Origin of the sequence: Streptomyces rubradiris, from assembly GCF_016860525.1 — a bacterium.
In the GTDB taxonomy this organism is placed as follows: Bacteria; Actinomycetota; Actinomycetes; order Streptomycetales; family Streptomycetaceae; genus Streptomyces; species Streptomyces rubradiris.
This window is the reverse complement of sequence record NZ_BNEA01000001.1, coordinates 57,672-169,894: the sequence shown is the minus strand read 5'-3', so window position 1 is coordinate 169,894 and position 112,223 is coordinate 57,672. Positions and strand designations below refer to the sequence as shown.

General features: G+C 74.0%; 105 protein-coding genes, 1 tRNA gene and 4 pseudogenes (2 of these 110 cut by a window edge). 51 read left to right on the top strand and 59 right to left on the bottom strand.

Features of this window, described 5'->3' with window-relative positions:
- Nucleotides 1-196: the 3' portion of a tyrosine-protein phosphatase gene (locus Srubr_RS40130; RefSeq protein WP_229926537.1), read on the top strand. It extends 110 nt beyond the left edge of the window; 196 of the gene's 306 nt are visible here — the last part of the coding sequence; the start codon falls outside the window, past its left edge; its stop codon occupies nt 194-196.
- Nucleotides 193-963 carry a glucose 1-dehydrogenase gene (locus Srubr_RS40125; RefSeq protein ID WP_229926536.1) on the top strand — a complete coding sequence of 257 codons (771 nt, stop codon included), beginning with the start codon at nt 193-195 and terminating at the stop codon, nt 961-963. The genes Srubr_RS40130 and Srubr_RS40125 overlap by 4 nt, the downstream gene beginning before the upstream one ends.
- A gap of 84 nt (nt 964-1,047) precedes the next feature.
- On the opposite strand, the gene Srubr_RS00655 is transcribed toward Srubr_RS40125, so the two are convergent.
- The 5 genes from Srubr_RS00655 to Srubr_RS00635 form a co-directional block, all read right to left on the bottom strand.
- Nucleotides 1,048-2,247 carry a glycoside hydrolase family 64 protein gene (locus Srubr_RS00655; RefSeq protein WP_189991755.1) on the bottom strand — a complete coding sequence of 400 codons (1,200 nt, stop codon included), beginning with the start codon at nt 2,245-2,247 and terminating at the stop codon, nt 1,048-1,050.
- Between the two features lie 151 nt (nt 2,248-2,398).
- On the bottom strand, nt 2,399-3,154 hold the full coding sequence (locus tag Srubr_RS00650) for a dienelactone hydrolase family protein (protein WP_189991753.1): 756 nt from the start codon (nt 3,152-3,154) through the stop codon (nt 2,399-2,401).
- Nucleotides 3,155-3,293: 139 nt separating this feature from the next.
- Nucleotides 3,294-3,914: an L-threonylcarbamoyladenylate synthase gene (locus Srubr_RS00645; RefSeq protein WP_189991751.1), complete on the bottom strand. Its 621-nt coding sequence runs from the start codon at nt 3,912-3,914 to the stop codon at nt 3,294-3,296.
- Nucleotides 3,915-4,453: 539 nt separating this feature from the next.
- Entirely contained in the window at nt 4,454-5,686 is a 1,233-nt protein-coding gene (locus Srubr_RS00640; RefSeq protein WP_189991749.1) for a cytochrome P450 family protein, read from the bottom strand.
- Nucleotides 5,687-5,786: 100 nt separating this feature from the next.
- Entirely contained in the window at nt 5,787-6,920 is a 1,134-nt protein-coding gene (locus Srubr_RS00635) for a PP2C family protein-serine/threonine phosphatase (protein WP_189991747.1), read from the bottom strand.
- A gap of 245 nt (nt 6,921-7,165) precedes the next feature.
- Between Srubr_RS00635 and Srubr_RS00630 the strand changes: the two genes are divergently transcribed.
- A complete protein-coding gene (locus Srubr_RS00630; RefSeq protein ID WP_189991745.1) occupies nt 7,166-8,068 on the top strand; it encodes a GNAT family N-acetyltransferase in 903 nt (300 codons plus the stop codon).
- A gap of 205 nt (nt 8,069-8,273) precedes the next feature.
- Here the strand turns inward: Srubr_RS00630 and Srubr_RS00625 are convergent, their stop codons facing one another.
- The 5 genes from Srubr_RS00625 to Srubr_RS41275 form a co-directional block, all read right to left on the bottom strand.
- Nucleotides 8,274-9,161 (bottom strand): Gfo/Idh/MocA family protein, encoded by an 888-nt coding sequence (locus Srubr_RS00625; RefSeq protein WP_189991743.1) that lies wholly within the window; start codon nt 9,159-9,161, stop codon nt 8,274-8,276.
- 34 nt (nt 9,162-9,195) lie between these two features.
- Nucleotides 9,196-10,179 carry an ATP-grasp ribosomal peptide maturase gene (tgmB, locus tag Srubr_RS00620; protein ID WP_189991741.1) on the bottom strand — a complete coding sequence of 328 codons (984 nt, stop codon included), beginning with the start codon at nt 10,177-10,179 and terminating at the stop codon, nt 9,196-9,198.
- Between the two features lie 17 nt (nt 10,180-10,196).
- A complete protein-coding gene (gene tgmA / locus Srubr_RS00615; protein WP_020938095.1) occupies nt 10,197-10,388 on the bottom strand; it encodes a putative ATP-grasp-modified RiPP in 192 nt (63 codons plus the stop codon).
- Between the two features lie 97 nt (nt 10,389-10,485).
- Nucleotides 10,486-11,352 (bottom strand): fructosamine kinase family protein, encoded by an 867-nt coding sequence (locus tag Srubr_RS00610; RefSeq protein ID WP_229926535.1) that lies wholly within the window; start codon nt 11,350-11,352, stop codon nt 10,486-10,488.
- A 127-nt stretch (nt 11,353-11,479) separates the two neighbouring features.
- Nucleotides 11,480-12,358, bottom strand: a complete 879-nt coding sequence (locus Srubr_RS41275; protein WP_189991739.1) for an SCO6745 family protein — start codon at nt 12,356-12,358, stop codon at nt 11,480-11,482.
- Between the two features lie 307 nt (nt 12,359-12,665).
- On the opposite strand from Srubr_RS41275, the gene Srubr_RS00600 reads away from it, so the two are divergent.
- Nucleotides 12,666-13,256 (top strand): hypothetical protein, encoded by a 591-nt coding sequence (locus Srubr_RS00600; RefSeq protein ID WP_189991737.1) that lies wholly within the window; start codon nt 12,666-12,668, stop codon nt 13,254-13,256.
- A 537-nt stretch (nt 13,257-13,793) separates the two neighbouring features.
- Nucleotides 13,794-14,456 carry a class F sortase gene (locus Srubr_RS00595; RefSeq protein WP_189991734.1) on the top strand — a complete coding sequence of 221 codons (663 nt, stop codon included), beginning with the start codon at nt 13,794-13,796 and terminating at the stop codon, nt 14,454-14,456.
- Between the two features lie 25 nt (nt 14,457-14,481).
- Here Srubr_RS00595 and Srubr_RS00590 read toward each other — a convergent pair whose 3' ends face one another.
- The 4 genes from Srubr_RS00590 to Srubr_RS00575 all read right to left on the bottom strand — a co-directional run bounded on the left by Srubr_RS00590 (nt 14,482) and on the right by Srubr_RS00575 (nt 17,236).
- A complete protein-coding gene (locus tag Srubr_RS00590; protein ID WP_189991878.1) occupies nt 14,482-15,657 on the bottom strand; it encodes a GDSL-type esterase/lipase family protein in 1,176 nt (391 codons plus the stop codon).
- Nucleotides 15,658-15,675: 18 nt separating this feature from the next.
- A complete protein-coding gene (locus Srubr_RS00585) occupies nt 15,676-16,248 on the bottom strand; it encodes a TetR/AcrR family transcriptional regulator (protein WP_189991876.1) in 573 nt (190 codons plus the stop codon).
- A gap of 92 nt (nt 16,249-16,340) precedes the next feature.
- Nucleotides 16,341-16,478 carry a hypothetical protein gene (locus Srubr_RS00580; RefSeq protein WP_189991732.1) on the bottom strand — a complete coding sequence of 46 codons (138 nt, stop codon included), beginning with the start codon at nt 16,476-16,478 and terminating at the stop codon, nt 16,341-16,343.
- 407 nt (nt 16,479-16,885) lie between these two features.
- The gene (locus Srubr_RS00575) at nt 16,886-17,236 is read right to left on the bottom strand and encodes a winged helix-turn-helix transcriptional regulator (protein ID WP_189991730.1); all 351 of its coding nucleotides are present in this window, start codon (nt 17,234-17,236) and stop codon (nt 16,886-16,888) included.
- Nucleotides 17,237-17,318: 82 nt separating this feature from the next.
- On the opposite strand from Srubr_RS00575, the gene Srubr_RS00570 reads away from it, so the two are divergent.
- The gene (locus Srubr_RS00570; RefSeq protein ID WP_189991728.1) at nt 17,319-18,206 is read left to right on the top strand and encodes an NAD(P)-dependent oxidoreductase; all 888 of its coding nucleotides are present in this window, start codon (nt 17,319-17,321) and stop codon (nt 18,204-18,206) included.
- A 157-nt stretch (nt 18,207-18,363) separates the two neighbouring features.
- Here Srubr_RS00570 and Srubr_RS00565 read toward each other — a convergent pair whose 3' ends face one another.
- Nucleotides 18,364-18,927, bottom strand: a complete 564-nt coding sequence (locus tag Srubr_RS00565; RefSeq protein ID WP_189991726.1) for a TetR/AcrR family transcriptional regulator — start codon at nt 18,925-18,927, stop codon at nt 18,364-18,366.
- 87 nt (nt 18,928-19,014) lie between these two features.
- On the opposite strand from Srubr_RS00565, the gene Srubr_RS00560 reads away from it, so the two are divergent.
- The 4 genes from Srubr_RS00560 to Srubr_RS00545 all read left to right on the top strand — a co-directional run bounded on the left by Srubr_RS00560 (nt 19,015) and on the right by Srubr_RS00545 (nt 25,102).
- The gene (locus tag Srubr_RS00560; RefSeq protein ID WP_189991724.1) at nt 19,015-19,923 is read left to right on the top strand and encodes a TIGR03620 family F420-dependent LLM class oxidoreductase; all 909 of its coding nucleotides are present in this window, start codon (nt 19,015-19,017) and stop codon (nt 19,921-19,923) included.
- Between the two features lie 369 nt (nt 19,924-20,292).
- Complete coding sequence (locus Srubr_RS00555) at nt 20,293-21,246, top strand: LysR family transcriptional regulator (RefSeq protein ID WP_189991722.1); 954 nt, start codon at nt 20,293-20,295, stop codon at nt 21,244-21,246.
- 322 nt (nt 21,247-21,568) lie between these two features.
- Nucleotides 21,569-22,930: an alkaline phosphatase PhoX gene (locus Srubr_RS00550; protein WP_189991720.1), complete on the top strand. Its 1,362-nt coding sequence runs from the start codon at nt 21,569-21,571 to the stop codon at nt 22,928-22,930.
- 225 nt (nt 22,931-23,155) lie between these two features.
- Complete coding sequence (locus Srubr_RS00545; protein ID WP_189991718.1) at nt 23,156-25,102, top strand: collagenase; 1,947 nt, start codon at nt 23,156-23,158, stop codon at nt 25,100-25,102.
- A gap of 223 nt (nt 25,103-25,325) precedes the next feature.
- Here the strand turns inward: Srubr_RS00545 and Srubr_RS00540 are convergent.
- From Srubr_RS00540 to Srubr_RS00500, 10 genes and pseudogenes are all read right to left on the bottom strand, one after another.
- A pseudogene (locus Srubr_RS00540) lies at nt 25,326-25,412 on the bottom strand (IS5/IS1182 family transposase); the annotation flags it as partial.
- A gap of 164 nt (nt 25,413-25,576) precedes the next feature.
- Entirely contained in the window at nt 25,577-26,356 is a 780-nt protein-coding gene (locus Srubr_RS00535) for a class I SAM-dependent methyltransferase (protein WP_189991716.1), read from the bottom strand.
- A gap of 188 nt (nt 26,357-26,544) precedes the next feature.
- On the bottom strand, nt 26,545-27,138 hold the full coding sequence (locus Srubr_RS00530) for a LysR family transcriptional regulator (RefSeq protein ID WP_189991714.1): 594 nt from the start codon (nt 27,136-27,138) through the stop codon (nt 26,545-26,547).
- Nucleotides 27,139-27,293: 155 nt separating this feature from the next.
- Complete coding sequence (locus Srubr_RS00525; protein WP_189991712.1) at nt 27,294-28,346, bottom strand: hypothetical protein; 1,053 nt, start codon at nt 28,344-28,346, stop codon at nt 27,294-27,296.
- Nucleotides 28,264-28,881, bottom strand: coding sequence for a TniQ family protein (locus Srubr_RS41775; protein WP_189991874.1), 618 nt, complete (start codon nt 28,879-28,881; stop codon nt 28,264-28,266). The genes Srubr_RS00525 and Srubr_RS41775 overlap by 83 nt, the downstream gene beginning before the upstream one ends.
- Nucleotides 28,882-29,120: 239 nt before the next feature.
- Nucleotides 29,121-29,465: a YunG family protein gene (locus Srubr_RS00515; protein WP_434100179.1), complete on the bottom strand. Its 345-nt coding sequence runs from the start codon at nt 29,463-29,465 to the stop codon at nt 29,121-29,123.
- A gap of 24 nt (nt 29,466-29,489) precedes the next feature.
- The gene (locus tag Srubr_RS41270) at nt 29,490-29,615 is read right to left on the bottom strand and encodes a hypothetical protein (protein ID WP_268257566.1); all 126 of its coding nucleotides are present in this window, start codon (nt 29,613-29,615) and stop codon (nt 29,490-29,492) included.
- 412 nt (nt 29,616-30,027) lie between these two features.
- Nucleotides 30,028-31,473, bottom strand: coding sequence for a glyceraldehyde-3-phosphate dehydrogenase (locus tag Srubr_RS00510; RefSeq protein WP_189991708.1), 1,446 nt, complete (start codon nt 31,471-31,473; stop codon nt 30,028-30,030).
- Nucleotides 31,474-31,575: 102 nt separating this feature from the next.
- The gene (locus tag Srubr_RS00505; protein WP_189991706.1) at nt 31,576-32,730 is read right to left on the bottom strand and encodes a Cmx/CmrA family chloramphenicol efflux MFS transporter; all 1,155 of its coding nucleotides are present in this window, start codon (nt 32,728-32,730) and stop codon (nt 31,576-31,578) included.
- 443 nt (nt 32,731-33,173) lie between these two features.
- The gene (locus Srubr_RS00500) at nt 33,174-33,491 is read right to left on the bottom strand and encodes a hypothetical protein (RefSeq protein WP_189991704.1); all 318 of its coding nucleotides are present in this window, start codon (nt 33,489-33,491) and stop codon (nt 33,174-33,176) included.
- 287 nt (nt 33,492-33,778) lie between these two features.
- On the opposite strand from Srubr_RS00500, the gene Srubr_RS00495 reads away from it, so the two are divergent.
- From Srubr_RS00495 to Srubr_RS00485, 3 genes are all read left to right on the top strand, one after another.
- On the top strand, nt 33,779-34,099 hold the full coding sequence (locus tag Srubr_RS00495) for a hypothetical protein (RefSeq protein ID WP_189991702.1): 321 nt from the start codon (nt 33,779-33,781) through the stop codon (nt 34,097-34,099).
- Nucleotides 34,100-34,185: 86 nt separating this feature from the next.
- A complete protein-coding gene (locus Srubr_RS00490; protein WP_189991699.1) occupies nt 34,186-35,016 on the top strand; it encodes a PP2C family protein-serine/threonine phosphatase in 831 nt (276 codons plus the stop codon).
- Between the two features lie 233 nt (nt 35,017-35,249).
- Nucleotides 35,250-36,272, top strand: coding sequence for an MASE1 domain-containing protein (locus tag Srubr_RS00485; RefSeq protein WP_373313391.1), 1,023 nt, complete (start codon nt 35,250-35,252; stop codon nt 36,270-36,272).
- A 57-nt stretch (nt 36,273-36,329) separates the two neighbouring features.
- Here Srubr_RS00485 and Srubr_RS00480 read toward each other — a convergent pair whose 3' ends face one another.
- Nucleotides 36,330-36,704: a hypothetical protein gene (locus Srubr_RS00480; protein ID WP_189991697.1), complete on the bottom strand. Its 375-nt coding sequence runs from the start codon at nt 36,702-36,704 to the stop codon at nt 36,330-36,332.
- Nucleotides 36,705-36,855: 151 nt separating this feature from the next.
- Here Srubr_RS00480 and selA point away from each other — a divergent pair, with 151 nt between their 5' ends.
- Entirely contained in the window at nt 36,856-38,295 is a 1,440-nt protein-coding gene (gene selA / locus Srubr_RS00475; protein ID WP_189991695.1) for an L-seryl-tRNA(Sec) selenium transferase, read from the top strand.
- Nucleotides 38,295-40,031 (top strand): annotated as a pseudogene (locus Srubr_RS00470) (SelB domain-containing protein); the annotation flags it as partial. The gene selA and the pseudogene Srubr_RS00470, both read left to right, overlap by 1 nt.
- A 53-nt stretch (nt 40,032-40,084) precedes the next feature.
- Here the strand turns inward: Srubr_RS00470 and Srubr_RS00465 are convergent.
- Nucleotides 40,085-40,177: transfer RNA gene (locus tag Srubr_RS00465), tRNA-Sec, on the bottom strand.
- Between the two features lie 36 nt (nt 40,178-40,213).
- Here Srubr_RS00465 and selD point away from each other — a divergent pair.
- Nucleotides 40,214-41,227, top strand: a complete 1,014-nt coding sequence (gene selD, locus Srubr_RS00460) for a selenide, water dikinase SelD (RefSeq protein ID WP_189991693.1) — start codon at nt 40,214-40,216, stop codon at nt 41,225-41,227.
- A gap of 115 nt (nt 41,228-41,342) precedes the next feature.
- Here selD and fdh read toward each other — a convergent pair whose 3' ends face one another.
- The gene (fdh, locus tag Srubr_RS00455; protein ID WP_229926533.1) at nt 41,343-44,603 is read right to left on the bottom strand and encodes a formate dehydrogenase; all 3,261 of its coding nucleotides are present in this window, start codon (nt 44,601-44,603) and stop codon (nt 41,343-41,345) included.
- Nucleotides 44,604-44,806: 203 nt separating this feature from the next.
- Between fdh and Srubr_RS00445 the strand changes: the two genes are divergently transcribed.
- Genes Srubr_RS00445 through Srubr_RS40115 form a run of 4 tightly spaced genes read left to right on the top strand, consistent with a single transcriptional unit; the run spans nt 44,807 to nt 48,033 of the window.
- Nucleotides 44,807-45,448, top strand: coding sequence for a cytochrome c oxidase subunit II (locus Srubr_RS00445; protein ID WP_189991689.1), 642 nt, complete (start codon nt 44,807-44,809; stop codon nt 45,446-45,448).
- Complete coding sequence (locus Srubr_RS00440; protein WP_189991687.1) at nt 45,445-47,103, top strand: cytochrome c oxidase subunit I; 1,659 nt, start codon at nt 45,445-45,447, stop codon at nt 47,101-47,103. Before Srubr_RS00445 ends, Srubr_RS00440 begins: the two co-directional genes overlap by 4 nt.
- Entirely contained in the window at nt 47,100-47,459 is a 360-nt protein-coding gene (locus Srubr_RS00435) for a hypothetical protein (protein WP_189991684.1), read from the top strand. Before Srubr_RS00440 ends, Srubr_RS00435 begins: the two co-directional genes overlap by 4 nt.
- Before the next feature lie 7 nt (nt 47,460-47,466).
- Nucleotides 47,467-48,033: a hypothetical protein gene (locus Srubr_RS40115; RefSeq protein ID WP_229926532.1), complete on the top strand. Its 567-nt coding sequence runs from the start codon at nt 47,467-47,469 to the stop codon at nt 48,031-48,033.
- On the opposite strand, the gene Srubr_RS00425 is transcribed toward Srubr_RS40115, so the two are convergent.
- From Srubr_RS00425 to qcrB, 4 genes are all read right to left on the bottom strand, one after another.
- Nucleotides 47,967-48,752: an HD domain-containing protein gene (locus Srubr_RS00425; RefSeq protein ID WP_189991682.1), complete on the bottom strand. Its 786-nt coding sequence runs from the start codon at nt 48,750-48,752 to the stop codon at nt 47,967-47,969. The genes Srubr_RS40115 and Srubr_RS00425 overlap by 67 nt on opposite strands.
- A gap of 117 nt (nt 48,753-48,869) precedes the next feature.
- Nucleotides 48,870-49,889, bottom strand: coding sequence for an NrfD/PsrC family molybdoenzyme membrane anchor subunit (gene nrfD, locus Srubr_RS00420; protein WP_189991680.1), 1,020 nt, complete (start codon nt 49,887-49,889; stop codon nt 48,870-48,872).
- Nucleotides 49,886-50,839: a 4Fe-4S dicluster domain-containing protein gene (locus Srubr_RS00415; RefSeq protein WP_189991678.1), complete on the bottom strand. Its 954-nt coding sequence runs from the start codon at nt 50,837-50,839 to the stop codon at nt 49,886-49,888. The genes nrfD and Srubr_RS00415 overlap by 4 nt, the downstream gene beginning before the upstream one ends.
- A complete protein-coding gene (gene qcrB, locus Srubr_RS00410) occupies nt 50,836-52,446 on the bottom strand; it encodes a cytochrome bc1 complex cytochrome b subunit (RefSeq protein WP_229926531.1) in 1,611 nt (536 codons plus the stop codon). Before qcrB ends, Srubr_RS00415 begins: the two co-directional genes overlap by 4 nt.
- A gap of 284 nt (nt 52,447-52,730) precedes the next feature.
- Between qcrB and Srubr_RS40110 the strand changes: the two genes are divergently transcribed.
- Nucleotides 52,731-54,674 (top strand): thiamine pyrophosphate-binding protein, encoded by a 1,944-nt coding sequence (locus Srubr_RS40110; protein ID WP_229926530.1) that lies wholly within the window; start codon nt 52,731-52,733, stop codon nt 54,672-54,674.
- A 105-nt stretch (nt 54,675-54,779) separates the two neighbouring features.
- Here the strand turns inward: Srubr_RS40110 and Srubr_RS00395 are convergent, their stop codons facing one another.
- Nucleotides 54,780-54,989 (bottom strand): hypothetical protein, encoded by a 210-nt coding sequence (locus Srubr_RS00395; protein ID WP_189991676.1) that lies wholly within the window; start codon nt 54,987-54,989, stop codon nt 54,780-54,782.
- A 66-nt stretch (nt 54,990-55,055) separates the two neighbouring features.
- Here Srubr_RS00395 and Srubr_RS41265 point away from each other — a divergent pair, with 66 nt between their 5' ends.
- Nucleotides 55,056-55,178, top strand: a complete 123-nt coding sequence (locus Srubr_RS41265) for a hypothetical protein (RefSeq protein WP_268987378.1) — start codon at nt 55,056-55,058, stop codon at nt 55,176-55,178.
- A gap of 204 nt (nt 55,179-55,382) precedes the next feature.
- On the opposite strand, the gene Srubr_RS00390 is transcribed toward Srubr_RS41265, so the two are convergent.
- From Srubr_RS00390 to Srubr_RS00370, 5 genes are all read right to left on the bottom strand, one after another.
- Nucleotides 55,383-55,835, bottom strand: a complete 453-nt coding sequence (locus Srubr_RS00390) for an ATP-binding protein (protein ID WP_189991674.1) — start codon at nt 55,833-55,835, stop codon at nt 55,383-55,385.
- Nucleotides 55,836-56,077: 242 nt separating this feature from the next.
- Nucleotides 56,078-56,254 carry a CsbD family protein gene (locus Srubr_RS00385; RefSeq protein WP_189991672.1) on the bottom strand — a complete coding sequence of 59 codons (177 nt, stop codon included), beginning with the start codon at nt 56,252-56,254 and terminating at the stop codon, nt 56,078-56,080.
- A 246-nt stretch (nt 56,255-56,500) separates the two neighbouring features.
- Nucleotides 56,501-57,802 (bottom strand): cation:proton antiporter, encoded by a 1,302-nt coding sequence (locus tag Srubr_RS00380; RefSeq protein WP_229926529.1) that lies wholly within the window; start codon nt 57,800-57,802, stop codon nt 56,501-56,503.
- 6 nt (nt 57,803-57,808) lie between these two features.
- Nucleotides 57,809-58,294, bottom strand: a complete 486-nt coding sequence (locus tag Srubr_RS00375; protein ID WP_189991670.1) for a cation:proton antiporter regulatory subunit — start codon at nt 58,292-58,294, stop codon at nt 57,809-57,811.
- A gap of 105 nt (nt 58,295-58,399) precedes the next feature.
- Nucleotides 58,400-58,579 (bottom strand): hypothetical protein, encoded by a 180-nt coding sequence (locus Srubr_RS00370; protein WP_189991668.1) that lies wholly within the window; start codon nt 58,577-58,579, stop codon nt 58,400-58,402.
- Nucleotides 58,580-58,782: 203 nt separating this feature from the next.
- Here Srubr_RS00370 and proP point away from each other — a divergent pair, with 203 nt between their 5' ends.
- From proP to pgm, 3 genes are all read left to right on the top strand, one after another.
- A complete protein-coding gene (proP, locus tag Srubr_RS00365; RefSeq protein WP_189991666.1) occupies nt 58,783-60,345 on the top strand; it encodes a glycine betaine/L-proline transporter ProP in 1,563 nt (520 codons plus the stop codon).
- A gap of 137 nt (nt 60,346-60,482) precedes the next feature.
- Nucleotides 60,483-61,910, top strand: a complete 1,428-nt coding sequence (locus Srubr_RS00360) for an amidohydrolase family protein (protein ID WP_189991664.1) — start codon at nt 60,483-60,485, stop codon at nt 61,908-61,910.
- Nucleotides 61,911-62,051: 141 nt separating this feature from the next.
- Nucleotides 62,052-63,692 (top strand): phosphoglucomutase (alpha-D-glucose-1,6-bisphosphate-dependent), encoded by a 1,641-nt coding sequence (gene pgm, locus Srubr_RS00355; RefSeq protein ID WP_189991662.1) that lies wholly within the window; start codon nt 62,052-62,054, stop codon nt 63,690-63,692.
- Nucleotides 63,693-63,733: 41 nt separating this feature from the next.
- Here pgm and Srubr_RS00350 read toward each other — a convergent pair whose 3' ends face one another.
- Nucleotides 63,734-64,666 carry an SGNH/GDSL hydrolase family protein gene (locus Srubr_RS00350; RefSeq protein WP_189991660.1) on the bottom strand — a complete coding sequence of 311 codons (933 nt, stop codon included), beginning with the start codon at nt 64,664-64,666 and terminating at the stop codon, nt 63,734-63,736.
- 104 nt (nt 64,667-64,770) lie between these two features.
- Nucleotides 64,771-65,007, bottom strand: a complete 237-nt coding sequence (locus tag Srubr_RS00345) for a DUF5133 domain-containing protein (protein WP_189991658.1) — start codon at nt 65,005-65,007, stop codon at nt 64,771-64,773.
- 387 nt (nt 65,008-65,394) lie between these two features.
- Between Srubr_RS00345 and Srubr_RS00340 the strand changes: the two genes are divergently transcribed.
- From Srubr_RS00340 to Srubr_RS00290, 11 genes are all read left to right on the top strand, one after another.
- Nucleotides 65,395-65,922 (top strand): hypothetical protein, encoded by a 528-nt coding sequence (locus tag Srubr_RS00340; RefSeq protein WP_189991656.1) that lies wholly within the window; start codon nt 65,395-65,397, stop codon nt 65,920-65,922.
- A 397-nt stretch (nt 65,923-66,319) separates the two neighbouring features.
- A complete protein-coding gene (locus Srubr_RS00335; RefSeq protein WP_189991654.1) occupies nt 66,320-68,449 on the top strand; it encodes a hypothetical protein in 2,130 nt (709 codons plus the stop codon).
- Between the two features lie 121 nt (nt 68,450-68,570).
- Nucleotides 68,571-70,082: a GT4 family glycosyltransferase PelF gene (gene pelF, locus Srubr_RS00330; protein ID WP_189991653.1), complete on the top strand. Its 1,512-nt coding sequence runs from the start codon at nt 68,571-68,573 to the stop codon at nt 70,080-70,082.
- Complete coding sequence (locus Srubr_RS00325; protein ID WP_189991652.1) at nt 70,079-71,476, top strand: hypothetical protein; 1,398 nt, start codon at nt 70,079-70,081, stop codon at nt 71,474-71,476. The genes pelF and Srubr_RS00325 overlap by 4 nt, the downstream gene beginning before the upstream one ends.
- Nucleotides 71,477-71,518: 42 nt before the next feature.
- Nucleotides 71,519-72,520: a GDP-mannose 4,6-dehydratase gene (locus Srubr_RS00320; RefSeq protein WP_189991650.1), complete on the top strand. Its 1,002-nt coding sequence runs from the start codon at nt 71,519-71,521 to the stop codon at nt 72,518-72,520.
- Nucleotides 72,521-72,559: 39 nt separating this feature from the next.
- Nucleotides 72,560-73,273, top strand: a complete 714-nt coding sequence (locus Srubr_RS00315) for a nucleotidyltransferase family protein (RefSeq protein WP_189991648.1) — start codon at nt 72,560-72,562, stop codon at nt 73,271-73,273.
- A 7-nt stretch (nt 73,274-73,280) separates the two neighbouring features.
- Complete coding sequence (locus tag Srubr_RS00310; protein WP_189991646.1) at nt 73,281-74,180, top strand: NAD-dependent epimerase/dehydratase family protein; 900 nt, start codon at nt 73,281-73,283, stop codon at nt 74,178-74,180.
- Nucleotides 74,177-74,848: a spherulation-specific family 4 protein gene (locus Srubr_RS00305; protein WP_189991645.1), complete on the top strand. Its 672-nt coding sequence runs from the start codon at nt 74,177-74,179 to the stop codon at nt 74,846-74,848. Before Srubr_RS00310 ends, Srubr_RS00305 begins: the two co-directional genes overlap by 4 nt.
- A gap of 37 nt (nt 74,849-74,885) precedes the next feature.
- On the top strand, nt 74,886-75,539 hold the full coding sequence (locus Srubr_RS00300; RefSeq protein ID WP_189991643.1) for a maltokinase N-terminal cap-like domain-containing protein: 654 nt from the start codon (nt 74,886-74,888) through the stop codon (nt 75,537-75,539).
- Between the two features lie 258 nt (nt 75,540-75,797).
- Nucleotides 75,798-76,637, top strand: coding sequence for a lysozyme (locus Srubr_RS00295; protein WP_229926528.1), 840 nt, complete (start codon nt 75,798-75,800; stop codon nt 76,635-76,637).
- A gap of 171 nt (nt 76,638-76,808) precedes the next feature.
- Entirely contained in the window at nt 76,809-78,011 is a 1,203-nt protein-coding gene (locus Srubr_RS00290) for a PP2C family protein-serine/threonine phosphatase (protein ID WP_229926527.1), read from the top strand.
- Between the two features lie 75 nt (nt 78,012-78,086).
- Here Srubr_RS00290 and Srubr_RS00285 read toward each other — a convergent pair whose 3' ends face one another.
- From Srubr_RS00285 to Srubr_RS00265, 6 genes are all read right to left on the bottom strand, one after another.
- Nucleotides 78,087-79,610, bottom strand: coding sequence for a carboxylesterase/lipase family protein (locus Srubr_RS00285; RefSeq protein WP_189991641.1), 1,524 nt, complete (start codon nt 79,608-79,610; stop codon nt 78,087-78,089).
- 122 nt (nt 79,611-79,732) lie between these two features.
- Entirely contained in the window at nt 79,733-80,878 is a 1,146-nt protein-coding gene (locus Srubr_RS00280) for an FUSC family protein (RefSeq protein WP_373313405.1), read from the bottom strand.
- 134 nt (nt 80,879-81,012) lie between these two features.
- Nucleotides 81,013-81,144 carry a hypothetical protein gene (locus tag Srubr_RS41260; protein WP_268257564.1) on the bottom strand — a complete coding sequence of 44 codons (132 nt, stop codon included), beginning with the start codon at nt 81,142-81,144 and terminating at the stop codon, nt 81,013-81,015.
- A gap of 176 nt (nt 81,145-81,320) precedes the next feature.
- Complete coding sequence (locus tag Srubr_RS00275; RefSeq protein WP_189991639.1) at nt 81,321-82,499, bottom strand: AI-2E family transporter; 1,179 nt, start codon at nt 82,497-82,499, stop codon at nt 81,321-81,323.
- A 184-nt stretch (nt 82,500-82,683) separates the two neighbouring features.
- Nucleotides 82,684-83,196 carry an ANTAR domain-containing protein gene (locus Srubr_RS00270; RefSeq protein ID WP_189991637.1) on the bottom strand — a complete coding sequence of 171 codons (513 nt, stop codon included), beginning with the start codon at nt 83,194-83,196 and terminating at the stop codon, nt 82,684-82,686.
- A gap of 327 nt (nt 83,197-83,523) precedes the next feature.
- Complete coding sequence (locus tag Srubr_RS00265; protein ID WP_189991635.1) at nt 83,524-83,958, bottom strand: DUF2267 domain-containing protein; 435 nt, start codon at nt 83,956-83,958, stop codon at nt 83,524-83,526.
- Between the two features lie 188 nt (nt 83,959-84,146).
- Here Srubr_RS00265 and Srubr_RS00260 point away from each other — a divergent pair, with 188 nt between their 5' ends.
- Entirely contained in the window at nt 84,147-84,884 is a 738-nt protein-coding gene (locus tag Srubr_RS00260; RefSeq protein WP_189991633.1) for an MgtC/SapB family protein, read from the top strand.
- A gap of 88 nt (nt 84,885-84,972) precedes the next feature.
- On the opposite strand, the gene Srubr_RS00255 is transcribed toward Srubr_RS00260, so the two are convergent.
- A complete protein-coding gene (locus Srubr_RS00255; protein WP_189991632.1) occupies nt 84,973-85,464 on the bottom strand; it encodes a DUF1360 domain-containing protein in 492 nt (163 codons plus the stop codon).
- Nucleotides 85,465-85,622: 158 nt separating this feature from the next.
- Here Srubr_RS00255 and Srubr_RS00250 point away from each other — a divergent pair, with 158 nt between their 5' ends.
- Nucleotides 85,623-86,894, top strand: coding sequence for an FAD-dependent oxidoreductase (locus tag Srubr_RS00250; RefSeq protein ID WP_189991630.1), 1,272 nt, complete (start codon nt 85,623-85,625; stop codon nt 86,892-86,894).
- A gap of 197 nt (nt 86,895-87,091) precedes the next feature.
- Nucleotides 87,092-87,198: pseudogene (locus tag Srubr_RS41770) on the top strand (IS5 family transposase); the annotation flags it as partial.
- 349 nt (nt 87,199-87,547) lie between these two features.
- Here Srubr_RS41770 and Srubr_RS00245 read toward each other — a convergent pair.
- On the bottom strand, nt 87,548-88,204 hold the full coding sequence (locus Srubr_RS00245) for an SDR family NAD(P)-dependent oxidoreductase (RefSeq protein ID WP_189991628.1): 657 nt from the start codon (nt 88,202-88,204) through the stop codon (nt 87,548-87,550).
- Between the two features lie 83 nt (nt 88,205-88,287).
- Here Srubr_RS00245 and Srubr_RS00240 point away from each other — a divergent pair.
- The 4 genes and pseudogenes from Srubr_RS00240 to Srubr_RS00225 form a co-directional block, all read left to right on the top strand.
- Nucleotides 88,288-88,677 (top strand): annotated as a pseudogene (locus tag Srubr_RS00240) (MerR family transcriptional regulator); the annotation flags it as partial.
- 265 nt (nt 88,678-88,942) lie between these two features.
- On the top strand, nt 88,943-91,111 hold the full coding sequence (locus Srubr_RS00235; RefSeq protein WP_189991624.1) for a hypothetical protein: 2,169 nt from the start codon (nt 88,943-88,945) through the stop codon (nt 91,109-91,111).
- 5 nt (nt 91,112-91,116) lie between these two features.
- The gene (locus Srubr_RS00230; protein ID WP_229926526.1) at nt 91,117-92,736 is read left to right on the top strand and encodes an ABC transporter substrate-binding protein; all 1,620 of its coding nucleotides are present in this window, start codon (nt 91,117-91,119) and stop codon (nt 92,734-92,736) included.
- Nucleotides 92,737-92,863: 127 nt separating this feature from the next.
- Entirely contained in the window at nt 92,864-93,391 is a 528-nt protein-coding gene (locus tag Srubr_RS00225; protein ID WP_189991620.1) for a hypothetical protein, read from the top strand.
- A gap of 189 nt (nt 93,392-93,580) precedes the next feature.
- On the opposite strand, the gene Srubr_RS00220 is transcribed toward Srubr_RS00225, so the two are convergent.
- Together Srubr_RS00220 and Srubr_RS00215 are read right to left on the bottom strand one after the other, a co-directional pair.
- On the bottom strand, nt 93,581-93,778 hold the full coding sequence (locus tag Srubr_RS00220; RefSeq protein WP_189991618.1) for a hypothetical protein: 198 nt from the start codon (nt 93,776-93,778) through the stop codon (nt 93,581-93,583).
- Between the two features lie 73 nt (nt 93,779-93,851).
- Nucleotides 93,852-94,265, bottom strand: coding sequence for an SRPBCC family protein (locus Srubr_RS00215; RefSeq protein WP_189991616.1), 414 nt, complete (start codon nt 94,263-94,265; stop codon nt 93,852-93,854).
- Nucleotides 94,266-94,712: 447 nt separating this feature from the next.
- Between Srubr_RS00215 and Srubr_RS00210 the strand changes: the two genes are divergently transcribed.
- On the top strand, nt 94,713-95,315 hold the full coding sequence (locus Srubr_RS00210; RefSeq protein WP_189991614.1) for an Rv1733c family protein: 603 nt from the start codon (nt 94,713-94,715) through the stop codon (nt 95,313-95,315).
- Between the two features lie 121 nt (nt 95,316-95,436).
- The gene (locus Srubr_RS00205; RefSeq protein WP_229926525.1) at nt 95,437-96,663 is read left to right on the top strand and encodes a YihY/virulence factor BrkB family protein; all 1,227 of its coding nucleotides are present in this window, start codon (nt 95,437-95,439) and stop codon (nt 96,661-96,663) included.
- A gap of 28 nt (nt 96,664-96,691) precedes the next feature.
- Here the strand turns inward: Srubr_RS00205 and Srubr_RS00200 are convergent, their stop codons facing one another.
- From Srubr_RS00200 to Srubr_RS41255, 3 genes are all read right to left on the bottom strand, one after another.
- Nucleotides 96,692-97,441 (bottom strand): SDR family oxidoreductase, encoded by a 750-nt coding sequence (locus tag Srubr_RS00200; protein WP_189991612.1) that lies wholly within the window; start codon nt 97,439-97,441, stop codon nt 96,692-96,694.
- Between the two features lie 99 nt (nt 97,442-97,540).
- Nucleotides 97,541-98,200 carry a response regulator gene (locus Srubr_RS00195; RefSeq protein ID WP_189991610.1) on the bottom strand — a complete coding sequence of 220 codons (660 nt, stop codon included), beginning with the start codon at nt 98,198-98,200 and terminating at the stop codon, nt 97,541-97,543.
- Nucleotides 98,197-100,548, bottom strand: coding sequence for a histidine kinase (locus Srubr_RS41255; protein WP_189991607.1), 2,352 nt, complete (start codon nt 100,546-100,548; stop codon nt 98,197-98,199). The genes Srubr_RS00195 and Srubr_RS41255 overlap by 4 nt, the downstream gene beginning before the upstream one ends.
- A gap of 137 nt (nt 100,549-100,685) precedes the next feature.
- On the opposite strand from Srubr_RS41255, the gene Srubr_RS00185 reads away from it, so the two are divergent.
- The gene (locus Srubr_RS00185) at nt 100,686-101,984 is read left to right on the top strand and encodes a CPBP family intramembrane glutamic endopeptidase (RefSeq protein WP_189991605.1); all 1,299 of its coding nucleotides are present in this window, start codon (nt 100,686-100,688) and stop codon (nt 101,982-101,984) included.
- A gap of 246 nt (nt 101,985-102,230) precedes the next feature.
- Nucleotides 102,231-103,127, top strand: coding sequence for an NAD(P)-dependent oxidoreductase (locus tag Srubr_RS00180; protein ID WP_189991603.1), 897 nt, complete (start codon nt 102,231-102,233; stop codon nt 103,125-103,127).
- Between the two features lie 44 nt (nt 103,128-103,171).
- On the opposite strand, the gene Srubr_RS00175 is transcribed toward Srubr_RS00180, so the two are convergent.
- A complete protein-coding gene (locus tag Srubr_RS00175) occupies nt 103,172-103,822 on the bottom strand; it encodes a hypothetical protein (RefSeq protein ID WP_189991601.1) in 651 nt (216 codons plus the stop codon).
- 84 nt (nt 103,823-103,906) lie between these two features.
- A complete protein-coding gene (locus Srubr_RS40095) occupies nt 103,907-104,167 on the bottom strand; it encodes a hypothetical protein (RefSeq protein WP_373313387.1) in 261 nt (86 codons plus the stop codon).
- A gap of 166 nt (nt 104,168-104,333) precedes the next feature.
- On the opposite strand from Srubr_RS40095, the gene Srubr_RS00165 reads away from it, so the two are divergent.
- The gene (locus tag Srubr_RS00165) at nt 104,334-105,074 is read left to right on the top strand and encodes an FG-GAP repeat domain-containing protein (RefSeq protein ID WP_189991597.1); all 741 of its coding nucleotides are present in this window, start codon (nt 104,334-104,336) and stop codon (nt 105,072-105,074) included.
- Nucleotides 105,075-105,177: 103 nt separating this feature from the next.
- Here Srubr_RS00165 and Srubr_RS00160 read toward each other — a convergent pair whose 3' ends face one another.
- Nucleotides 105,178-105,837, bottom strand: coding sequence for a maleylpyruvate isomerase N-terminal domain-containing protein (locus Srubr_RS00160; protein WP_189991595.1), 660 nt, complete (start codon nt 105,835-105,837; stop codon nt 105,178-105,180).
- 325 nt (nt 105,838-106,162) lie between these two features.
- Here Srubr_RS00160 and Srubr_RS00155 point away from each other — a divergent pair, with 325 nt between their 5' ends.
- Nucleotides 106,163-107,476 carry a glycoside hydrolase family 88 protein gene (locus Srubr_RS00155; protein ID WP_189991593.1) on the top strand — a complete coding sequence of 438 codons (1,314 nt, stop codon included), beginning with the start codon at nt 106,163-106,165 and terminating at the stop codon, nt 107,474-107,476.
- Here the strand turns inward: Srubr_RS00155 and Srubr_RS00150 are convergent.
- A complete protein-coding gene (locus tag Srubr_RS00150) occupies nt 107,433-108,209 on the bottom strand; it encodes a hypothetical protein (RefSeq protein ID WP_189991591.1) in 777 nt (258 codons plus the stop codon). The two genes, Srubr_RS00155 and Srubr_RS00150, sit on opposite strands and share 44 nt — an antisense overlap.
- A gap of 121 nt (nt 108,210-108,330) precedes the next feature.
- Nucleotides 108,331-109,284, bottom strand: coding sequence for a DMT family transporter (locus Srubr_RS00145; protein WP_189991589.1), 954 nt, complete (start codon nt 109,282-109,284; stop codon nt 108,331-108,333).
- A 71-nt stretch (nt 109,285-109,355) separates the two neighbouring features.
- On the opposite strand from Srubr_RS00145, the gene Srubr_RS00140 reads away from it, so the two are divergent.
- A complete protein-coding gene (locus Srubr_RS00140; RefSeq protein WP_189991587.1) occupies nt 109,356-110,291 on the top strand; it encodes a LysR family transcriptional regulator in 936 nt (311 codons plus the stop codon).
- Nucleotides 110,292-110,376: 85 nt separating this feature from the next.
- Here Srubr_RS00140 and murJ read toward each other — a convergent pair whose 3' ends face one another.
- On the bottom strand, nt 110,377-112,101 hold the full coding sequence (gene murJ / locus Srubr_RS00135; protein WP_189991585.1) for a murein biosynthesis integral membrane protein MurJ: 1,725 nt from the start codon (nt 112,099-112,101) through the stop codon (nt 110,377-110,379).
- Nucleotides 112,102-112,221: 120 nt separating this feature from the next.
- Here murJ and Srubr_RS00130 point away from each other — a divergent pair, with 120 nt between their 5' ends.
- On the top strand, nt 112,222-112,223 hold a 2-nt sliver of the coding sequence (locus tag Srubr_RS00130; RefSeq protein WP_189991583.1) for a 5-carboxymethyl-2-hydroxymuconate Delta-isomerase. 367 nt of this gene lie beyond the right edge of the window; only 2 of the gene's 369 nt are visible here; the start codon is cut by the window's right edge — 2 of its three bases fall inside, at nt 112,222-112,223; the stop codon falls past the right edge of the window.

Below are 112,223 nucleotides of genomic sequence, written 5' to 3'. Positions count from 1 at the left end.
CAGCATCACCGACTCCGGGCCGTACGCCCGCACGAAGGACGCCGTCTCGTGCGCGGACGCGAGCGGCGACGGCCTCCCGCTCCTCCACCACTGCACGTCCGGCAAGGACCGTACGGGCTGGGCGGCCTGCCTCGACCCTGTAGATCGACACCGCCCCGCGTTCCCCGCGGCGGCGCACGGCACGGAGGAACCATGACGAACGACCTGTCCGGCAAGACCGTCATCATCACCGGCGCGGCCCGCGGCCTGGGCGCGGAGGCGGCCCGCCAGGCCGTCGCGGCCGGCGCGCGGGTCGTCCTCACCGACGTACGGGAGGAGGAGGGCAGGGCGACGGCCTCCGCGCTCGGGGAGCGGGCGGCGAGGTTCATCGCGCACGACGTGACCTCCGAGGAGGACTGGGAGCGGGTGGTGGCCTGCGCGGTCGCGGAATTCGGCGCCGTGCACGGGCTGGTGAACAACGCCGGCACAGCCACCGGGGCGTTGCTGGAGGCGGAGTCGGTCGAGCACTTCCGCAAGGTCGTCGACATCAATCTCACCGGCGTCTTCATCGGCATGAAGGCCGTCGTCCCGGTGATGAAGGAGAACGGCGGCGGCTCCATCGTCAACATCTCGTCGGCCGCCGGCCTGATGGGCCTGGCGCTGACCGCCGGCTACGGCGCGTCCAAGTGGGCGGTGCGGGGGCTGACCAAGATCGGCGCGGTGGAGCTGGGAGCGGCCGGGATCCGCGTCAATTCCGTCCACCCCGGCATGACCTACACCCCGATGACCGCCTCGGTCGGCATCGAGCGGGGCCCGGGCAAGTACCCCAACACCCCCATGGAGCGGGTCGGCGAGGCGGCGGAGGTCGGGGGCGCGGTGGTCTTCCTGCTGTCGGACGCGGCGGCCTACGTCACGGGCGCCGAGCTGGCGGTGGACGGCGGCTGGACGGCCGGTCCGACGGTCCGGTACGCGATGGGCGGCTGACGGCGGAGGCATGTTCGACCGGCTGATCACACGACACCGCTCGCGGTCCCGCACCCGGCGCACCGGGTGCGGGACCGCGCCGTGTCAGGTGAGCGGGTCCAGCGTGAGATACGCCTGCTGCGGGCTGCCGTCGTGCACCAGCGACTCCTGGTGGCCGACGTCGTCGAAGGCGAACGCGTAGGCCTTGCCGTCGGCCATCTGCGCGTGCACCGCGCGCGCGTACTGGTTGGTCACCGCGTCCCGGTAGAAGCCGTCCGGCGTGGCATCCGGCTGACTGGGGTTGACCAGCAGGGTGGACCGGTTGAAACCGGCGCACAGCGTACGGGATATGGGCCCGCGCACGGTGTCGTTGGGCGCGTCCAGCAGCTTGTGGCAGCCGAAGACGCTGGACGCGTCGGGCTTCTGGAAACTGGTGACGACCGTGCCGGCGGAGTTGGTGAAGTTCATGACGTTGCCCGAGACCCGGCCGTAGTACTTGGTGTTCGGCTGGTCCGCGAACGGTGTGACGGTCAGCGTCGACGTCGAGTACTTCTGCCAGACCCGGTTCACGTAGTCGTCCATCACGTTCGCCGGCAGCGCCCCGGTCTCCACGCCGTACAGCGGGGACAGTGCGCGCAGCACCGTGCCGTCGGAACGGGTCTGGACGAGGTTCCCCCAGCCGCCCGGCTGGGCGCGCAGCGCGGCGAAGAAGCCACTGTAGCCACCGGACTTGAGGTGCCCGGTGGTGGTCACCCCGCCGTCGGCGCGCTGCACCCCGACGGCGTACGGCGCCGAGAACATGTCCACCTGGGTGCTGTTGAGCCACAGCCCGGCGTCGTTGAGGGTGTACTCCGACCAGTTGAAGAGGATGTCGCGGTTGGGATCGGACGGGTTCTGCACGGCCGGCTGGACCAGTCCGCCGGTGGTCAGCCGGAAGTCCAGTTTGCGGCCGTAGGAGAAGTAGATCCGGCCGGAGAACTTCGGGATGCGGATGGTTTTGGACTGGCCGGCGGCCGGGCCGGGTATCGCCGCGTCCGGCGCGGGGGTGGGCGGGTTGCCGCCGGCCGGCCAGGCGTGGAAGACGCCGTCCGCGTCGGCCCAGCCCTGCCGTCCCGAGGACAGTTGGGTGCCGAGGTCGTAGACGTAGACCGGTTCGGAACGGCCCGAGTTGTTGGTGATCTTCAGGGGGATGGTGTCGGGGACGGCGGCGTCGGCGCGGCCGGGGGAGCCGAGCGCGAGCAGTCCGCCGAGCAGCGTCGCCGCGGCGGCCAGGGGCAGCGCGCCCCGGGTGAGCGTGTGAGGCACTCTCCACCTCCGTGTGGGGGTCGGGGTCGTACGGATATGGTCCGTACCAGTTCTGAGAGCGCTCTCAGATTCCAGCCACGACGAGTTCATGTCAATGACCGGGACCGGATCGGCCCGGCGCCCACCGGTCGGAGGGCGCCGGGCCGCACCGTCAGAACGTGCGCTTGAGCAGGTCGAGCAGGGCCGCCCAGTGCCGCTCGTCGGCCTCCCGGTGGTAGGCGGGGGTGTCCGCCTGGGTGTAGCCGTGGTGGGCGCCGGTGTAGACCTCGCAGGTGTGGCGCACGCCGGCGGCGGTCAGCGCCTCCTCGAAGCGCGCGATCTGCGCCGGGGGCAGCGACGCGTCCTCGTCGGCGTGCCCGAAGTACAGCTCGGCGGTGATCCGCGGGGCCTCCAGGTGCGGGCTGTCCGGGGCGTCGGTGGCCAGGCCCCCGCCGTGGAAACCGGCCGCCGCCGCGACCCGGTCCGGGTGGGCGCCCGCCGTCCACAGCGCGAGCCGGGACCCCATGCAGTAGCCGGTCAGCGCGACCGGGCCGTCCGCCACCAGCGGGCTGTCGGCCAGCCAGCGCAGATAGGCGCCCGCGTCCCGCTTGACCAGGTCCGACGTCAGGCCGGCCAGCATCGGGCCGAGCCGCTCCCAGATGGTCGGGTCGGCGGCCGGGTCGATGAACTCCGGCAGGTCCACGACCGGCGCCCGGCCGAGCCGGTAGAACACGTTCGGCAGCAGCACGGTGTAGCCGGCCGCGGCCAGCCGGTCGGCCATCGACTTCAGGTGCGGTCGCGGGCCGTAGGCGTCCTGGTAGAACAGCACGCCCGGACGGGGGCGGCCGTCGGCGGGGCGGACGAGGCAGGCGTCGGCGACGCCGTCCTCGGTCGGGATGTCGACATCGTCACGCTGGACGTCGGTCATGGTGGACAGGCCCTCCCTCGGGACAACGGGCGGCGGTGGCTCCCGGCGCCATGGCTACGACCATGCTGTCACGCAAGATCGGCGCCGCGCCGGCCGGTGCCGGGCGTGGTGAGCGGTGAGCGGGCTCCGTGCCCGGCGCTCACTCGAAGCGGCTGGTGTCGCCCGCGCCCCGCCGCACGATCTCCGCCTCGCCGCCGGAGAAGTCGATCACCGTCGTCGGCTCGGTGCCGCAGTCGCCCGAGTCGACCACCGCGTCCACCACGTGGTCGAGCCGGTCCTTGATCTCCCAGCCCTGGGTCAGCGGCTCCTCCTCGTCCGGCAGCAGCAGCGTGCTGGACAGCAGCGGCTCGCCCAGCTCCGCCAGCAGCGCCTGGGTGACCACGTGGTCCGGGATGCGCACGCCCACGGTCCTCTTCCGCGGGTGCAGCAGCTTGCGCGGCACCTCGCGGGTGGCCGGGAGGATGAAGGTGTAGCTGCCGGGGGTGGACGCCTTCACCGCCCGGAAGACGTCGTTGTCGACCCGGACGAACTGGCCGAGCTGTGTGAAGTCCCGGCACATCAGCGTGAAGTGGTGCCGGTCGTCCAGCCGGCGGATGGCACGGATCCGGTCCATGCCGTCCTTGCTGCCCAGTCGGCAGCCGAGCGCGTAACAGGAGTCGGTCGGATACGCGATGAGCGCTTCCGAGCGCACCGCGTCGGCGATCTGGGTGATGCTGCGCGGCTGCGGGTTGTCGGGGTGCACGTCGAAGTACTTCGCCACCCGTCGAGCTTATGTCGTCCCGCGGGCCACACGCGCCTCACAGGCAACCGGCCGGCCCCGAGTCCTGGAAGGTACCTATGAAAACATACCTGCTTACCATGGGTATGGCGCCATACCCATTCCCGTGAAGGGATGTCTGGAACCGGCGCTCCCCGGCGGGACGTCACCGGACTCCGTCATCAGCGCCCGCGGGGGCCACCGGCGTCCTCCGCCTGCTGGGCGCGGCCCTCGCGGCGGCCGGGGCGCGGAGCGGGGGCGCGGACGGAGGAGGGGGGAGACCGGCTCCGGAAGTTTTCCGGATCGGCCGGAATTCGGCTGCGTACATCCCGTGATCCGGGGCATCCGAGCCCTGAGACGCCCGGGGATCCCCCCCACCCCGGGCGCGGCGTCTCCGCCGCCGGCCCCGTCCCCCCGGGCCGGCGGCGGAGCCGTGTCCGGCGCCGATCGCCCTCGGGTCAGACGGACTTGACCGAGCGAGCCGAAGTATCCGCCGGACATGCGGGCCCCTCGATCTCAAGGGACCCGACGGGCCCCGCTCCTCAACTCCCCAGCCGCACCGGGATCTCCTGCCAGCCGTGGGAGATGAACGACGGCACGTGGCGCAGTTCGCCGGCCGGGCGGGCCAGGCGCAGGGCGGGGAAGCGGGAGAACAGGGCGGGCAGCGCGGTGAGCGCCTCCAGCCGGGCCAGCGGTGCCCCGATGCAGCGGTGCACGCCGACGCCGAACGCCAGATGGTCCTCGGCCGCCCGCGCCGCGTCGAAGACCGCCGCGTCCGGGCCGTAGTGCGCCGGGTCCAGGCCCGAGGCGGCGTACGTCGTGATGATCGCGTCCCCGGCCGGAATCGTCACGCCCGCGACCGTCAGCTCCTCCACCGCGAACCGCAACGGCAGCGCGGCGATGGACGGATGCACCCGCAGCGTCTCGTCGACCACCGCGCCCCAGCCGGTCTCCCCGGCGCGCACCGCGGCGAGTTGCCTCGGATCGGTCAGCAGGGCGACCACCGCGTTGCCGATGAGATTGACGGTGGTCTCGAACCCGGCGCCGACCACCAGCAGCAGCGTGTGCAGCAGTTCCTCGTCCGAGAGCCGGTCGCCGTCCTCGTCCCGCATCCGGATCAGCTCCGTGGTGATGTCGTCGCCCGGGCGGGCCCGCCGGTACGCGATGAGCGCGCCGAGCACCGAGCCGACGCGTTCGCGCACGGAGGCCGCGAACTCGGGGCTCGGGTCGGAGGTGTCCATGAAGTCGGCGATGAGACGCGCCGCCTCCGACCGCAACTCCTCGGGCACGCCCAGGAGATCGGAGATCATCAGCATCGGCAGGGGATGCGCGAGCCCGTCGCGCAGGTCGACCACGCCGCCGTCGGCCCCCGCGGCCTCGAGCGCGTCCAGCAGCTCGGCCGTCAGCGCGGCCACCCGGGGCCGCATCGCCTCGGTGCGCCGGTGGGTGAAGCTCGGCGCCACCAGCCTGCGCAGCCGGGTGTGGTCGGTGCCGTAGGTGGTCAGCATGTTGACCACGCCCACCCAGTTGGCCATCCAGCCCCAGGACGGATGCTTGTCCAGCTCCGGCCACAGCCGCCAGTGCCGGCGGGCGTCCTTGCTGACCCGGGAGTCCAGGATGAGGGTCTTGAGGGTGTCGTAACCGGTGGGGGCCCAGGCGGGGATGCCGCCGGGCAGCTCCACGGGCACGACGGGGCCGAGGGTGCGCAGCCGGGCGCTCTCCGCGGCGATGTCGGAGCCGAAGGGGTCGAGGGCGATGCGGTCGGTGACGGTCACGACGGTCTCCACACTGGTCGGCCTTGCCTGAGGCGGTCCCGGTCCAGTACATCGCGTCACCGGCCGCGTGCACACCGCTTCGAAGGCATCAGGTCACCGATCAGGCCGAGTTCGGCCCCTCACCGGCCCCCCGCGCCGCTCCGGCCCCCGGCGTCAGCACCAGCATGGTGGCGTCGTCGCGGACGCGGTAGCGGCGTCGTACCAGGTCCGCCCACACCGCGCCGGGCAGCTCGGCGGAGGGGGTGCCGGCCAGGGCGGTCAGCCGCTCGGGCAGCGGGTAGAAGGCACCGGCGGCGTCCCGGGCCTCCCACACGCCGTCGGAGGCCAGGAACAGCAGGTCACCCGGACGGAGCGGCACGGTGACCTCCTTCGGCGGGCCGACGCCGGCCAGCCCGATGCCCAGCGGCGGCGCGGGCACGACACCCACCTCCCGGGCCGCTCCGGGGCGCACCAGCACGGGCGCCGGATGCCCGCAGGCGATCACGCGTACGGCCGTGCCGTCGGTGAACTCCAGCAGCAGGGCCGTCGCGAACAGCTCCGGGCGCCCCGCGTCCGCCGAGTCCACCGCCAGCCGCCGGTCCAGCCGCGCCGCCACCGACCCCAGGTCCGGCTGGTCCAGCGCGGCCTCCCGGAACGCCCCCAGCAGCGACACCACCGTGGCCACCGCCGACAGCCCGTGCCCCTGTACGTCGCCCAGCACCGCCCGTACCCCGTGCGGCCCCGCGCGCACGTCGAAGAAGTCCCCGCCCACCAGCGTCCCGTCCTGCGCCGCCCGGTAGTGCGCCGCGCACCCGACCCGCCCGACCCGGTCCGGCAGCGGCGGCAGCACGGCCCGCTGCACCGCCTCGCCGATCGCCCGCTCGGTGTCCAGCTGGGCGTCCCGGCGGCTGCGCACATAGGAGACGAACACGCTCAGCGCGGCCACGAACACGACCGTCAGCAGGTCGGTGTCGCCGGGGCGGTCCAGATGCGTGACCGGCACGGTGAGCACCGCGACCACGCCCACGCCGAGCACCCCGGTGGTCAGCGGGCCGTACGACAGGACCGCCAGCGGCGGGATCGCCCCCAGCAGGAAGCCGAGGTCGCGTGCGTGGGGTGTGATCAGCGTGGCCGAGCCGACGGCGGCGAGCAGCAGGACGGGCAGCACGCGGACCCACCACGGCGGTGGCGCGCCCCGCAGCCAGCCGCGCTCCTCCCGGTTCCCGCGCGACCACCGGCCGCGCACCGATCCCACATTCCCAAGCTACGCCGCCGCCGGCTTCGGGCGCCCGCGCGGAAAACCGGTGGACGACCGCCCGGCCGCCCGTCTAGCCTGGGCCCGCCACGCCCGAGCCGGACGGAAGAAGGAGGCGAGTGTCATGCAGGACAGCAGCAGTCGGCGCTCCCCCCTCCCCGTGCCCCGGGCGTGTCACGTCTGATTTCCAGGATCTGATGATCCGACCGGGAGCGTCGCCCATCCCACGCATCCCGGAGGAATCCATGACCGGTCTGGTCATCCGCGCGCTCGACGACAGCAGCGCGCACCTGTTCCACACCATGCCCGACCCGCTCGCCCTGGGCGACCGGCACCGCCGTACCCGCTACCGCCCCGACTGGCAGCGCGTCGCCCTGCGCGACGGCCGCACCGTGGCACGCGCCGCCTGGTGGGCCCGGCCGGAGGACCCCGAGCCCCTGGTGATCAACTGGTTCGACGTCGCCGAGGGCGAGCAGGAGGCGGGCGCCGCACTGCTGCGGACGGCGCCCTGGCGGACCCCCGAGCTCGAACTCGACCTGCCTCCCGGCTGGCGGGACGACCCGTGCCTGCGGGCGGCGGCCGACACCCGCGCCGCCGCCGCGCGCCGGGCCGGCTACACCCCCTTGGTGGAACGCTTCGTCTACCGCTGGACCCCCGACCGGGGTCTGCCCGAGCGGCCCGGACGGCTCGTGTTCACCGCCGAACCGGACGACACCGTCTTCTACGACCTGCTGCGCCGCATCCACCGCGGCACCCTCGACGCCCACGCCCGCCGGGCCGCCGAACAGCACGGCGTGGACCGGGCGGCCCAGGAGGATCTGGACATCTTCCACTGGTTCCCCTCCCCCCGCGACTGGTGGCGGATCGCCCGCACCCCGGCGGGCGAGCCGGTCGGCATCCACATCCCGGCCCGCAACCCCTCGGGACCCTGCGTCGGCTTCGTCGGAGTGGTGCCGGAACAACGCGGCCACGGCTACGCCTACGACCTGCTCGCCGACTGCACCCACTTCCTGGTCGGACAGGGCGCGCGGTTCATCGCCGCGGCCACCGACCAGGGCAACCTCCCGATGGCCGCGCACTTCACCACGGCCGGCTACCCCGTCGTACACGAACGCGTCAACTACTGGACCACGCCCGGTACCCGGTGACGGCCCGAGGCACCGAGCGCTGCGACCGCGCCCCGGTTCGCCGCTGACCGTGCGGTTCCGACGGCGCTGAGCCTTGGTGCCGGGCACGTGGGCCGACGACCGGTGCGGTCCTGACGGTGCCGGGCGCCGGGGCCGCCCCGCGTCGCCGGTGACCGGTGCGGAGCGCACCCGGGCGCTCGGGAGCGAGGGCCCGGGGAGCGGCCGCCTACGTCCTGGCGGCCGTAAGCCGGGCCTGAGCCGTGGCCAGGATCTCGGTGACCCGGAGACCGAACGCGGCATCGCAGGAGTGCGGGCGGCCCGTGCCGGCGGCCCGCACCAGCGCGTCGACGGCCCGGGAGAGCGCGGCGACCGCTCCCTCCGAACTCCCGGGCATCACCGACACCCCCGCCTCGCCCCGCAGTTCCACCTCGGCACCGGCCGCCGCCGGCGGGGCCGTCAGGCTCAGCGTCAGGGAGCTGGACGCGCCGGTGGCGTGGTCGAGCACCAGATGGACGGTGTCCGCGGGACCGTGCGCCGCCGCCACCACCTGCCGTACGTCGCCGAGGACCGGCAGCAGCACCGACAGGGCGTGCGGGCCGACGTCCCACAGCGCGCCCTTCTCCCGCCGCCACGGCGAGGCCGCGAACGGGCTGTCACTCGTGAACACCGCGCCCAGCCAGTGCGCCCGCGCCGTGAACCAGCCCGCCACGGCGGCCTGTTCCTCGATCCAGGCATCCGGTTCCTTCTGGAAGCGCGCGGTGAAGAACACCACCGACGCCACCCCGGCGCGTTCCACCGCCTCCACCACGGCCCGTCCCTCGGCGGCCGACACCGCCAGCGGCTTGTCCAGCAGCAGATGACGGCCCGCCCCGGCCGCCCGCACCGCCAACTCCGCCTGCACCGAGGGCGGCAGGGCCACCGCCACCGCGTCCACGTCGGCCAGCAGCGCGTCCACCTCGGCGTACGGGGTGACCCCGTACCGGTCCGCCAGCTCCGCGGCGGCCTCCGGCCGGCGGCCCCAGACCCCGGTGAACTCCAGGCCGGTGTGTTCCGCGAGGGCGGGGGCGTACGTCGCCCGCGCCCATGGGCCCGTCCCCAGCAGTCCGATGCGCATGTCCGTTCCCTTCCGGCAGCCGTTCCCCGCCTCTTCAGGATGGTGCGCCGCGCTCGCCCCGCCCACACCCGCCGCCCGTGGGTACGTGCCCCGCGAGCCACTTGGCGATGGTGGCGGCGATCGGCTGCCCGGTGTCCATCTCCACGAACCCGAACTGGCCGGACTGGTTGCACTCCAGGAACCACCAGACGCCGTCCGCGTCCTCCGCGAAGTCGAAGGCGCCGTACGCCAGTTCCGCGCCCGCCATGTACCGCAGCACGCCCTCGGTGACGCGCGCGGGCACGTCCGCGGGCAGCCAGGGAGCGACCGACGGGGCGAAACGGACGTCCACGTCGTCCGGGTGGGCGTCCGGGTCGGCGGGTTTACGGGCGGCCAGCAGCGTGTCGCCGACGACGGTGAGCCGGATGTCGGCCCGTTTGGCGATCCGCCGTTGCAGCAGGGTCGGTCCGTAGGCCACCGCGGTGAAGTCGGTGTCCGGCGCGACCCGGCTGGTCGGCACGGACCGGGGCGGCTCCTGCGGATGCGCCCCGGAGACCGGTTTGACCACCAGGTCCGGGAAGCGTTCCGCGAACTCCCGCGCCGCCTGCGGGAACGTCGTGATGAGGGTGGCCGGCACCGCGAGGCCGCTGCGCTGGGCCAGGCCCAGCTGCCAGGGCTTGTGCCGGGCGCGGCGGGCGGCGTCCGGATGGTTCATCCAGCGGGCGTCACCGCACCGCAGCATGCCGTACAGCGCTTGCGACGACTCCTCCGTCAGCCAGGCGGAGGGCTGTGCGGCACGGGCGGCCGGGGTGCCCGGTCTGCGCACCCAGACGGAGCGCAGACCGTCCATGCTCACCAGGCGCCCGCCGACGGACAGATGCCCCCGGCAAGCGCCCCGTACGTACTCGCCCGACAGCGCCACCCCGTTGGTCAGATCGGCGGGGTCGAGCCGGACGACGGGCACGCCGGCCTCGCCCAGCCGGAGGACCACCATGTCCGCCGTCACGTCTTCCTCACTGGTCAGGATGAGTACGGTCATCTGTGGAGATCCGTGGCTCAGTCGTCGAAGTGTGTCTTGGAACCGGCGGTCGAGGTCGTGGTCCCCAGTGCTCGCAGGGTAGCGTGGTCGGTCGCGGCGATCCGCCCGTCCGGGAGGACGTTCAGTTGCAGTCCGGAGTCGTACGCATACGGCGTGGTGACGTCCAACTGCACAGCGGGGCGCGCGTAGTTGAGCGTGAACGGTTGCATGGTCTCTCCCTGATTAGGCTTTCACGTCCTTATACGAAGCGAATGAGTGATTGGTTGCCTCACTCTCCGTGTCCACGGCGCGGGGCGCCGTGGACTCCTACTGCGCGAGTGTCTCCCGCGCCGCCGTCAGGGCCTGTTCGGCGTACCCGCGCCCGAACAGCACCGCGTGCACCAGCAACGGGAACAACTGGTGCACACGTACCCGGTCCCGCCAGCCGGGGGCCGGCGGGGCCGCCTCCTGGTAGCCGGCCAGCACCCGGTCCAGGTGCGGGCAGCCGAACAAGTGGAGCATCGCCAGGTCCGTCTCCCGGTGTCCGCCGTGCGCGGCCGGGTCGATGAGCCGGACCTCGCCGTCGGCGCCCCACAGCACATTGCCGTTCCACAGGTCGCCGTGCAGCCGGGCGGGCGGCTCGGCCGGACCCGCCACCTCCGGCAGCCGCGCGCAGACCCGCTCGAACACGCCTGCCTCGGCCGGGCGGAGCGTGCCGCGGTCGACCGCGCCGCGCACATAGGGCAGCACGCGGTGCTCGGCGTACCAGGACGGCCAGTCGGTGCCCGGCGCGTTGCGCATGGGGGCCAGGCCGATGCGGGCGTCCTCGGGCCCGTCGGGCGGCGCCGCCCCGAAGTGCGGCGCGCCCGCCTTGTGCAGGGCGGCGAGGGCCCGGCCGAAACGCAGCGCCGCGTCGGGGCCGGGGGAGCCGGTCGGCACCCGCTCGGTCACCATCCAGTGCTCGTCGTACCCCAGCACCGCCGGCACCCGGACCGCGCCCGCGGCACCCAGCCAGCGCAGCCCCGCCACCTCGGCGCGGACCGCCCCGGGGCTGTCGCCCCGCTTGACCATCACCGGTGTCCCGTCGTCCAGCAGCACCTCGGCGGGCGAGCCGGACGACGGCCGGGTCCCGGTGGCGGTGCGCCCGGTGAGCCGGGACGCCACCTGTCCTGGATCCTCTTCACGGTTGACCACGGCCCCAGGGTAAGGCCCCCAACAAGGATGCCCAGTCAGGCAGTTCAACGATTGATACGACTGATGTCGGACAAACGGATGAGGTCACCGGCGAGGGAATCCAGCCGCCGTCGGCGACCGCCGGACCTCAGCGCCCGAGGGGGTGCGTCCCCCGGGTCACCCCCATCGGATTCCCGGCCGGCAACAGCCCCGACTCCGCCACCGCGCCGGCCATCGGCTCCAGCAGCGCGGCCAGCCGCTCGGTCCGCTCGGCACCCAGCACGGTCCACGGCCGCTCGGCCGCCGCGTCGGTCAGCGCCTCGGTCTCCGCGCGCAGGGCCGCGCCCGACGGGGTGAGCGAGCCGTCCGCCGCGAGCCGGCCGTCCGCGCGCAGCCGTGCCTCGGCCGCCGCCCACTCCTCCCGCGGCCAGTTCCGCATCTCGCGCAGGAGGTCCCCGTCGGACTCCCCGGCCGCCGCCTTGAGCACCATGGCCTCCACCGGCCCCAGCCCCAGGCCGACCAGCACCGCCACGTGGGAGTCGCCCCGGTGCTCGCGCAGGGTCGTCAGGGCCTGCCACAGCCGGGCGGCGGGCCGCTCAGGCCGGTCGAGCGCCTGGTTGGCGGCGCCCAGCACCCTGCCCGTGGTGTCCGCCGCGGCGGCGGCCTCCCACGCGAGGTCCGCGGCCTCCGTGAAGGCGGCGGCGCCGACGACGTCCTTCCCGAACAGATGGGACATCGCCGCGTCCATCGCCTCCAGGCGGGCCGCCAGCACCTCCTCGGGAGCCGCGTACGCCCAGGCGTCGGGCAGCGCCCGGCCCACCCGCGAGGGGTGGTAGACGTAGAAGCAGCTCGTCACCACCGACGGGGACACCGCGCCGAGCGGGGCGGCGCGCAGTGCGAAGTACCCCATCCAGGGCCCGCGCAGCCCGAGGGCGTCCGCCGCCCGGTGCGCCTCCGGCGCGAAGTACACGAGGTCGTGCACCGGCTCGTACCGCTCCCACAGGGCGCGCGCCCTTCCGTCCGCCACCGCTGCCTCCCGTCGCGTTGTCCTGCCGTGCTGTCGGCACCAGCGTGCGTTATGACGCCGGTCATAACAAGGGGGCCGGCGTCATCGGGAGCCGGCCCGCCGGTCCGGACGCGGCGGACGCGCCGGTGATTGACCCGTACGAGGGGTCGCCAAGCGGGCGCGCTGAGGCAGACGGGTGGCATGGTGACCCGGCTGGGCGGCTCGGATGGTGTGCGCCGGGGGCCTCACTGACGGTGGTTCATGTCGGGACCGGGTCCATCCAGCTGATGAGGTGTCCGCTGCCCGGTCACGGCGGAAGGACATCACTATGCGCTCTGCCCGCATGCTCCTGGCGACGGCGGCCACCACGGCCGCCCTCGCCTGCGCGACGCCCGGAGCCGCGTTCGCCGTACCGGGCGAACACGACAGCGGTCGTGACGACTCCTCGTACAGCAGGGAGCACGACAGCGACTCCGGCCGTGACAAGGGATCCGACAGCGACGACGACAACGAATACGGCAACAAGCGCGACGGGGGAGGGGAACACGACGGACCGCGCGGTGGAATGCACACGGGTGGCGGAGCCCTCGCCGCGGTGCGCAGCGGCGGCTGGGGCTCGGAGGGCGAGGACAGCAAGTTCGACCCCGAGAGCTACCGCGACAAGGGCGAGGAGGAGGACGACGGCGAGGAGAAGGGCGGCAAGGAGGAACAGGGCGGCGGCAAGGGCAAGGGTGGCCGGAGCGGCAAGAGCGAGTGGGGCGAGGACGAGGAGCACGACAAGCCGCGCGGCGGCATGCACACCGGTGGCGGCGGGCTCGCCACGCCCGGTGTCACCGCGGGCGGTCTCGCCGCGCTGGCCGTGGCCGCCACCGGCGCGTACACGCTGCGCCGCAAGAAGGCCACCGGCCCGGCGTCCTGACGGGCCGCCGCCGTGCGCCAGGGGCCGCGGACACCGCCGCCGCGCCGGCGGCCCGCGCCTCCGCACCGCACCGGGACCACCGCTGCCCCGTCGCCGCACGCGGCGGTGTCCCGTCGGCGGCCCGCGCGCCGCATCGCCACCGCCCGCCTGCGTGCGCCGGTGCGCCGGTGCGCCGGCGTCCCGGCCGGCCCGTGCCGTGCGGGGGTCGCCACCGCCTGCCTGCGTGTGCCGGAGCCGTGCCGGCGGCCCGTCCTGCCCGACCCGTGCGCCGGACGGCCATCGCCCGTCTCCGCGTGCGGTGGTGTCCCGTTGGTGGCTTGCGCTGCCCGTACGGGGCCGGGATGGCCACCGTCGCCTCTGCGCGGGCCGGCTCCGTCGGTGGCGGCCCGCGCCCCGTGCCGCGCCGGGCCACCATCGCCCGTCTCCGTCCGCGGCGGCGCTCCGCCGATGTACCGACCGCACCGCCACCGCGCCGTCTCCGCCGGTGTGCTCACTGTCCCGATCCCGTGCTGCCGTGTCCGAGTGAGGTGGTGTCCGATGGCAGCAGATCCTTCCGCGGCCCCCCCGGCGCCGGCGGACGACCGGCGCTCCGGTCACGGCGGACGGCTGACGCTGTGGGGGGTGGCGGCGGTCCTCCTCGCCGTCAGCCTGTTCGGCGGTCACCAGCCGGCCGGTGAGCCCGGACCGCCCCGGACCTCGGGTGCCGGCGCCGCCGCCTCGGCCGGCCCCCGGCAGCCGGGCGAGCCGCTGTCCCGGTCCGCGCCGACCCGGCTGCGCATCCCGGCGATCTCCGTGGACGCCCCGTTCACCACCCTGGCCCTCGGCCCCTCGGGCCAGCTGGAGCCGCCGCCCGCGGGCGACACCAACCTCGTCGGCTGGTACGCCGACGGTGTCGCGCCCGGTGAGCGGGGCACCGCGATCATCGCCGGGCACGTCGACACGGTCACGTCGGCGGCCGTGTTCGCCAACCTGGACCGGCTGGAGGCCGGCGACCGGTTCTCCGTGGAGCGGGCCGACGGGCGTACGGCGGAGTTCGTCGTCGACAGCACCGAGACCTTCGCCAAGGACGACTTCCCCAGCGAGCGGGTGTACGCCGACGCCGACCGCCCCGAGGCCCGGCTCATCACCTGCGCCGGGGACTACGACCGTACGGTGCGCGACTACACCGACAACCTGGTCGTCTTCGCCCACCTGGTCTGAACCGCCGCGGCCACCGGTGTCCGGGCTACGGCCGGGCGGCCGGGCCGGCCGTGAAGGGTCCGTCCGGGGCGAACGCCAGCGCCGCGAACCGTTCGCCGATCCGGCGGTGGCCGGCGGTGTCCGGGTGGAGGCCGTCGGGCAGCGGCAGCTCGGCGAAGTCGGCCTCGCCGTACAGCTCCCGGCCGTCCAGGTAGTGCAGCCGGGGGTCCTCGGCGGCCCGTTCGCGCACGATCCGGGCCAGCTCCTCCCGGACGACCCCCAGGGTGAGCTTCCCGGCCGCCCGCTCGGCGGGGTCCCCGGTGGCCCGGTACCGCAGCCGTCCCTCGCCCAGGGCCGCCAGGTCCATGGCGGTGGGGCCGGGCGTGTCCTCGTGCATCGGGCACAGGACCGGCGAGACCACGAGCAGCGGCGTGTCGGGGTGGCCCTCGCGGACGGTGTCGAGGAAGCCGTGCACGGCGGGGCCGAAGGCGCGCAGCCGCATCAGGTCGGAGTTGACCACGTTGATGCCGAGCTTGACGCTGATCAGGTCGGCGGGCGTGTCGCGCAGGGCGCGGGCGGTGAACGGGTCGAGCAGCGCGCTGCCGCCCAGCCCCACGTTGATCAGCTCGACTCCGCCCAGGGCCGCGGCGAGCGCCGGCCAGGTGGTGGTGGGGCTCGCCGCGTCGGAACCGTGGCTGATCGAGCTGCCGTGGTGCAGCCACACCCGGCGGCCCCGGTCCGGTACGGGCTCCACGGGGGCGTCGGCGCGCAGCGCGACGAGTTCGGTGGTCTCGTTGTGCGGCAGCCAGATCTCCAGGTCCTTGACGGTGTCCGGCAGCCCGGCGAAACGCACGGTGCCCACGGGGCCGGGCCGGTGCTCGGCGGAGCCGGTGGCCAGGTCGACGGTGAGGGTGTCGCCCTCGGTGAGGCAGGCGCGGCCGGCCGGGCGGCCGTCCACCAGCAGCTCGTAGACGCCGTCCGGGCGGGGCGGTGCGCCGGTGTAGACGCGCTTGACCGGCACGGTGTCCAGCTCGACGGCGGTGGCGCGGGTGCGGAGGACCAGCCGTACGCCGGAGGGCTGGGACTCGGCCAGGGCCAGCTGCGGGTCGGCGCACTGGGCGCGGGCCCGGGCGGGCAGCCGGTGCGGCAGCAGCCCGCGCGCGGTGCGCTCCAGTTCGAGGGCGCCGCGGATCAGGCCGGCGGTGAGGTCAATGGTGTGCATCGTGTCTGCCATGGGGTCTCAGGGGTGGGCGGGCCAGTTGCGCAGCAGGGAGTCGAGGGCGTCCAGGATGCGGGCCCAGGACTCCTCGGAGCCGGGGGTGCTGTGGGCGAAGCCGCCGGCCGTCTCCAGGCTGACGTAGCCGTGGAAGACGCTGCCGAGGAGGCGTACGGCGTGCGTCTGGTCCGGTTCGGCGAGGTCGTAGCCGCGCAGGACGGCCCGGGTCAGCTGGGCGATGCGGACGCCCGCGCTGCCGGCCGCCGTGGCGTCGTCCAGCGGGTGGCGGGCCGCCGTGTAGCGGCCGGGGTGGGCGCGGGCGTAGTCCCGGCAGACGTTCGCGAAGGCGGTGAGGGCGTCCTTGCCGGACCGGCCGGCCAGTGCCTCGGCGGTGCGGTCGGCCATCTCCTCCAGGGCGAGCAACGCGATCCGCGTCTTCAGGTCCTGGGAGTTGCGCAGGTGCGAGTACAGGCTCGCGACCTTCACGTCGAACCGCCGGGCCAGCGCCGAGACCGTCACCTGGTCGAAGCCGACCTCGTCGGCGAGTTCCGCCCCGGCCCGGACCAGTCGCTGGGTGGTCAGGCCCGCACGCGCCATCATCTTCTCTCCTGTCCGTCGGAGAGGAGTATGGAACTTCCTAAAGGCTTTAGGCAAACGCGATCAATGATTAGGCGCGGTGGTCGCCGCGCTCACTCCCGCCCGCCGTCCTCCCTGAGGCGGAAGAGGGCGGCGCCGTGGGCGGGCAGGTCCACGGTGAGGTGCCGGCCGTCGTGCGGGCCGCCGGCGTGGGTCCACAGCTCGCGGATTCGGTCGGCGGGGGCGGGCACCGACCGAGCCGAGCGGCACCCCGTACCGGCGGGGTTCGCCGGCCAGGGAGAAGACGGCGGCGTACCGGGCACGGCCGTCGGTGTCCCGGGCGGTCCACGTCCAGGCGGGCCAGGGAGACGTCGGTACGGCGAGCACCTCCTGCTCGGTGACGGTGGGTCCGTAGCAGTCCCGGCTGTTCCAGCCCATCGGCGGCCGCAGCCGACGCGGAGGGAGGGGCCGGCCCACGGTGGTGTCCTCTCGGTCCGGCCGCCGGAGGCGGCCCGGACGGTGACGAAGGAGCGCGGTGGAGCTGCCTGACACCCACTTTTTTGTGGGTACTTGGCAGCCCCGGCCGTCCGGGAGAAGCTGTTTCCCGAGGTCAGGGGCTGTCGGCGAACGGACGGAGGAGGTGACAGCCGAAGGCCCGTCAGGACGCCGCCTCGCTCGCGCGAAGCAGGTCCAGACGGCGGTGCCCCCACTCGGCCAGCGGGTCCAGTGCCTTGGCGAGGTCGCGGCCGAACGCGGTCAGCGAGTACACGGTCTTCGGCGGCAGCACATCGTGCACCTCCCGGTGCACCAGGCCGTCCTGCTCCATCTCGCGCAGCGCCTGGGTCAGCACCTTCTCGCTCAACCCGGCCAGCCGGCGGCGCAGTTCGCCGGGCCGCTGCGGGCCGGACTCCAGCAGCCACAACAGCGACGTCTTCCACTTGCCGTCGATCACCGCGATCGCGGCGGTCACTCCACAGACGGTCGGGTCCTGGGCACGGCTGCGCGTCATCGTCGTCCTTTTCGTTGTCCCCACGGCCGCTCCGGCCGCTCTTTTTCCACTGCTTACGATCACCACATACGGGAGTCGCAACATGTCAACAGCCGTGAATCTTCCTGCCGTCACCGTGCTCGGCCTCGGCCCGATGGGCCGCTCGCTGGCGGGCGCGTTCCTCAGGGCCGGCCTGCGGACCACGGTCTGGAACCGCACGCCCGGCAAGGACCGGGAACTGACCGAGCAGGGCGCGGTCGCCGCGGCGACGGCCGAAGAGGCCGTGGCCGCCTCGGAGTTGACCGTCATCTGCGTGGTGAACTACGACGCCTCCGACGCGATCCTGCGCAGCGACGACGTCACCCGCGCGCTGAAGGGCCGTACCGTCGTCAGCCTGACCGCCGACACCCCGGCCCGGGCCCGGGACACCGCCGAGTGGGCGGCGGCCCACGGCATCGGCTACCTGGACGGCGCGATCATGACGCCGGCCCCCAGCATCGGCACCCCGGAGGCCGTCTTCCTGCACAGCGGACCGCGCGACCTGTACGAGCAGTACCTGCCGGTGCTGGAGGCGCTCGGCGGGACGCACACCCACCTGGGGGAGGAGATCGGGCGCGCGGCCACCTTCGACATCGCGCTGCTCGACATCTTCTGGACCGCGATGGCGGGTTACGCGCACGCCGTGGCGATCGCCCGGGCGGAGGGCGTCACCGCGGGGGAACTGGCCCCGTTCGCCCAGGGCATCGCCACGATCCTGCCGCCCCTGTTCGAGGAGTTCGCGCGGGACACCGACGACGGCACCTACTCCGGTGAGATCAACCCCATCACCTCGGCCGCCTCCACCATGGCCCACGTCATCGACGTCTCCGAGTCCCACGGCATCGACGCGGGCGTGATGCGCTCCGTGGAGGGACTGGCCCGCCGCGTCATCGGGCTGGGGCACGGCACGGACGGGTTCATGCGGGTGGCGGAGATGCTGGGGCGGCACTGATCCCGGGCCGTACTGATCTAGGCGGGGCGGGCGGGCTCGGCTGGTCGGGGTGTGTGTGGGCCGGCCGCCCGGGACACGGGGTCGGCCGCCAGGCTCAGCGGGGCGGGCCGCCAGGCTCAGCGGGGCCGGCCCTTCACGGCCGTGGCCCGTGACCCGCTCAGCGGGGACGCACGCCCTCGAAGAGAAGGTCGAGGAGGCGGGTGGTGGTGTCCGGCGCGGCGGTCGTCTCGCAGGCCCAGGCGACGGCGGTGGCGAGCCGGATCAGCTCGGGCGCGGTCAGGTCGGCTCGCACCTGTCCGCGTTCCCGCGCCCGTTCCACCAGTCGGGCGGCGGCTTCCTCGACGGCTCGGCAACGCGCGCCCAGGGGGCCGTCGCCGCTGCGTGCGGCCTGGGCGTAGCTGACGGCGAGCCCGCGGTACCGGGTGATGTGACGCACGAGCGTGGACACCCACTCCCGCAGGAAGTCCGGGCTGCCGGGGCCGTCGAGCAGTTCGGCGGCCAGGGCCGCGAGCCCGTCCAGACTCCGGCCGACGACCTCGGCCGTCAGTGCCTCCTTGTCGGGGAAGTGACGCCACAAGGTCCCCGGGCCGACCCCCGCTCGCCGGGCGATGTCGTTCATCGACGCGGCGTCCGTTCCGACCTCGTCGAAGAGCGCCCTCGCTGCCTCGATCAGGCGGGCCCGGTTGTGAAGGGCATCGCTGCGTCTGGGGTGGCCGGTCATGGCGTGGTCTCTCCTCGGACTCGTACCGGAGCGCCACTCCGGTACTATCCGGAGTGCTACTCCGGATTCTAGAGGGGGAGGTCGGCCATGGAGTCGGCTATGCCGTCGATCGGCACGGTAGGTCTGTGGGTTCCCGGAATGGATCTGCGGCCACCGGCCGAGTCCGCCGAGGCGGCCGCCGAGATCGAGGCACTCGGATACGGCGCGCTGTGGCTCAGCGAGGGGCTGGTCCGCGACCCGTTCATGGAGGCGGCCACGCTGCTGGGCGCCACCCGTTCACTGGTCGTGGGCACGGGCATCGCGGTGATCTGGGGGCGTCATCCCCGTGTGATCAGGGCGCAGGCCCGGGCTCTGCTGGACGCCCATCCCGGCCGGTTCGTGCTCGGCCTCGGCACCTCCCACGCGCGGATGGTCGAGGGCGTGCTGGGCCTCCGCTATGAACGGCCCCTCACCGCGCTGCGCGAACACCTCGACCGCCTCGACGAACCCGACGCCGTCCTCCGGCTGGCGGGGATCGCGGACGGCCCGGAGCCCCGGGCGCCCAGGGTGCTCGCCGCGCTGGGCCCACGCGCCCTCGACCTGGCCCGGGACCGGTCGGCCGGCGCGTTCTCCTACCTCGTCACGCCCGAGCACACGGCCGAGGCCCGTGCGGCGCTCGGACCCGACCGGTTGCTGATCGTCGAACAAGCCGTGGTCACCGGGCTCGGCACCGACGAGGCACGGAACAGGGCACGCGGCCACATCGCCGGGTACCTGCCCGCGGCACCGTACCGGGCGAGCTGGCGGCGCCTCGGCTTCGGCGACGCGGACTTCGCCGACGGCGGAAGCGACCGCCTGGTCCACGCGCTCGTCGCGATCGGCGAGCAGGAGATCGCACAGCGGGTGAACGCCCACCTGGCGGCGGGGGCCGACCATGTGTGCCTCCAGGCACTGCCTGCCGATCCGGCCACTCTCCCGCTGGACCAATGGCGCAGCCTCGCCCACCTTTCGCGGTGAGCCGCCCGCTGGACAGACGCCCGCCCGCACCCTGGCGGTCCCGCGACTGACCGCCCGCACCCCGGCGGACCGGCGCCCGCCCGCCCACACCCCGGCGGACCTGCGACTTGTGCCGCGCCGGACGCCATGGAACGCTTCGGTCCGCCGGTCGCCACCGGGCCCGGTCCCCACGGCGTGCGGATGACGGGCCGTGCGCGGACCTCGAAGGGGCACGGGGCCCGGGGCGGGGCGGAGGCCCCGGTCCCGGGCGCGCCAGGCCCCGTGGCGGGGCGGAGGCCGTGCCACCGGGCGGTGCGCAGGCCCCGGTCCCGGCGCGCGCAGGCCCCGCCGCCGGGACGGCCGTAGGAACGAACGGGGGGAAGCGGACCGATGGAGCTGGAACTGCGGCACCTGCGGGTGTTGTGCGCGATCGCCGACGCGGGCAGCGTGGGCCGGGCCGCAGCCCAGCTGGGCTACTCGCAGCCCGCCGTGAGCACCCAGCTCCGGCGCATCGAACGGCACCTGGGCGAGCCGCTGTTCGAGCGCGGACCGGGCGGGGTCCGGCCGACCCGGTACGGCGCCGAGGTCGTCGAGCAGGCCCGGGACGTGCTCGCGCGGGCCGCCGCGATCGGGCACCGGCCGCCCGCCGCCCGCCCCCGTCGCACCCTGCGGCTGGCCGCGACCAACTCGCCCATGCTATCCGGTACGGTCTCCCGGGTCCGCGCCCGGCTGCCCGAACTGACCCCGGCCGTCACCAGCGTCTACGCGTCCTCGCGGATCGTGGAGCTGTTGGAGGACGGCGCGGTGGACGCGGCCATCGCCGCCGACTACCCGGGCATGGAGCTGCGGCACTCGGCCGCCGTACGGCACCGCGGGATCGTCACCGAGCCCACCTTCGTCGCCCTGCCCGCCCGGCACCGGCTGCGGCAGAGCCCCCAGGTGCAGCTCGCCGACCTCGCCGAGGACGCCTGGTTCGTGACCCCGGACGACGGCGCCGGCTGGCCGGGAGTGTTCTACGACGCCTGCGCGGCGGCCGGGTTCAGCCCGCGTACCGTGCACGAGTGGCTCGGCGACCAGACCCAGTTGCAGAGCATGATCGCCGACGGTCTCGGGGTGTCCCTCGTGCAGCCGACGCTGCGGCCGATCCCGCACGTCGTGGTCAAGCCGCTGGCGGGGTCCCCGCTGTGGTGCCGCTATGTGCTGGCCTGGCGGCCGGACACCGTCACCGACGACGTCGTGGAGACCGTGGTCCGGTCCGCCACGGACGCCTACCGCGACCTCGTGGCCCAGGCCCCCCACCTGCGTACCTGGGCCTCCCGCACCTGGAGCGCCACCGGGGGGTAGGAGCGCACGCCGAGCACGCGGCCGTACCCGGCGCCCGGAATCCGCACCGGCCACCCGGCCGTACCCCGCCACCGGCCGCCCTCGCCGATCACCCGGCCCCACGCCGAGCACCCCGGCCCACCCCGGCCACCGGCATCCCGCACACGCTTCCTTCCCCCATCCGGCTTCCTTCCCGCACCCGGCTTCCCTCCCGGACGCGCGAGAACCGGCGGTCCCCCGAACGGCGGGGTCCATGCGCCGCGCGTGGTTCACGTCGCCCGCACCAGGTGGTAGACACGGCGGGGTCACGGTTCCTGTCCGCCAGCAGGAAGGTCACCGCCGTATGTCTGCAACACGCCGTCAGTTCCTGTCCGCTGCCAGCGCCCTGGGAGCGGGCATCGCCTTCACCGGGACCCTGTCCGAGGTCTTCGCGGGTACGGCCGCGGCGCAGAGCCTGGGCCACACCGGCTATGGCCCGCTCGTGCCCGATCCGAACGGTCTGCTCGATCTGCCGAAAGGTTTCCGCTATACCGTGCTGTCCCGCGAGGGCGACCGGCTCCGCTCCGGAGAGGGCCCGGTGCCCTCCCATCACGACGGCATGGCCGCCTTCGCCGGCAGAGCGGGCCGTACCCACCTCGTCCGCAACCACGAGAACGGGGCGACCGCGCGTATCCCGGTCCCGGCCGTCAGCGGCCTCACTTACGACCCGGCGGGCAAGGGCGGCTGTACGGCCCTGACGCTCGACCGGCACCAGCGGGTGCTCTCCGAGCGGGTCGCCATCGCCGGTACCGCCGTCAACTGCGCGGGCGGTCCGACCCCCTGGGGCACCTGGCTGACCTGCGAGGAGACCGAGGACAGAGCCGGCACCAACGGCTACACCAAGGACCACGGCTTCGTCTTCGAGGTGCACCCCACCGACCCGCACCGCACCGGCGCCGTACCGCTGACCGCTTTGGGCCGCTTCCAGCACGAGGCGGTCGCGATCGACCCGCGCGACGGCGTCCTCTACGAGACGGAGGACGCCTTCCAGAAGCCGTTCGGCCTCTTCTACCGCTTCCTGCCGCACCGGCCGCTGGGCGGCGTCGGCTCGCTGCGTGCGGGCGGCCGGCTCCAGGCGATGCGGGTGCCCGGAGTGGCGGACCTGTCGGCGGTCCGGGAGACCGGGGCGCGCTTCGACGGCATCGAGTGGGTGGACGTACCCGATCCGCTGGCCGCCGTCACGCCGACCAGGTTCCAGGACTACGGCCCCGGGGGCATCACCCACGCGCAGAAGCTGGAGGGCTGCTACTGGGGCGGTGGCGGCGTGTACTTCGTGTCGTCCTTCGCGCGCGGCGCCGACGGCTCCGCGGCCGACCACTACGGCCAGGTCTGGCGCTACGACCCGGCGCACCGCAGGCTGACCCTGGCCGTCGTGTTCGGCCCGGACACCGACGTACGGCTGCCTGGCGAGTCCCCGGACAACATCTGCCTCGCGCCCGGCGGCGGCCTGATGGTCTGCGAGGACGGCAACGGCGCCCAGCACGTCTTCGGGCTGACCCGCCGGGGCGAGGTGTACGCGCTGGCCCGGGGCCGGCAGAACATAGGGACGGACCAGAGGCCGGAGTGGGGCGAGTTCGCCGGGGTGACCTTCGCCCCCGACGGAGCGACGATGTACGTCAATTGCTACACCCCCGGCACCACGTTCGCCGTGACCGGCCCGTGGTGAGGACAGGCGGCTGACCGCCCTGCCGTGCCGGGCCGGGCGGAAGGCGCACGGCCCGGCACCAGGGACACCGGCCCCCCTCAACTATCCGTACCCATAGCGGTGTTATGGGACGGCGGTGGCATAGTGCTATGTCACACACCATGGTTGGTTCCGGCACGCGCTGAGACAGTGCCCCACATGCCTCGACACCCCGCAGAGGCACGTTACTTCGTGGAGGAAACCCCGATGCGCCATCGCTTCGCGCTGCCCGCCCGTGTGCCGAGAGGCGCCGCGGGCCGCATCTCCGGTGCCGTCGCCGTCGCCACCGCCGTCTGCGTCGCCCTCGCCGGTCCGCCGGCCGCGCCCGCGCAGGCGGCGCCCCGGCCGGCCGCCCCACCCCGCACGCACCTTCCGACGCCGTCGCCGGCCGCCGCGTCCACCGCCGCCACCGAGCGACCCGCGATCCGGGCCGGCCGGCTCCACCCGGCCCAACTGCCGCCGCGGCAGCCGGCGTCCACTCGGCCGGCCCCGCGCGCGGCGAAGGCCGGCCCCTGCGCCCCGGCCGACTTCGGGACCCGTACCGGTCCCGCCCTCGTCGCCCACGTCAAGGCCGCGACCCCGGACTGCGTCAACAGCCTCTTCGCCCTGACCGGCGGCGACGCGCGCGCCGTCTTCCGGGAGGACCGGATGCTGACCGTGGCGAACGCGTTCACCGGCACCGCCGGGGAGTACCAGGGCGACAACTCCGGCGGCCTGCTGCAACTGGTCCTGTTCCTGCGTGCCGGCTACTACGCGCAGTTCAACCACCCGCAGGACGTGGGCACGTACTCCTCCCGCCTCACCACCGCCGTCACCGGCGGCCTGGACGCCTTCTTCGCCCGCCCCCGCTCCCGGGACGTCACGGAGGCCAACGGCGACATCCTCGGCGAGACGGTGATACTCACCGACAGCGCCGACCAGCAGGGCCGCTATCTGCATGTCTACCGGCGGCTGCTGACCGACTACGACAGCTCCTACGACGCCGTCGACAGCATGGTCCGGGCCGTGAACGACGTCCACACCCCGCTGTGGCGCGGCAACTGGAACCCGGCCTACGTGCGGGCGGTGCGGGACGACCCGCGGATCGTCGACACCCTCCACGACTTCGCGCTGGCCCACACCGGCCTGCTCGGCACCGAGCTGGCCTTCCTGGACTCCAACGCCGGGATGAGCCTGGCCCGTTACGTCGAACACCCTGAACTACGCGACGCAGTACAGCCGTTGGCCGGCGACCTGCTGGACCGGACCGCGATGACCGGGCCGACGGCCGCGCTGTGGGTGGCCGTCGCCACCCAGGCCGCCTACCACGACGGCGCGCACTGCGCGTACTACGACGTCTGCGACCTGCCGGGCAAGCTCGACAAGGCCGTCCTGCCGGTCACCCACCGCTGCGACGCGGACATCACCGTCCGCGCCCAGGCGCTGACGGCCGCCGACCTCGGCGCCGCCTGCGCGAGCGTGCTCGGCCAGGACGCCTACTTCCGCTCGGTCGTGGGGTCCGACGGGCCGATCCCCGGCCAGTACGCCGCCACCCTCCGCCTGGTGGTGTTCGCGAGCAGGTCCGACTACCAGACCTACGCCGGCGCGATGTACGGCATCAGCACCGACAACGGCGGCATGACCCTGGGCGGCGATCCGTCGGACCCCGCCAACCAGCCCATGTCGATCATGTACCAGAAAGCGTCCGACGACGGTTTCCCGGCCCGCATCTGGAACCTGAACCACGAGTTCACGCACTTCCTGGACGCCCGTGACGACATGAGGGGCGACTTCGACCGGCAGGTCTCGGTGCCGGACGTGTGGTGGATCGAGGGCATCGCCGAGTACGTCTCCTACCGCTACCGCGGCCGCACCGACGACCAGGCGGTGCAGGAGGCCGGCCGGCACACGTACCGGCTGAGCACGCTGTTCGAGAGCACCTACGACAACAGCGATGTGACCCGCACCTACCCGTGGGGCCACCTCGCCGCGCGCTACATGGTCGAGCGGCACCCCGACGACGTCCGGCGGATGCTCGCCCGCTTCCGCGCCGGTGACTACGCCGGCGGGTACGCCGTCTACCACGACGGCATCGGCACCCGCTACGACGCCGACTTCGACCAGTGGCTGACGGCGTGCGCCGCGGGCGCGTGCGCCGAGCCGGCCCCGGCCTGACCGACCCGCCCACAAGGAACGACCGCCGACCGCAGAGCCCGGTCGGCGGCCGCACACCTGTGCAAGGCCGGGCGTGTAGGTTCCGCAACTGCGTGAGCACGGGTTCCTGCGGAAACGCCGCAATCCAGGTGCATTGAGCAGTGAAGACGTCGGTCGATGCTGAGCAATCGGCAGCCTCCTTTCAGTCTGATCGATAACATAGAGTGAGCTGTTTCCAACTTCATCAGTTTGAGCAGGTCAGATGCAGGGTGAGGACGGCCTGAACCAGGCTGGTGATGCGAGTCGTGGAACATCGCAGCTTGCGCACGAGGCCTCGGTCCGCAGGTCGGAAGCCAGCACGGCGAGGACGCACCCCGCAGCAACCGCTTCAAGCGCTGAGACACTTCGCGAAGAACCCGCTGCAGGCGGTCGCGAGCCGGCAGGTCGGCAATGACAACGACGAAAGGCGGATCAGCGCGCCGGCTCAGACGTGCCTCACGCCTGGTCGCGGCTGGCGACCACCAGGTATCCATCGCTCTCGGGGTCGAAAGTGGTGGACTGCACCGTGAGCCCGACACTCCGCAACTGCGCCACGAGGTCCTCGTACCGGTAGGGCCAGATGGACAACCGCTCCGAGCAGGCTCGCACTGCCCCATCCGGCTCGATCTGGGCGACCACGATCTCGAGGAAGTGTTCCTGCTCCCAGCGCTGCTCGATCTGCCAGTAGTAGCTGACGACCGCATCGCGTTCGTCGCGGCGGATGAGTCGATCACGGACGTCTACCCGTGAGCCGGCGGAGCGCACGAGCTCCCAGTTGCGTGAGTGGAGCACAAGGCGTCCGCCCGGATTCAGCAGCCGCGACATCGCTTCCAGTGCGGTCAGGCGCCCGGCTGCGCCCTCAGCGTGTCCGAGCGAGTTGCCGACGCAGAACACCAGATCGAACGTGGAGTCCTCCAGGTGGTCGGGCAGCTCGTCCCAGCTCGCGCGGAGGGCTCGAAGCGAGACACCCTGCTCGTCGGCGGCCTTCTCGGTCCGGCGAACCATCCCGCTGCTGGCGTCTGCGGCGACAACGTCAAGGCCAAGACTAGCGAGACCGACGGCGAGCTGGCCGGTTCCACACGCGCAGTCGAGGACGCGCGCGTTGGGCGGCAGAGATCCCACGACATCGCTGTAGTAAACCGCGGCTGCCTTGGCGGGGGTCAACCTGTCGTCCCCGATCAACCACTCGTATACGTCGGAAAGCGCCCCATAACCAGCCACCGCGATAACCTCCATCACTCGACGACACGCGGGCTAAACCGCGCCTACGATTCGGACCTTGCGCCTCGCATCGCATGCTGGGCCGTGTCAGCGAAGCATTGAGCAGAACCCAACCACTTCCGGCTGCTGAGACTCCACCGGATTTCGTGGGAAACCGCGACACGCCGCACCGACGCAGGTCCCCACTCCACCGGCGCCCCCCGCTAACCGAGCCGGACCGGCGTCGGTTTGGCTCTGTTGTCGAGAAGGACAATGAGCTGACGCGCCTCATCGAAGAAGGCAGCTCCCGACGGAACGATCGACAGCGGGTTGGTGTGTGCGATCACGGTGGCGCCCAGGACAGCTTCGATGCCTCGAAGCTGTCTGCGGAGGGTGGTTGGAGGGATGTCGAGCGATTTCGCAGCAGCCGTGATGCTCGGGTGCCCGGGTATGTGCAGGAGGTTGCGTAGCCGTGTCAGACAATTTCGAGTTCTGCTCAGACGGTGCATTGCTGGCGAGAGAGTGAAGTTCAGCGAGGCGAAGGGATTCGAATAGGGGCCTTCAGGGCGTCGCGGGATGCCCCACCGTTGGAGCTGATCGGACACGCTGTCTTTGTGGACTCCAACCTCCTGTGCAATGTCGGGGACGCTGCGACCCTTGAGCGAATATTCCGTTTCCAGCCACTCACGGGAAATCTTGGTCGACAGGATGGGAGGAATTCCACGAGTCGATCGAGTCGAGATTTTGGCCTCGGCGAGAGCCCGGCGGACGGTAGTGTCGCTGCACCCCAACTGAATGTGATCTTCGCTGATTCCCATAGTGTCCGCGGTCTGTGCCAGTGGATGGCCTGGGACTAGCAACGCGGTGAGCTTCGCAGTGTCAATTGCGTCGGGATCCACTCCAGGGGAGGCAACATTGTCGAGCCACGTAAGCGGTGGCTGCCAGAGCACGGGTTCGTCGATGTCATGGGTCTTCAGATTCGCGGTCGCCTGCTGAAACAGAAAATCACGGAACTCGCCGGAGAATTTTTGTGAAAGGTCTGCGTTCCGGCTGGTGTGCGGGATGAGGTGCCGGGATCGGCGCCGAGCAAGATTCTAAGCAGGTGCCATCGCAGTCTCTTGGTGTGTACTGGGCCACTGCGCAGCCCGCGGCTTCGGCAGTATTCCTGAAGGGCGTCCAGGTCAAGTCTTACGCTATCTTCGGAGAAGACAGCCCGCCGCCGATGGTAATCGATGGGGGCCGGATGGGTGTCCAGGGCGCGGGCCAACAAAACGAGGAAGGCAGCAAGTTCATTGGGCCGCTGCTTCTCGAGTGAGGTGTCGAGTGCTTCCCTGTTTGCGTATGCACGAGGGTTGCCCAATAGTTCGGCGGCTTGGTGGTATTCCCAGAATGTCCCGGGCACCAAGAGCAGGGTCGCGCATGCCCGGCGAAGCACTGCGAGCCGGATGACGGGTTTGGGCAGCCGGGGCAGCATCCGCATGGTCCAGGCCGGCCACAGCATCGCCGGGAGCCTGGACGCGCGACGCTGTACGTCTTCGTCGGTGAGGGTTGGCCAGGCCGGTGCGGCCGTGGCAGCGCCGTAGCGTAGCCGTGCAATCCAGGTCGGCTCATCGGCCACCACAGCCAAGGCGCGAGAGGTCACCCCGGGTCCGGCTGGTGCCCAGTTGGCGAGCCAGGGCGTCGGATGCGCACCGTGGCGCCGCAATCGGTCAGTCCTCATCAGCCAGGAAAGGACAGCGTCGCTGTCGTCCCGTTCTCGGTGCAGCGCGATGCCGGCGATGGCCGTGCCGACGGCGGCGTTGTGGGAATCGCTTCCGCCGTGGTGATACTGCGCTTCAGGCAAGCCGCCTCCGCACTCTGCGAGTACTGCGTGGACTACGGCTGGAGCCGAGTCCAACGAGCTGCGCAGACTGAGCAGGGCTGAGTGGGCAAGCATCGCCAGCTCACGGCCGCGCTGCGCGGCCACTTCGCGGTGGACCCCGGCCCGCAGGATCTCCGAGTTGATCTCCTCCTGGGTCTTCATCACCAGGGAGCCCTTGGGGAGTAGGGGGGGTGGCAGCGTGCGGGAGGAAGAAGCCGCAGCGAACGGCACGAGCGCTGCCTGTGCCGTAGAGGCAGACTCCCGGAGGTGTATCCCGCAGGCTCCGACGCCCATGGACCATGGGTGGCTGCCCGCACTTGGGGCAGCGGTCGAGCAAGAGCGTTCGATGCCGGGTGCAGGCGAACGACCAGGGCAGCCGCCATGAGATCTGCCAGCGTCCTCCAGATTCGTTGAGGCAACCGGGACAGCAGCGGGTGGTGTTGCCAGTGTGCCGCCAGTTCGGCGGGCGGATGAGACGGCGCGTCGGACGGTCGATGGTCACGGCCACTCCGTCCCAAGGCTCAAGCGTCATCGCCATGAGTCCCTCCGGGGCGAGCCCTGTGCGTTCGGCCAGCACCTGCCGTTCGCGCTCGGTCAAACAGCGAATCATGTGGTTAGGGCGAGCTCCGTGCAGGCCGACGAAACTGAGGAACTGTGAGACGTCCGTCCGTACACGCGCCGGGAGTACGCCGCTAGCCAGCTGTCGAGGGCTTCGCCCTCAACCGGGGGGACCCAGAGTGGGATTCGCTCGTCGGGCTCACCCCGACACCCTGCCGACCAAGTTCGCGGAGGGCAAGACCTACGGATCAGCTCATTCTCGAACGATCAGTTAGGCCAGCGTCGCGGCCTGGCCCTTGCCTGCTTTCTCGGCGGCTGGGCGGGTCCCCGAAGCTGTAGCGGCGCGAACTCGTCACAAGGACGCTGCCGGACGAGACTGACTCACTCGGCGCGTTCCGCTGACAAAGCGGCCAGCACCCGCTCGCGCAGCAACTCATACTCCTCGCGGCACCGCCGCGGTCCCTCTGGCGGCCGATGCACCACCTGGCCGTTGACAACGCTGGCGCCTTTGAGGACGCGGAACTGATCGGCCGTGAGGTCGACCTCGGTACCGTCAGACAACCGGTTCCAGTAGTGGTTCCACGCCTTGGCGCCGTTCATGTGCACCTCGCCATGGATCAGGTCTCCGCCCAGCAGATCCTGGACCACCAGCGCCGTCACTCCGCACTGGCTCCAGGACGGGCCAGGCCGTGCTGACGGCGGCCAGTGGAGGAGCCGGCCGATCAACCGGTCCGGGTCGAGGTGCTCGCATTACTGGCCGGGCAGCACCACGCAGGCGGCGTCGGCCAGGAACTGGCAGACCTCCAGGCTCAGCCGGGCTTGAAGGAGCAGGCAAAGGCCGTCCGGGTCGTCTCCGGCAAGATGGCCAAGCAGCAAGCGCCGGTACGTGCGCAGGCCGTCGATGCGCAGGGCCAGGAACTCATTCTGAAACGATCAGTAACTCCAATCGGCTCTCGTAGACGACGGGCCCAGCCATCGTCGTCGATGTGTATCGTCCCGAGTGGTGCGTCTGACCGTGGACGGAGCGAAAACTCCGCCACGGCACCGACCAGGTGAAGTCCGCCAAACGCAGATCCCTGAAGGGGACCTTGCGTACCGACGTGTCGTCATACCGGATCGATGCCGTGGCGGGCGCGCTCTTCTTGCCGGATCGCTCTGGACTCCGAACAACCAGAGGGTCGACCGTAGTTACTGACCGCAGCCAGTGCCCACGGAATGGCGAAAGTGCCCAAGCGCTGTCCATTTCGCATGGACAGTGTCCATCAGAATGCGGAACCTACAGGGCGGATCAGACCGCCGTCGCCGGGAACGTCGGGTACTCCACGCCCGAGACGTGCTGGACGACGCGGACGACCTGGCAGGAGTAGCCGAACTCGTTGTCGTACCACAGGTAGAGGATCGCGTTGTCGCCGTCGACCTTGAGGGCGCCGGCGTCCACGATCGAGGCGTGGCGCGAGCCGATGAAGTCGCTGGAGACCGCGTCGGGCGCCGTGATGAAGTCGATCTGGCGCTTGAGCGGCGAGGTCAGCGACACCTCGCGCAGGTAGTCGTGGACCTCCTCGCGGGTGGTCTCGCGGGCCAGCTGGAGGTTGAGGATCGCGATCGAGACGTCCGGCACCGGGACGCGGATCGAGCTGCCGCTGATCTTCGCCTTCAGGTCGGGCAGGGCCTTGGCGACGGCGGATGCGGCACCGGTCTCGGTGATGACCATGTTGAGCGCCGCGGAGCGGCCACGGCGGTCGGACTTGTGGTAATTGTCCAGCAGGTTCTGGTCGTTGGTGAACGAGTGGACGGTCTCCACGTGGCCGCGCAGCACACCGTACTCGTCGTCCATGGCCTTCAGCGGCGGCACGATGGCGTTGGTGGTGCAGGAGGCGCAGGACAGGATCCGCTCCTCCGGCTTGACCGTGTCGTGGTTGACGCCGTGCACGATGTTCGGCACGTCGCCCTTGCCCGGCGCGGTCAGCACGACCTTCTCGATACCCGGGCGCAGATGCCGGGACAGACCCTCGCGGTCGCGCCACTTGCCGGTGTTGTCGATGAGGATGGCGTCCCGGATGCCGTACTCGGTGTAGTCCACGGACGTCGGGTCGTCGGCGTAGATCACCTTGATGGCGTTGCCGTTGGCGACGATCGTGCCGCTGTCCTCGTCCACGGTGATCGTGCCCTGGAACTGGCCGTGGATGGAGTCGCGGCGCAGCAGCGAGGCGCGCTTGACGATGTCCTGGGCGCCGCCGCCGCGCACGACGATGGCGCGCAGCCTGAGGCCGTTGCCCGAGCCGGCCTTCTCGATCAGCAGGCGGGCGACGAGGCGGCCGATGCGGCCGAAGCCGTAGAGGACGACATCGCGCGGCTCGCGGCGCTCGATCTTGTTGGCGCCGGTGGCGCCGGCCACCGCCTCGGCGGTGAACTCCTCGACGCTCAGGCCGCGTTCGTCGGCCTTGTACATGGTGGCCAGCATGCCGAGGTCGATCTGGGACGGCCCGAGGTCGAGGGTGGTCAGGGCCTGGAGGAACGGCATGGTCTCGGTGACCGACAGTTCGGCGCCGGCGATCTGCCGGGCGAAGCGGTGGGTCTTCAGGATGCTGACCACCGACTTGTTCACCAGGGAGCGGCTGTGCAGCAGGACGGTCACGTCCCGTTCGCGGTGCAGCTTCCCGATGAGCGGGATCATCGACTCCGCGATCTCTTCGCGGATCTTCCAGTTGGTGAACGAGTCGTCGTTGACAGTCACAGATCCATCTTTCGAGCTAGGCAGCGCTCATATGATAACCACACGGATGTGGCGGGTTTGTAGCCCCCTTCGGGCCATCGCGCCGGGTGCCGGCGCCCGGTGTCAGGCGGGCTGTTCCGGCCGCCGCGTCCGGCAGCCGGCGACCAGGCCCGCGACGGCCACCAGCAGCGCGCTGACCCACACCGGGGAGCGGTGGCCGAGCCCGCCGTCGAGCGCGGCGCCGCCCAGCACCGGGCCGAGCGCGGCGCCCACGTTCAGCGCCGACGTCGCGAACGCGCCACCCAGCAAGGGCGCGTCGGACGCCTCGTACAGCACCCGTGTGACCAGCGTGGAGCCGACCCCGAAGGCCAGCAGGCCGAGGACCGGAGCCAGGGCGACGGCCACGCCGGGCCGCCCGGCGGCCAGCGCCAGCGCGGTCCACCCGGCGAGCAGCGCGGCGCCGGCGAGGGGCAGCACCGGCCGGACGTCCCGGTCCGCCAGCCGGCCCGCCGCCGTCACCCCGGCGAACGCCCCCGCGCCGAACAGCGCCAGCACCCCCGGCACCCAGCCGGCCCCGAGTCCGCCTACCTCCGTGACCAGCGACGCCAGGTAGGTGAACGTGCAGAAGGTGGCGCCGTTGACGAGCGCGGCGAGACAGAGCACCCACAGCAGCCGGGGGCGGCGCAGCGCCCGCAGTTCCTTCCCCGCGCGCGGGACGGGTCCCCCGGCCGCCGGACCGCGCGGCACCGACCGGGCGATCGCCACCAGCGCCGGGGCGGACACCAGGGCCACGGCCCAGAACGCCGAGCGCCAGCCCAGCAGTTGGCCCAGGACGGCACCCGCGGGCACCCCCGCCACACAGGCGAGCGTGGTGCCGCCGAGCAGGACGGCGGTGGCCCGGCCCTTGGCGTCCGGCGCGACCATGCCGGTCGCCGCCGTCAGGCCGACGGCGAGGAAACCGGCGTTGGCCAGGGCGGCGACCACCCGGGTCGCGAGCAGGACGGAGAAGTCGGGGGTGAGCGCCCCGACGACATGGGCGGCCAGGAACACCCCGAGGAACACCAGCAGCGACTGCCGGCTCGGCCGCCGCCGGGCGAGCAGCGCCGCCGCCGGCGCGCCCACGACCATGCCGACGGCGAAGCCGGACGTGAGCGTGCCCGCCGTGGGCACCGAGACCCCGAGGTCGCGGGCGATGTCCGGCACCAGGCCGGCCAGCATGAACTCGGATGTGCCCTGGGCGAAGACCGCCAGCCCGAGCAGATAGAGAGCGAAAGGCATCAAGACTCCACACACCGTGTCGCGGACGGGTAGCGAGCACGCGGATGCGCGACGGTCGCGACCGGTCGTGCGGTCCTGAACGGAGGAACGGACTACCGGCCGAGTGCGCGGGGCATCGCGTGCGGTCCCGGCCGGCACCGCCGCCCGCACGGGGGCGACGCGTCACACGGACGAGTGAGGAGGCACAAGGAGAGAGAAAAGAGGTGCGTGCCGGTCCGGAACCCGGAGGACGGCAGCCCGGTGGTGGCCTGCGAACGACGAAAAGCCACCGGACGGCCGGTGGCTAGTGTCTGGATGCCTCGGGGCTGGACATGTCCGGCACGCTAACGCACGGCCCCAGGGGCGCGCCACCGGTTTTCCGCGGTGGCGCGCACGGGGGCCGCGGGGGTGTACGGCCCCTGGTGCCGGTGGTGCCGGGGGCCTGGTTCAGGTGGTGGGACGGGTCAGCGCGGGTTGAAGATGACACTGGCGAAGCGGGTGCCGCTGGGCGCCGACTTGCCGGGGGCGAGCCGCGTCGCCGTTCCCTTGCACCGCTTCCCGGTGTAGACGACGAGCGTCTTCTTCGTCGCGTTGCGCGCCCCGCGCGCCTCCTGGGCCATGTCGAAGCACTTGTTGTCCGGCGGGTTCTGGATGCCGTACGTCTTGCCCTCGGGGCCGGTCCAGGCGAACGTGCCCTCGGCGGCGAGCGCGGAGCCCGTGGCGGTCAGGGCGAGGACGAGACCGCCGAGCACGGCGGCGAGCGGACGACGATACAGACGCATGGGTTGTCCTTCGGGTACTTCGGGATCGGGGGACGACGGAAGACGACAAGGAAGACAGCGAGCGCGGGCCCGGGAGGCGGGGAGCGCGGACCGGGCCGCCCCCGTAATCTCCCACCCCGGGCCGGGCCGCCCCCGGAGCCGACACGGGCAGGTCCACCGTTCGAGTGACGGCGGGCGTCCCGCGGAGACGGCGGTACGCGGACCGGCCGGACGCGTCGCCCCGCCGGGGCCGTGCGAAGCCCCGGAAACGGGGTAGACGGGGGGACGCCCGAGGAAAGGACCGTCTCATGACGACCTATGTGATCAGCGTCCCCGGCACCTTCACCGCCGGGATCGGGACCGACACCCGCACCCGGCTGGCCAGGGCGCTCCGACCCGCCGATCCGCACGGCACCCGCATGGGCAGCGCGGAGGACCTGGACGTGCTCAGCGTCAACGACGACAACACCTTCACCCTGCGCCTGACCGTCGACGCGGACACCCGCCCGCACGCCGAGGAGGCCGCCCGCAGGCTCGCCGGCGACGCGCTGCGGGACGCGGGACTCGACGAGCGCAGCGCGCCGCTCGGACCCGCGGTGGTCACCGGCATCGACTCCGAGATCCGCTGATCATCCTAAATAGGTAAAATCTAGGCGTTTGCTGAACATTCGGGTTGCCGGCCCGCCGAGAGTCACCGCCCCGCCGGAAGTGATCGATGCCCCGCAAGCGCCCCACGGACGAAGGCGACGAGTTGCTCGCCCGACTCGGTTCGCTCACCGCCCAGGCGCGCCGCCGTGCCCAGCTCCAGCGCACGCAGGTCGAGCTGGCCGTCGCCCTCCAGCGGGGCATGCTCCCCCGGGACCTGCCCGACGCCCCCGGCGTCCATGTCGCGGTGCGGTACACGCCCGCCAACCTCGGCCTCAACGTGGGTGGCGACTGGTACGACGCCTTCACCATGCCCGACGGCCGGATAGGGCTGTCCATCGGCGACGTACAGGGGCACAACATCGAGGCCGCGGCCTTCATGGGCCAGGTCAGGGCCGGTCTGCGGGCGCTTGCCTCGGTCACCGGGGAGCCTGGCGAGCTGCTGGCCCGCACCAACGACCTGCTGCTCTCCCTGGGCAGCGAACTGTTCGCCACCTGCACCTTCATGCGGCTCGACCCGGCCACCGGGGTGCTGGAGAGCGCACGCGCCGGACACATCCCGTTCGTGTGGGCCACGGCCGACGGGAAGTCCGGGGTGGTCGACGACGAGGGCGGACCACCGCTCGGCATCGAGCGGGGCGCCGAGTTCCCGGTCACCCGTCACCGGCTCACCACCGGCGGAGTGTTCGTGCTGGTCACCGACGGAGTCGTGGAGGGGCCCTCGCTGAACATCGAGGACGGCCTGGACCAGGTGGTCCGGCTCGCGGGCATCGCCGCCGTCGCCGGTCTGGAGGCGCACGCGCTCGCGGCGGCCGTGATCAAGGGCGCGGAGAGCGTCGGGCACGAGGACGACGCCGCCGTCCTGGTCGTGGGCCTCGACGGCCCCTCCACCCTGGCCTGACCGGACCTGACCCGCTCCCGTGGCGGCGGGGTGCGGGGCGTGGCCGGTGCCCCGTGGACGGTTGCCCCGACCGGGTTCCGCGATGGCGGGGCCTCCGGCGTGGCCGCTGGTGAGCGACCCGGCCACGCGGCGGTCCGCCGTTCGGTCGGCCGGGTTCCGTCGTGGCCCGGTGTTCAGCCATAGGGCCGACGAGACCGTGGCTCGCCTCGCCGACCCGGGTCCGCCGGTGTGAGATGGCTGCTGTGGTGGGTATCGAGGAGCCGCGCCGGCCGGGCGGCCTTGCCGTCCGGGTGGTCGCCGTCGCCGCCTGCTACTACGCGGCGGCCCGGCTCGGCCTGCTGCGCGAGCTGACCGTCGAGGGCGCCGTCGTCACCCCCATCTGGCCGCCCACCGGCGTCGCCGTCGCCGCCCTGCTGATCTTCGGCCTGCGCTGCTGGCCCGGCATCACGCTCGGCGCCTTCCTCGCCGTGCTGTCCCTGACCACGCCCGACATCGAGATCCTCGGGGTCCTGTCCGGCAACACCGCGGCGCCCCTGTGCGCGGCGCTCCTGCTGCGCCGGGCCGGCTTCCGCACCGACCTCAGCCGGTTACGCGACGGCCTCGCCCTGGTATTCCTGGCCGCGCTGGCGGCCACGCTGATCAGCGCGACCGTCGGAGCCGGCTTCCTCGTTCTCACGGACGGCCTGCCCGCCCACAGCTTCTGGCCCGTCTGGCTCGCCTGGTGGGTGGGGGACGCGATGGGCGTCCTCATCGTCACCCCGCTGCTGCTGGCGCTGCACCGCGCGCGCCTGCCGCTGCCCCTGGGCCGCTGGCGGGAGGCGACCGCGCTGGCCGTCGTCGCCTGCCTGCTGGTGCCGCTGGCCGCCTACAGCCCCATCAGCACGCTCTTCCTCGTCTACCCGGTCGTCATCTGGGCCGCGCTGCGCTTCCAGCTGGTGGGCAGCGTGCTCTGCGCGCTGCTGACCTCCGTGGTGTCCACCGTCGCCGCGACCGACGGCGTCGGCGCGTTCACCGGGCTCGACCGGATCGAGGTGATGCTGAAACTCCAGGCGTTCAACGGCACCACCGCCCTGACCGCGCTGCTGCTGTCCGCCGTGATCATCGAGCAGCGCAACACCCGCGAGTCGGTGGAGAAGGCATGCCAGGAGCTGGTCGAGGTCCTCGAACACCTCACCGCGGGCGAGGCTCCGCCGCCCCGGCCCCGCCCGTACCCCGGCGACCCCGGCGACCGCTCCGGCGCGTCCGGCATCCCATGACCGGCCCGGCCGGTCCGGGCCCCGGACACCCCCGTGCCGGTCCGCCCGAGCCGTGGCTCAGCGCTCCGAGCGGTTCACCGGTCCCTCGTCGTCGCTGCCGGGCTCGGCGGCCGGGGTCCCGGCCGAGGTGGTACGGCGCTCGGGGACCGGCGGATGGGCGGCGCCGGTCGCGCCGGCCTGCCCGCCGCCCGTCGTGCCGTAGCCCCCGGGGATGCCCGGCGGGGTGTCCGCGGCGGCCTGCGCCTCGCTGATGTGGCGGCGGGCCCGGACCCCGGCCCGGCGCTCCGGGTACGGGTAGTCGAACGGCTCGGCACCGGCCCGTTCGTGCTCCTCCTCGCGCCGCCGCCGTGCGGCCCGCCCGGCCGCCGTGGCGTCCTCGCGCCGCCGGTCGCGGTCGTGCTCGTTCTCGTGTTCGCGTTCGCGTGCGTTCATGCGGCGCCGAGTACCCGGGCGGCGGCCACCGCCAACGTGCGTCCCGGCGTGTCGGACGGTGCCGCGCGGGCGGCGCGGGACGATGGGCCGGACCCGCACGGGCACAGGGCGGACCGGGAGGGACAGGGCGGACCGGGAGGGACAGGGCGCCATGGAGCAGCGGCCGGCACCAGGACGGACGGCCGGGGACACCCCGGCAGGCGCGCCGCCGCGGCCGGACACGGCCGACGCGCGCCGCCGCATCCCGCGCACCGACACCCTGCTGCGCGACCCCCGGCTGGCCGCCGCCGTGGACCGGCTCGGCGCGCACCGGGTGAAGTCCGCCGTACGGCAGGCGCAGGAGCGGGCCCGCGCGGGCGGCATCGCGCCGGAACAGGTCCCGCGCACGGCCCTGGACCTGCTGCCCGGCACCGCGAGCGGCCTGCGCCCGGTGATCAACGCCACCGGGGTGCTGCTGCACACCAACCTCGGCCGGGCCCCGCTGTCGGACGCCGCCCGGCAGGCGGTCCAGGAGGCGTCCGGGCCCACGGACGTCGAACTCGACCTCACGACCGGCGTACGGGCCCGCCGGGGCCGCACCGCGCTCGCCGCGCTGCGCGAGCGGGTGCCGGCCGCCGGCGCCGCGCACGTCGTGAACAACGGCGCCGCCGCCCTCGTCCTGGCGGCCACCGCGCTCGCCGCCGGCAAGGAGATCGTCGTCAGCCGGGGCGAGATGGTGGAGATCGGCGACGGCTTCCGCCTGCCCGACCTGCTCGTCTCGACCGGGGCGCGGCTCCGCGAGGTCGGTACGACCAACCGCACCACCCCCGCCGACTACGCGGCGGCGATCGGGCCGGACACCGCCTTCGTGCTGAAGGTGCACCCGTCCAACTTCCGTATCACCGGCTTCACCCGGTCCGCCCGGACCGCCGAGCTGACCGGACTCGGGGTCCCCGTGGTGGTCGACATCGGCTCCGGGCTGCTCGCCCCGCACCCGGCCCTGCCCGGCGAACCCGACGCCGACAGCGAGCTGTGCGCCGGTGCCGCGCTCGTCACCGCGAGCGGCGACAAACTGCTCGGCGGCCCCCAGTGCGGGCTCCTCCTCGGCCGTCAGGACCTGCTCCGCGCCCTGGCCCGGCACCCGCTCGCCCGCGCCCTGCGCGTCGACAAGCTGACCCTCGCCGCGCTGGAGGCCACCCTCACCGGCCCGCCCACCCCGACCGCCCGCGCCCTCGCCGCCGGCCCGGAGCGGCTCAGGGCCCGCGCCGACCGGCTCGCCGCCGCGCTGGCCGCCGACGGGACCGACGTACGGGCCGTCGCGAGCGCCGCCACCGTCGGCGGCGGGGGAGCGCCCGGAGTCACCCTGCCCAGCGCCGCCCTGTCCCTGCCCGAGCCGTACGCCGCCGCCCTGCGCACCGGCCGCCTCCCGGTCGTCGGCCGGCTGGAGGCGGGCCGCTGCCTGCTGGACCTCAGGTCGGTCCCGCCCGAGGACGACGACCGGCTCGCCCGTGCCGTACGGTCGGCCCGAGCCGCCGCGCACCCGACCGCCACGGCGGAGCCGGACGGGGCAGACGCATCCAGGGCAGAGCCCACCGTGGACGGGCGGGCGTGATGCGGGTCCTCGCCACCGCCGGTCACGTCGACCACGGCAAGTCCACGCTGCTCCGCGCGCTCACCGGCATGGAACCCGACCGCCACGAGGAGGAGCGGCGCCGGGGCCTCACCCTGGACCTGGGCTTCGTGTGGACCCGGCTGGCCGGCGACCACCTGGCCTTCGTCGACGTACCCGGGCACGAACGGTTCGTGCCGACCATGCTGGCCGGCGTCGGACCCGTGCCCGCCGTGCTGTTCGTGGTCGCCGCCGACCAGGGCTGGCAGCCGCAGTCGGCGGAACACCTGGCCGTCCTGGACGCCCTCGGCGTCCGGCACGCCGTCCTCGCGGTGACCCGCAGCGACCTCGCCGACCCCGCCCCGGTGCGCGCCGCCGCCCTCGGGCACCTGGCCGCCACCTCGCTGGGCCCGGTCCCCTCCGTAGCCGTCAGCGCGGTCACCGGCGCCGGCCTGGACGACCTGCGCGCCCGACTGGCCCTGCTCGCCGACCGGTTGCCGGCCCCCGACCCCGTCGCCGACGTACGGCTGTGGCTGGACCGGGCGTTCACCGTGCGCGGGCACGGCACCGTGGTGACCGGCACGCTCGGCGCGGGCACCCTGCGGGTCGGCGACCGGCTGGTCACCGCCGACGGAACGGCCGCGCTGCGGGTGCGCGGCCTGCAGAGCCTGCGCGAGGAGCGGACCGCCGTCGGCGCGGTCGCGCGCGTCGCCGTCAACGTGCACGGTCCGGGGGACGGCACGCTGCGCCGCGGGCAGGTGCTGCTGACCCCCGACCGCTGGCTGTGCGCCGAGGTGACCGACGTACGGATCACCGGGGAACCCGCGGACGGCCTGCCCCGGTGCCTCACCCTGCACATCGGTACGGCCGCCGTGCCGGTCACCGTCCGCCCGCTCGGCGCGGACACCGCCCGGCTCACCCTGCGCCGGGGCCTGCCGCTGCGGGTGGGCGACCGCGCGGTGCTGCGCGAACCCGGCGGCGGCCGCACCCCCCGCGGGGTCACCGTGCTGGACGTACGGCCGCCCCGGCTGTCCCGGCGCGGCGCCGGCCGGGCCCGGGCGGCGGAACTGGACACCATGACCGGCCGCCCCGACCCCGCCGCCGAACTGCGCCGCCGCAAGCTGGTCCGGCGCGCCGAGCTGCGCGCCATGGGCGTGCCCGCCCCCGGGGACCCGGTCGCCGGGGACTGGCTGGCCGACCCGGCGCACTGGGCGGAACTGCGGGACCGGCTCGTCGCCCGGGCCGGGGAACACGCCCGCGCCCATCCGCTGGACCCCGGCCTGCCCACCGAGACCGCCCGCCGGCTGCTCGGCCTGCCCGACCGCGCCCTGGTCGACGCGCTCGCCGCGGGGCTGCCCCGGCTGCGCGCCGACCGGGGCCGGCTGCACCCCGCCGACGGCCCGGGGCCCGCCCTGCCCGCCCCCGTACAGGCCGCCGTGGACGCCCTGCGCCGGGATCTCGCCCAGGCGCCGTTCCGCGCCCCCGAGGCCGGGCGGCTCGCCGAACTGGGCCTGGACCGGCGGGCGTTGGCCGCCGCGGCGGCCGGCGGGACGCTGCTGCGGATCGCCGACGGGATCGTGCTGCTGCCCGGCGCGGACGCCGCGGCCGCCGCCGTGCTGCGCGCGCTGCCCCAGCCGTTCACGCTCAGCGAGGCCCGGCGCGCCCTGGACACCACCCGCCGGGTGGCCGTACCGCTGCTGGAGTTCCTGGACGCCCGGGGGCACACCGAGCGCGTGGACGAACAGCGCCGGCGCTGCCGTACGGACCCGGTGATCGGAGAAGACGCGGTGAACGGAGACGGACGGGAATCGAACCCGCCGGCCCGAGATCCTCGGGCCCCTCGGTTTTGAAGACCGGGAGGGCCACCAGGCACCCACACGTCTCCACCGCCCGTCAGGCTACGCCCGAGGAGACCACCGCGATGACAACGACACCGACCGGCCAGAAGCCCGTACGCCTCACCCGGTTCGCCCACGGCGGCGGCTGTGCCTGCAAGATCCCGCCCGGCGAACTGGAGGAGGTGGTCGCCGGACTGACCGCGCCCCCGCTCGCCGGGGGTGACACCCCGCTGCTGGTCGGCCTCGCCACCGGCGACGACGCGGCCGTGGTCACGCACCGGGGGACCGCCGTGGTGTGTACGGCCGACTTCTTCACGCCGGTCGTGGACGACCCCTACGACTGGGGGCGGATCGCCGCCGCCAACGCCCTGTCCGACGTGTACGCGATGGGCGGCCGGCCCGTGCTCGCCGTCAACCTGCTCGGCTGGCCGCGCGACCTGCTCCCGTTCGACCTCGCCCGCGAGGTGCTGCGCGGCGGCCTCGACACCGCCACCGAGGCGGGCTGCCACGTCGGCGGCGGACACAGCGTCGACGACCCGGAACCGAAGTACGGCATGGCCGTCACCGGTGTCGCCGACCCCGGACGGCTGCTGCGCAACGACGCCGGACGGCCGGGGCTGCCGCTGTCCCTGACCAAACCACTGGGAACCGGCGTGCTGAACAACCGGCACAAGGCCACCGGCGAGCGGTTCGAGCACGCCGTCGCCACGATGGCCGCCCTCAACCGGGAGGCCGCCGAGGCCGCGCTCGCCGCGGGCGTCGAGTGCGCCACGGACATCACCGGGTTCGGTCTCCTCGGCCACCTGCACAAACTGGCCCGCGCCTCCGGGGTGACGGCCGTGGTCGACACCGCCGCCGTGCCGTATCTGGAGGGCGCCCGCCGGGCCGTGCGGGACGGGTACGTCAGCGGCGGCACCCGGCGCAATCTGGAGTGGGTCGCGCCGCACACCGACTTCGGGGACACGGACGCGGACACCCGGCTGCTGCTCGCCGACGCGCAGACCTCCGGGGGGCTGCTCGTCGCCGGGGAGGTGCCCGGAGCGCCGGTGGTGGGGGAACTGGTACCGCGCGGGCCGCACTCCCTGGTCCTGCGCTAGGACCACGCCCGCCCGTCCGGCGGCAGACCGCTTGTGCCCGTCCGGCGGCCGACCGCTTGCGCCGGTCCGTCGGCCGGTCGCAGGACCGGTCACGCCGGCCCGTCGGCGGCAGCGGTCACGGCTCGGTCCCGGTCCGTTCGTCGATGCCCGCGCGGATCCGGTACGCCCGCACCAGCGCCAGGGCCGCTTCGCCCCGTGGGCGCCGTCCCGGGCGGATGTCGACGGCGAACGCCTTCGTCTCCTGGATGTGCGTGTTGGGGTCCAGGGACAGGTGCAGCAGCTCGTTGGCCGCGTCCCCGGTGCTGTAGCCGTTCGGACCCCAGTGATAGGGCAGCCCCACCTGGTGCAGCGGGCGCCCGCGCACGGTCAGCGGGGTCAGCCGGGCGGTGACCAGCACCCGCGCCTCGATCACGCCCCGGGCGCTGACGACCGTCGCCCACCCGGTGTGCGCGAGGCCCCGCTCGGCGGCCAGCTCGGGGGACACCTCGCAGAAGAACTCCGGCTGGAGTTCGGCCAGGTACGGCTGCCAGCGGGACATCCCGCCCGCCGTGTGGTGCTCGGTGAGCCGGTAGGTGGTGGCCACGTAGGGGAACACGGCGGAGCCGGGGTCACCGCCGCTCGGCTGGTAGCGGTTGTCCGGGTGCGGCGGCAGCAACTGCCGTACCGGATTGCGCTGTTGGTCGTGGACCAGGTTCGGGACGGGGGAGTCCTGCGGCTCGTAGTGGGCCGGCAGGGGGCCGTCCGTGAGCCCGGAGGGGACGTACAGCCACCCCTTGCCGTCGGCCTGCATGATGAACGGGTCCGTGCCGGACAGGGCCTGAGGTCCCGTGGCGCCCTCGGGCGGGACGTGGTCCGGCGCCTTGTCCTTCTGGAAGTCGGGGACGTCGTGTCCCGTCCACTCGCCGCGCTCCGGATCCCACCACACCAGCGCCTTCCGCTCGCTCCACGGCCGGCCCTCGGGGTCGGCCGAGGCGCGGTTGTACAGGATTCGCCGGTTGGCCGGCCAGGCCCACGCCCACTCGGCCGCCACCCAGTCCTGTTCCCGGCCCGGCTTGCGGCGGGCCGCCTGGTTGACGCCGCCGGCGTAGACCCCGCAGTAGATCCAGCAGCCGCAGGCCGTCGAGCCGTCGTCCTTCAGCTCCTCGTACGAGGACAGCAAACTGCCGTCCGCGGCACGGCCGTTGATCTCGGCGAGGACCGCCTCCGCGTCCGGCTCGGCGAGCGGGCCCTTCGTCGGGTAGTCCCAGGCCAGGTCGAGCACCGGCCGGTCCATCTCGTCGGCGGACCCGGCGAGCTTCGCCCGGATGATCCGGCCCAGGTGGTAGGCGAACCACAGGTCGCTGCGCGCCTCGCCGGGAGGTTCGACCGCCTGGTGGTGCCACTGGAGCAGCCGCTGGGTGTTGGTGAAGCTGCCGTCCTTCTCGGTGTGCGCGGCGGCCGGCAGGAAGAACACCTCCGTGCGGATGTCCTCGGTGCGCAGCTCGCCGGTCTCGGTCTCCGGCCCGTCCCGCCACCAGGTCGCCGACTCGATCAGCGAGAAGTCCCGGACCACCAGCCAGTCGAGGCCCGCCATGCCGAGCCGCATCAGCTTGGAGTTCGCGTTGCCCACCGCCGGGTTCTCGCCGATCAGGAAGTAGCCTTTGCAGACGCCCTCCAGCTGGGCTGTCGTCGTCTCGTACGTCGAGTGGGAGCCGGTCAGCCGGGGCAGGTAGTCGAAGCAGTAGTCGTTCTCCGCGTTCGCCGCGTCACCCCAGTAGGCCTTGAGCAGGCTCACCAGGTACGCCCGCATGTCGCCCCAGTAGCCCTTGTGCGCGGCCTCGGCGGCGACGAAGGCGTCCAGGTTCTGGTCCTGGTGCGCGTGCGGCATCGGGATGTAGCCGGGCAGCAGGTTGAACAGGGTCGGGATGTCCGTGGAGCCCTGGATGGAGGCGTGGCCGCGCAGCGCCAGGATGCCGCCGCCCGGCCGGCCGATGTTGCCGAGCAGCAGTTGCAGGACGGAGGCGGCCCGGATGTTCTGCACGCCCACCGTGTGCTGGGTCCAGCCGACCGCGTAGGCGAAGGCCGTCGTCCGGTCGCGTCCGGAGTTCTCCGTGACGAGCTCGCACACCCGCCGGAACAGCTCCCGCGGCACGCCGCAGACCCGCTCGACCAGTTCCGGGGTGTAGCGGGCGTAGTGCCGCCTGAGCACCTGGAAGACACAGCGGGGGTGGGACAGCGTCGCGTCCCGTTCCGGCTCGCCCTCGCCGAGCACCGCGCCACCGGAGCCGTGGGCCTCGCCGCGCGCGGCCTCCGTCACGGACGCGCCGCCCCGGGTGCGCTCCTCGTACTCCTCGTCCCGCTCGCCGGTGGCCGCCTGCACCTCGGTGCCCTCGTACTGCCAACTGGCGTTGTCGTAGCTGCGGTTGTCACGGTCCAGGCCGGAGAAGACACCGGCCAGGTCCTCGGTGTCCCGGAAGTCCTCCCGCAGGATCACCGGGGCGTTGGTGTACGCCACGACGTACTCGCGGAAGTACTTCTCGTGCCGGAGCACGTAGTTGACGATCCCGCCGAGGAAGGCGATGTCCGTACCCGCGCGCAGCGGCACGTGCAGGTCGGCGAGCGCGCTGGTGCGGGTGAACCGCGGGTCGACGTGGATCACCTGGGCGCCGCGGGCCTTGGCCTCCATCACCCACTGGAACCCGACCGGATGGCACTCGGCCATGTTCGAGCCCTGGATGACGACGCAGTCCGCGTGCTGGAGGTCCTGCTGGAAGGTGGTCGCGCCGCCGCGGCCGAACGAGGTTCCCAGACCGGGAACGGTGGAGGAGTGTCAAACGCGCGCCTGGTTCTCGATCTGGATCGCTCCCAGCGCGGTGAACAGCTTCTTCAGCAGGTAGTTCTCCTCGTTGTCGAGCGTGGCGCCGCCGAGGCTCGCGATGCCCAGGGTGCGCCGGGTGCGGGTCCCGTCGACCTCCCACTGCCAGCCGGCCCGGCGGGCCTCGATCACCCGGTCGGCGATCATGTCCATCGCCGTGTCCAGGTCCAGCCGCTCCCACTCGGTGCCGTACCGGCGCCGGTAGAGGACCTGCCGCTCGCGGGCGTCCCCGGTGGTCAGCTGGAGGCTGGCCGCGCCCTTGGGGCACAGCCGGCCGCGGGAGACGGGCGAGTCCGGGTCGCCCTCGATCTGGGTGACCCGGCCGTCCTCGACGTACACGTTCTGGCCGCAGCCCACCGCGCAGTACGGGCAGACGGACTTCACCACCCGGTCGGCCGTGGCCACCCGGGGCGCGAGCCGGGCGCTCGCCGCGCTCTTGGCGGCCGCCCCCCGGCCCAGCGGATCCGTGCCGGTGAGCTGCCGGTAGACCGGCCAGGAGTCGATCCAGGTGCGTACGCCCACGGCTCCTCCTCCCGCTCGGGTGCCTCGATTGTCCCGCCGCCCGGCGCGTACGGCATCCCGGCCGCGGGGGACCGTGCCGCTGCGGTGTGTCGGCACGAGGACCGCACGAGCTGCCCGTAATGTCCGGTTGGTCGCGGTCTCCGGGCGAGTGACGGGAGCGATCGGATGACGGTCAGGGGCGGCGGGGCCAAGGCGGTGGCGCCGTGAGGCAGCGTCACATCTTCGGCACGGTGTTCACGGTGGAGGCGGCCATCGCCGGTGCCGTGTTCCTCGCCGTCCTCGGCCTGCTCGCCTGGACGCTCCTGCGCCACCGGGGCGGCCACCCCCCGGCCCGCGCCGCCGAGCGTGCCGAACGGCCCCGCCTGGAGGCGTACTACGTCGGCGCCCTGGCCGCCTTCGCGGTCTTCCTCGTGGCCTGGACCGCCTGGCAGAACCACCGGGAGCACCCCGCGGCGGGCCCGCGCCCGCTGCGCGTCGACGTCACCGGCTTCCAGTGGTGCTGGACCTTCCGCTACCCGGGCTCCCCGGCCCACCGCAGCGTCACCGGCACCTGCAAGGGCCGCGACATGCCCACCCTCGTCGTGCCGGCCGGCCGGACCGTCCAGCTCCGGCTCACCTCCCGGGACGTCGTCCACTCCCTCTGGGTACCCGGCCTGCGCTACAAGACCGACGCCTTCCCGCACCACGTGAACACCCTCACCCTCACCCTGGACCGGGCGGGCCGCTGGCGCGGCCGGTGCGCCGAGTTCTGCGGCCGGCGCCACCACACCATGGACTTCTGGATCAAGGCCGTGCCGCCGCGCGCGTACGACCGCTGGGCGCACGGCGGGACGGCCACCGCATGACGGTCGCGCCACCCGCCCGGCCCCGGCCGGACGACTCCGGCCGGAGCGTCCCGCCGGGCGGCTGGCTCGGCTGGATCTCCACCACCGACCACAAGCGCGTCGGCCTGCTCACCGCCGGCACCTCCCTGGTCCTCCTGCTGCTCATGGGCGTCCTCGCGCTGCTGATGCGCGCCCAGCTCGCCCGCCCCGAGGAGACCTTCCTCGGCCCGCACCTGTACGACCAGGTCTTCACCGTCCACGGCTCCGGGATGATCTACCTGGTCATGACGCCGTTCGCGCTGGGCCTCGGCGTCTATCTGGTGCCGTTGCAGACCGGCGCCCCCGGCATCGCCCTGCCCCGGCTCACCCTCCTCGGCTACTGGCTCTACGCGTTCGGCGCCCTCACCCTGCTCGCCGGCTTCGCCACCCCGACCGGCGCGCACGCCGCCGGCTGGTTCTCCTACCCGCCACTGGCCGACGCCGAGTTCTCCCCGGGCACCGGCAGCGACCTGTGGATCGTGGGCGTGTGCCTCGCCGTCACCGGGGCGATCCTCCAGGGCTGGGCGGTGCTGTGGACCATCCTGCGCCGCCGCACCCGGGGCATGACCATGCTGCGGCTGCCCGTGTTCTGCTGGGCCATGATCGCCACCTGCCTGATGGTGATCGGCGCCTTCCCGGCCCTGCTCGCCGCGCTCACCCTGCTGGCCGCGGGCCGCGCCGACGCCTCCCTCTTCGCGTCCAACGCGTGGAACATCGGCTACCAGCACCTCTTCTGGTTCTACGGCCACCCCGTCGTGTACGTGATGTTCTTCCCGTACCTCGCCGCCGTCGCCGAGGTGCTCGCGGTGTTCTGCGGGCGCCGCTTCTTCGGCTACCGGGGCACCGTGCTGTTCCTGCTGGTGTTCGCCGCCCTCTCCATGAGCGTGTGGGGACACCACATGTTCGCCACCGGCCAGGCGGCCAACGACTACTACTCCCTGACCTCCATCGCGCTGCTCGTCCCCGCCGGCGTGGAGTACTTCGGCATGCTCGGCACCGTCCTCGGCGCCCGGCCGCGGCCGCGCACCCCGATGCTGTTCGCGCTCGCCTTCATCCCGCAGTTCCTCATCGGCGGCCTCACCGGGATCATGGTGGGCACCCCGGTGATCGACTACCACGTCACCGACAGCTACTTCGTGGTGGCCCACCTGCACTACGTACTCTTCGCGGGCAGCGCCTTCGGCCTGTTCGCCGCCGTCTACTTCTGGTTCCCCAAGGTCACCGGCGTGCTGCTGGACGAGGGCATGGGGCGGCTGCACTTCTGGCTGCTGGTCGCCGGCACCAATCTGACCTTCCTGCCGATGTTCGCCCTCGGCTACCTCGGCATGCCGCGCCGGGTGTCCACCTACGCCGCCTTCGACGGCTTCGGCACGCTGAACCTGCTCGCCGGGATCGGCGCGGCCTTCCTCGCCGCCGGCATGGCGGTGTTCGTGGTCAACGTGCTGCGCACCCTGCACGCCCGCCGCCTGGGCCGGGCCCGCCCCGCCGGTGACGACCCGTGGGACGGGCACACCCTGGAGTGGGCCGCCCCGTCCCCGCCGCCGCGCCTGAACTTCCCGGCGGACCGCCCGCTGCCGCCCGTCACCAGCTTCGCCCCGCTGCTGGACCTCAAGCACCGGGAGGGCGGCCGCGCATGAGACGGCATCCGTCCGCCGTGGTCGTCGCGGGCTGGGCGCTGCTCAACGGCGTCCTCCTCGCCGTCCTCGCGGTCTACGGCGAGAGCCCGCTGGTGTACTGGCTGTGGGGCGGCGTCGTCCTGGTCCTCGCCCTCGCGGCCGGCGCCGTGCTGCTGTCCTCCCGCTCGGCGCCCGACCAGCACGTGCGCTACCGGGTCCCGGACCGGGGCGCGGGCGCGGTGCCGCCCGCCGCGGCCGGCTTGCTGCTGGTCGCCCTGGGCTTCGTCTACGGCCACTGGCTGCTGTGCGTCGCCGTGCCCCTGCTGGGTGTCTCGGCCGCGCTCGCGGTACGCGGCACCACGGCCCGGGAGAGGTGAGGGTGCCGTGCACCCCGCGCACACGTCGGTCGCGGCGACGGCCGGGCCGGCGCTGCTGGTCGCCGCCGTGCTCCCGGCCGCCGTCCACGCCCTGCGCCGCTCACCGCTGTGGGAGCGGATCGCCGTCCCCGCCGCCGTGGCCCTGCCCCTGCTGGTGCTGACGCACGCCTGGGCGGTCCTCGGCGACCTCGGCGCCCTGCGGCCACCGGGCGGGGCCCTGGTCACCCAGCCCCTGCTGTTCGCGGCGGCCGTGCTGTTCTGGCTGCCGGTCCTGGTCCGCACCCGGCACCGGCTGGACGACGCCGGCCGGTGCCTGTACCTGTTCCTCGCGGCGCCGCTGCTGGACCTGCCCGCCGTCGGCGTCGTCGCCGCGGGCCGGCCGGTGGCGGGCCTCGCCATGATCACCGGCATGCTGCCGGTCGGCGTCACCGCGGCGGTGGTCACCTGGGCGTGGGTGAACCGGGAGGAACGCGAGGCCCGGGCGGCGGCCCCGGGCCCAGGGGACGCTCACTGCGCGAACGGCGCGTTCACCAGCAGATCCTCCACGGTGGGCACCGCGAAGCCGGGCAGGTGACGGCGGCCGACCTCGGCGAAGGGGTGCATCAGCTCTCCCATGGGCTTGGTGCGGCACAGCGACAGGATCGTCTCCAGCGCGACCTTCTTGAACTCCAGCCGGGGGAAAGCGTCCAGCACCTCGGCCAGCGCGTCGGACGGGATCTTCTCCAGCCCGTTCCCCGTGAAGTCGAGCACGGAACCCGCGGAGACCAGGGCGATCTCCGGCCGCTTGCGGGCCGCGATGCCCGCGCTGGTGTGCAGGGCGATCGCGTCCCAGACCACGTCCACCCGCCCGGCGGGCACGCCCAGCCGGCGCAGGAAGCGGCGCGCGGCTTCGGCGCCGTCGACCTCGAAGCGCTCGGCCGGGGTCTGGAACGCCTCCACCAGCCCGAGGTCGTGCAGCACGGCGGCGACGAACGCCAGTTCCCGGTCGTAGCGCGCCCCCTGCCGGTCGAGCACCAGGGCGCCGAAGACATAGCTGCGCAGCACGTGGTTGAAGAGCGACGGGGAGCTGACCTCGCGTGCGAAGGCCACGGTGTGCCGGGCCACCTCGCTGTCGGGGACGCGGACCCCGGCCACCGTCGCGGGCAGCGTCTCGCCGGCCGGGGCCGGCCGGGCGTGGGCGGCGGCGGGCGGACCGGCGAACGCGGTCACCGCGCCGGCCGCGGCGGCACCGGCCCCCCGCTGGAGCACCGTGCGCCGGGTGACATCGCGTGCGTCGGTGTGTGCCTCGGTCATCTGTGCGTTCCTCTCACGGGCGACTGGTCACCGCGAGCCTAGGAACGGCGGGTCCGGGCCGACAGCGGGGAAAGTGACAGACAGTCACGGGATTCCGCCAGCGCCGGTCCGGCCCGGTCAGGGCCGCGACCCGCGCGCCTCCAGGCGTTCCCGCTGCGGGAGGACCGTGTACACGGGGTCCTCCGCCGACACCACCCCGGCGTCGAACACGCCGAAGCGCAGGGCCGCCGAGCCGGCCAGGAGCGCGGCTCCGGCCGCCACGGCCAGGCGCCGGTCCCGGGCGGAGCACAGGCTGAGCACCGCGCCACCCGCCGACAGCAGCTCCGCCGCCCGCACCAGCAGCCCCGCCCTGCCCTGCCCGAAGGGCCGCGCGGCCAGACCCATGCGCCGCTTCATCGTGTGGAAGGCACCCAGTTCCAGGGCGGTACCGAGGACGGCGAGCCGGCGGGCGGGACCGGCCTGGCCGGCCGGAGCCACGGCCAGCGCCAGCCCCGCCGCCGCGCCGGCCGCCGACCCCGCGAAGACGAACGGCAGTTCCCGGTGGCCCTCGTGCCAGGACGGCACCGCCGTGTCCGACAGCAGCACCGCGGTGTACGTCGCGACGGCCGGGCCGAGGACCGCGGCGCCCGCCGTGGCGGCCGCGCCCAGCAGCCGGTACCGGCCCGCCACCGCGGTGGCCGCGGCGGTCAGCGTCAGCGGCGCGTACGCCGCCAGCAGCCACGAGCCCACGCTCATCGGGGAGGTGGGCTTGCACACCCGCAGCATGTACAGGAACCGGGCCGGCCGCCCCAGGTCGTGCACCAGCGCCGCCAGGGACAGCGAGATCGCCCCGGCGGCGGCCGTGCGCGCCGGCGCCGCGAGCCCCGGCCGGCCGGTCAGCCGGGCCCCGGCCGCCAGCAGCGAGGACGCCCCGGCCAGCCCGCCGAGGTACAGGTACCCGGCGATGTCCAGCGGCTCCCACGGCGGCTTGGAGATGACGGGCAGGCCGTAGTACGACCCGAACTCCGCCTCCGGCACCACCGGCCGCTCACCCCGGCCACCGCGCCGCCCGCGCCGGCCCGCCCGGCCCCCGGTCACCGCGTCCCGGCCCGGCCGCGCGCCCCGCACACCGTCCCGGGTGACGTCCGAACCGCTCATCGTTTCCTCCTCGCGCAACTGCCCAGGACCAGGGCCGCCAGGGTCACCGCGGCCGCGGCGGCGTGCCGCCACATCGCGGGCAGGTCCCGGGTGGTGACCTGCGGGTCCGGCGGCAGCCCGTACACCTCCGGCTCGTCCAGCAGCAGGAAGAACGCCCCGGCGCCGCCCACCCCGTCCTCGGGGCTCTCGCCGTACAGCCGGGCGTCGGTGACACCGGCCGCGTGCAGCCGCGCCACCCGCTCCCGCGCCCGTTCCCGCAGCTCGTCCAGCGGGCCGAACTGGATGGAGTCCGTCGGGCAGGACTTGGCGCAGGCCGGCTCCAGGCCGACGCCGAGCCGGTCGTAGCACAGCGTGCACTTCCACACCCGCCCGTCGCCCTCGCGCCGGCCGATGACGCCGTAGGGGCACGCGGGCACGCAGTAGCCGCAGCCGTTGCAGATGTCCTGCTGCACGACGACCGTGCCGAACTCGGTGCGGAACAGCGACCCCGTGGGACACACGTCCAGGCAGCCCGCGTGCGTGCAGTGCTTGCACACGTCCGACGACATCAGCCAGCGCAGCTCGGTACGGCCGTCGGGGGACACCAGGGGGACCGGTCCGGCGGGCTCCGCAGCGGTGCCGAGGCGGGACGCGGCGGCGAACACGTCCACGTCCCCCGTCACCTCCGGTCCGCCGGACGGCCCGCTCTGCTCCACGAAGGCCACGTGCCGCCAGGTGTCGGCGCCGAGGCCGCGCGTGTTGTCGTAGGACATGCCGGTCAGTTCCAGGCCGTCCTCCGGGATCGCGTTCCACTCCTTGCACGCCACCTCGCACGCCTTGCAGCCGATGCACACGGAGGTGTCGGTGAAGAAGCCCACGCGCGGCGGGGCGTCGGGGTAGCCGGCCGCGCCGGACACGTCCGGCTGCGGGCCGTACAGCGCGTTCCCGCCCCGGTCGGCACCCTCGGTCATGGCGTCTCCTCCTCGCTCACGGCTTTTGCCGCCTTCTCCTCGGGCCCCTCGCCCGGCGCGGCCCGCGCATACGCCACCTGGCGCCGCTGCCCCGCCGTGGCCGGCAGCTCCACGCGCCGGCCGAAGTACCAGCGGCTGAGGGCGTTGCGCAGTCGGTGCCGGCGCAGCCAGCGCCATGCCTCCGCGCCCGCCGTCCGGGGCCGGGGCGTGTCGCGCACGAGGATGCGGCAGACCTCCTCGCCGGGCAGCAGGGTGTGCGCCTCCTCGTAGCCGCCGCCCGCCGTGCGCCGCACCTCGCCGGTCGTCTCCCCGGTCAGCAGCCGCCGCCGGTCGGCCGCCTGGAGCCCGAGACACGCCCGTCTGGTGGCGTGGAAGACCACGAACGGCACGGCGAACAGCGCGACGCGCAGGGCACGGGTGATCAGTTCCACCGGCAGGGCGAACACGTAGGCCAGCACGTCCTGCCCGCCGGCCAGGAGCAGCACCGCGTACGCTGAGACGGCCGCCGCGCCGAGCGCGGTCCGGACGGGCCGGTCGCGCGGCCGGTCGCACAGGTGCTGCTCCGGCCCGGGACCGGCGAGCCACCGCTCGAAGAACGGATAGGAGTACAGGACCAGGAACAGCACCGCGGGCAGTACGACCCCGGGCAGGAACACGTCCCAGGCGACGGTGTGCCCGGCGACGTCCGTCTGCGCCGCCGGCATCAGCCGCAGCGCGCCCTCCAGGTAGCCCACGTACCAGTCGGGCTGCGAGTCCAGGGAGACGTGGTCGGCGCGGTACGGTCCGAAGTCCCACACCGGGTTGATCTGGAACAGCGCCGCCATCGCCGCGAGCACGCCCGCCACGATCAGGAACAGGCCCGCGGACTTCGCCGTGTACCGCGGCACCAGCGGCTTGCCGATCACGTTCCGGTTGGTGCGGCCGGGCCGCGCCCACTGGGTGTGCTTGTGCACCACGACGTACGTCAGGTGCACCGCCACCAGCGCCAGCAGCAGGCCGGGGACCACCAGGACGTGCGTCACGTACAGCCGGGAGACGATCTCGTGTCCCGGGAACTGGCCGCCGAAGAGGAGGAACGACAGGTACGTGCCCACGATCGGCACCGACAGCACGATGCCCTGCGCGGTGCGCAGACCGGTGCCGGACAGCAGGTCGTCGGGGAGCGAGTAGCCGCAGAAGCCCTCCAGCAGGGCGAGCAGGAACAGCGTCACCCCGACCGTCCAGTTCAGCTCCCTGGGCCGGCGGAACGCGCCGGTCAGGAAGATCCGCAGCAGGTGCACGCCGATGGCCGCGACGAACACCAGCGACGCCCAGTGGTGCGCCTGCCGCAGCAGCAGGCCGCCGCGCACGTCGAAGGTGATGTGGAGCACGGACGCGTACGCCTCGGTGGTCATCGTGCCGCGCAGCGGCGCGTACGAGCCGGCGTACCGGAGTTCCGTCATGTCCGGGTGGAAGAAGAACGTCAGCCACACGCCCGTGAGCACCAGCACCAGCAGGCTGTACAGCGCCAGTTCGCCCAGCAGGAAGGACCAGTGGTCGGGGAAGGACTTGCGCAGGAACTCACGGCCCGCGGCGACGGCCGGCAGCCGCTGGTCCAGCGCCGTCACCAGGCGCTCACCGTGTCCCGCGCGCCGGACCGGCCCCGTTCCCGCGACTCCTCCACCGCGTGCTCGCCTTCCGCCCGGTGCTGGATCACTCACTGCGTCTGCCTCCCTCCGAGCCTGGCACGGCCGCCCCCGCTCCGCCCGTCCGGGACGGCCACCCGGTCCGCCGGGCCCGCCAGGACGGTCCCGGCCGCCGGGTCGTCCGGTCCGCCGGCCTGTTTGCCGCGTTCGGCGCGCGGCTACCCGGTGGCCCGGGCCAGTGGCCGCCGGGGCTGAGGGAGGTCGCCGTGGTGAAGGTGTCCGACAGGCTCGCCGCCTGGCTGCGGGACGCGGGCGTGGGCCGGGTGTACGGCGTGCCGGGGCTGGCCGTCGACCCGCTGCTGCGGGCCCTCGGCGGTGGCCCCGGGGTCCCGGAGTTCGTCCAGGCGCGGGGCGCGGAGTCCGCCGCGCTCATGGCCTGTGCCGAGGCCAAGCTCACCGGCCGGCCGGGCTGCTGTCTCACCCCGCCGGGGGCGGACGTGCTGCGGCTGCTGGGCGGGCTGTACGACGCGGCGGCCGACCGGGCGCCGGTGCTGGCCCTGGTGGGCGCGGACCCGGTGCCCCGGCGCGGGGGCGGTCCGGCCGTGCGCCATCTGGCGGCGGTCTGCGTGTACTGCGAGGAGGTGTCCGGGCCGGAGCTGGTCGGTGACGCCTTCGACCGGGCGGTGCGGGCCGCGCTCGGCGACCGGGGCGTGGCGAGCCTGATCCTGCCCCGCGAGACCCTGGCGGCCCCGGCCCCGCCCGCCCTGTCCGGCCCGTACCACCCCTCGGACCTCGCCGAGCTGTCGGGTTCTTCCGGCCGGTCGGGTTCTTGTGGGACGCCGGGTGCTGGTGAGCTGTCGGGTGCCCCTGAGCTGTCGGCTTCCTCCCGCCCGTCGGGTTCGTGGGGTCCGTCCGGCTCCTCCGGCCTGTCGGGTTCCTCCGAATCGCCGGGCTCTTCCGGCCGGTCCGGCTTCTCGGGTTCGCCCGGCTCCTCCGGCTCCGTCGGCTTCTCCGGCATCCGGCCCCGGTCGGTGTCGGCGGGGCCGTCCGGCGTGGCCGTGGCCGGGGTTCGTCGTGCGGCCGAGGTGCTGGGCGGTGGCCGGGCCGTCGTCGTGATCGGCAACGCGGGCCGCGCGGCGACCGGGCAGGCGGCCAGGGCGGCCCGGCTGCTCGGCGCCGGGGTCGCCACGACCGCCCTGGCCCGGGACGCGCTGCCGGACGACCTGCCGTATCTGGCCGGTGTGGCGGGCCCGCTCGGCAGCGAGGCCGCCGCGGCCCTGCTGCGGGACTGCGACACGCTGCTCCTCGTCGGCGCCGAGGACCTGGACCCGGCCCTGCTGCCGGCTCCCGGCCGGTGCCGGACCGTCACCGTGGACCGGAACCCGGACGACTGCCCGCTCGACCCCGATGCTCCCGCCGTCCGGGTGAACGGCGACGTGACGGCCTGTCTGGAGGCGCTGCTCCCGCTCCTGCCCGGTGGCGCCGACCGCGGCTGGGCCGTCCGGGTGGAGCGCACGGTGCGGGCGTGGCGGGCGGCGGGGGAGATCCGGGCCCACCGCTACTTCGGTACGTCGGTCAACCCGCGGTCGGTCGTCGCCGAGCTGTCCGAGCGGCTGCCCGAGCGGGCCGTCGTCACCACCGACTCCGGCACCGCGCTGGACTGGTGGACCCGCCATCTCCGGCTCCGGACCGGCATGCGCTCGCTGCTCTCGGGTCACCTCCAACTGCCCGGCGCGGCCGTCCCGTACGCCGTGGCCGCCCGGTTCGCCGCCCCCGACCGGCCGGTGATCGCCCTCGTCGGCGACGGCGCGCTGCAAGGCGGCGGCCTGAACGAGCTGATCACCGTCCGGCGTCATCTGGACCGGCTGGCCGGACTGCCCCCGCTGGTGTTCTGCGTCTTCAACAACGGCGACCTCAACCGGCTCACCTGGCAGCGCCGGGCCGCCGAGGGAGACCCGCTGATCCCGCTCTCCGCCGAGGTCCCGGCGCTGCCGTACGCGCGGTGGGCGAGGCTGGCCGGGCTGCCCGCCGTACGCTGCGACCGGCCCCGGCACGTCGGTTCCGCCTGGGACGACGCGCTGGGCCGACGCGGGCCGCTGCTCCTGGAGTTCGTGGTGGACGGTGAGACACCACCGGACTGGGCGACCGCGCCGGCCACGAGCGGGATTCGCCCGAAGGCCGTGACCAGGCTCCTGGGGACGGCCGGCTGATCCCGTTCGCCCGGCCCGGCCCGGGGAGCGTCTCTCGCTCGGCCGCCCGCTCGGCAACCGCGCCCGTGAACGCCCGCCGCCGGGCCGGCCCCGTACGCGGTGGTGTCAGCGCACAGGGTAGGCGCGCACCACGGTCCGCCGCACCGTCGAGCCGTCCGCTGCCTTCGCCGTGACCCGCAGGGAGACGTACTCGCCGGAGGCCGCGCTCTGGTCGAGCACCGCCGTCCACGAGGTGCCCTGGCCCGTCACCGGAGCGGACTTCCAGGCGGAGTCGAGAACGGAGACGGTCTGCCGCCGCCCGACCGCGTAGTCCACCGTGACGTCCGTGAGGGCGGCCGGCGGAGACCCTCAGCCCGAACGCCGGCCGAGGCGGGCGCGGTGTTGCTGTGGTCCAGTGCCGCGTCGTACGAGGGGAACGGCACCGGCAGCCGGCCCTGCCGGGCGGCCGAGGTGCGCAACGTCCACTCCGTGCGGCTGCCCGCGCTGCCCGTCCAGCCCGGGTAGCACAGCTCGCCGCCGAGCAGCGGCCTGCTCGCCGAGGACCTTACTCGCCGGCCGGTGGTGTCGGTGCCACGGGTGAGCGGTCCCGCCGATGTCCGGGCGAGCCCGGTGGTCGGTGGCGCTCTTGGGGGGCCGTGGAGAACGTGACGGTGGTGCGCCCGGTACGCGGTACGTGGGCGGAGTGCGGGGGTGTGGGGTGGGCCCCGGTCAGCCGGTCGTGTCCGCGGTCAGGGGTACCGTTGCCGTGACCCGCTTGCCGTGGGACGGCCAGGTCACCTCCAGGTCGCGGGCGAGCATCGCCACCAGGTGCAGACCGTGGCCGCCGACCCGGCGGGGGTCGGGGGGACGCCTGCGGGGCGGCTCCCGGGAGGTGTCCGTGACGGTGACGCGCAGCGCCCGCGCGCCCGGCAGCAGTTCCAGGCCCAGCGCGCAGGGGCCGGGCGCGTGCTTGGCGGCGTTGGTGACGAGTTCGCTGACGACCAGCTGGGCATCCTGCACCGAACGCCGTGCGGGAGCCGGCCGTGCCCGTGAGAGCAGGTCGGCGACGGCGTCTCTGGCCTCGGCGATGCTGGAGACGCCGGCGTCCCAGGTGCGGCTGTACCGCAGGACCTCCGGGCGGTCCCGGGTGGTCGTCGCGTGCGTCCTGAGCGGGATGTCCATACCTCGTTGCCCTTTTCCTCTGGGGTCAGGGGCCCTTCCTGTGCACAGGGGTGCCGTGCCGTCCCTGCTCGGCTACCCGCTGGGCGGCGGGTCAAGGGGACGTTTGCGAGGAATCCCCCGGATGGGCAGGAACGCCCCGGTCCGGCGCGCGTGAACGGGCCCGGGACTTCCGCTCGCGGTGGAACTCCCGGGCCCGTCCGGCGGCCGGACCGGCACACACCTCGGTGGCCGGAGCCGTCTTGTCAGTGCCTCTTGAAGACGTCCTTCGCCTTCTCCTTGGTCTGCCGGGCGTCTCCCTTGGCGCCCTGCGTGCGGCCCTCGGCCTCCATGCGCTCGTTGCCCACGGCGCGGCCCAGGGCCTCCTTCGCCTTGCCCTTGGCCTGCTCCGCCTTGGCCTTCGCCTTCTGGTTGCCGGCCATCGCGTGTCACTTCCCAACGTAGGACGCGGTCTGTGGTCCCCCTCCGGATTGCCGCTGCGCAGGCGTCCAAACCCGGTGGCGGATCAGCGGGCGCGGCGCCGCCGCGGGAGGTGGCGCACGGCGAACCCCGCGATCACGGCGGCGACGGCGAGGACGACGTACGGCTGGTAGCGCCTGATCTCGTCGTGGATCGCGGTGATGTGGCTGCCGGCCAGACAGGCCGGCGTGGGTGCCGCCGTACGGCGATCAGGACCGGCTGACCGGGCTCTCCTGGTCCGGGGCGACGGGCTCCGGGCCGCCCCCGGCCACCGCCTCCTCCCTGGCCCTGGCCTCGTCCCCGGCCTTCGCCCCGCGGTCGGCCTCCGGCTCCGGCGCCGGGCGCGCGCGGCCCAGGACGCCGGTCAGCCGGAGGGCGAGCGGCTCGGTGTACCGGGCGGTGAGCGGGCCGAGGATGACCAGGATCAGCACATAGGCGGTGGCCAGCGGGCCGAGGTCGGAGTCGATGCCGGAGGTGACGGCGAGTCCCGCGATGACGATGGAGAACTCGCCGCGGGCCACCATGGTACCGCCGGCCCGCCAGCGGCCCCGGCCGGAGATGCCCGCGCGGCGGGCCGCCCACCAGCCGGTGGCGATCTTGGTGAGGCTGGTGACGGCGGCCAGGGCGAGCGCGGGCAGCAGCACCGGAGGAATGCTCGCGGGATCGGTGTGCAGGCCGAAGAAGACGAAGAACACCGCCGCGAACAGGTCCCGCAGCGGTGCCAGCAGGTTGTGCGCGCCCTCGGCGACCTCCCCGGACAGGGCTATGCCCACCAGGAACGCGCCGACCGCCGCCGAGACCTGGAGCTGCTGGGCGACCCCGGCCACCACCAGCGTCAGGCCGAGCACCACCAGCAGCAGCTTCTCGGGGTCGTCGGTGGAGACGAAACGGGAGATGTGCCGGCCGTAGCGCACCGCCACCAGCAGCACCACGCCCGCCACACCGAGCGCGATGGCCAGCGTCACGCTGCCCGCGGCGATGCCGGTGCCGGCCAGCAGGGCGGTGACGACGGGCAGGTAGACCGCCATGGACAGGTCCTCCAGCACCAGGATGCTGAGGATCACCGGGGTCTCCCGGTTGCCGATCCGGCCCAGGTCGCCGAGGACCTTGGCGATGACCCCGGAGGAGGAGATCCAGGTGATGCCGGCCAGGACGACGGCGGCGATCGGGCCCCAGCCCAGCAGCAGGGCCATGGCGGCGCCGGGCAGGGCGTTGAGGGTGGCGTCGACGATTCCGGCCGGGTACTGGGTCTTCAGGTTGGAGACCAGGTCACCGGCCGTGTATTCGAGGCCCAGCATCAGCAGCAGCAGGACGACACCGATCTCGGCGCCGATGGCCACGAACTCCTCGCTGGTGCCGAGCGGCAGCAGCCCGCCCTCGCCGAAGGCGAGCCCGGCCAGCAGGTACAGCGGGATGGGCGAGAACCGCAGGCGGGCGGCGAGCCGGCCGAGCAGCCCGAGGCCGAGGATGATCGCGCCGAACTCGATCAGGAAGACCGCGGAGGAATGCATCGGCGCTCACTCCCGGCCGAGTATGGCGGCGGCGGCGTCCACGCCCTCGCGGGTGCCGATGACGATCAGCGTGTCCCCGCCGGCCAGCCGGAAGCCGGGGCCGGGGGAGGGGATCGCCTCGGCGCGGCGCAGGACGGCGACGATCGACACGCCGGTCTCCGTGCGCATCCGGGTGTCGCCGAGCAGCCGTCCGTTCCAGTGGGAGGTCCCGGTCAGCTCGATCCGCTCGGCCACCAGGCCCAGTTCCGTGGTGGACAGCAGGGTGGGGCTGTGATGGGTCGGTTTCAGGGCGTCCACCAGGGCCTCCGCCTCCTGTCCGGTGAGCCGGACCGACAGCGCGCAGGCGTCGGGATCGTCGTTCCGGTACGCGCTCAGGGTGCGCGAACCGTCCCGGTGCGCGACCACCGACAGATGGCGGTGTTCGCGGGTCGTCAGGTCGTACCGGACGCCGATGCCCGGCAACGGTGTCCTGCTGGTGCGTGCGGTGCTCATGGCAGCCCCCTGCCTCGGCCTTGAACGTTTCCTGGGGAAACCGTTACCCGAGCTTATCCGGAAGGTGATCCTTCCAGGTCGGGGAGGCCGGGGTCCGGGGCCTGGCTAGGGGCGGGGGTGGCCGGCCGCCCCCTCGGCGGGGCCCGGCTGGCAGGTGTGGCACAGCTCGTGGCGTCCGTCGGGGGTGACGACGGTGCCCCAGCCGAGGCACTGCTCGCAGTCGCGGGCGAGGGTCAGATCGGGATGGGGCGGCAGATGGGGGCTGCGGTGGGCTCCGTGCGCCATACGGGGACGGCTCCTTGAGATCGCGGGTCGCGCGAAGGTCGGGCTGACAACGTCGTCCGGTGACCTCCATTATGTCCTACTTTTTCCTTACGTCTGCGGTGTGCGTCATATTCCTTGCCGTCGGGGCCGCGGGGAACGGCTCCGTTTCCGGCCCGGTGAGAGGGGCAGGCGGTGATCAAGACGGCGAGCGGAAGGAGGCGCTCATGGGAGATGAGAGGTCCGGCGGGGAGACCGTGCCCGGCGGGGAGGGGAGTGCGCGGAGCGGGCCGCGGGTGCCGAAGGCCGTGGCCCGGCTGCCGCACCAGGTACGCGAGGAGCTGAGCCGCAGGCTGCGCCGCAACCGGCGGGCCTTCCGCGCCGACGACGTCCAGGTGGTCGAGCCCCCGCTGCTGCGGCGCGCGGTCGGCGCCTCCGCGCTCGGCAACTGCATGGAGTGGTTCGACTTCGGCGTCTACAGCTACCTCGCCGCCACCATCGGCAAGGTGTTCTTCCCCGGCGCCTCCCCGGCCGCCCAGGTCATCTCCTCGTTCGCGACCTTCGCCGCCGCCTTCGTCGTACGGCCCCTCGGCGGACTGGTCTTCGGGCCGCTCGGCGACCGGATCGGCCGGCAGAAGGTGCTCGCCACCACCATGATCATGATGGCCTTGGGCACCTTCGCCATCGGCATCATCCCCGGCTACGCCACCCTCGGCATCGCCGCGCCCGTGCTGCTCCTGCTGGCCCGCATGGTCCAGGGCTTCTCCACCGGCGGCGAGTACGGCGGGGCCACCACCTTCGTCGCCGAGTACTCCCCGGACCGCCGGCGCGGCTTCCTCTCCAGCTGGCTCGACTTCGGCACCTTCGCCGGCTACGCCCTCGGGTCGGCCATGGTCACCGCGCTGAACCTGGCCCTGACCGACGAGCAGATGCTGTCCTGGGGCTGGCGCGTGCCGTTCCTCATCGCCGGACCGCTCGGTGTGATCGGCCTCTACATGCGGATGAAACTGGAGGAGTCCCCGGCCTTCCAGCAGCAACTGGACGAACACGAGAAGGCCCTGGCGCAGGAATCGGTCGGCAGCGAGTTCAAGGACATCGTCCGCAGTCACTGGCGGCCCCTGCTCGTCTGCATGGGCCTGGTGCTGCTCTACAACGTCACCAACTACATGGTCACCGGCTATCTGCCGACCTATCAGACCGAGACCCTGCACCGCTCCAGCGGCTCCGCCGACCTGCTGGTGCTCGTCGGCATGGTGTGGATCGTCATCCTGATCACCTTCCTCGGCCGGCTCAGCGACCGGGTGGGCCGACGGCCGCTGTACGCCGTCGGTGCCGCCGCGATGATCGTGCTCGCCGTGCCGGCCTTCCTGCTGATCAAGGCGGACGGCACCTGGCCGCCGATCGCCGGGGTGCTGATCCTGGCCACGCTGCTGGCCTGCTTCGCCGCGCCCAGTGCCGCCACCCTGCCCGCGCTGTTCCCGACCGCCGTGCGCTACGCGGCCATGGGCATCGGCTTCAACTTCGCGGTCGCCGCGTTCGGCGGCACCACCCCGCTGGTCACCGCCGCGCTGGTCGAGCTGAGCGGCGACGACCTCATGCCCGCCTACTACCTGATGCTGGCCGGCGTCATCGGCCTGCTCACCGTGCGGTTCCTGCCGGAGAGCGCCCAGGTGCCGCTCAAGGGCTCGCAGCCGATGGTCGGTTCCCGGGAGGAGCGGCGTGAACTCATCGCCACCTCCAAGGAGCTGTACGCCTTCGCGCGCGAGCAGGAGAAGGCGCGGCGGGGTTGACGGGGTTGAGGCGGCCGTGCGGGCCTCAGCGGGGCTGTGGGGCCCACGGGGGGGCGTATATCCGCGATGCGGAATAGTGGTTCCGTTGGCTTGAATTGGTCGTGTCGCGGCCCTGTTACCCGCGGTACAACACCGCAATGACCCCCACCACGAGCTCCCCCACCACTCCCCGGCCACCGCGCCGCCGGACGGTCCTGGCCGGCATCGGCGCCGTCCCGCTGGCGACGGGCGCGACCACCGTGACCCGCGAGGCCCCCCGCCCCGGCCGGGCCGCCGGGCACGCGCCCACCACCCTGCTCCGGGGCGCCGGACTCGTCGTCACCATGGACCCCGCCCTCGGCGCGGGCGACCTGGGCACGCTGGAGCACGCCGACGTCCTGATGCGCGACGGCCGGATAGCCGGCGTGGGACGGCGACTGCCCGCACCGGCCGGCGCCCGCGTGGTGGACGTCTCCGGCATGCTGGTGCTGCCGGGCTTCGTCGACCTCCACAACCACCTGTGGCAGTCCAGCATCCGCGGCGGCTGCCACACCCAGGACCTGTACGGCTGGCTGGCCGGCTGCAACCGCGCCACCCTGCCGAGGATCGGCCCGCAGGACATGTACCGGTTCGTACGGCTCGCCGCGCTCGACGCCCTCCAGGCCGGGGTGACCACCCTCGTCGACTGGGTGCACCCCATCCCGTTCGACACCAGCGAGCAGTACATCCGCGCGCTGGACCGCACCGGACTGCGCTTCGTGTACGCGATGGCGCACAACACCGCGGACCTCGACCTCGTACCGCGCGTGAAGAAGGAACTCCTCGACCCGCTGCCGCTGGCCTCCGCCCAGGTCGCCGTGCACGCCGGCATGGACCGGCTCGACCCGCTGCGCAGATCCCGCGAGGTCGCCCGCGACCTGGGGCTGATGATCAACTCGCATGTGCTGGAGCACCGCGGCGACCGCGCGCAGGAGCCGATCCGCTCCCTGCGCACCGCGGACGCGTTCGGGCCGGACCTGCTGATGAACCACGCGATCCACCTCACCGACGACGAGATCGCGCAGGTCGCCGAGGCCGATGTGCGGGTGGCGCACTGTCCGCTGAGCAACATGCGGCTGGGCTCCGGCATCATCCGGCTCCCCGAGTTCGCGCGGCGCGGGGTGCGGACCGGACTCGGCCACGACGGCGGCACCAACGACACCTCGGACATGTTCGGCGTGATGAAGGCGGCCGTCGGACTACAACGCGCCCTGCACCAGAACGCCGAGGTGCACCCGACGATCCCGGCCGTGCTGCGGATGGCGACGCTGGGCGGGGCCGAGTGCCTCCACATGGCCGACCAGGTGGGCTCGCTCACCCCCGGCAAGCGCGCCGACGTGCTCGTGCTCGACCCGGGCACGCTCAACTTCGCGCCCCGCTTCGACTGGCTGGGGCAGATCGTGCTCAACGGCCAGCCCGGCAACGTCAGTCACGTGTACGTCGACGGGCGGGCACGGAAGGTGCGCGGGGAACTCGTGGACGTCGACACGGCCGAGGTGGTGCGGGAAGCCGAACGCGCCGCGGCCCGCGTGCGCGCCGGGGCCTGAGACCGTCGCGGCCGGGCCGGTCCGCCCGGCCGCACGCCCGGCTCGGCATCCCCGCCGGTGGGGCGCACTCGCCCGGCACGCCCCCCACGAGGAAAGATGTGCGGTGAGCGAACGACCCACCGATGCGGAGGAACGGTACTCATGCCGCACGAACGAGCCGGCCGGCCGGCCCGTCCCGAGGACCTTGTCGACGTGGCCCGGCTGGTCACGGCGTACTACACGCTGCACCCCGACCCGGCCGACCCGGCACAGCGGGTGGCGTTCGGCACCTCGGGGCACCGAGGCTCGTCCCTGGCGAGCGCCTTCAACGAGGACCACATCGCCGCCACCAGCCAGGCCATCTGCGAATACCGTGCCGCCCAGGGCACGGACGGCCCGCTCTTCCTGGGCGCCGACACACACGCCCTGTCCGAGCCGGCGAAGGCCACCGCGCTGGAGGTCTTCGCCGCCAACGAGGTGAGCGTGCTCATCGACGACGCGGACGGCTACACGCCCACCCCCGCCGTCTCGCACGCGATCCTGACCCACAACCGGGGCCGCGCCTCGGGCCTCGCCGACGGCGTGGTGGTCACCCCCTCGCACAACCCGCCCGCCGACGGCGGCTTCAAGTACAACCCGCCGAGCGGCGGCCCGGCCGCCTCCGACGCCACCGCCTGGATCCAGGACCGCGCCAACCAGATCATCGCGGGCGGCCTGAAGGACGTACGCCGGCTGCCGTACGCCCGCGCGCTCGCCGCGGACACCACCGGCCGCTACGACTTCCTCGGCACCTACGTCGGCGACCTGCCCAGCGTGCTGGACCTGGACGCCGTCCGGGCGGCCGGGGTGCGCATCGGCGCCGACCCGCTCGGCGGCGCCTCCGTCGCCTACTGGGGCCGGATCGCCGAACAGCACGGCATCGACCTGACGGTGGTCAACCCGCACACCGACCCCACCTGGCGGTTCATGACCCTGGACTGGGACGGCCGGATCCGGATGGACTGCTCCTCGCCCTACGCGATGGCCTCCCTCATCGAGCGGCGCGACCGCTTCCACATCGCCACCGGCAACGACGCCGACGCCGACCGGCACGGCATCGTCACCCCGGACGCGGGCCTGATGAACCCCAACCACTACCTCGCGGTCGCCATCTCCTACCTGTACCGGCACCGCGAGCAGTGGCCGGCCGCCGCGGGCGTCGGCAAGACCCTGGTCTCCTCCACCATGATCGACCGGGTCGCCGCCGACCTCGGCCGCCGGCTGGTGGAGGTGCCGGTCGGGTTCAAGTGGTTCGTGGACGGACTCGTCGGCGGCGACCTCGGGTTCGGCGGCGAGGAGTCGGCCGGCGCCTCCTTCCTGCGCCGGGACGGCTCGGTGTGGACCACCGACAAGGACGGCATCATCCTGGCCCTGCTCGCCGCCGAGATCACGGCGGTCACCGGCAAGACGCCGTCGGAGCACTACGCCGGTCTCACCGACCGCTTCGGCACCCCCGCCTACGCCCGCGTCGACGCGCCCGCCACCCGCGAACAGAAGGCGCTGCTCGGCAAGTTGTCCCCGGCCCAGGTCACCGCGGACACGCTGGCCGGGGAGCCGGTCACGGCCGTGCTCACCGAGGCGCCCGGCAACGGCGCCGCGATCGGCGGCATCAAGGTCACCACCGAGAACGCCTGGTTCGCCGCCAGGCCCTCGGGCACCGAGGACGTCTACAAGGTGTACGCCGAGTCCTTCCTCGGCCAGGACCACCTCGCCCGGGTGCAGGAGGAGGCCCAGGCTGTGGTGGGGGGCGCGCTCGGCGGCTGACCGGGTGCACGGGGCGGCTCCCGGCGGGGGGCCGCCCCGGCTCAGCCGCGCCCGCGCCCCCGCTCCAGCCGGCCGAGGACGGCCTCCGCCATGGCCGCCTCGCCCCGGGCGTTGGGGTGCGCGGGCGCCGCGGGCGCGGCCGGCCGCAGCGGCTCGATCCACCGGTCCGCGGGCGCCTGGCACATGTCGTGGCCGGCCGTGGGGCCGTAGGTGTCCACGTACTCGGCCCGGTTCACCGCGGCCACCAGCCGCAGCATCCGGTTCAGCCGCTTCTCGGTGTCCCGCAGGTAGGGGAAGTCCTTGGCCGCGAACGGGACTTGCGGGAAGCAGCCGCCGCCGTCGTCGGGCAGCAGGGCGGGATAGCCGACGACGAGCACCCGGGCGTGCGGGGCGCGGGCGCGCACGGCGCGCAGCACCCGGTCGACCTTCGGCGCGGTGCGCAGCACGGCGAGGGCCAGTTCGTCGTGCCCGGAGGCACGGTACGCGCGCTCGCAGGGGTTGCCCGCCGGGTCCTGGGCGGCGACCCGGGCGCAGGTGTCGATGATGGAGCCGAAACCGACGTCGTTGCCGCCGATCTGCACGGTCACCAGGCCGGTGTGCCGGTCCAGCGCGTCGAGCTGGGGCGGGTTGCCGCCCTGCGCCCGCCACATCTCGGCGGTGGTGGCCCCGCCGCAGCTGACGTCCGTGAACCGGCTCGCGCGCCGCTCGGCGGCCACGAGCGAGGGGTAGTTGTGGTCCGAGCGGGCACAGCCGGCGTCCACCTGCGCCGGGATGCCGGGGCCGGAGGTGTAGGAGTCGCCGAGCGCCACATAGGCGGCCGCGCGGCCGTGGCCGCCGTGCGGGTGCGCGCCCGTGTGCCCTCCGGAGTGCGCGCCGGCCGGCGGTGCCGTGCCGGCCGCGGCCAGCAGGCATCCGCCCAGCACCGCCGCCACGGCGGCGCCCCGCCGCCTCGCCGGTCGCCTCTCGCGCGCCATGCGCCCTCCCCCTGTGCTCGCCCTCGGTCCGACCGGATCTGTATACCGTCCGGTGCGTCCCGCAGACCAGAAGCGGGAGGCCACGGGTTCGGGGGAGGGGCGGGTCAGGCCCCGGACGCCTGGAGCAGGGAGTCGTCCTCCGGGCGGGCCCCGGACAGGCGGTGGCGGGCGGCGATCAGCGCCATGTCGACATCCCGGGTGCCGGTGGCCACGCACAGCGTGTAGGAGACGTCCGCGAGCCGCTGCCGGGCCTCGGGGGTGCTCTCCTCGGCCCCGAGCAGGGACAGGGTCTCGTACTGGGCGATGAGGTCCTTCAGTACCGCGGGGTGTGCCATGAGCATGCGCTTCGCCTCCTGATGATCCGCCGGACGATCGAATTCGCAGGCCGGATACCCCCGCATCACGGGTGCATGCCCCGCCCCCCGCCGGGTGCGACGGCCGGAAACCGCCCTGTGGCCGGAAAACGTCCGCTTCACAAGCGGCGGACCCCCTTCCGGCGGCCGGCCGGGCGGCGGGTACGCGCCAACCGCGTACGGTGTGTCACCGTGTCGCGACGGCCCGCTCTCCCCTCGGGGGCACCGTGCCCGGCGTGCGCGGATGCGAAAGGTGACGCCTCGGCACGCCGTCACCGCAACTTCTTCACACGGCGATCACTTTCGGCCGATCCGGCTCCGGATCGGTGCAGGGGTGCAGACGCCGCGCCGGGCCCGTGCCTAGCCTCCCGGGCCATGCGATCACCTCTGCCGAGACGCCTCGGTCTCACCGCCGTCCTCGCCTTCCTCCTCGCCGTCTTCGGCCTGGCTCCCAGCGCGAGCGCCGCCGACCCCGCGCCGACCACCCTGACCTTCGCCACCGACTCCGCCACCACCACCCCCGGCGGCACGGTGAAGCTGTCGATGACGCTCACCAACAACAAGACCTACGACGTCTGGTTCGTGTACCAGACCATCGACCCGACCTGGCTGACCACCCAGCGCCCGGACCTGAAGTACAGCTTCACCGGGTGCAGCCTGGCCACCGCGGCCGGCAGCACCCCGTGCTCCGGCACCGGCCCGAGCAACCTCGGCGCGAACTACGGCGCCACCATCCCGCCCGGCCAGAGCCGTACCGTCACGCTGACCCTCCAGGTCGCCGCCGACTCCGGCTGCAACGGCAACATCGGCTTCTACTCGTACTACTACGCCGAGTTCAGCGACAGCAGCAACACCAACGGCGGTCCCGTCTACACCCCCGAGACCCGGGTGCTCTGCGCCTGACGGACACGGTGACGGCCACCGGCCGGTGACCGGAAACCGCCCCGGCCGTCCGCTCGACACGGGACGTGCCGCGACACATCGCCCGGCGGACCGCATGGTCCGCCGGTGCGTCGTCCGGCGGCCGGACCTGCCGACCGGGCCCGTCCCGCGTTCTGTACCACCGCGCGGGTCACGACGGGAAAAAGCTGCGCCCGGTTGCCCCGGTCGGCGACCAACATGTGCGCTTTTCCGTCATCTTTCTTAACTCGACCACAAAAGCTCCACAGAGACATCACCATGTGACGCGACGGATGCGCCGACGACCGGCTTCTGAGGGGGACGCCGGCGTCGCGCGAGGGGGTGCGTCCGCTCCACGGGAGCCGTGCTCACCCCTGTCCGGGGAGGGGACTTCACCGCAATGAAGCGGACCATACGCACCACCGCCCTGACGGTGGGCGCGCTCATCGGCGCGCTCGCCCTGCCGGCCGGTCCGGCCCAGGCCGCCACCACCACAGCCCGCGTCGACCTCAGAGTCCTGGTGGTGAGCGACGGGGGCCCGGCCACCGACGCCATCGCCGCCGAACTCGACACCGCAGGGACGCCGTACACCGAGGTCGATCTCACCCGCGCCGACCGGCCCACCATCGACGCGGCCTTCCTCGCGGACACCGTCGACGGCCGGCCGCGCGCCAAGTACCAGGCCGTCGTCCTGCCCAACGACAACCCGTTCGCGGCCGGCAGCGCCGAGATGAGCGCCCTCGCCGCCTACGAACAGACGTACGCGATCCCCCAGGTCGACGCCTACACGTACGCCCGACCCCAGGTCGGCCTCCAGGTCCCGACCTTCGGCGGCTACTCGGGCAGCGTCGACGGCGTCCGCGCCCAGGTCACCGCCGCCGGACAGGCCGGCCCCTTCGGCTACCTCGACGGCGCGGTCCCCTTCGAGGACAACTCGCCGACCGTGGGCGAGAGTTACGCCTACCTGTCGACCCCCGCCGCCGGCGCCGACTTCACCCCGTACGTGCAGGCACCCGTGCCGGGCACCACGAAATGGGGCTCGCTGGTCGGCGAGTACCGGCACGACGGCCGGCGCGAACTGGTCGTCACCTTCGTCTACAACCAGTACCAGCAGCAGTTCCGGCTGCTGGCCCGCGGGATCGTGGAGTGGATGACCGGCGGGGTGCACCTCGGCGCCTCCCGCAACTACTTCGCCGTCCACGTGGACGACGTCTTCGCCGCCGACGACCGCTGGGACACCGAGCTGAACTGCACGCCCGGCGACGTCGACTGCGCCGACGGCGAGGGCACCCCCGACCCGATCCGGATGACCCCGGCGGACGTCGACCAGGCCATCGCCTGGCAGAACAGCCACCGCTTCACCCTCGACCTGGCCTACAACGCCGCCGGCAGCGTCGACCAGCGCGAGGACAACAACGGCGTCGACCGGCTCGCCGACAAACTCATCGCCGACCGGGGCGAGTTCCGCTGGATCAACCACACCTACACGCACGCCTTCCTCGGCTGCGAGCAGAACGTCACCGTCGTGCCCTGGACCTGCGCCACCAACCCCGACGGCAGCACCAAGTGGGTCGGCCTCGCCACCATCGACTACGAGATCGCCACCAACCGAGCCTGGGGCCAGGTCGCCGGACTCCCGCTCCAGACCGACGAGTTGGTCACCGGCGAGCACTCCGGCCTGAAGATCCTGCCGCAGCAGCCGCAGGACAACCCCAACCTGGGCCCCTCGCTCACCGTCGAGGGCGTCAAGTGGCTCGCCTCCGACAACTCCCGCGACCCCGAACAGCGCAAGGTCGGCCCGGCCACCACCGTCTCCCGCTACCCGATGAACGTCTTCTACAACGCGGGCCGGGCGGCCGAGCAGGTCGACGAGTACAACTGGCTCTACACCAGCCGCGCCCAGGGCGGCAGCGGCATCTGCGAGGACAACCCGGCCACCACCACCTGCCTGCCGGCCCCGCTGGACCCCGCCACCGGCTACACCGGCCACATCGTGCCGCTGGAGACCCGGATCGCCCTCGGCCACGTCCTGTCCAACGACCCCAAGCCGCACTTCATCCACCAGTCCAACCTCGCCGAGGACCGCATCGCCTACCCGGTCCTCAACGGCGTGCTCGACGGCTACGACGCCCTGTTCGCCGACAACACCCCCGTCGTCAACCTGCGGATGAAGGCCATCGGCGCCGAACTCCAGCGCCGCGCCGCCTGGAAGAGCGCCGTACAGGCCGGCCGGGTCACCGCCTACCGCGTCGGCACCACCGTCACCGTGCAGGGACCGGCCGGCACCGCCGTCCCGGCGACCCTGCCCACCGGCACCACCCTCGGCAACGCCGCCTACGGCACCGCGTACGCGGGCGCGGTCTCCGGCTGGACCGCCTCCCCGGGCACCCCGCTGACCTTCACCCTGCCGTCCACCGCCGCCGCGCCCGCCGCGCACCCGGACGGCACCGCCGCCACCACCGCCCCGGCCCCGCGCACCGAGGTCCCGGCGGGCGTCACCGAGCCGGTCTCCACCACCCCGGACAGCTGAACGCGCACCGGCCCCGGGGCCCGTCCGCTCCCGCACGGGGCGGACGGGCCCCGCTCCGGCCCGCCCACCGGCGCGCCGGAACCACACGACCACCCCACACCTCGGCCGTGGAGCCCCATCGATGCACGTTCAGCACGGCGCGCGCCGCCCCGGCGCGGCGCACGTCACCCTCCTCACCGAAGGCACCTACCCGCACAGCCATGGCGGCGTCAGCGTCTGGTGCGACCAGCTCGTCCAGGGCATGCCCGACCTCGGCTTCGACGTCATCGCCGTCACCGGCACCGGACGCGAACCCGTCGTATGGGAACTGCCCGGCCACGTCCACAGCGTGCTGTCGGTGCCCATGTGGGGCGCCCCGCCCGAGGGCCGCCCGCCCCGGGGCCGGGCCGCCTCCCGGCTCGCCGACGCCTACGAACGCTTCCTGACCGCGCTGCTCGACCCGGGGGCCGAGGACCGGTTCCCGGCCGCGCTGTACGCCCTGGCCCAGGCCGCAGCCGAGGGCACGCTGAGCGCCTTCCTGCGCGGCGACCGGGCCGTCTCCCTGCTCGCCGGGGTGTGGAACCGCCCCGGCCTGCCCGTCCGGGAGGCCCGGCCCACCCTGCACGACGCGGTCACCGCCACCACCCTGCTGGAACACGCCCTGCGCCCGCTCGCCGCGCCCCCGCCCCGGCACGGTGTGGCCCACGCGGTCAGCGGCGGCGTGGCCGTCCTGCCCGGCCTGGCCGGCCTGGAGCGGCACCAGGTGCCGCTGCTGCTCACCGAGCACGGCGTCTACCTGCGGGAACGTTACCTCGGCTATCGCACCGCCCCCTACCGCTGGCCGGTGAAGGCCGTCGTCCTCGGCTTCTTCCGGCTGCTGGCCGAGGAGAGCTACCGGCGGGCCGCCCTGATCACCCCCGGAAACCGCTACAACCGGCTGTGGGAGGAACAGGGCGGCGCCGACCCCCGGTCCATCCGCACCGTCTACAACGGCGTGGACCCGGCCGCCTTCCCGCCCGCCGGCCCCGAACCGGAGACACCCACCCTCAGCTGGGCCGGCCGGGTCGACCCCATCAAGGACCTGGAGACCCTCATCCGCGCCTTCGCCCTGGTCCGCAAGGAGATACCCGAGGCGCGGCTGCGCCTCTTCGGCGGCACCCCCCGCGGCGGGGAGTCGTACCGGGAACGCTGCGAGGCGCTCGCCGCCGACCTGGGCCACGCCGACGCCGTCACCTTCGAGGGCCGGGTCGACGACATCAAGGACGCCTACGCGGCCGGGAACGTGGTGATGCTCTCCAGCATCAGCGAGGGCTTCCCGTTCACCCTGATCGAGGCCATGTCCTGCGGCCGGGCCACCGTCTCCACCGACGTCGGCGGGGTCCGCGAGGCCGTCGGCGACACCGGCCTCGTCGTCCCGCCGCGCGACCCGGACCGCATGGCGGCGGCGGCACTCGAACTGCTCGGCGACGCCAGGCGCCGCCGGACCATGGGCGAGGCCGCCCGGCTGCGGGTGATCGAACAGTTCACCCTGCGCCAGACCATCGACACCTTCCGCTCCATCTACCTCGAACTGCCCTGCCACGCCCGTCCGTTGCCCGAACCCGCCGGCCGCGGGCAGCGCCTGCGGGCCGCCGCGGGGAGCCTGGCCGGATGAGCGGGCCCATGGCGCTCGAACCGGGCGGCACCGAACAGGACACCCTCGCCCTGCGGCTCGCCCAGGCACCGGCCCGCGGCGACGACCGCACCCTCGCCCTGCGGCTGCCCGGCCACGTCCCCGACCCGGAGGCGGTGAGCCGGCTGGCCGCCGCCCTCGCCGACCGCATCGGCCCCGCCGTCCACCCCTACGAGGTCGCCGCCCTGCTGGAGGCCGAGGGCCTGACCGCCGAACAGATCAAGCAGCGCTACGGCCACCCGAACCTCTTCTCCCTCGCCACCGCCCTGTACGAACAGGTGCCCCGCAGCTACCCGGAGCCCCCGCCCGCCGCCGACCCCTGGCGCCCGGACACCCTGCGCTGCCTGCTGCGCGGGGTGCTGTTCGCCCTGCCCGGCCTCGCCTACCTGCTCACCGCGCCGCTGTGGCACCCCGGCCGGCACGCCACCGCCCCGATCGTCGCCGGCCTGGTCTCCTGGGCCTGGGGCCAGGCCCTCGGCCACCGCGCCCACCTGCGGCTGGCCACCGGCCGCCGGGAAGCCGCCCGCACCCTGCTGACCGGCGCCCCGTTCGGCGCCGCCCTCGCCACCGCCGTCGCGGCCCCGCTCGCCGGCCCCCCTCCCGTGCTGCTCGCGGCGGCGGCCCAGTCGCTGTACCTGGCGGCGGCCGGCGTCCTGCTCGTCCTGGCCCGCGAGCGGCTGCTGCTCGCCGCGCTGACCCCGCTGATCGCGGGCGCCGCCGCCCTGCCCTGGTGGGAACCCGGCCCCCTGGTGCGCGCCGGGCTGCCGCTGCTGGCCCTCGTCGCCACCGTCGCCGCCACCGGCCACGTCCTGCGCGGCGCCCTCGCCACCCCGGCCGCCGGCGCGGGCGGCCCCCGGCCCCGGCCGCTGTGGTCCCTGCCGTACGGGCTGTTCGGCCTGGCCGCCGGGGTGCTGGTGCTGCTGGAGGGACGGCACGAGCCGTACGCGGTGATCGTGCTGACGGTCAGCATGGGCCCCGCCGAATGGCTGCTGTACCGCTACCGGGGCCTGTCCGTGGCCGCGCTGCGCGCCACCGCGACCCCCGCCGGATTCCTGCTGCGCTCCGCCGCCGTCCTGGCCGGCTGCCTGGGCGCCTACCTGCTGCCGCTGCTGCCCGCCGCCCGGCTGACCGGAGCCGCCCCGGCCCCCCTGCTGCTCCTCGCGGCCACCCTGTGGACCGCGCTGCTCCTCCAGGCGTTCGGGACCGCCTGGCCGCCGGCCGTCATCTGCCTGGCCGCCGCCGCGGTGGCCGGCCTCGCCCCGACGCTCCGCCCGCCGTCCGGCCCCGCCGTCCTGCCGCTGTGCTGCGCCGCCGCCGTCCTGGCCCTGGTGACGTACGCGCTGCTGCTCCTCGGCCGGCCCGCCCGGCACGTCTGACCCCGTCCCCCCCCCCGCCAAACCACCGGAAGGACACCTCAGTTGACCTCCGTACCGCTCGCCGCCGTCACCGGAGCCGAGGGCTTCATCGGCTCCCACCTCACCGAGGCCCTGGTCGCCTCCGGACACCGGGTCAGAGCCATGGCCCAGTACAACTCCTTCTCCTCCTACGGCTGGCTGGAGACCCTCGCCCCCGACGTGCTGGACCAGGTGGAGATCGTCCTCGGCGACGTCCGCGACCCCGGTTCGGTGCGCGCCCTGCTCGACGGCGCCGACATCGCCTACCACCTGGCCGCCCTCATCGCGATCCCGTACTCCTACCAGGCGCCGCACAGTTACGTGGACACCAACGTCACCGGCACCCTCAACGTGCTGGAGGCCGTCCGTGCCCTCGGCACCCCCCGGCTGGTGCACACCTCCACCAGCGAGACCTACGGCACCGCCCAGACGGTGCCCATCACCGAGGACCACCCCATCAACACCCAGTCCCCGTACGCCGCTTCGAAGGCCGGCGGGGACCGGCTCGCCGACAGCTACCACGCCAGCTTCGACACCCCCGTCGTCACCCTGCGGCCGTTCAACACCTTCGGGCCCCGGCAGTCCATGCGCGCCGTCATCCCCACCGTCATCGGCCAGGTCGCGGCGGGCGAACGCACCATCACCCTCGGCGACCTCAGGCCCACCCGGGACTTCACCTTCGTCAAGGACACCGCCCGGGCGTTCCTCGCCGTCGGCACCGCCCCCGCCGGACAGGTCGTCGGCCGCACCTTCAACGCCGGCACCGGCGGCGAGATCTCCGTCGGCGACCTGGTCGCGCTGATCGGCAAGGTGATGGACACCGACCTCGACGTCCGCGCCGACCCCGCCCGCCTCCGGCCCGCGGGCTCCGAGGTGATGCGGCTGGTCTGCGACGCCACCCGGCTCACCCGGGCCACCGGCTGGCAGCCCGCGCACACCCTGGAGCAAGGGCTCGCCCACACCGTGGAGTTCTTCCGCGACCCGGCCAACCTGGCCCGCTACAAGACCGGCATCTACAACATCTGACCCCGTCCGGCACCCATCGCCCCACCAAGGAGGAGCCCCATGCACGCAGTGATCCTGGCCGGAGGCAAGGGCGTCCGGCTGCGGCCCTACACCACCGCGCTGCCCAAGCCGCTCGTCCCGATCGGCGACCAGCACGCCATCCTGGAGATCGTGCTGCGCCAGCTGTCGGCCGCGGGCTTCACCCGCTGCACCCTCGCGATCGGCCACCTCGGCGAGATCATCCGCGCCTACGTCGGCGACGGCTCCCAGTGGGGCATGACCGTCGACTACGCCACCGAGGAGAGCCCGCTCGGCACCATGGGCCCGCTGCTGGGCCTCAGAGACCGGCTGCCCGAGACCTTCCTCGTGATGAACGGCGACGTCCTCACCGACCTCGACTACGCCGACGTACTGCGCCACCACCGGGACTCCGGCGCCCCGCTCACCATCGCCACCTACGCCCGCAAGGTGCACATCGACTTCGGCGTGCTCACCACCGACGCCAGCAAGGTCGTCGCGTTCACCGAGAAGCCCAGCCTCGACTACCAGGTCTCCATGGGCGTCTACGGCCTCAGCCGCGCCACCCTGGACGACTACACGCCCGGCCTGCCGCTCGGCTTCGACGAACTCGTCCTCGACCTGCTGAAGGCCCACAACCCGCCGCACGCCTACGAGTTCGACGGATACTGGCTGGACATCGGCCGCCCCGACGACTACGACCGCGCCAACGCCGAGTTCACCACCCGCAAGTCCCTGCTGCTCAAGGGAGCCTGAGTACCACATGCGCATTCTCGTCCTCGGCGGAACCGGATACCTGGGCCGCCACGTGGCCGAGCGGCTGCGCGCCCTGCCGGGCGCGCAGGTCCTCGCCGCCGGCCGCTCGGCCGGTGCCGGACTCGGCGCCGACCTCGCCCGCGACCGACCGCAGCGCCTCGCCGAGACCCTCGCGGCGGCGGCCCCCGACGCCGTGGTCAACTGCGCGGGCGCCACCGGCGGCGACCCCGTGACCCTGGCCGAGGTCAACGCCCGCGGCCCCGCCGCCCTCTGCGCCGCCCTGAGCGCGGCGGCCCCCGCGGCCCGCCTGGTGCACCTGGGCTCGGCCGCCGAGTACGGGCCGGGCACCCCGGGCGTGCCGGTCACCGAGTCGGCACCCGCCTGCCCGGTCGCGCCGTACGGCGCGACCAAGCTCGCGGGCACCCTCGCGGTGACCTCCGCCGCCCTGGACGCGGTGGTGCTGCGGGTCGGCAACCCGGTCGGGCCGGGAGCGCCCGCCGCGAGCCTGCCCGGCCGGCTCGCCGCCCTGCTTCGCGCGGCCGGGCGGGACCCGCAGGCCGTACTGCGCCTCGGGGACCTCTCCGCCCACCGCGACTTCGTCGACGTACGCGATGTGGCCCGCGCGGTCGAGCGTGCCGTCACCGCCCCCGCCCCGCTGCCGAAGGTGCTCAACATCGGCGGCGGCGCGGCCGTACCGGTACGGGAGCTGGCACACGGCCTGGCCCGGCAGGCCGGGTTCCGGGGCCGGCTGGAGGAGAGCGCGGGCGGCTCGGCGCGCTCGGCGCGGGTGTCCTGGCAGTGCTCGGACATCTCCGCCGCCGCCCGGGCCCTCGACTGGCGGCCGGCGCACAGCCTGGACGACGCCCTCGCCGCGCTGTGGGCGGCCACCGGGGAGCGGGTGCCGTGAGCCTGCTGGTGCCGCTGTACGTGCATCCGGCCGACGACCCGGGCGCCTGGCACCGGCTGGTCGGGGCGGCGGACCGCACCTACGCGGTCGTCCTCAACCCGGCGAGCGGGCCCGGTACCGCCCCCGACCCCGCGTTCACGGCGGCGGCCCGGGCACTGCGCGCCGCCGGGGCCCGGCTGCTCGGCTACGTCGACACCGACTACGGCGTGCGGGAACGGGCCCACATCACCGAGGAGGTGCGCCGGCACCGGGAGTGGTACGCGACCGACGGCTGCTTCCTGGACCGGGTGACGGCCGGCCCGGACGGACTGCCCGCCTGCCGTCGGCTGGTGCGGGACCTCAGACGGTCGGGCGCCGGGACCGTCGTGCTCAATCCGGGCGTGCACCCGGCGCCCGGCTACGTCCGCCTCGCCGACCTCACGGTCACCTTCGAGGGGCACTGGAGCACCTACGTGTCGTCGTTCACCCGCCCGGCCTGGACCGCCCGGCAGCCGCCCGAGCGGCTGTGCCACCTGGTCTACGGAGTCCCCGAGGCCCTGGTCCCGCTCGCGGTCCGCACCGCGCACGAGCGGGGCGCGGCGGTGTGCGGGCCGGTGACCGGAGAACCCCCCAACCCCTGGGCCGCGTTGACCCCGGCGCTGACCGGCGGCGACGGTGTGCGAGGCTGAGCCGATCAGTATCCGCACCCGGGAGGCAGCGACCAGCATGGCCGTCATCCACCACACCACCATCAAGCCGACCAAGACCGAACTGCTCGCCGGCTGGCTGCCCGGCCGCGCGTGGTACCGCGGCGGCCCCGCCCCGGTGCTGGAGCGGTCCGGCGGCTTCCGGCTGGACGACCCCGAGGGCGAGGTCGGCATCGAGTTCATCGTCGCCACCGACACCGCGAGCCCCGAACGGACGGCCTACCTGGCGCCGCTCACCTACCGCGGGGCGCCGCTGGAGGGCGCCGAGCACGCCCTCGTCGGCACCATGGAGCACGGGGTGCTGGGCACGCGCTGGGTCTACGACGGCTGCCACGACCCGGTCCTGGTCACCGAGGTGCTGGCGCTGATCGAGGGCCGGGCCCAGGCGATGGCCCAGAGCGTCAGCGACACCCCCGACCACGAGGTGTTCCGCTCCTGCACCGGCGCCCCGCTGTCCCTGGACGGCTTCACGCCCGAACCGGCCGACGACGCCGACGGCACGCGGCTGCCCGCCCCGGACGGCACGGTGCTCCGGTTCCACCGCGTCCTCGAACCCGTCGCCGGACAGCGCCCGCCGGCGCCCCAGGACGCGCTCGGCCACGTCACCGCAGGCTGGCCGGGCCCGGACGACGACCGGCTGTGGGCCGTCTTCATGACGCTGCGCCGGGCCTGAACCCCGCGGGCACCCGGTGGGCGCCGGGTGCCGTGCGCGCCGGGGACGCGGGCCCGCCCGCCCGGTCGCGGGGCGGACTCGGCGCGTCGCCGGCCGGCCGGGGCGCCCCCGCGTCCCCGGCGCTCCGCCGGCTCCCTCCGGACCCGGCTGCGGGCCGGGGGACGACGGACACCCGCACGGACCAACACCCGGCCGTGGACGGCTCCGCCCGGCGCAGCCCGGCGTGCGGCGGGTGCCCGCGCCGGGTCAGATGGTCTCGTGCGAACCTCCATACACCGTCTCCACGGCCGGTCCCGGCTCTGCCTCACCGGCGCCCTGACCGTCCTCCTCCTTCTCCTGACCAGCCCCCCGGCCGCGCCGGCCACACCCGACCCGACCGGGGGCCCGATCACCCGCGGCAACGCCTACATGGGCATCGGCGTCCTCACCCACGACGGCGCCTCGGACACCCCGCCCCCGGCCCCCCGCGCCACCCAGACCGAGGGCGTGGACGTCTCCAGCCACCAGGGCGAGGTCGACTGGCGGTCGCTGTGGGACAGCGGCGTCCGCTGGGCGTACACCAAGGCCACCGAGGGGACGTACTACACCAACCCCTACTTCACCCAGCAGTACGACGGCTCCTTCGACGTCGGCATGGTCCGCGGCGCCTACCACTTCGCCACCCCGGACACGGCCGGCGGCGCCGCGCAGGCCGACTACTTCCTGGCGCACGGCGGCGGCTGGTCGGCCGACGGCAAGACCCTCCCGGGCGTCCTCGACATCGAGTGGAACCCGTACGGCGACGCCTGCTACGGCAAGTCGGCGAGCGCCATGGTCGGCTGGATCCGCGACTTCCTCGACCGCTACAAGTCCCGCACCGGCCGGGCGGCGGTCGTCTACACGGCCACCAGCTGGTGGTCCGAGTGCACCGGGAACTACGCCGGTTTCGGACCGGTCAACCCGCTGTGGATCGCGCGCTACGCCTCCACGGTGGGGACGCTGCCGGCCGGCTGGCCGTCGTACACCATGTGGCAGTACACCTCCTCGGGCCCGTCGGTCGGCGACCACGACCGCTTCAACGGCTCCCAGGACAAGCTGCGGCAGTTCGCCACCGGCTGACCGCACCCGCCCGCGTCCGGTTCCGGCCGGGCGCCGGAGCGCCCCGAGCCGGTCCGCGCGCGTCACCGGGGCCGGGCGGCCTGCCCCGGGCGGGTGCACCGGTGCTGCGGGGCGCGTGCCCCGGGACGAGACTGCTGGGAAGACGACCGCTGCCTGGATGGTGATGCAGAGGTGAGCGCAGAACCGGGCGGGCCCCCGCTGGAGGAGTTCCTCGCCGACCCCGCCAGCTGCACGCTGGACATGGCCAGCGCCGTCAGCCGCTGCGCGAAGGCGCTGGGCCTGCGGCACGCCGTGGTCTACCTCGCCGACATCCAGCAACGGCACCTCGTGCCGCTCACCGACGTCACCGAGTCCCTGCTCATCGACGAGACGCTCGCCGGCTGGTGCTACCGCACCCAGTCGCTGCGGGTGGAGGAGTCCGAGCGGGACGGCATGACCGCGTGGTTCCCGCTGATCGACGGCGCCGAACGGCTCGGCGTCCTCGCCGTCCACACCCGGACGCTCAGCGCCGAGTCGCTGCGCCAGGGCCGTGCGATGGCCGCCCTGCTCGCCATGATGACCAGCTCCAAGCGGGCGTACAAGGAGACCTTCGTCCGCCGGACCCGCACCCGGGCGATGCACCTGCCCGCCGAGATGCTGCGCGCCTTCCTGCCCCCGCGCACCATCGGCAACCCCCACGTCGTCTCCACCGCCGTCCTCGAACCCGCCTACGACCTCGGCGGCGACGCCTTCGACCACGCCCTGACCACCGACACCCTGCACGCCGTCGTGCTGGACGCCATGGGCCACAACCTGCTCTCCGGGCTGACCAGCGCGGTCGCCCTGGCCGCCTGCCGCAACGCCCGGCGCGTCGACGCCGATCTGCTCTCCCTGGTGGACGGCGTCGACGAGGCGCTCAGCCAGTGGCTGCCGGACCAGTTCTGCACCGGGATCCTCGCCCGCCTCGACTTCTGCAGCGGTGTCCTGAAATGGGTCAACTGCGGCCACCCCGCGCCGCTGCTGATCCGCGACCAACGGCTGATCGTCGACGCGCTCTCCCGCGAGGCCGACCCGCCCATGGGCCTGCGCTCCCTGCTGAACGCGCGGGAGCGGCAGGTGCACGAGTCCCGGCTCCAGCCCGGGGACCGGGTGCTGCTCTACACCGACGGCGTCACCGAGGCGCGGACCGCCGACGGCAGACTGCTCGGCCTGGAACGGTTCGCGGACTACGTCATCCGGGCCAGCGCCACCGGCGAGATCGCGCCCGAGACGCTCCGCCGCCTCATCCACTCGCTGCTGGACTCCCCGGACAGCCGGCTCCGTGACGACGCCACGATCCTGATGTTCGAGTGGCAGCCGAACGGCCAGCTGCCGGGGAGCCGCCTCGTCGGTTAGGCGCGGCGGCGACCGGCCTCGTCGGTCGGGCGGCACGGCCCGCGCGGCAGGCACCCGGGCATCGCCCGAGCGCCGTTACGGGGCCACCAGGGGAAGCGGCGCGAAGACGTGCCGCTCCCAGAGCCGGCGCGACGCCTCCTCCGGATAGGGGGCGACCGCCGGCACGGTGTCGAAGACCTGGACGAGGCGCCGGTCGGTGTCGTAAGCGGGCCAGCCCGGGTCCCCCGTGGCCGCGAAGGAGGTCCAGGCGGAGCGGAAGCGGGCGGACAGCGCCTCGGTCCGCGGGGACGGTACCGGACCGATCAGCATGTCTCCGATGCCGCCGGAGGCACCGAAGACGAGGGGCACGTCCAGGCCGTGGCAGGAGCCGAGCGCACCGTCGCCGGCCGGGGCGGGGAAAGTGAGCTCGTACAGGTACGCCCGGCCGCCGCCGGACGTGTGCGCCTCGGCCAGGTGCAGGGAGGGCATGCGGAACAGCCAGTCGGACCGGACGAGTTCGCACAGCTGCTCCGCGGAGGCGTCCGGGAACGCCGCGCGGTAGGCCTGCCCGGCGTCCGGTGCCGGACCGAACAGACCGAGGACCAGTGCGGCGTGTTCCTCGTCCACGCGGTGGCCCAGCGTTCCGTCCAGGTGGAGGAAGAACCGGTATTCGTCCCGGGTGTGGCCGATGACGAGTTCCATGTCCCGCGCGGCACCCCTCGCCAGTGCCTCCCAGGGTGTCGCCGCCAGCACGTCACCGTCGACGACGGGGGCGAAGGCGGTCGGTGTCAAGGCGACCGGGCCCCAGCGGTGGGCGTACGCACGCATCCGGGAGCCGAGCGCGGCCCCGGCCTCGGTCAGCTTGCGCGGATCCACCTCCGACAGGTCGGCCGTCGTCGGGCGCAGCCCGATCCCGCCGACGAGGACCTCGGCGATGTCCTGGGCCAGCGCCTCCGAGAAGAGTGGACCCGGCACGCTCTGGGCGATGGCCCTGCGGAACAGCGACCGGGCCCGGGGCATGGCCAGGAGGGCGGAGACGGACCCGGCGCCGGCCGACTCGCCGAAGACGGTGACCTGTTCCGGATCGCCCCCGAAGGCGGTGATGTTCTCCCGTACCCACTCCAGGGCGGCGACCTGGTCGAGCAGGCCGCGGTTGGCGGGCGCGCCCTCGATCCGCAGGAAACCCTCGACCCCGACACGGTAGTTGAAAGTGACCATGACCACCTCGTTCTCCCGGGCGAGGCGGCTTGCGTCATAGGCGGGATCGTCGGCGGAACCGAGCTTGTAGGCGCCGCCGTAGATCCACACCATGACCGGGCGCCGCGCGGCCGGATCGGGGTCCGGCGTCCATACGTTCACGGTCAGCCAGTCGTCGCCGGACGGTGTGCTCCCGGCGGGAGCCGTCTCGGGCCCGACCGGCTCCTGCGGAGGGGGCGGGCCGAACGCCAGGGCGTCGCGCACGCCGTCCCAGCGGTCCACCGGGCGGGGCGCGCCGAACCGCGCCGCACCGACCGGCGGCCGGGCGTACGGGATGCCGCGGAAGACCGCGAGCCCTTCCTCGCGCCGGCCGCGGACCGCGCCCGCCGTGGTCGTGACCTCAGGGACATCGCGCATGCTCATGGTCATCCTCGGTGACATTGACTCAGCCGGACTCGCCCGAAGCCAGTCAATCACCCAACTCACCCAACTGAATACTTTTGCACGGGAGTTGACGTTGCCGACTCGCGGAAGAGGGAGACGGGCTAGGTGCCCGAGGCGAGCAGCTGGTCGGCCAGCCGGTGGGCCTGGGCCAGCAGGACGCCGTAGGTGGCGACCTCGTCGGGATCGTCTGTCGTGGCGCGGGCGAGGTCCCGGCGCAGCACGGTGAGGGCGTCGCGCAGGTCCGCCACGGCCTCGCGCAGCTCGCCCTCGTGGTCGTCGCCGAACCGGCTGTGACTGTAGAGCCGCAGTGCGTCGGCGGTGCGGCACAGGAACTGCCCGTACCGCCGGGCGAGCGCGGGGTCCGGCCGGGGCGCGGAGCGGTCCTCGGCGGCGGCCTCCAGCACCGTGCGGGTCACCTCGGCGGTGTGCACGGCCGCGTAGTCCAGGACCATCAGCGCGTCCTCGTACCCCTTGCCGGGCGGCGGCACGGCCCCCCTGCGGCGGCGCGGGTTGACGCGCAGGCTCTCCCGGCTCCACTCCACCGACGAGCGGGCCTGCTCCACCCGCCGGGGCAGCCGCAGGGCGCGGTCGTGCCAGGCACCGGCCTCCGCGGCGTCCCAGCGGCCCGCGGCCAGCCCGTCCGCCACGTCCCGCAGGATGCCGTGCGCCTCCGCCACCGCGTCCCGCAGTGCCGCCTGGGTGTCGCGCAGATACAGCGGCGGCCGGACCAGCGCGTTGACCGCGATGCCGACGACCGCGCCGAACAGGGCCTCGGCGAGCCGGGCCGCGGAGGTGGACACGGACACCGGTCCGCCGGTCAGCACGAACAGGGCGCCGGTGGCCGCGTACACCCCCTGGCTGCCCAGGCGCCGCCACTGGCCCAACAGCATCGCCAGCGGCAGGACCACCGCCATCGCGGCCACCGGGCTGGGCAGCAGCAGCCCGAGCGCCGTGGCCGCGACCGTGCCGGCGGCGATCGCCGCGAGCTGTTGCAGCCCGTGCGCCATCGACCGGTACACGGTCGACTCCACCAGCACCACCGCGACCCAGGGGGCGACGAACGCCACCGGTGCCTTCAGCCACCAGCCCGCCACCGCCCAGGCCACCCAGGCGGCCAGCGCCGCCTTCACGGCCTGCACGGCCAGGTCCCGCTCCCGTCCGGGTCCCGCCCAGGCCCGCCGAGCCGCGCCCGCCGCGGCCGACAGATCGCGTCGCAGAGCCTGCCAGGTCAGTCGTATCCCACGTATCCCACGCACGCGGGCCCGGGTGCCACCTCCCGGGCCCTTCCATGCCGGCGCACATCCGTGCCGACGCACACGGCGGCGGCGCCGCCTCCCTGGGACGGGGAGACGGCGCCGCGTTCCTCACACGCCTCGCGGCGTCAGATCAGCCACCCGAGGAAGTGGGCGAGGCCGGCGAGGATGTCGGTGAGAAGGTTCATGTCGTGCTGCTCCTTGCGGTGTTTCCTAGTGGGACATGTGTGAACTCCGGTCTGCAGCCCGTCCGTTCGCACATCACGAGTGTCGTCCCGGCACACCGGTCACGGTGGTCGCATGAGCGACGATCACCTGTTCCAGGGAACAGGTGATCCCTTGTTCGGATGATCCCTTGTTCGGATCGGCCGACCGATCGGACGAGGGATCGGCCGAGGGATCGGACGAGGGATCATCCGACGGATCGGCCGACGGCTCAGGGCGGCGCCGCCCGCAGCGCGTTCAGCACCGCCCACACCACCGACACCAGCGGCACCGCCACCACCGCGCCGATCACCCCCGCGACGATGCTGCCCGCGATCACCGACACGGCCACGACCAGCGGATGCAGCCGCACCGCCCAGCTCATCACCAGCGGGTGCAGCACGTGCCCCTCCAACTGGCCGATCACCACGATCAGCACCAGCACCCCCGCCGCCGTCAGCGGACCCCGCCCGGCCAGGGCGACCACCGTGGCCACACCGAGCGCCACCGGGGAGCCCACCAGCGGCACGAACGCGGCGAAGAACTCCAGCACCGTCAGCGGCAGCGCCAGCGGCACCTTCAGCACCAGCAGCACCACACCCACCAGCACGGCGTTGGTGGCGGCCACGATGATGATGCCGCGCGTGTACCCCGCGAAGGTCCGCCAGGCCGCCCCGCCCGCCCGGTCCCACACCGGACGGGCGCCGCTCGGCAGCAGCCGGTCCCGCGCCCAGGCCCACAGGCGCTCCCCGGAGTGCAGGAAGAACACCGACGCGAACAGCGCCAGCGCGGCGCCGGTGACCAGCTCCACGACCCGGCCCAGCTCGCCGACCGCGCTGCTGATCAGCGCCGACCGGTGTGTGGCCACGTAGTGCGTCACCTGCTGCTGGAGCCGGGACAGCGCGCCCGGACCCAGCCGGAACGGCGGCCGGCGCAGCCACTCCTCGATGCGGTCCACCCCGCCGTGGAACTCGCTCGCCAGCCGCCCCGACTCGCCCGCCACCGCGCCGCCCACCAGCGCGAGCAGGCCCAGCAGCAGCACCACACTGCCCACCAGTGTCCCGGCCACGCACAACGGCCGGGGCAGGAACCGGGCGAGCAGATCGGTCGGCGGGCGCAGCACGGACGTCACCACCAGCGCGACGAACAGCGCCACGGCGACCAGCTGGAAGCTGCCGAGGAGGCTGAACACGCCGTAGACGGCGATCCCGACCAGGATCAGCCGCCAGGCGTACGCCGCGGCCACCCGCAGCCAGGGCACCGTCCGTTCCGCCGCCCGCACCGGCCCCGCCCCGGGCTCCGCGCGGGGCGGGACCGGCAGCCGCACGGAGTACGCCGGCCGGCTGCCCAGGACCGTGCCCCGGGCCCGGCCCGGCCGCCCGCCCCTGGGCCGGCGCGCGTCGCCCACCACCGCTGCCGCCTCCTCTCCGCCTGACGGCCGGTCACCTCCACAGCACCGTAAGCACACGGGGCGCGGGCGGCGCGTTTGGCGCGCAGGTGGCCGTATCCCGCCCGGGGAGGCTGCCACCGCGCAGGGGTGGGCCGTACGGGGACCGGGACATCCGGCGATGCGTCGGCGGGGCGGGAGCCTCTGGTCATCCCCGTCTCGGTGCCGCTGTTCCCTTCCCTCCGTCTGCTGCCGGACGGGCCGGAGCGGGCCGGGGACCGGCGGGAGCCGTGGCCCGCCGGGGCGTGGCGCTCCCGGCACCGCCGCGTTCCCGGGCGTCGCCGGCCGGTGCGGGCACGCCGTCACCGAGCGGCGCGGGCCGCCCGCTGCACCGGCGGTAGCGGACGATCGCCTTCGCCAGCTCGATCCGCTCGGGTTCGGGAAGGGCGCCGCCCTGGACGTAGCCGAGGACGTGCTCGGCGACCGTGCGCAGCTTGACGTTCGTGCGCTGGGAGACGTCCCGCAGCGCCCGCCAGGCCTCCTCCGGGGCGATCTGCCCCAGGACCACGACGGCGCCGATGGCCTGGTCGATCACCGCGTGCGAGGTCACGGCGCGCCGCAGGTGCCGGTTCTCCTCCAGCAGCCGGTCGTAAGCCGCCGCCAGGTCGGTCGCCGAGAGCAGGGCCAGGGGCTGGTTCCGGGAGAGGGCGAAGAAGGCCATGGAGCACCTTTTCGGGTGGGGGGCGTCACGGCCTACGCCTGCCCCCAGCGGGCGCCTGCACACGAATCGAATCAGCCGCATGGACCGCCGTCACGTGGGAGCGGGCCACGGGGGACGGCACACCGGGTGGCGAGGGGCCGCGCGCACTGGGCGGTGGGGGCCGAGAGGCGTGACGGCGGTACGGCGTGACGACGGTGGGGTGTGACGGGAGTGCTTCCGCCGTGCCGGGCGCCCTCGTTCGGTGTACGCGCGTACGGTCGGGTGCAGCGCACGCGCGTCCGGGTCACCGGCGGCGCCACCGTCCGTGTCCCCGGCCGGCCGCCGGTGTCAGGCGAACCGCCCCGTGTCCTGGGTCGCGCGGGCCACCGGCAGCAGCTCCCGGATGTCCGCGGGCAGCGCGTTCGCCATTCGCTCGGTCAGCTCCGGGGCGAGCGCGGCGTCCAGCACCTCCAGTACCGCGGCGGCGTCCCGCAGCGCCCGGTCCTCGTCGGTGCCGGCCCGGACCGCGACCCGTCCGGTGAAGGTGGTCAGCCCGAACCGCTCGCCCGCGGCCCCGGAGTCCCGTCCGGCGGAGGCGTCGGCCGCTTCCCGCATGGCCGCCGCCATGTCCGGCGGCAGCTGGGCGGCCACATGCCGGGCGAGCCCGGACGGCAGCCGTTCCGCCAGCGTGCTGACGACGGCGTGCGTGGCCCGCTCGGCCGTACCCCGGTCCGGCAACTGGGCCAGCGCCTGCACCTTTCCGATCATCTCGTCGTGCCGCATGAGACCGGTCCCTTCCGCACGATGCGCTGCGTACGCCCCTCCGGCGGGCGTGGCACCCGTCCGCCCGGGTACCCCGCGCCCGCCCCGCGTCACCGGCGACCGGGCCGCGGCCCCGGTTGCGTCGGCCGCCCGTCGCGGGGTACGTGTCGGCAGCGGGGCATCTGCGACAGCGGAGGCAGGAGGTGCGTGTGGCGGCTGCGGGACTGGCGGCACCGTTGTGGGACCTCAACGTCGGGCAGGGGCCGCGGCAACTGGCCGAACTGGGGCTCGCGCTGCTGCTGTCGAGCCTGATCGGCTGGGAGCGCGAGGCCCAGCAGAAGAGTGCGGGGCTGCGCACTCACACCCTGGTCGGCATCGCGAGCGCCCTGATGATGGAGGTCTCCCAGCACGGTTTCAACGCGGTGCTCGGCCTGCAGAACGTGTCCTTCGACCCCTCACGGGTCGCGGCGCAGATCGTCTCCGGCATCGGGTTCATCGGCGGCGGACTGATCTTCGTACGACGGGACGCCGTACGGGGCCTGACCACGGCCGCCACCATCTGGCTGACCTGCGCGGTCGGCATGGCCTGCGGCGGCGGGCTGCCCGTGCTCGCGCTGGCGGTGACGGCCCTGCACTTCCTGGTGGTCCGGGGTTACCCGCTGCTGTCGTCCCGGCTGGTCCCCGGCCGGGCCGCCACCGCGTTCGAGGCGCGCCTGACCTACCGGACCGGGACGGCGCTGCTGCCCCGGCTGTTGCAGACATGCACCCGGCGCGGTTTCCGCATCGTGCAGGTCAAGGTGGAGCGGCTGCCCGGCCGCACCGACGACGCCGCGCGGGTGCTGCTGCAACTGGAGGGCACCGCGGACCCCTCCGCGCTGGCGTCGGAGCTGTTCCGGGACGACGGCGTGCTGGACGTGGAACTGTCCACCGCGAGGGAGGAGGAATGACCGTGTGCCCGTGATGACCGGGCGCCCGGTCTTGCCTACGGGCGCTCACGGTGTCGCTCGGCCGGTTTTCCGCGGGGTGGTCCGCCGTTCAGTCCTCGACCGTCTGCTGGGTCGCGGTCCAGGCGTACTGGAGCCAGTCCGCCACGGTCAGCGCGCCGAAACCGGCGCACACCAGCCGGGTGAGCCGAGGTGACGCGGCGTAGGAGCACGCCAGGGCGCCGGCGGCCCAGGCCGCGGTGCAGAACGGGCAGGAGATCAGGTCGCCGACGGCCCGCCGGAGCCCGGAGCCCCTGGGCTCGTCCATGACCTCGCCGGCCTTGCCCTCGTCGGCGCGGCGGGTGAACGGCACCCGGAGGAAGCTGGTGATCTTGTCCTTGGTCACCACCCGGGACGCCTTGTACGCCGCTGTGCCCATGAGCAGCACGTCCCAGGGCGGCACGTCCGGTGGCAGTCGTACACCCCGGCGCCGGGCCAGCAGGGCGAAGGAGCCGATGCCTCCCGCGAACACGGAGGCAAGGGCGGCGTACCCGCCCAGTGGCAGGCCGTCCCCGGCGTCGTACGGTTCGGCGTCCGTCGTCATGAGACCTCCCAGATCCCACAGTGTCCCGCGGCCCCGTGCCGGGCGCGGAAACGAGTGCCCCTCCGGCCGGTGGCGACACTCCGCCTTGTGGCGGCGGCCGGAGGCGCATATTATTCATCACGTGATGAATAACTGCTCTTGAGAAGGGCGGCGAGGCGATGGACGACAAGACCGCATGCTGTGTCGTGGGCGGCGGACCGGCGGGCATGGTGCTCGGGCTGCTGCTGGCCCGCGCCGGGGTCCGCGTGACCGTGCTGGAGAAACACGCCGACTTCCTGCGCGACTTCCGCGGCGACACGGTCCACCCGTCGACCCTGGCGCTGCTGGACGAACTGGGCCTGGCCGAGCGCTTCGCCCGGCTGCCGCAGCGCCGGGTCCGCACCGTCCAGCTGCCGGTGGGGGCCGGCCGCGCGCCGGTCACGGTCGCCGACCTCTCGGTCCTGCGCGGTCCCTACGACTACGTGGCGATGGTGCCCCAGTGGGACCTGCTGGACCTGCTGGCCGAGGAGGCCCGGCGCGAACCGTCCTTCGAGCTGCGGATGAACACCGAGGCGACGGGGTTCCTCGTCGAGTCCGGGCGGGTCACCGGGGTGCGCTACCGCACCGCCGACGGCGGCGCCGGCACGTTGCGCGCCGTCCTCACCGTGGCCTGCGACGGCCGGGGATCGCTGGCGCGCGCCCGGCCGGAACTGCGGCTGCGCCGCTTCGCCTGCCCCATGGACGCCTGGTGGTTCCGGTTGCCGCGGCGCGACGGCGACCCGTCCGGGCTCGTCGGCAGCGCCGGTGACGGCCTGCTGGCCGCGATGATCGACCGCGGTGACTACTGGCAGTGCGCGGCGCTCATCCCCAAGGGCACCGACGCCGAGCGCCGCGCCGCCGGCCTCGACCGCTTCCGGGCCGACTACACCGCCGCCGCCCCCTGGCTCGCCGACCGTGCCCAGGCCCTCGGGTCCTGGGACGACGTCAAGCTGCTCGACGTCCACCTGGACCGTCTGCGCCGCTGGCACCGGCCCGGCCTGCTGTGCATCGGCGACGCGGCACACGCCATGTCCCCGGTGTTCGGCATCGGCATCAACCTCGCCGTACAGGACGCCGTCGCCGCCGCCCGCCTCCTGGCCGGGCCGCTGCGGCGGGGGAGGGTGCGGCTGCGCGACGTACGCGCCGTGCAGCGTCGTCGCCGCCCCACCACGGTCGCCACGCAGGCGCTCCAGCGGGCCGCCCACGCCCGCTTCATCGCACCGGTCCTGCGGGGTGCCCCGCCCCTGGGCGGCCCGGAGCGCGCCCGGCGCGTCGCGACCCTGGTCACCGCGGCGCCCTGGCTGCGCCGCCTCCCCGCGTACTTCCTCGCCTACGGCGCCCGCCGCGAACACCCCCCGCCCCCGGCGCCCCACCACCGACCGTCGGCCACGGAGCACCCCACCCTCCCTTGAAGAGCGTTTCTTCCCATGACGAGCGGTTCATGACACGCCTGGCGGACAGCGGCCGTATCCGAGCGACCTGTCCGGTGCCCCTTGGGAATTGCCGCAACCGACCCGGTCAGCCTGGCGGGCCGGACGAGGAGGGAAGGGCTCCCGTGGCGGCGGTATCCGGCACACGACGTCGCCCCATGGGAAACCCCCTGCGGATACGCCGCGACCCTGCCCGGAAGGGTTTCAAGGTGATTCCGCGGCGATGGGTCGTCGAGCGGACCTCCGGCCGGCTCACGCAACCACCCACCGCCGCCTCGCCCGCGACGGCGACTTCACGCGTGTGTCGGGCCCTGCCGCAACACGCCGAATCGCTGATCCAACAGAGCAACGCACTCATGCAGACTCGGCATCGGCAGACCGGCACGGTCACGCATCACAGCGATCGCCCGCACGTTTCGCCCGGCCGGGACGAGGCGGTCCACCTCCGACCGCACCTCGACCGAGAGCCGGTCCCACGGCACGTTCTCCACACCCGCATTGAACCCCACGGGCCGCACTCGAGAGCGACCGCGTCCCCTCGAACCGCCGGCTCACCACACAACCCCGCCGGGATGTGACCGGGCGGATCGCGCGAGGGCCGGGTGAGGCGGAAGCACCTCGGCTGGGAGATGTCCTCAGGAGCGGCCGGTGTGCAGCACCTCGCGGTCCCACAGGTGGCGTGGCTGCGTGTGCAGCCGCCAGTAGTGCTCCGCGATGTCGTCGGGGTCGAAGTCGGTGCCGGGGGCGACCGGGCCGTCCACAGTGACGCTCGCCGCGTGCACCCCGGAGGGCCCGTACTGCTGATCGAGCAGCGCGACCAGAGTCCGCACGCCCGCCTTGCCCAGGGAGAGGCTCACGTACTGCGGCTTGGGCTCGGGCATGCCGCCCGTGACGAGGAACGTTCCGCTTCCGCGCGTCGCCATGCCCGGCGCGAGGCGTGCCGCGGCGTTGAGCGCTCCGACCACGTTGACCGCCCACGCCTCCATATGGTCCCGTACCGACAACTGGCCCAGCTCGTCCGCCCGGACCAACGCGGCGTTGTACACGGCGACATCGGGAACGCCGTGCTCTCCGACGGCCTGGTCCAGGGCCGCGTCCAACTCGCCCCGGTCGGTGCTGTCGGCCTGCACCGTGAGGACTGGCACGCCTTGGGGAGCGACCGCGGCCGCCGCGGCGCGCAGTGTCTGCGCACCCCTGGCGATCAGCGTGATCGGCATACCCTCCTTGGCGAACCGACGGGCGACTGCCTGCCCGATCCCCGGTCCCGCACCAATGATCACCGCACCCGGCATTGTCCGGCTCCCCACTTGACGATCAACGATACTGGGGACGGTAAGGCATCACATCCATGTGAAGGTCAAGGAGTGGGCACCGCATGCGAATCGGCGACCTGGCTCACCGAACCGGCGTGAGCCGGAGGCTGTTGCGCTACTACGAGGAGCAGGGCCTGCTCCGGCCGACCCGGTTGGACAACGGCTACCGCGATTACGCCGAGGCGGACGTCGCCACGGTGAACCACATCCGGTTGATGCTCGCCGCCGGGCTCTCCACCTCGGTCATCGCCAAAGTCGTGCACTGCGTGCGCGACAAGGACGAACTGCGAGTGCCGTCCGGCTGTCCCACCTTCATCGCCGAGTTGCGGCGCGAGCGGGCCCGCATGACCGAGACGATCGTCCGACTCGAGGATTCCCGGCGGATACTGGACCGCGTTCTCGACACCGTGCCCCGCGACGGAGCGGATTCGTCACCCGGGACCGCCCAGCCGGGCGCGCGCCTTCACCGGCCCGGCGGCCGCCCTGCGGACGCCGGCCGGGGAGACCACCGAGTTCGCCCCTCCTTGTCTCGATTGGTCGTCGTGGACGAACTCGGTCAGCTGAAGGAGAGCAAGGCGCCATAGGCGCGGTGGCGGGCGAGACGCGTTTTCTTTCGTGTAAGCACCGTTGTCGGAACAGAAGGCTCCGTGTTCCACTGATTTCCTTCCGCCACAACGATCACCCGCTCCCGGGCGGGAGAGCCATCCAGAGGGATCCGTGTGTGATGACCTGGGGTTCGACAGGCTCCTCGGCGAGGAAGGCTTCTTCGCGCGCATGCTCGGGCGGTCACCCTCGGGTGCAGGCCGTGAACCGCTGTACGGTCCCGACATCCCGGTCGTGCTGCTCACCGGCGGCCCCGGCATGGGCAAGGGGCGGCTGCTGCGCGCCGTACGGGACCGTTTCGCCACCAAGCTGCCGGTGATCTACCTGGACTGCGGCTCACCCGTCTACGCCGACCGGGCCGAGCCGGAGCCCGGCGCCCGCTCGGCCGCCACCGAGGTCCTGGTCGAGGCCGCCCGCCGGCTGTCCACCTGGCAGGGCACGGGCGGCTCGTTCACCTTCCCGCGGCTCTTCGCGGGCCTCGCGATGATCGCGACCGGTGCCGCGGACGGCACCCCCGAGGCGGTCGCGGCGGAGGTCGAACGGTACGCGGAGTTACCCCAGCGGCAGCGCCTGCGCGGCCTGGGCGCCGGCGACTTCTGGCGCGGCGCCCTCCTCGGTGCCATCCGGAACCTGCTGGCCACGCTGTCCGGACAGGCCCTCGACCCGTACTCCGCCGCGGTGAGCACCGCCCTCGTGGACGCCCTCGTCTCCGGCCTGGCACCCCGCGGCAAGGCCGAGATGGCCCGCATCTACGGCGCCTACCCCGGCGCGGCCGGCCAGCCCGAGCACGGCCTGCGCGACCTCGCCGCCGACTTCAAGGCCGGCGGCGAGGGACGGGAGGTCGCCGAGCGCTTCCTCTTCCAGGCGCTGCGCGAAGACCTGGAAGCCGCCTACACGGGCGCGGTCGGCTGGCTGCGCCGGGTCGGCCGCCCCGCGGTGCTGCTGGACCGCGCCGAGTCACCGCTGGGCGAGCAACTGCTGCGCGCCGTGCTCATCGACCGCCGCGACGGGCAGCGCGACCGGGTGGTGATCGTCGGCACCGCGCGCCGCGCGGACGGCGGCGCCTTCCTGTACGAGGGACTGCCGCCCGAGGGGGTACCGGCCCCGGCGGAGTTCCGGCCGGCCGGCGGCTCCCCGCCCGCATGGTCCCGGCGCACCGACGCCGCGGCGGGCCGGGCACCGCTGGCCGACGGGGTCCTGCTGCTGCGGATGCCCCTGCTCACCGGCGACCAGCTGCGCCGGGAGACCGAGCGCAGGCAGCGGCGCGCCGAACCGGAGGGCGGCACCAACCGCCGCCGTATCGACGCCGCCGTGGCACGGCTGAGCGGCGGACGCCCGCACACGGTGATCCGGCTGGCCGAGGCCGCCGCCGCCTTCCGCATGCCGGCGGACGCCAACGACCGGGCCATCCTGGACGCCCCGCTGAACGTCACGGCTGACGGCGCCGCCGAGCGGCCCGTGGCCGAGGTGCTGCTGCGCGAACTCGTGCTGGACCAGCTTCCGGTGCGGCTGCCGGCCGAACACCACGACCACTGGCTCGACCTGCTCACCCATCTGTCGGTGGCGCACGACACCGAGTGCGCGGACGTGCTGCTGCGCCACCATCAGCGGGGCCACGTCCACCGGCTGACGGCCCATCACGTGGAGCAGTTGCTCACCGACACCGGATGGCCCGCCTGCGAACGGCACTTCATCGGGGACTTCGGTCTGCGCCAGCTGCTGGTGCACCGGCTGTACGCGTTGCTCCCCGACGGCGCCGCCTGGTACGCCGACCACCATCTGCTGCGCGACCACTACACCGGACGCGCGGCGGACGAAGGGGCACCGAGCGGGACCGCCTTCCACTCGGTCACCGCACACCGGATGAACCACCACCTGGTCTCCGGCGGGGTCGACGACGTGGTCCGCCATCTGGCCGGCACGCTGCCCGGCCGCCCCCGGGAGTGGTGTGCGGAGCTGCTGGAGATCGCCCAGGCGCCGTACCCGTCGGGCGCGGACACCCGCCGGGAGCGCGCCCAGGGGCTGGTCGCGGTGGACGGACCGGCGTTGCGCCGCACGGTCGACCAGCTGCTGCACGCGGTGTGGCTGTGCGAGGAGCGGACCAGGCCCACCGGCCGGGAGACCGCCCGCACGCTGGCCAAACTGCTGGACCTCCTGTCGATCATGGAGTTCGAGGGCGCCGGGCAACTGGGCCGGACCGCCACCGAGTGGAGCGGGCTCGCGGAGAACGACCAGCCGCTGCTGCGCTGCACCTGCACCGATCAGCTCGGGCGAAGGAGATGACGCGGATGCCCAGGTGGAAGAAGATCCTCTACGCCCTGCTGGGCACGGCGGTCCTGGTGGCCGGGGGCCTGTTCGGGTGGACCTTCCTCCACCGGCCGGACACCTGCGCGGACGGCGTCGAGCGGATCGGCGACGAGTGCGTCGGCGTCAACGGCGAGGGCTACGACTTCGACACCCCGGAGATCAGCGGCGTCGCCCGGGCCATCGCCCAGGAGAACGAGAGGATCGAGAAGGAGCCGCATGTGACGGTGGCGATGATGCTGCCGCTCCAGTCCGGCAGCGAGGCGCTGCGCCGGCAGATACGCAGCGACCTCCACGGGGCCTACCTGGGCCAGCTGCAGGCCAACGAGGGCGAGGGCGAACCGCCGAAGATACGGCTGGTGCTGGCCAATCCCGGCCGGGAGTACGCGCACCAGGCACCGGTCGTGGACACCCTGCTGCGCATGGCCCGCTCGCCCGAGGACCGGCTGCGCGCCGTCACCGGCTTCAACCTCAGCCTCGACGCCACGACAGAGGCCGTCAGACGCCTGACCGCGCACAAGGTCCCCGTGCTCGCCTCCCGGATCACCGGCGACGGGATCGCGAACGAGGAGGGCCTGGACGCGGTGGCGAAGCCGAAGTTCCCCGGCCTGGCCCGGATCATCCCCACCAACCTCGAGGTGGCCCGGGCGCTGGCCGCCTTCACCGGGGGACAGCGCCGGGAGGACCGCCGCACGGTGCTGGTCCACGACACCCGCCAGGACAGTTACAACGAGTCGCTGGCGAAGGCGTTCGCCAGCATCGAGGAGAAGGGCCCGGCCGGCCCCGCCGAGATGCCCTTCACCTCCCCGGCGATCGACGAGGCGGGCTCCACCGGCAACGATTTCACCGAGATCGCCAACAACATCTGCAGCTCCGAGGCCGACACCGTCTACTTCGCGGGGCGCACGCTGCACCTGCGGCTCTTCGCGCTCAAGCTCGCCGAGGTCGGCTGCGCGAAGCGGCACTACACCATCATCAGCGGCTCCGACGCCGCCTCGCTGCGGCAGTACATGAGCGGGGACGACTGGGAGAAGCTGCGCGGCACGGATGGCCAGGCCAAGGTGACGGTGCAGTACGCCGCCCCCGCGCACCCCGCGGCCTGGGAGACCGAGCTGACCGCCTGGCGGAAGGACTGGCGCGACAGCCACGGACGGGAGCCCACCGCGAGGGAACTGCCCCAGTACCTCGCGGAGCCCAAGAAGGCCCTGGACGACCTGCGGGACCTGATCGAAACCGTCCGGCTCCGCAGGACCGACCTCGGCGCCGCGCCCAACCTGGACGACTCCCGCACGATGCTCGTGTACGACGGCATGGTCACCGTCGGCACCGCGCTGCACCAAGTGCAGAGCGGCCCCGCCGAGAAGGTCCCGGGCCTGAGGGAGGTCGGCCAGGAGTGGGTACGGATGAACGCCCAGCACCGGGTGCCGGGAACCAGCGGCCTGATCTGCCTGACCGGCGGCGGCAACCCGTACGACAAGCCGGTGGCGGTGGTCGAACTGGACCCGGGCCGCAAGGGCGAGGGCACCCTCAAGTACGTCGGCCTGGGCTGGCCCACCGGCGCTCCCCAGCCGAAGAACTGCGTCATCCCCAGCAGCACCCCCTGACACCGCGACCCGGCGCGGGCGTGCGTCACCTCACATATGACCTGGTGCGCACCCCCTCCCGGGCACGCCGGACGCCCGGCTACCGTGGCGAGGAGCCCTGTATCCCCTCACCTCGGACGGCCCGGCTGTGCTCACTGACCTGTCCCCCCTGATCGCCGCCACGGCGCGCTGGCTGACGGTCGCCTACCCGCCCAGCGGCGGCGCGCTCGCCGCCGCGCTGTGCGAGGCGCAGGCCCGGCAGGCGGCGACGGTCGCGGCCCGGCTGCGCTACCCGACCGAGATCGACGCGGGCCTGGTCACCCTGGCCGGCCCCGGCGGCGCCGCCCGCCTCGACTGGATCACCGGCGCGGAACCGGCCGGCGAGCACGCCGCCGAGGACTGGGCCTGGCGCACCTGGGTGGACGAGGTCGTGGCCAGCTGGGCCGCCGCGCTGCTCACCGACCCCGGGCTGGCCGTCCTCGCGGTCACCGCGCTCGCCGACGGCGGAGACACCGCCCACGCGCCGGCCGAGTACCGCCGGCTGCTCGCCCCCGACGACCGCGACCGCCGCGCCGCAGCGCTGCTCCGCCACCCCGACCTGCTGGCCCCCGTGGCCGCGCTGCACCGCGACCAGCTCCTGGACCGCCTCGCGCCGGAACGCCCGCTCGCGGCCTGACCGCCGGACGAGCCGTTCCGGCGGGGCGGCGCGCCGAGACCGGTCCACGGCCGGTGCCGGCTGCGGCCCGGCCCGGCGCACGCCGCGGGCTCCCCGGCGGATCGGGGAGGCCCGCGGTCTCCGACTGTTCGGTGTCTGGGACTCGGCATCCGGCTGGTGCTCGGTGCCGGGCCGGAGTGGGCCGGCGGGCTACGCGTTCTCCGGCCGTTCGCCCTTCGGACCGCGACCGCGTTCCGTCTTCGGGCCCCCGCTCCGCTCTTCCGGCTCCTGCCGCAAGGTCTCCTTGGCGACGGCGTTGGCGTCCTGGTCGGAGATCCCCGAGCGCTCGGCCTCCTTGCGCAGCCGAGCCCTGCGGGTGTCGTACTTCTTGCTGCCGGGTTCGGGCACGGCGATCACCTCCGGCCCCCGGGTCGCCGCGCCTTTCCCCGGCAAACGCCCACCCGGGCTCCCGGTGCGCGGATCAGCCGGCCGCGTTGTCGGTCCGCACGCGCACCTGCTCCTCCAGCCGCCGCAGGCTGCCGTCCAGCGCCTCGCCCACCGCCCGCTCGCCCGGGTCGTGGCTCTCGTCGAAGAACGACAGGTGCACGGTCACCTCGCTGGCGCCGCTGCCGATGCCCGCCACCTGGAGCCAGCCGGTGTAGGCGCCCTGCTCGCGGGTGCCCCACTCCAGCCGCATCTGGTCCGGCTCGGCCCGCAGCAGGGCGGGCAGGTCCTGGCCGGACAGGTCCTCGTGCACGGTCACGGCGGGCGGGTCCTCGACGCGCACGTGCAGGGCGTCCGGGAGCCAGGCGTCGAGCTGGGCGACGTTGGCCGCCTGATCGAAGACGTGCTCGGGCTGCGCGGGCATCGTGCGGGAACGTTCGTACTCGGACATCGCGGTAGCGCCCCTTCCGGTCGGAAGTCGTACCCCGACCGCGTGCCCCTTCCACGGCCGCCGAAAAGCCCCCGCCGCCGACCGTGGGCGACGGACGGGCTCGGACCGCCGCGCGCGCCGTCCGCTCCACCAGGGACACGCCGTGCCCACGCACGGCGACCACCGTCGTGGCGGTCGTCGTCGGCGTCCTGGCCGGGGGAGCGTCGTTGTGGAACGCGTTGTCCAGGACCTGCCGCCGGCCCTCACCGGCGCCGGCCTGCCGCTGCTCCTGCCCGTGCTCGGCCTCCCGCCGACCCCGTCGCCCGAAGCGGGGTGCCGCGGCAGGGCGTACGAGCGGCCCGGTCGGGTGCAGGATGGTGTCGTGACGCTCGCTCCGCGGCCGGGTCCCGGTCACCGCGTCAGGCCCCCCGGTCGCGGGCCGCCGGTGCGCGGAAGGAGGCGGTGGCGATGACACGGACACCCCCCACGGCGGTCACCCGAGTGCGGCTGTGGCGCTGGCGGCGCAACCCGCTGAAGCGGCACAGCGATGTCGTCGAGGCATGGATCGTGCTCGCCGGCTGGCTGCTGGCCCTGCTCGCCGGGATCGTCGCGGGCGTGGCGGCGGCCCGGGCCTCCGAGTCCGCGTTCACGGCGCGGCTGGCCCAACTGCACCCCGTCTCCGCCGTGCTCACCGACGGCGCGCCCCGCACCCCGGCCGCGGGCGGCGGCTACGCGGCCGGGCGGGTGTGGGCGACCGTGCGCTGGACGGACCAGAACGGAACGGTGCGCACCGACCAGGTCAAGGTCGCCCCCGGCGCCCCCGCCGGCAGCCGGGTCACGGTGTGGACGGACCAGGCCGGCCGGGTCGTGCCCGCGCCCGTCACCGGCACGGCCGCCGACGTCCAGGCGGCCCTCACCGGCGCCCTCGTCGCCCCGGCGGCCGGCGCGCTGGTCTGGGGCGGCGTACGGCTGGTCCGCGGCTCGCTCATCCGGCGGCGCATGGCCGAGTGGGACGAGGAGTGGGGGCGGGTCGGACCCCGGTGGGGGAACCTCAGCGGCGGCGTCGGCTGACCGGGCGCCGCCGGAGGCGGGCCTCTCCGGAGGCGCCCGGCCAGGCCCTCCTCCCGCCGGCCGAATCCGCCGCCGGCTCACCCGCGCGCGTGAGGACGGCCCGGCTGGTTACCCGACCCCCATGACCAAGCTGCACGTTCCCCGGCGGCGTCACCGGCAGGCCGCCGCCGAGAACCAGGAGCCTTCGACGCCCACGCGGCGGGAGGCCGGGCCCGCGCCGGAGCCGGGGCGGGCGGTGCCGGACCGCGATGAGGACCGGGACGTCCGGGCATCCGCGCCGGAGGAGGCCGGGCCCGCGCCGGAGCAGGGGCGGGCGGTGCCGGACCGCGATGAGGACCGGGACGTCCGGCCGCCCGCGCCGGAGGAGGCCGGGCCCGCGCCGGAGACGGAGCGGGCGGCGCCGGACAGCCCGGTCCGGCTGCCCCGGCGGGCCTGGGGCGCGGTGTTCCGGGGCGCGCTGCGCGAGTTCCGGGACGACCAGCTGACCGACCGGGCCGCGGCGCTCACCTACTACGGCGTACTGTCCCTGTTCCCCGCCCTGCTGGTGCTGGTCTCCCTGCTGTCCGTCGTCGGCCGGTCGGCCACGGACCGGGTACTGGCCAACGTCCGCGAGCTCGCCCCCGGCCCCGCCCGGGACATCCTCGTGCGGACCGTGGGAGAACTACAGGGCAAGGCCGGTATCGGCTCGGTGATGGCGCTGGTCGGCATCGTGCTGGCCGTGTGGTCGGCGTCCGGCTACGTGGCCGCCTTCATCCGCGCCGCCAACGCCGTCTACGACATGCCCGAGGGCCGCCCGGTGTGGAAGATCCTCCCGGTGCGGGTGGGCGTCACGGTCGTCCTGATGGTGCTCTCCGTGGCCGGCGCGCTCATCGTCGTCTTCACCGGCGGCCTGGCCGAGCGCGCCGGACGGGCGCTCGGCCTCGGCGACGCGGCCCTGACGGCGTGGTCGATCGCCAAGTGGCCGGTGCTCGTCCTGCTGGTCACCTTCATGATCGCGATCCTGTACTGGGCGACCCCCAACGCCAAGGTCAGGGGCTTCAGGTGGATCACCCCGGGCAGCGTCCTCGCCCTGCTGATCTGGCTGGTGGCGTCCGCCGGCTTCGCGTTCTACGTCGCCGGCTTCGCCTCGTACAACAAGACCTACGGCGCGATGGCCGGCGTCATCGTCTTCCTGGTCTGGCTGTGGATCACCAACCTGGCCATCCTGCTGGGCCTGGAGTTCGACGCGGAGACCCTGCGGCAGCGGGCCATCGCCGGCGGCCACCCGCCCCGCGCCGAGCCCTACGTGCGGCCCCGCGACACCCGGAAGTGGGACGAGGAGGACGTACGCCGCCTGGACCGGCCATGACACACACCCCCTCCCCGGCCCGGCCGGCTCAGGCCGCGTAGCCGCCGTCCACCGAGAACTCCGCGCCCGTCACATAGGCCGCCTCCGGCCCGGCGAGGAACGCCACCATGGACGCCACCTCCTCGGCCGTGCCGAACCGGCCGAGCGCGGTCATGGCCGCCTGACCGGCGGCATGGGGGCCGTCCGCCGGGTTCATGTCGGTGTCGGTCGGGCCCGGATGCACCACGTTCGCCGTGATGCCGCGCCCGGCCAGCTCCCGCGCCAGCGCCTTCGTCAGCCCGGCCACGGCGGACTTGCTCATCGCGTACAGCGTGGCCCCGGGCCCCGGCACCCGCGCGGTGACGCAGCTGCCGACGGTGACGATCCGTCCGCCGGGCCCCATCAGCGCGGCGGCGGACCGGGCCGTGAGGAACACACCGCGCACGTTCACCGCGAGGACGCGGTCGACGTCGGCGAGGGACAGGTGCTCCAGCGGTTCCATCACCCCGACGGCCGCGTTGCCCACCAGCACGTCTAGCCCGCCCAGTTCCCCGGCGGCCCGCCGTACCGCGTCCGCCGCCTCCACCGCGTCCGCCGCGTCGGCGCGCAGGGCCACCGCCCGCCGCCCCAGCGCCTCTATGTCCCGTACGACCGCGTCGGCCGCGTCCTTGTCGCGCACATACGTCAGGGCCACGTCCGCGCCCTCCCGGGCCAGCCGCCGGGCCGTCGCCGCGCCGATGCCCCGGCTGCCGCCGGTGACCAGGGCCGTCCTGCCGTTCAGTCGCTCTCGTGAAGTCATGTGTCCATCCCACCGCCCGGGGCCCGGGAGCACCGGCGGGGAACGGACACGTACCTGCCCGGGTGTGGCCGGACAGCGACCCCGCCGGGGCGGGCGCGGTCAGCCCGGCAGGGGGCCGCGCGGGCTGATCAGGCCCGTCTCGTAGGCGAGGATCGTGGCCTGGACCCGGTCGCGCAGCCCGAGTTTGGACAGCAGCGCGTTGACGTGGCTCTTGACCGTGCCGGTGGTGACGCCGAGTTCGGCGCCGATCTCGGCGTTGGTCAGCCCGGACGCGATCTTCAGCAGGACCTCGCGCTCCCGCTGGGTGAGCCGGCTCAGCGGTCCCTCGGCCCTGGGCGGGGGAGGGGCACCGCGGGCGAAGGTGCGGATGAGCCGGCCGGTCACGGCGGGCGCCAGGATGCCGTCGCCGGCCGCGACCACCCGGATCGCGGACAGCAGCTCGTCGGGCCGGGCGTCCTTCAGCAGGAACCCGGACGCCCCGGCCCGCAGCGCCTCGTACACGTACTCGTCCAGGTCGAACGTGGTGAGCACCAGCACCCGGGGTCCGCCGGGCGGCGCGGTGACCAGCCGGGTGGCGGTGAGCCCGTCCATGCCCGGCATCCGGATGTCCATCAGGACGACATCGGCCTGATACGCCGCGGCGAGTGACACGGCCGTCGCCCCGTCACCGGCCTCGGCCACCACGGTCAGATCGGGTTCGGCGTCCACGATGGCCGCGAATCCGGCGCGGACCACGGCCTGGTCGTCGACGACGATCACGCGTATGGCGACGGGGACACCTCCTGGACGGGGGCCCCTGGAGCCCCGGCCGGCAACGACACCCGTAGCCTACCGGCCGGTTCGCACACGATCCGCCCCTCACCGGCGGCGACCTGCACCCGCAGGCGTTCGGCGACCGGACCCGCGACGGCCAGCCGCACCCCGGTCACCGTGATCCGCAGGGTGCCGCGGCGGCGCCGCAGGGTCACCCGCGCCGGGCCCGGATCGCCCGCGCCGAGCGCGGCCTCGACGATCCGGTACACCGACACCTGCGTGGACGGCGGCAGCCCCCGGGCGGCCTCCGGCAGCCCCCGCAGCCGGACCTCCCGGCCGGCCGAGCGCAGCGCCCGGCACAGCGCGTCGAGATCGGCGGCGGACGGCGACGGGGCCAGCGGCCCGCCGGGCCCGCCCTCGCCGCCGTCCGCCAGACCGCGCAGCATCTCCCGCATCGCGGCCAGCGCCGCCCGGGCCGTGTCCGCGACCTCCGCCGGCTCACCCCGGCGGGCCGCGCCGACCAGCGCCCGGGTGTGCGACAGCACCGCCTCGCGCAACGTGGCCGCCAGCCGCTGCCGTTCGGCCTCGGCCGCCCGGTCCGCCTGCCACATCGAGCTGGCGAACGCGAAGTCGTCGTAGGCCACCGCCCGCACCCGGCGGCGGCGCACCAGCAGACCCGCACCCCACACGGCGGTGAACACCGGGGCCGTCATCACGGACAGCATGAACGCCAGCAGAACCACATCGGCCGGGCCCGCCGGCTCGCCCGCCACCATGCCGTCGGCGCACGCGATCACCGACACGGCACCGGCCGCCCCGAGCGTGGCCACGGCCGGCGCCGGCCAGGTGTGCCCGGCCCCCTGACCGTAGGCCGCGACGGCGTACACGGCCAGGGTCTCCACGAGTGTGCCGGCGGCCAGGAACTGCGCGACCTGGGACGGCAGGGGCACCGCGACGACGGCCACCGGGCCCGCGCAGGCGGTGGCCAGCACCGCGCCGAACACCGCCCAGGGGGCCCGCCTGCGCCACAGCAGCGGCAGCGCGTGCAGCACCAGCAGGCCGCACACGAGCAGCAGCTCCGGCAGCACGGCCCGGCGCGCGGCACCCGGCCAGCCCTCCAGGTCCGCCAGCGCGTACGCCACCGGCAGCAGCATCGCGGCCAGCATCAGCGCGGGATCGGCGAACCGCTGCTCCCGCAGGACGTCACGCCGCCAGCCGGTCTCCTCCGGCCGCCGCGCCGCGGCGGCGTCGGGCAGCGTCGCGCGTACCCGCCAGCCGCCCTGCGGGGTGGGCCCGGCGGTCAGCTCGCCGCCGACGGAGGCGGCCCGCTCGCGCATCCCGGCCACGCCGCGCCCCGCGCCGAGCCCCCCGGCGCCCTGCGCGGTGAGGCGCGGCGGCGCGTTCTCCACCGTCAGCTCCAGCAGCCCGTCCACCCGCCGGACGTCCACCCGGGTGGCGGCGCCGGGCGCGTACCGCAGCGCGTTGGTCAGGGCCTCGCGGACGATGCCGTGCACCGCCTCGGCCGCCGGGCCCGCGAGGTCGTCCGGTATCCGCGCGGTGACCGGACGGCCCAGCCGGCCGAAACCCGCGACGAGTTCCTCGATCCGCCCGCTCATCGGCCGGTGGTCCGGGCGGCCGGTGTCCCGCAGCAGCCCCACGAGCCGTTGCAGCGCGGTGAGGGTCTCCGTGCCGGTGCGCTCGGCGAACGCCAGCGCCTCTGCGGTCAGCTCGGGACGGTCGTCCCGGAGCCGCAGTGCCGCGTCCACGGTCACCACGACGGAGGTGAGGTGATGGGCGCTCACATCGTGCAGTTCCCGGGCCAGCCGCCGGCGCTCCTGGTCGCCCGCGAGGCGGCGGGCCTGCTCCGCCCCGGCCAGCCGCCGGGCGGCGGTCAGCCGGCCGGCGAGCCACTGGCGCCGGGCCTCGCCGAGCCCCGCGCACAGCACACAGGTGCCCAGCGAGATGGCCATCATGGACAGCAGCGGGGCCCGCAGGCCCTCCGTCACCGCGGCTCCCACCCATTCGACGCCCACCACGGCGGCCAGCGCGCGCACCATGACCGGCACCGGGCAGCGCACGGCGACGGAGTACAGGGCGATCAGCGAGCCGAGGCCCACATAGCCGTCCGGCCAGGCGAGCCCGCCGAGCGTCCCGGCGGCCAGGGTGCCGGCCAGCGACCGCACCGGTGCGGTACGGCGCCATGCCAGCGCGGCCGTCTCCACGGTCAGCGCGCACAGCACGGCGGCCAGGGCGAGCGGGCCGGGGCGGCCGTCCGGGTACACACCGGGCCACAGCAGGACGCCCTGCCCGGCCGCCAGCAGCAGGGGCAGAAGCCAGTTGCGTATCGTCTCCATGTCGCCGACGAGCGTAAGGGCCGCTCGGTGCGGTGGGCACCGGCCCCGGGGTGGAGGTGCGTCCCCAACCAGGGGTAGAGACACCGCTCCTGCCGTGGGCCGATGGCAAACCCGCGGGGTTTTGGCAGGCTGACGGCATGACACAGCCACCGCTCGCCGAGCAGCTCCCGTACCACCGTCTGGCCCGTCTGACGCCGCGCTACCAGTGGTGGCGCCCGCTGCTCGGGACCCTGGTCGTGGGCGTGGGCTATGTGTTCGCCGTGCTCGTCCTCATGCTCTGCTTCCTGGTCCTGGGCGTGGCCCTCGGCTATCCCGAGGATGCCGACGGCTGGCCGGAGTTCGGGCCCGTCTCGGGTACCGCGCTGGACCTGCTGTCGATCGCGGTGGGCATACCCGTGCTGCTGCTGACCGTGCGCTGGATCGGCCGGCGCCCGGCAGGCACGGTCTCCTCGGTGACCGGGCGGCTGCGCCTGCGCTGGCTCGGGCTGTGTGTGCTGACGGCCGTGCCGGTCCTCGCCCTGGCGATGGGCGCCATGCTCCTGCTGCCCTCGGACGGCGGCGAGGCGGAGAGCCAGTGGGTGGGCTGGCCGGCCTTCGGGCGGGCCCTGGCCATGCTGCTGGTGCTGGTGCCGTTGCAGGCGGCGGCCGAGGAGTACGTCTTCCGTGGCTGGCTGGCGCAGACGGCGGGGGCGTTCCTGCGGTCGCCGTGGGCCGCGTCGGTGCCCCAGGCCGTGCTGTTCGCCGCCGCCCACGGCTGGGGCACCGTGTGGGGCTTCGCCGACCTGCTGGTGTTCGGGGTGTGCGCGGGGTGGCTGACCTGGCGGACGGGGGGACTGGAGGCGGCCATCGCCCTGCACGCCGTCAACAACCTTCTGGCCTTCGGTGTGTCGGCCGCCGTGGTGGACGGGCTCGCCAGTGACGACACCGCGGCCGACGCGGGCTGGCAGATGGCCGTGCTCGACGGCGCGGGCATCGTGCTGTACACGGCGGCCGTGGCGTGGTGGCTGCGCCGCCGCCGACTGGACCGCACCGCCCCCGCCCCGCTGCCCCCGGCCCACCCCTACGGCGCGGTGCCCGGACAGTGGCCGGCGCACTCGTACGGTGTGACACCCGGGCCATGGCCGGTTCACCCGTACGGTTCCGTGGCCGGGCAGGTGCCGGTTCACCCGTACGGTACAGCGCCCGGACAGGCACCGGTTCACCCGCACGGTGCGCTGCCCGGACAGTGGCCCGGTCATCCGCACGGTGCGCTGCCCGGACAGTGGCCCGGTCATCCGCACGGTCCGCTGCCCGGACAGTGGCCCGGTCACCCGGCGGCCGGCGCCCCCGTGCCGCCGTCCGGGACCGCCCACCCGGGGGCTGCCGCGCCGTGGTCGGACACGGGCCGCCCGGCCGGGTCGGCGGGCACCGGGGAGGACACCACGGGCAGCGGGTGAGCGGCGCACCGGCGGGTCCGTCCGTCGGCCCACGGGGACGGCGACGGGCCGCGGTCCGGGCTCGGTGTGCGTCATGGGACCGCCGTGCACGGCCCGTCCGTGGACACGACGGCGAGCGGCGCGGGTGGTGTGCAAGGGTGTGCGGTCGGCCGGTGGAAGACCGGCTCCGCGGGCGGAGCCGTGCCCTCTCCCGTGAGGCATGCCCGCCGGCCCGTAAAACGCCTATGAGCAAAGGAAGTTGATGTCATGACCGACACGCTCACCGTGACCGTCCTGGGCACCGGCATCATGGGGGCCGCGATGGCCCGCAACCTGGCCCGCGCCGGACACACCGTGCGCGCCTGGAACCGTAGCCGCGCCAAGGCCGAACCGCTCACCGCCGACGGCGTGCTGGTCGCCGGCACGCCCGCCGAGGCCGTCGACGGCGCCGACGTCGTGCTGACCATGCTCTACGACGGCCCGGCAGCCCTGGACACCATGCGCGAGGCCGCCCCCGCGCTGCGCCCCGGCACCGTCTGGGCGCAGTGCAGCACCGCCGGTACCGAGGCCCTCGGCGACCTTGCGGCCTTCGCCGGCGAACACGGCCTGGTGTTCTTCGACGCGCCGGTGCTGGGCACCCGTCAGCCGGCCGAGGCCGGACAGCTCCTCGTCCTCGCCGCGGGCCCGGCCGGGCACCGGTCCGTGGTCGCCCCGGTGTTCGACGCGACCGGCAGCCGTACCGTGTGGACCGGCGAGGACGGCACCGCCGGCACCGCGACCCGGCTGAAGCTGGTCGCCAACAGCTGGGTCGTCGCGGCCACCGCCGCCACCGGCGAGACGCTGGCCCTGGCCAAGGCGCTCGGCGTGGACCCGCAGAACTTCTTCGACGCCATCGCCGGCGGCCCGCTCGACATGGGCTACCTGCGCGCCAAGGGCCGGCTCATCCTGGACGACGAACTGACGCCCGCCCAGTTCTCGGTGGCGACCGCCGTCAAGGACGCCCGGCTCATCGTCCGGGCGGGCGAGGAGCACGGTGTGCGCCTGGACGTGGCCGCCGCGAGCGCCGCACGCCTGGAGCGCGCCGCCGCGCAGGGCCACGCCGACGAGGACATGGCCGCCGCCTACTTCGCCAGCTTCGGCGAAGCCGAGGCGCCGTCCGCCTGAGTGACGGGCCCTGGGCGAGGGGCCCCGCGGGAGGCGGCCGGGCCTCACTGGGCGGGGTCGGCGCCTTCCGCGTTCCCGGCCGTCTCCGGAGCCGGTTCGGCGGCCACGGTGTAGAAGACGGACGAGCCCTGCTTGCTGCGGTGCGCGCCGCCTCGGGCCACGAGGTTCTCCAGAGTGGTGCGCACGACCTTCGTCTGCACCGCCCGTTCGGGGTACGCGCGGTCCAGCGCCTCGGTGACCTCCGCGGCGGAGCGCGGCTCGTTCTGCTCGGTCAGGTACTGGCGGACCAGCTCGACGAGCGTCGGCTGCGCGGGCTGCGCGGGCTGCGCGGGCTGTGCGGGCTGCGCCGGGGCCTTCTTGACCGCCGGCTTCTTGGCCGCCGGCTTCCGGGCCGCCGGCTTCTTGGCGGCGGGCTTCTTCGCCCCCGGCTTCTTGGTGTCGGGGCGTCGGGCGCCGCCGTCCTTCCCGCGCGGGGCGGGCACGACCGCGCCCGCGACCGGGGCCGCGATGCCGAGCGCCTGCTGCATGTTCAGCAAAATGGCGTGGTCGTGCTGGAGTGCGGCCAACCGCTCCTGCAACGCGGCGATCTCCGCGGTGACGCGGTCCTGTTCCTTGACGTTCTGCTCTAGGTCCTTGGTCACCTGGCTGACGTACTGAGAGGCCAATTCGGTGACGGGCCCAGCGGTTTCCGGCATATCTACCTCCGCTTGTGGTGCGACACCTGGATGATACGGGTGAGTTAACCCGTTCTCACCTTTCGTGACGCACGGACACGACGGTCAGCCCCGGGCCAGGGTCGCCCGGCGAACTCCGGGGGCGGGGGAGGCGGAGTCGGGCAGTCGGGCGGTCTGCCGCCAGGTGACCCCCTTGTCCTGCCGGCGGACCTCGGACGGGAGGAACAGGTCGGCCAGCAGCCGCCGTTCGTCGTGTGTGTAGATGGTGTCGGCGAGCGCGGTATGTGTCTCCATGCCGGTGCCGAGGCCGTGGTCGCAGGAGAAGTTGTCGTAGCCGGTGGAGCAGGCGTTCGGGTCCGGGCCCATGAAGGACGGCTGCTGTGTGGACGAGCCCGGAGTGGCCGCGCAGTTCGACGTCCGGCGCCCCCAGCCACCGCAGGGCCGCGCGGACCCCTGACGACAATGGCGCCGGGGGAGCGGGCCGCCCCCCAACTGCCGTGCGCCGTAAGTCCTGTGGCTAGGATGCCTGCTCATGGCGACGCGCGGGCACACCGGTACTCCCCGGGCGGGGCGCCGTACCCGCGCGGCCGTGGTCCTGGCCGGCCTGCTGCTGTGCGCCGGGTGCGAGGACTCCCTGGGGCAGCCCCCGCCGCGCCCGGCCGGCCCCTCCGCCGTCGCCGCGTGCCTGACCGGCTCCGGGGACCTGATCGCCGACGTGGACAACGACGGCCGCCCGGACCGGATCACGGACCCCTCCCACCGCGGTGCCCGGCTGACCATCGCCTTCGGCACCGGCTCGGGCCGCGAACGGGCCGTCCCGGCGCGGGGACTGGCCGACCGCCCGGGGAACCGGCAGCGGTATGTCCGCGCCGCCGTGGCGGACTTCGACCAGGACGGCTGGAGCGACCTGGCCGTGGTCGCCGGGCGCGCCCAGGGCGGTGACGACCCGGTCCCGCCCCGCGTGGCCGAACTGCGACTGGGCCCCTTCTCCGGCACCGGCCGCAGCCGGCGCACGGTACGGCTCGACCTGGGCGCCACGCAGGACATCGCGGTGGCCGACCACAACCACGACCGGTATCCCGACCTGGCGGCCTACACCTACGCGGGCGACGGGGTGTATGTGTTCGAGGCCCGGCTCGGCGACCCGCGCACCGGACTGCGGGCCGGCACCCGCGCGTACACCACGGACGCCGGGGCCACCGGTCACCACCCGCCGGCCCGCCTCCCGCACGCGGGCCTGACGCCGTTCTACCCGGGATGCGGGACGAGGTGACCCACCAGGAACTCACCCGGCGTCCGGGCCGGGGCCCCATCCGGAGCTCACCGGGCGTCCGGGCCGGGGCCCCACCCGTAACTCACCGGGAGCCCCCGGGAACTCACCCGAGGACGAGCGGGAGTCGCCTGCCGGGCCGGTCGCCGAGTCCGGTCAGTTCGGTGTCGGTCGGGGTCCGGCGCCCCGTGCCGATCCGCAGCGCGTCCTCGTCGGACCAGGACGCGGGGAAGGGCGACCCGGCGATCCGCTCCAGCATCGCGCGCGCCCGGGCGAGGCCCTCGGCGGGCGGCAGCTCGGCGTCGGGGAGGTGTGCGACCAGGTCCAAGTGGTGCAGGGTCCACTCCAGGACGTACGCCGAGAGGTAGTCGCCGGTGGTGAGGACCATGTCCTGGGTGCTCACCCGCAGTGCGGGATCGGCCAGTTCCGCCGCGCGTCCGGCGGCCGAACCGACGTCGTCCAGATGGAACTTGAGCAGTCCGGGGTCTTCGTAGGCGGCGGCCAGCCGGACCGTGAGCGCGTCCAGCGGGTCGTCGCCGGCCGGCGGTGTGTCCGTGACGTGCCAGTAGGTCACCGCGTCGTGCGTCGGCTCGCCCGACGCGGGTGTCACGAGGGTGATCAGTACGTCCTGGGCGTCGATGACGAGATGGCACACCAGGTCGCGGACGAGCCAGCCGGCGCAGCCGGACGGCCGCGCGAAGTCCTCGTCGGCGAGACGGGCCACGGCCGTGCGCAGGGCGGTCCAGGAGTGCTGGAAGAGGTCCACACCCGCAAGCTAGCAGCGCGCGTGGGGCGCATCGACCGATTTCCCGGACCCGTTCGCCGCCCGGCGGCGGTGGAGCGCGGACCGGCGGTGGTGACACCGGCCGACGGGGGCGGGGCGGGGGCGGTGAGTGGCGCGTGGCAGCGGCCGGCTCGGAACGGCGCGTCCGCGAAGCCCGGTTCGCGGTTCATGGCGTTCACGCCGTGCGGCGGGCATGCACAGATTCGTTCATGTACATGAACTTCGCACACGTGGGTGTACATGTGATGTGATGATGTGCCAAGCTCAGCCGACTTTCTCTCGAACACGACGGAGTGGGAGGGCGAGCATGAGCGTTTCCCGGCGTGCGCTGCTGGTCACGGCGGCGGGTGCGGCGGCCGTGGGACCGGCCACGGAGGCGTCGGCGGCACCCGCGGCGGCGGCCGGACCCGCGGGGGCGGCCGGACCGGCGGGGACGGGCGCGATTCCGCGTGCGCTGAGCGCTGCCGCGGACTACGCGGTGGCGAAGGTCCGCGCAGTGGCGCCCCGCGTGACCGGCTTCCCGGTCGGCACCAAGTTCGAGAAGTGGACGTACTCGCGCGGCGGGGACTGGGTGGGCGGCTTCTGGCCCGGGACGCTGTGGATGGCGTACCTGTACAGCGGGGACGACACCTTCCGCGCCCGGGCGGTGGAGTCGGCCCGGAACCTGGCCCCCCGCCAGACCGACACCACCACCCACGACCTGGGTTTCCTCTTCTACCCCTCCTGGGTCACCGCCTGGCGGCTGACCGGTGACGACGAGTGGCGCACCGGCGCCCTACGCGCGGCGGACTCCCTGGTACGGCGCTACAACCCGCGCGGCGGGTTCATCCGGGCGTGGGGCGCGCTGCACGACACCGCCAACGCCGGCCGCGTCATCATCGACACGATGATGAACCTGGACCTGCTGGCGTTCGCGAGCAGGGAGACCGGTGACCCCGCCTACCTGGACATCGCGGTGGCGCACGCGAAGACCGCCCAGCGTGTCTTCCCCCGCCCGGACGGCTCGACCCCGCACGTGTACGACTTCGACCCGGACACCGGCGCGCCCCTCGGCCCCGCCACGGTGCAGGGCTACGCCGCCTCCTCCTGCTGGTCGCGGGGGCAGGCGTGGGGCATCTACGGGTTCACCACCATGTACCGCAGGACCGGCGACACCGGGTTCCGGGACACCGCGCGCAGACTCGCCGACTACGCCATCGAGGCGCTGACCCCGGACCACGTTCCCGTCTGGGACTACCGGGCGCCGCAGCAGCCGTACGACATCAAGGACGCCTCCGCCGGGGCCGTCATGGCGTGCGGCCTGCTGGACCTGCACGCGGCGACCGGCCGGCGCGCCTACCGGGACGTGGCGCTGCGCATCCTCACCGCGCTCGCGGAGACGTGCCTGACCAGGAACTCGGCCCGGGCGGAGGCGGTCGTGGCCCGCTGCACCCGCAACCGTCCGGGGGAGGACGGCATCGAGATCTCGCTGCCCTACGCCGACTACTACCTCCTCGAAGGCATCCTGCGAGTGCTCCGCCCCGCGGACGTGGACCGGGCGATCGACCTGTCACAGCCGTCCTCGGCCGTCCGGCAGCTCAGCCGGCCGGAGCGTTCCGTGTCGCCTCGCGTGCTTCGGTGAGGGCTCGTTGCCTCACTCCGCCGGACAACTGCATCGTGGTGGCGGCCAGGACGTCGTCCCTGCCGATGGTCCGCCTGTCCCCCTTGCGGGTGGACAGGGCCAGGAGCGGGTCCTTGAGGAGCGGCGGAGGGACCGGTTCGCCCGGCGTCACCAGGGCGACCGTACCGAAACGTTTGACCCCGCCCTCGCGGACGACCATGGCCGCGTCACGGGCGAGGTCCGTCAGGAACACGCTCGCGATGCCGTCCAGGTCGCGGACCATCACCGGGACGGCCGTCGCCCCCCGGCTCCGCAGCAGCTTCCTCACCCCGGCCTCGAACCGGTGCGCACCGGCCACAGCACTCGGTCTACGCGACCCACGGCGCTCACGGGAAGGCACGATGACACCCTCGGCGTCGTACAGGACACCGGTCAGGCCCTTGAACGTCGGGCTGTGGTGGTACCACTTGGTCCCCACCTCCAGCTCGACGTTCCGGTCGATCGCCCGGAGAAGGTCGCCGGGGATCAGCTTCGTCCGGGCCTCCTCCGCCGCCGCTCTCCTCGCGCCGTCGATGATCTCCGCCAGCACCGTCCGCGTCACCGACGCGGCGGCCCACGCGGCCGACCGGGAGACGTGCAGCGAAGTCAGGTCCCTGAACACCGCTTTGACGAGAGACGGCCTGAACGGCGGGACATCCATGACCGAGGCGGTCTCGGGCCCCCTGCGCTCAGGGCGTGCGGGCTGTGCGGGCATCGGAAGAAGCGCTCCTTGCTGCCGGAGTTGTCAGGCCCACACTTCATCACGCGGTGCCCGGACATCAGCCGTCGGGGGGCTGCGACGGCCGACGGGTCGCCGCGGTCGGGCAAGGGCCGGCTCAGCGGTGTATGGAGGGCTCGTCGGTGTGTTCGTCCGTGGCCTTCGCGTGGCCCGGGCGTCCGGCGACGGCGCGGGAGCGCGGTGGCGGGCCGGAGCGGCGGTTGATCAGGATGACGCCGGCCACGACGACGGCGCCGCCGAGCAGTTCGACCGGGTGCGGGATCTCGCCGAGCCAGACGAAGGACACCAGGAGGGCGACGGGCGGGACCAGGTACAGCGCGGCCGTGGACGCGGCGAGCGGCAGGCGGGCGACGGCGTAGCCCCAGATCACGAAGCCCAGGGCGGACGGCAGCAGTCCGAGGAAGGCGACGGCCAGCAGCGCGTCCAGGGGAGCGTGGGGCAGGGCCCGGGCCGTCGCGGGCACGAGCGGCAGCGCGAACACCGTGCCGGCGATCATGGCGTACGTGGCCACCTCCAGCCCGGTGTAGTGCCGCAGCAGCGGTTTGCTGGCGAAGTGGTAGACGCCCTGGACGACGGCCGCGGCCAGCACCACCAGGGAGGCGGCGGTGAACCCGGACACCCCGTCGCTCAGGGTGACGACGGCGGTGCCCGCGAGGGCGACGACACTGCCGATGGCCACGTTGCGGCTGATGTGCTCGGCCAGGAACGCGCTGCCCAGCAGGACGCTGAAGACGGGGGCGACGGCGATCAGCAGGCTCGCGGTGCCCGCCTCGACGTGGATCTCGCCCCAGTTCAGCAGCACTTGGTAGGCGGTCATGCCGGTGAGCCCGCACAGCGCGATCTGCGGCAGGTCCCCGCGCCGGGGCAGCCGGACCCCGGCGAACGGGGCGATGGCGGCCAGGACCACGGCGGCGATGGCCAGCCGCAGCAGCGAGAGCGCCGCCAGGCCGAGTCCGCCGACCCCCACACGGATCGCCGGGAACGCGGACGCCCACAGGATCACGGTGCCGGCCAGGGCGAGGAAGCGGGGGGAGGCGAACCGTATGCGCATTCCTCTACGATGCCGAGACGGAAACAAGAAGGTCCAGTTAGCTTTCTTTACGGAAAGCGTAAGATGTGATGATGCTTGATGTTCGTCGGCTCAGGATTCTGCACCACCTGGCCATCCACGGCACCGTCGCGGCGGCGGCCGAGGCACTGCATCTGACCGCGCCCGCGGTCTCCCAGCAATTGGCCGTCCTCGAACGGGAGGCCGGTCTGCCCGTCGTGGAGAAACACGGACGCACGCTGCGGCTGACCACCGCCGGCGAGCTGTTGGTCGCGCACGCGGAGGTGGTCCTCGGCGACCTCGCCGCCGCGGAGTCCGACCTCGCGGCACTGCGCGGCGGCCGGCGCGGACAGGTCCGGGTGGCCGCGTTCGCCTCGGCCGCCCGGACCCTGTTCCCGGCCGTGTACCGGGCGCTCGCCGAGGAGGACGACGCGTGGTCGCGCCGGCTCGCCCTGCACCTCACCGTCCTGGAGCCCGGTGACGCGCTCCAGTCCCTGCACAAGCGGGAGATCGACGTGGCCGTCGTCCACGGCTACACCGTACTGCCCCGCGACTTCCCCTCCGGCAGCGAGCAGGAGGCCCTCATGGAGGACCCCGTGGTGGCCGTGCTGCGCCTCGAACACGCGGACCGGCTGGGGCTGGCCCCCGGAGCGCCCGCGGACCTCTCCGCGCTCGCCCAGGCGCCCTGGCTGACACCCGCGCCCGACACCTCCTGCTACGAGATGATCCAGCGCACCTGCGGCGCCGCCGGGTTCGTCCCGGACATCCGGGTCCGCAGCAGCGACTTCGGCGTGCTGACCTCCCTGGTCGCCGCCGGCGCGGGCGTCGCGCTGGCCCCCCGGCTCGCCGTCCCGGACGCCGCCGCCGGTGTCAGCCTGCACCCGCTGACCAGGCCGGTCAGCCGGACGATCTTCACCGTGAGCCGCTCGGGCACCGCCCGCAGGCCCGACATACACCTGCTGAACTCCCTGCTGAAGCGGGCGGCGGCCGGCCACTCCGGCACCCCCTGACCGACCGTACGGTGCCGTCGGGACCGTCGGTACGGTTGCGCGGCGCGCCCCCTGCCCCCGCCGCCCGGCCCCGCCCTCGACCCCGTCAGAGCAGCACCGGCAGCCGTCGTAGTTCCGGCACCCGCAGCAGGCGGGCCGTCGTCACGTAGACCGCGGCCAGCGTCACCGTGCCCGCCGTCAGGGAGAGGGCCGTGGGCCATGTCCCGGTGCCCAGGTGGGCGGCGCAGGCGTGGGCGGCGGTCCAGCCCAGGGCCGCGCCGAGGCCCGCGGCGAGCAGCAGCTTGGCGTAGGTGCGGCGCAGGGTGCCGTCGTCGAGGCGTCCGCCGACCCGTCGCCGCAGCAGCCGCGCGGTCACCAGGAGCCCGATCGCGTAGGACAGCGTGTACGCCCCGGCCATCGCCGTCACCGCCCAGCGCGCGGGCAGCAGCACGTGGCAGGCGGTGGCGAGGGCGATGTTCACCACGGCGACCCACGCGGCCATGAAGAACGGCGTACGGGTGTCCTCGTAGGCGTAGAAGCCGCGCAGCAGCAGGTACTGGGCGGAGAACGGGATCAGGCCGGGGCCGAACGCCTGGAGCATGTGGCCGAGCGGCCGGGCCGTGGCCGCGTCGGCGGCACCGTGGGCGAACAGCAGCTCCGCCAGCAGCGGGCCCAGGGCGAGGAAGAAGAACGCGGCGGGCACGATGACGGCGCCGCTGACCCGCAGGGCGCGGGACAGGTCCGCCCGCAGGTCGGCCACCCGCCCCTGCGCCGCGGCCCGGCTCATGCGCGGCAGCAGCGCGGTCACCAGGGACACGGTGACGATGGACTGCGGAAGCATCCAGATGGTCTGCGCGTACGTGTACGCCGAGTAGCCCGCGCCCGCGTCCGGGAGTTCCTGGTCGGCGGCGTTGGCGTAGTTGGTGACCACCGCCAGGGCCACCTGGTTGGCCAGCACGAACAGCAGGGTCCACTTGGCCGCGTGGACACTGGAGCCGAGGCCCGTGCCGCGCCAGTCGAAGCGCGGCCGGAAGCGGAAGCCGGCGGCGCGGGCGAACGGGATCAGGGCGAGGGCCTGCACGGCGATGCCCGCGGTCGTGCCGATGCCGAGCAGCCGGACCTGGCCGGCCGTGATGTCCGCCACCCGGTCGGGGACCGTCATCAGGCCCAGGTAGGCGGCGAACATGGCGACCAGGACGACGTTGTTCAGCACCGGCGTCCACATCGCCGCGCCGAACTTCTCGCGGGCGTTGAGGACCTGGCCGTAGATGCCGGTCAGGCCGTAGAAGAAGATCTGCGGCAGCAGGTAGCGGGCGAAGGTGACCGTCAGTTCGTAGGCCTCGTGGTTGTCGGCGGTGTCCCGCATGTAGACGCCGACGATCTGCGGCGCCGCCCACACCGCCAGTACCGTCCCGACACCGAGGACGCACACCACGAGGGTCACCAGCCGCTGCTCGTAGGCCCGGCCCCGGTCGGGGTGCGTGGCGCGGGCGCGCACCAGCTGCGGCACGAGGACGGCGTTGAGGGCGCCGCCGATCAGGAGCGTGTACAGACTGGTCGGCACCGTGTTGGCCGTGTTGTAGGTGCTCGCCAGCAGGCCCGTGCCCAGGGCGGCGGCCTGGAGCACCGTGCGTATGAGTCCCGTCGCCCGGGACACCACGGTGCCGGCCGCCATCAGCATCGAGGCCCGGGCCGGCCCGGGAGGCGCCGGTCTCTTCCGGCGATGGCCTCGCCCGCGGCGGTCCGCCCGGCCCGCGGGGGCGGCGTGTCTGCCCCGGCGCCGGCGCTGTGCGGGCACACCCCGTGGCCTCGTCTTCGCGTCCTCGATCATGCGCACAACCTATGTGAGCCGGGGGAGCGGGCCGCGATGCCGGGGCGGGCGTCGGGGTCCGGACACCGTGAGAGAAAATAGTTGCCTTGAGAAACTAGGAAGTGTGATGAAAGGTCCCGCAT

What these genes read in the sequence shown, in the direction of transcription:
- Srubr_RS40125 (WP_229926536.1), top strand. Translation starts at nt 193, where the DNA reads ATGACGAACGACCTGTCCGGCAAGACCGTCATCATCACCGGCGCGGCC.
- Srubr_RS00650 (WP_189991753.1), bottom strand. Translation starts at nt 3,154, where the DNA reads ATGACCGACGTCCAGCGTGACGATGTCGACATCCCGACCGAGGACGGC.
- Srubr_RS00630 (WP_189991745.1), top strand. Translation starts at nt 7,166, where the DNA reads ATGACCGGTCTGGTCATCCGCGCGCTCGACGACAGCAGCGCGCACCTG.
- Srubr_RS00625 (WP_189991743.1), bottom strand. Translation starts at nt 9,161, where the DNA reads ATGCGCATCGGACTGCTGGGGACGGGCCCATGGGCGCGGGCGACGTAC.
- tgmB (WP_189991741.1), bottom strand. Translation starts at nt 10,179, where the DNA reads ATGACCGTACTCATCCTGACCAGTGAGGAAGACGTGACGGCGGACATG.
- tgmA (WP_020938095.1), bottom strand. Translation starts at nt 10,388, where the DNA reads ATGCAACCGTTCACGCTCAACTACGCGCGCCCCGCTGTGCAGTTGGAC.
- Srubr_RS00600 (WP_189991737.1), top strand. Translation starts at nt 12,666, where the DNA reads ATGCGCTCTGCCCGCATGCTCCTGGCGACGGCGGCCACCACGGCCGCC.
- Srubr_RS00595 (WP_189991734.1), top strand. Translation starts at nt 13,794, where the DNA reads ATGGCAGCAGATCCTTCCGCGGCCCCCCCGGCGCCGGCGGACGACCGG.
- Srubr_RS00590 (WP_189991878.1), bottom strand. Translation starts at nt 15,657, where the DNA reads ATGCACACCATTGACCTCACCGCCGGCCTGATCCGCGGCGCCCTCGAA.
- Srubr_RS00585 (WP_189991876.1), bottom strand. Translation starts at nt 16,248, where the DNA reads ATGGCGCGTGCGGGCCTGACCACCCAGCGACTGGTCCGGGCCGGGGCG.
- Srubr_RS00575 (WP_189991730.1), bottom strand. Translation starts at nt 17,236, where the DNA reads ATGACGCGCAGCCGTGCCCAGGACCCGACCGTCTGTGGAGTGACCGCC.
- Srubr_RS00570 (WP_189991728.1), top strand. Translation starts at nt 17,319, where the DNA reads ATGTCAACAGCCGTGAATCTTCCTGCCGTCACCGTGCTCGGCCTCGGC.
- Srubr_RS00565 (WP_189991726.1), bottom strand. Translation starts at nt 18,927, where the DNA reads ATGACCGGCCACCCCAGACGCAGCGATGCCCTTCACAACCGGGCCCGC.
- Srubr_RS00560 (WP_189991724.1), top strand. Translation starts at nt 19,015, where the DNA reads ATGGAGTCGGCTATGCCGTCGATCGGCACGGTAGGTCTGTGGGTTCCC.
- Srubr_RS00555 (WP_189991722.1), top strand. Translation starts at nt 20,293, where the DNA reads ATGGAGCTGGAACTGCGGCACCTGCGGGTGTTGTGCGCGATCGCCGAC.
- Srubr_RS00550 (WP_189991720.1), top strand. Translation starts at nt 21,569, where the DNA reads ATGTCTGCAACACGCCGTCAGTTCCTGTCCGCTGCCAGCGCCCTGGGA.
- Srubr_RS00545 (WP_189991718.1), top strand. Translation starts at nt 23,156, where the DNA reads ATGCGCCATCGCTTCGCGCTGCCCGCCCGTGTGCCGAGAGGCGCCGCG.
- Srubr_RS00535 (WP_189991716.1), bottom strand. Translation starts at nt 26,356, where the DNA reads ATGGAGGTTATCGCGGTGGCTGGTTATGGGGCGCTTTCCGACGTATAC.
- Srubr_RS00530 (WP_189991714.1), bottom strand. Translation starts at nt 27,138, where the DNA reads ATGGGAATCAGCGAAGATCACATTCAGTTGGGGTGCAGCGACACTACC.
- Srubr_RS00505 (WP_189991706.1), bottom strand. Translation starts at nt 32,730, where the DNA reads ATGCCTTTCGCTCTCTATCTGCTCGGGCTGGCGGTCTTCGCCCAGGGC.
- Srubr_RS00500 (WP_189991704.1), bottom strand. Translation starts at nt 33,491, where the DNA reads ATGCGTCTGTATCGTCGTCCGCTCGCCGCCGTGCTCGGCGGTCTCGTC.
- Srubr_RS00495 (WP_189991702.1), top strand. Translation starts at nt 33,779, where the DNA reads ATGACGACCTATGTGATCAGCGTCCCCGGCACCTTCACCGCCGGGATC.
- Srubr_RS00490 (WP_189991699.1), top strand. Translation starts at nt 34,186, where the DNA reads ATGCCCCGCAAGCGCCCCACGGACGAAGGCGACGAGTTGCTCGCCCGA.
- Srubr_RS00485 (WP_373313391.1), top strand. Translation starts at nt 35,250, where the DNA reads ATGGCTGCTGTGGTGGGTATCGAGGAGCCGCGCCGGCCGGGCGGCCTT.
- Srubr_RS00480 (WP_189991697.1), bottom strand. Translation starts at nt 36,704, where the DNA reads ATGAACGCACGCGAACGCGAACACGAGAACGAGCACGACCGCGACCGG.
- selA (WP_189991695.1), top strand. Translation starts at nt 36,856, where the DNA reads ATGGAGCAGCGGCCGGCACCAGGACGGACGGCCGGGGACACCCCGGCA.
- selD (WP_189991693.1), top strand. Translation starts at nt 40,214, where the DNA reads ATGACAACGACACCGACCGGCCAGAAGCCCGTACGCCTCACCCGGTTC.
- Srubr_RS00440 (WP_189991687.1), top strand. Translation starts at nt 45,445, where the DNA reads ATGACGGTCGCGCCACCCGCCCGGCCCCGGCCGGACGACTCCGGCCGG.
- Srubr_RS00435 (WP_189991684.1), top strand. Translation starts at nt 47,100, where the DNA reads ATGAGACGGCATCCGTCCGCCGTGGTCGTCGCGGGCTGGGCGCTGCTC.
- Srubr_RS00425 (WP_189991682.1), bottom strand. Translation starts at nt 48,752, where the DNA reads ATGACCGAGGCACACACCGACGCACGCGATGTCACCCGGCGCACGGTG.
- nrfD (WP_189991680.1), bottom strand. Translation starts at nt 49,889, where the DNA reads ATGAGCGGTTCGGACGTCACCCGGGACGGTGTGCGGGGCGCGCGGCCG.
- Srubr_RS00415 (WP_189991678.1), bottom strand. Translation starts at nt 50,839, where the DNA reads ATGACCGAGGGTGCCGACCGGGGCGGGAACGCGCTGTACGGCCCGCAG.
- Srubr_RS00390 (WP_189991674.1), bottom strand. Translation starts at nt 55,835, where the DNA reads ATGGACATCCCGCTCAGGACGCACGCGACGACCACCCGGGACCGCCCG.
- Srubr_RS00385 (WP_189991672.1), bottom strand. Translation starts at nt 56,254, where the DNA reads ATGGCCGGCAACCAGAAGGCGAAGGCCAAGGCGGAGCAGGCCAAGGGC.
- Srubr_RS00380 (WP_229926529.1), bottom strand. Translation starts at nt 57,802, where the DNA reads ATGCATTCCTCCGCGGTCTTCCTGATCGAGTTCGGCGCGATCATCCTC.
- Srubr_RS00375 (WP_189991670.1), bottom strand. Translation starts at nt 58,294, where the DNA reads ATGAGCACCGCACGCACCAGCAGGACACCGTTGCCGGGCATCGGCGTC.
- Srubr_RS00370 (WP_189991668.1), bottom strand. Translation starts at nt 58,579, where the DNA reads ATGGCGCACGGAGCCCACCGCAGCCCCCATCTGCCGCCCCATCCCGAT.
- proP (WP_189991666.1), top strand. Translation starts at nt 58,783, where the DNA reads ATGGGAGATGAGAGGTCCGGCGGGGAGACCGTGCCCGGCGGGGAGGGG.
- Srubr_RS00360 (WP_189991664.1), top strand. Translation starts at nt 60,483, where the DNA reads ATGACCCCCACCACGAGCTCCCCCACCACTCCCCGGCCACCGCGCCGC.
- pgm (WP_189991662.1), top strand. Translation starts at nt 62,052, where the DNA reads ATGCCGCACGAACGAGCCGGCCGGCCGGCCCGTCCCGAGGACCTTGTC.
- Srubr_RS00350 (WP_189991660.1), bottom strand. Translation starts at nt 64,666, where the DNA reads ATGGCGCGCGAGAGGCGACCGGCGAGGCGGCGGGGCGCCGCCGTGGCG.
- Srubr_RS00345 (WP_189991658.1), bottom strand. Translation starts at nt 65,007, where the DNA reads ATGCTCATGGCACACCCCGCGGTACTGAAGGACCTCATCGCCCAGTAC.
- Srubr_RS00340 (WP_189991656.1), top strand. Translation starts at nt 65,395, where the DNA reads ATGCGATCACCTCTGCCGAGACGCCTCGGTCTCACCGCCGTCCTCGCC.
- Srubr_RS00335 (WP_189991654.1), top strand. Translation starts at nt 66,320, where the DNA reads ATGAAGCGGACCATACGCACCACCGCCCTGACGGTGGGCGCGCTCATC.
- pelF (WP_189991653.1), top strand. Translation starts at nt 68,571, where the DNA reads ATGCACGTTCAGCACGGCGCGCGCCGCCCCGGCGCGGCGCACGTCACC.
- Srubr_RS00325 (WP_189991652.1), top strand. Translation starts at nt 70,079, where the DNA reads ATGAGCGGGCCCATGGCGCTCGAACCGGGCGGCACCGAACAGGACACC.
- Srubr_RS00315 (WP_189991648.1), top strand. Translation starts at nt 72,560, where the DNA reads ATGCACGCAGTGATCCTGGCCGGAGGCAAGGGCGTCCGGCTGCGGCCC.
- Srubr_RS00310 (WP_189991646.1), top strand. Translation starts at nt 73,281, where the DNA reads ATGCGCATTCTCGTCCTCGGCGGAACCGGATACCTGGGCCGCCACGTG.
- Srubr_RS00300 (WP_189991643.1), top strand. Translation starts at nt 74,886, where the DNA reads ATGGCCGTCATCCACCACACCACCATCAAGCCGACCAAGACCGAACTG.
- Srubr_RS00285 (WP_189991641.1), bottom strand. Translation starts at nt 79,610, where the DNA reads ATGAGCATGCGCGATGTCCCTGAGGTCACGACCACGGCGGGCGCGGTC.
- Srubr_RS00270 (WP_189991637.1), bottom strand. Translation starts at nt 83,196, where the DNA reads ATGGCCTTCTTCGCCCTCTCCCGGAACCAGCCCCTGGCCCTGCTCTCG.
- Srubr_RS00265 (WP_189991635.1), bottom strand. Translation starts at nt 83,958, where the DNA reads ATGCGGCACGACGAGATGATCGGAAAGGTGCAGGCGCTGGCCCAGTTG.
- Srubr_RS00255 (WP_189991632.1), bottom strand. Translation starts at nt 85,464, where the DNA reads ATGACGACGGACGCCGAACCGTACGACGCCGGGGACGGCCTGCCACTG.
- Srubr_RS00250 (WP_189991630.1), top strand. Translation starts at nt 85,623, where the DNA reads ATGGACGACAAGACCGCATGCTGTGTCGTGGGCGGCGGACCGGCGGGC.
- Srubr_RS00245 (WP_189991628.1), bottom strand. Translation starts at nt 88,204, where the DNA reads ATGCCGGGTGCGGTGATCATTGGTGCGGGACCGGGGATCGGGCAGGCA.
- Srubr_RS00230 (WP_229926526.1), top strand. Translation starts at nt 91,117, where the DNA reads ATGCCCAGGTGGAAGAAGATCCTCTACGCCCTGCTGGGCACGGCGGTC.
- Srubr_RS00215 (WP_189991616.1), bottom strand. Translation starts at nt 94,265, where the DNA reads ATGTCCGAGTACGAACGTTCCCGCACGATGCCCGCGCAGCCCGAGCAC.
- Srubr_RS00210 (WP_189991614.1), top strand. Translation starts at nt 94,713, where the DNA reads ATGACACGGACACCCCCCACGGCGGTCACCCGAGTGCGGCTGTGGCGC.
- Srubr_RS00205 (WP_229926525.1), top strand. Translation starts at nt 95,437, where the DNA reads ATGACCAAGCTGCACGTTCCCCGGCGGCGTCACCGGCAGGCCGCCGCC.
- Srubr_RS00200 (WP_189991612.1), bottom strand. Translation starts at nt 97,441, where the DNA reads ATGACTTCACGAGAGCGACTGAACGGCAGGACGGCCCTGGTCACCGGC.
- Srubr_RS41255 (WP_189991607.1), bottom strand. Translation starts at nt 100,548, where the DNA reads ATGGAGACGATACGCAACTGGCTTCTGCCCCTGCTGCTGGCGGCCGGG.
- Srubr_RS00185 (WP_189991605.1), top strand. Translation starts at nt 100,686, where the DNA reads ATGACACAGCCACCGCTCGCCGAGCAGCTCCCGTACCACCGTCTGGCC.
- Srubr_RS00180 (WP_189991603.1), top strand. Translation starts at nt 102,231, where the DNA reads ATGACCGACACGCTCACCGTGACCGTCCTGGGCACCGGCATCATGGGG.
- Srubr_RS00175 (WP_189991601.1), bottom strand. Translation starts at nt 103,822, where the DNA reads ATGCCGGAAACCGCTGGGCCCGTCACCGAATTGGCCTCTCAGTACGTC.
- Srubr_RS40095 (WP_373313387.1), bottom strand. Translation starts at nt 104,167, where the DNA reads ATGGGCCCGGACCCGAACGCCTGCTCCACCGGCTACGACAACTTCTCC.
- Srubr_RS00165 (WP_189991597.1), top strand. Translation starts at nt 104,334, where the DNA reads ATGGCGACGCGCGGGCACACCGGTACTCCCCGGGCGGGGCGCCGTACC.
- Srubr_RS00155 (WP_189991593.1), top strand. Translation starts at nt 106,163, where the DNA reads ATGAGCGTTTCCCGGCGTGCGCTGCTGGTCACGGCGGCGGGTGCGGCG.
- Srubr_RS00150 (WP_189991591.1), bottom strand. Translation starts at nt 108,209, where the DNA reads ATGCCCGCACAGCCCGCACGCCCTGAGCGCAGGGGGCCCGAGACCGCC.
- Srubr_RS00145 (WP_189991589.1), bottom strand. Translation starts at nt 109,284, where the DNA reads ATGCGCATACGGTTCGCCTCCCCCCGCTTCCTCGCCCTGGCCGGCACC.
- Srubr_RS00140 (WP_189991587.1), top strand. Translation starts at nt 109,356, where the DNA reads ATGCTTGATGTTCGTCGGCTCAGGATTCTGCACCACCTGGCCATCCAC.
- murJ (WP_189991585.1), bottom strand. Translation starts at nt 112,101, where the DNA reads ATGATCGAGGACGCGAAGACGAGGCCACGGGGTGTGCCCGCACAGCGC.